At 68.2% G+C, this 115343-nt stretch carries 74 protein-coding genes (1 of these 74 running past the window's edge); 46 read left to right on the forward strand and 28 right to left on the reverse strand.

Annotated elements, in window-relative coordinates; genetic code table 11:
- A protein-coding gene (locus tag ACYVDK_RS07960; protein WP_460520422.1) for a hypothetical protein crosses the window boundary here: on the reverse strand, positions 1 to 1196 show its 5' portion. It extends 313 nt beyond the left edge of the window; 1196 of the gene's 1509 nt are visible here — the first part of the coding sequence; the start codon lies at positions 1194 to 1196; its stop codon lies off the left edge, out of view.
- A 122-nt stretch (positions 1197 to 1318) separates the two neighbouring features.
- Between ACYVDK_RS07960 and murQ the strand changes: the two genes are divergently transcribed.
- Together murQ and ACYVDK_RS07970 are read left to right on the forward strand one after the other, a co-directional pair.
- Positions 1319 to 2272, forward strand: coding sequence for an N-acetylmuramic acid 6-phosphate etherase (murQ, locus tag ACYVDK_RS07965; protein WP_460520424.1), 954 nt, complete (start codon positions 1319 to 1321; stop codon positions 2270 to 2272).
- 212 nt (positions 2273 to 2484) lie between these two features.
- Positions 2485 to 2700 carry a hypothetical protein gene (locus ACYVDK_RS07970; protein WP_460520426.1) on the forward strand — a complete coding sequence of 72 codons (216 nt, stop codon included), beginning with the start codon at positions 2485 to 2487 and terminating at the stop codon, positions 2698 to 2700.
- 56 nt (positions 2701 to 2756) lie between these two features.
- Here the strand turns inward: ACYVDK_RS07970 and ACYVDK_RS07975 are convergent, their stop codons facing one another.
- Together ACYVDK_RS07975 and ACYVDK_RS07980 are read right to left on the reverse strand one after the other, a co-directional pair.
- Positions 2757 to 3137: a hypothetical protein gene (locus ACYVDK_RS07975; RefSeq protein WP_460520428.1), complete on the reverse strand. Its 381-nt coding sequence runs from the start codon at positions 3135 to 3137 to the stop codon at positions 2757 to 2759.
- 393 nt (positions 3138 to 3530) lie between these two features.
- Entirely contained in the window at positions 3531 to 4328 is a 798-nt protein-coding gene (locus ACYVDK_RS07980) for an oxygenase MpaB family protein (RefSeq protein ID WP_460520430.1), read from the reverse strand.
- Between the two features lie 362 nt (positions 4329 to 4690).
- Here ACYVDK_RS07980 and sucC point away from each other — a divergent pair, with 362 nt between their 5' ends.
- Entirely contained in the window at positions 4691 to 5854 is a 1164-nt protein-coding gene (gene sucC / locus ACYVDK_RS07985) for a succinate--CoA ligase subunit beta (RefSeq protein WP_460520432.1), read from the forward strand.
- A gap of 43 nt (positions 5855 to 5897) precedes the next feature.
- Positions 5898 to 6806, forward strand: a complete 909-nt coding sequence (sucD, locus tag ACYVDK_RS07990; protein WP_460520434.1) for a succinate--CoA ligase subunit alpha — start codon at positions 5898 to 5900, stop codon at positions 6804 to 6806.
- 119 nt (positions 6807 to 6925) lie between these two features.
- Here sucD and ACYVDK_RS07995 read toward each other — a convergent pair whose 3' ends face one another.
- Positions 6926 to 7366, reverse strand: coding sequence for a MarR family winged helix-turn-helix transcriptional regulator (locus ACYVDK_RS07995; RefSeq protein ID WP_460520436.1), 441 nt, complete (start codon positions 7364 to 7366; stop codon positions 6926 to 6928).
- A 106-nt stretch (positions 7367 to 7472) separates the two neighbouring features.
- On the opposite strand from ACYVDK_RS07995, the gene ACYVDK_RS08000 reads away from it, so the two are divergent.
- Together ACYVDK_RS08000 and ACYVDK_RS08005 are read left to right on the forward strand one after the other, a co-directional pair.
- Positions 7473 to 8372, forward strand: a complete 900-nt coding sequence (locus tag ACYVDK_RS08000) for an alpha/beta hydrolase (RefSeq protein ID WP_460520438.1) — start codon at positions 7473 to 7475, stop codon at positions 8370 to 8372.
- 142 nt (positions 8373 to 8514) lie between these two features.
- A complete protein-coding gene (locus tag ACYVDK_RS08005) occupies positions 8515 to 9045 on the forward strand; it encodes a hydrolase (RefSeq protein ID WP_460520440.1) in 531 nt (176 codons plus the stop codon).
- On the opposite strand, the gene ACYVDK_RS08010 is transcribed toward ACYVDK_RS08005, so the two are convergent.
- The gene (locus ACYVDK_RS08010; protein ID WP_460520442.1) at positions 9009 to 9482 is read right to left on the reverse strand and encodes a nucleotidyltransferase family protein; all 474 of its coding nucleotides are present in this window, start codon (positions 9480 to 9482) and stop codon (positions 9009 to 9011) included. The genes ACYVDK_RS08005 and ACYVDK_RS08010 overlap by 37 nt on opposite strands.
- Positions 9483 to 9659: 177 nt before the next feature.
- Positions 9660 to 10154, reverse strand: a complete 495-nt coding sequence (locus ACYVDK_RS08015) for an HIT family protein (RefSeq protein ID WP_460520444.1) — start codon at positions 10152 to 10154, stop codon at positions 9660 to 9662.
- Between the two features lie 156 nt (positions 10155 to 10310).
- On the opposite strand from ACYVDK_RS08015, the gene ACYVDK_RS08020 reads away from it, so the two are divergent.
- The 4 genes from ACYVDK_RS08020 (at position 10311) to purH (ending at position 16433) form a co-directional block, all read left to right on the forward strand.
- Positions 10311 to 12014, forward strand: coding sequence for a hypothetical protein (locus ACYVDK_RS08020; RefSeq protein WP_460520446.1), 1704 nt, complete (start codon positions 10311 to 10313; stop codon positions 12012 to 12014).
- Between the two features lie 145 nt (positions 12015 to 12159).
- Positions 12160 to 14067: a cell division protein PerM gene (locus tag ACYVDK_RS08025; RefSeq protein WP_460520448.1), complete on the forward strand. Its 1908-nt coding sequence runs from the start codon at positions 12160 to 12162 to the stop codon at positions 14065 to 14067.
- Positions 14068 to 14238: 171 nt separating this feature from the next.
- Positions 14239 to 14835 carry a phosphoribosylglycinamide formyltransferase gene (gene purN / locus ACYVDK_RS08030; RefSeq protein WP_460520450.1) on the forward strand — a complete coding sequence of 199 codons (597 nt, stop codon included), beginning with the start codon at positions 14239 to 14241 and terminating at the stop codon, positions 14833 to 14835.
- The gene (gene purH, locus ACYVDK_RS08035; RefSeq protein ID WP_460520452.1) at positions 14832 to 16433 is read left to right on the forward strand and encodes a bifunctional phosphoribosylaminoimidazolecarboxamide formyltransferase/inosine monophosphate cyclohydrolase; all 1602 of its coding nucleotides are present in this window, start codon (positions 14832 to 14834) and stop codon (positions 16431 to 16433) included. Before purN ends, purH begins: the two co-directional genes overlap by 4 nt.
- A 1137-nt stretch (positions 16434 to 17570) precedes the next feature.
- Here purH and ACYVDK_RS08040 read toward each other — a convergent pair.
- Positions 17571 to 18239 carry a hypothetical protein gene (locus ACYVDK_RS08040; protein ID WP_460520454.1) on the reverse strand — a complete coding sequence of 223 codons (669 nt, stop codon included), beginning with the start codon at positions 18237 to 18239 and terminating at the stop codon, positions 17571 to 17573.
- Positions 18240 to 18248: 9 nt separating this feature from the next.
- Positions 18249 to 18773: a hypothetical protein gene (locus tag ACYVDK_RS08045; RefSeq protein ID WP_460520456.1), complete on the reverse strand. Its 525-nt coding sequence runs from the start codon at positions 18771 to 18773 to the stop codon at positions 18249 to 18251.
- A gap of 1 nt (position 18774) precedes the next feature.
- Between ACYVDK_RS08045 and ACYVDK_RS08050 the strand changes: the two genes are divergently transcribed.
- Positions 18775 to 24630: a beta strand repeat-containing protein gene (locus ACYVDK_RS08050; RefSeq protein WP_460520458.1), complete on the forward strand. Its 5856-nt coding sequence runs from the start codon at positions 18775 to 18777 to the stop codon at positions 24628 to 24630.
- Positions 24603 to 50984: a hypothetical protein gene (locus tag ACYVDK_RS08055; RefSeq protein WP_460520460.1), complete on the forward strand. Its 26382-nt coding sequence runs from the start codon at positions 24603 to 24605 to the stop codon at positions 50982 to 50984. The genes ACYVDK_RS08050 and ACYVDK_RS08055 overlap by 28 nt, the downstream gene beginning before the upstream one ends.
- A 31-nt stretch (positions 50985 to 51015) precedes the next feature.
- Here the strand turns inward: ACYVDK_RS08055 and ACYVDK_RS08060 are convergent, their stop codons facing one another.
- Together ACYVDK_RS08060 and ACYVDK_RS08065 are read right to left on the reverse strand one after the other, a co-directional pair.
- Positions 51016 to 52590, reverse strand: a complete 1575-nt coding sequence (locus ACYVDK_RS08060; protein ID WP_460520462.1) for an MATE family efflux transporter — start codon at positions 52588 to 52590, stop codon at positions 51016 to 51018.
- Between the two features lie 97 nt (positions 52591 to 52687).
- The gene (locus ACYVDK_RS08065) at positions 52688 to 53134 is read right to left on the reverse strand and encodes a MarR family winged helix-turn-helix transcriptional regulator (protein ID WP_460520464.1); all 447 of its coding nucleotides are present in this window, start codon (positions 53132 to 53134) and stop codon (positions 52688 to 52690) included.
- Between the two features lie 185 nt (positions 53135 to 53319).
- Between ACYVDK_RS08065 and ACYVDK_RS08070 the strand changes: the two genes are divergently transcribed.
- Positions 53320 to 54750 (forward strand): recombinase family protein, encoded by a 1431-nt coding sequence (locus ACYVDK_RS08070; protein ID WP_460520466.1) that lies wholly within the window; start codon positions 53320 to 53322, stop codon positions 54748 to 54750.
- Between the two features lie 7 nt (positions 54751 to 54757).
- On the opposite strand, the gene ACYVDK_RS08075 is transcribed toward ACYVDK_RS08070, so the two are convergent.
- The 4 genes from ACYVDK_RS08075 to ACYVDK_RS08090 form a co-directional block, all read right to left on the reverse strand.
- Complete coding sequence (locus ACYVDK_RS08075; RefSeq protein ID WP_460520468.1) at positions 54758 to 54955, reverse strand: hypothetical protein; 198 nt, start codon at positions 54953 to 54955, stop codon at positions 54758 to 54760.
- Positions 54952 to 56244, reverse strand: coding sequence for a replication initiator (locus ACYVDK_RS08080; RefSeq protein WP_460520470.1), 1293 nt, complete (start codon positions 56242 to 56244; stop codon positions 54952 to 54954). The genes ACYVDK_RS08075 and ACYVDK_RS08080 overlap by 4 nt, the downstream gene beginning before the upstream one ends.
- Positions 56245 to 56279: 35 nt before the next feature.
- A complete protein-coding gene (locus ACYVDK_RS08085; RefSeq protein ID WP_460520472.1) occupies positions 56280 to 57710 on the reverse strand; it encodes an FtsK/SpoIIIE domain-containing protein in 1431 nt (476 codons plus the stop codon).
- 78 nt (positions 57711 to 57788) lie between these two features.
- Positions 57789 to 58118 carry a hypothetical protein gene (locus tag ACYVDK_RS08090; RefSeq protein ID WP_460520474.1) on the reverse strand — a complete coding sequence of 110 codons (330 nt, stop codon included), beginning with the start codon at positions 58116 to 58118 and terminating at the stop codon, positions 57789 to 57791.
- Between the two features lie 531 nt (positions 58119 to 58649).
- Here ACYVDK_RS08090 and ACYVDK_RS08095 point away from each other — a divergent pair.
- Positions 58650 to 59492 (forward strand): hypothetical protein, encoded by an 843-nt coding sequence (locus ACYVDK_RS08095; protein ID WP_460520476.1) that lies wholly within the window; start codon positions 58650 to 58652, stop codon positions 59490 to 59492.
- Here ACYVDK_RS08095 and ACYVDK_RS08100 read toward each other — a convergent pair.
- Positions 59478 to 60251: an NUDIX hydrolase gene (locus tag ACYVDK_RS08100; protein WP_460520478.1), complete on the reverse strand. Its 774-nt coding sequence runs from the start codon at positions 60249 to 60251 to the stop codon at positions 59478 to 59480. The two genes, ACYVDK_RS08095 and ACYVDK_RS08100, sit on opposite strands and share 15 nt — an antisense overlap.
- 345 nt (positions 60252 to 60596) lie before the next feature.
- On the opposite strand from ACYVDK_RS08100, the gene ACYVDK_RS08105 reads away from it, so the two are divergent.
- The 6 genes from ACYVDK_RS08105 to ACYVDK_RS08130 all read left to right on the forward strand — a co-directional run bounded on the left by ACYVDK_RS08105 (position 60597) and on the right by ACYVDK_RS08130 (position 66082).
- Positions 60597 to 60989 (forward strand): peptidase inhibitor family I36 protein, encoded by a 393-nt coding sequence (locus ACYVDK_RS08105; protein WP_460520479.1) that lies wholly within the window; start codon positions 60597 to 60599, stop codon positions 60987 to 60989.
- Between the two features lie 80 nt (positions 60990 to 61069).
- Complete coding sequence (locus ACYVDK_RS08110) at positions 61070 to 61909, forward strand: hypothetical protein (RefSeq protein WP_460520481.1); 840 nt, start codon at positions 61070 to 61072, stop codon at positions 61907 to 61909.
- Between the two features lie 112 nt (positions 61910 to 62021).
- Positions 62022 to 63059, forward strand: coding sequence for an efflux RND transporter periplasmic adaptor subunit (locus tag ACYVDK_RS08115; protein ID WP_460520483.1), 1038 nt, complete (start codon positions 62022 to 62024; stop codon positions 63057 to 63059).
- On the forward strand, positions 63056 to 65080 hold the full coding sequence (locus ACYVDK_RS08120; RefSeq protein ID WP_460520485.1) for an ABC transporter ATP-binding protein/permease: 2025 nt from the start codon (positions 63056 to 63058) through the stop codon (positions 65078 to 65080). The genes ACYVDK_RS08115 and ACYVDK_RS08120 overlap by 4 nt, the downstream gene beginning before the upstream one ends.
- Before the next feature lie 298 nt (positions 65081 to 65378).
- Positions 65379 to 65645, forward strand: coding sequence for a type II toxin-antitoxin system Phd/YefM family antitoxin (locus ACYVDK_RS08125; protein ID WP_460520487.1), 267 nt, complete (start codon positions 65379 to 65381; stop codon positions 65643 to 65645).
- On the forward strand, positions 65642 to 66082 hold the full coding sequence (locus ACYVDK_RS08130) for a PIN domain-containing protein (protein ID WP_460520489.1): 441 nt from the start codon (positions 65642 to 65644) through the stop codon (positions 66080 to 66082). Before ACYVDK_RS08125 ends, ACYVDK_RS08130 begins: the two co-directional genes overlap by 4 nt.
- A gap of 69 nt (positions 66083 to 66151) precedes the next feature.
- On the opposite strand, the gene ACYVDK_RS08135 is transcribed toward ACYVDK_RS08130, so the two are convergent.
- The 3 genes from ACYVDK_RS08135 to ACYVDK_RS08145 form a co-directional block, all read right to left on the reverse strand.
- Positions 66152 to 66493: a HepT-like ribonuclease domain-containing protein gene (locus ACYVDK_RS08135; protein WP_460520491.1), complete on the reverse strand. Its 342-nt coding sequence runs from the start codon at positions 66491 to 66493 to the stop codon at positions 66152 to 66154.
- Positions 66490 to 66819 carry a nucleotidyltransferase domain-containing protein gene (locus ACYVDK_RS08140; protein ID WP_460520493.1) on the reverse strand — a complete coding sequence of 110 codons (330 nt, stop codon included), beginning with the start codon at positions 66817 to 66819 and terminating at the stop codon, positions 66490 to 66492. Before ACYVDK_RS08140 ends, ACYVDK_RS08135 begins: the two co-directional genes overlap by 4 nt.
- A gap of 233 nt (positions 66820 to 67052) precedes the next feature.
- Positions 67053 to 67400: a phosphomannose isomerase type II C-terminal cupin domain gene (locus ACYVDK_RS08145; RefSeq protein ID WP_460520495.1), complete on the reverse strand. Its 348-nt coding sequence runs from the start codon at positions 67398 to 67400 to the stop codon at positions 67053 to 67055.
- A gap of 165 nt (positions 67401 to 67565) precedes the next feature.
- Here ACYVDK_RS08145 and ACYVDK_RS08150 point away from each other — a divergent pair, with 165 nt between their 5' ends.
- The gene (locus tag ACYVDK_RS08150) at positions 67566 to 68828 is read left to right on the forward strand and encodes an MFS transporter (protein ID WP_460520497.1); all 1263 of its coding nucleotides are present in this window, start codon (positions 67566 to 67568) and stop codon (positions 68826 to 68828) included.
- Here ACYVDK_RS08150 and ACYVDK_RS08155 read toward each other — a convergent pair.
- Both ACYVDK_RS08155 and ACYVDK_RS08160 read right to left on the reverse strand, forming a co-directional pair.
- Positions 68805 to 70172, reverse strand: a complete 1368-nt coding sequence (locus tag ACYVDK_RS08155; protein WP_460520499.1) for an efflux MFS transporter permease — start codon at positions 70170 to 70172, stop codon at positions 68805 to 68807. The genes ACYVDK_RS08150 and ACYVDK_RS08155 overlap by 24 nt on opposite strands.
- A complete protein-coding gene (locus tag ACYVDK_RS08160; RefSeq protein ID WP_460520501.1) occupies positions 70169 to 70681 on the reverse strand; it encodes a PadR family transcriptional regulator in 513 nt (170 codons plus the stop codon). Before ACYVDK_RS08160 ends, ACYVDK_RS08155 begins: the two co-directional genes overlap by 4 nt.
- Before the next feature lie 135 nt (positions 70682 to 70816).
- Here ACYVDK_RS08160 and ddaH point away from each other — a divergent pair, with 135 nt between their 5' ends.
- The 10 genes from ddaH to ACYVDK_RS08210 all read left to right on the forward strand — a co-directional run bounded on the left by ddaH (position 70817) and on the right by ACYVDK_RS08210 (position 85971).
- Positions 70817 to 72025 (forward strand): dimethylarginine dimethylaminohydrolase family protein, encoded by a 1209-nt coding sequence (ddaH, locus tag ACYVDK_RS08165; protein ID WP_460520503.1) that lies wholly within the window; start codon positions 70817 to 70819, stop codon positions 72023 to 72025.
- Between the two features lie 259 nt (positions 72026 to 72284).
- A complete protein-coding gene (locus tag ACYVDK_RS08170; protein WP_460520505.1) occupies positions 72285 to 73364 on the forward strand; it encodes a Glu/Leu/Phe/Val dehydrogenase family protein in 1080 nt (359 codons plus the stop codon).
- Positions 73365 to 73893: 529 nt separating this feature from the next.
- Complete coding sequence (locus ACYVDK_RS08175; protein WP_460520507.1) at positions 73894 to 74031, forward strand: hypothetical protein; 138 nt, start codon at positions 73894 to 73896, stop codon at positions 74029 to 74031.
- Between the two features lie 464 nt (positions 74032 to 74495).
- On the forward strand, positions 74496 to 76262 hold the full coding sequence (locus ACYVDK_RS08180) for an ABC transporter ATP-binding protein (RefSeq protein WP_460520768.1): 1767 nt from the start codon (positions 74496 to 74498) through the stop codon (positions 76260 to 76262).
- Positions 76262 to 78076, forward strand: coding sequence for an ABC transporter ATP-binding protein (locus tag ACYVDK_RS08185; RefSeq protein ID WP_460520509.1), 1815 nt, complete (start codon positions 76262 to 76264; stop codon positions 78074 to 78076). The genes ACYVDK_RS08180 and ACYVDK_RS08185 overlap by 1 nt, the downstream gene beginning before the upstream one ends.
- Positions 78077 to 78545: 469 nt before the next feature.
- Positions 78546 to 79589, forward strand: coding sequence for a tellurite resistance/C4-dicarboxylate transporter family protein (locus ACYVDK_RS08190; RefSeq protein ID WP_460520511.1), 1044 nt, complete (start codon positions 78546 to 78548; stop codon positions 79587 to 79589).
- 9 nt (positions 79590 to 79598) lie between these two features.
- A complete protein-coding gene (locus ACYVDK_RS08195) occupies positions 79599 to 80642 on the forward strand; it encodes a tellurite resistance/C4-dicarboxylate transporter family protein (protein ID WP_460520513.1) in 1044 nt (347 codons plus the stop codon).
- A gap of 57 nt (positions 80643 to 80699) precedes the next feature.
- Complete coding sequence (locus ACYVDK_RS08200; protein WP_460520514.1) at positions 80700 to 81185, forward strand: MarR family winged helix-turn-helix transcriptional regulator; 486 nt, start codon at positions 80700 to 80702, stop codon at positions 81183 to 81185.
- Positions 81182 to 82849: a chloride channel protein gene (locus tag ACYVDK_RS08205; RefSeq protein ID WP_460520516.1), complete on the forward strand. Its 1668-nt coding sequence runs from the start codon at positions 81182 to 81184 to the stop codon at positions 82847 to 82849. The genes ACYVDK_RS08200 and ACYVDK_RS08205 overlap by 4 nt, the downstream gene beginning before the upstream one ends.
- A 404-nt stretch (positions 82850 to 83253) precedes the next feature.
- Positions 83254 to 85971 carry a family 20 glycosylhydrolase gene (locus tag ACYVDK_RS08210; RefSeq protein WP_460520518.1) on the forward strand — a complete coding sequence of 906 codons (2718 nt, stop codon included), beginning with the start codon at positions 83254 to 83256 and terminating at the stop codon, positions 85969 to 85971.
- A gap of 130 nt (positions 85972 to 86101) precedes the next feature.
- On the opposite strand, the gene ACYVDK_RS08215 is transcribed toward ACYVDK_RS08210, so the two are convergent.
- A complete protein-coding gene (locus ACYVDK_RS08215; protein ID WP_460520520.1) occupies positions 86102 to 87124 on the reverse strand; it encodes a LacI family DNA-binding transcriptional regulator in 1023 nt (340 codons plus the stop codon).
- 247 nt (positions 87125 to 87371) lie between these two features.
- On the opposite strand from ACYVDK_RS08215, the gene ACYVDK_RS08220 reads away from it, so the two are divergent.
- From ACYVDK_RS08220 to ACYVDK_RS08245, 6 genes are all read left to right on the forward strand, one after another.
- Positions 87372 to 89177 carry a glycoside hydrolase family 35 protein gene (locus tag ACYVDK_RS08220; RefSeq protein ID WP_460520770.1) on the forward strand — a complete coding sequence of 602 codons (1806 nt, stop codon included), beginning with the start codon at positions 87372 to 87374 and terminating at the stop codon, positions 89175 to 89177.
- Positions 89178 to 89252: 75 nt separating this feature from the next.
- A complete protein-coding gene (locus tag ACYVDK_RS08225) occupies positions 89253 to 90485 on the forward strand; it encodes an ROK family transcriptional regulator (protein ID WP_460520522.1) in 1233 nt (410 codons plus the stop codon).
- Between the two features lie 187 nt (positions 90486 to 90672).
- A complete protein-coding gene (locus tag ACYVDK_RS08230) occupies positions 90673 to 91425 on the forward strand; it encodes an ABC transporter permease (RefSeq protein WP_460520524.1) in 753 nt (250 codons plus the stop codon).
- Complete coding sequence (locus ACYVDK_RS08235; RefSeq protein ID WP_460520526.1) at positions 91425 to 92213, forward strand: ABC transporter ATP-binding protein; 789 nt, start codon at positions 91425 to 91427, stop codon at positions 92211 to 92213. The genes ACYVDK_RS08230 and ACYVDK_RS08235 overlap by 1 nt, the downstream gene beginning before the upstream one ends.
- A gap of 17 nt (positions 92214 to 92230) precedes the next feature.
- Positions 92231 to 93250 carry an ABC transporter substrate-binding protein gene (locus ACYVDK_RS08240; RefSeq protein ID WP_460520528.1) on the forward strand — a complete coding sequence of 340 codons (1020 nt, stop codon included), beginning with the start codon at positions 92231 to 92233 and terminating at the stop codon, positions 93248 to 93250.
- A complete protein-coding gene (locus tag ACYVDK_RS08245) occupies positions 93250 to 94719 on the forward strand; it encodes a sulfatase family protein (protein ID WP_460520530.1) in 1470 nt (489 codons plus the stop codon). The genes ACYVDK_RS08240 and ACYVDK_RS08245 overlap by 1 nt, the downstream gene beginning before the upstream one ends.
- A 34-nt stretch (positions 94720 to 94753) precedes the next feature.
- Here the strand turns inward: ACYVDK_RS08245 and ACYVDK_RS08250 are convergent, their stop codons facing one another.
- The 5 genes from ACYVDK_RS08250 to ACYVDK_RS08270 all read right to left on the reverse strand — a co-directional run bounded on the left by ACYVDK_RS08250 (position 94754) and on the right by ACYVDK_RS08270 (position 99007).
- Positions 94754 to 95095: an MGMT family protein gene (locus tag ACYVDK_RS08250; protein ID WP_460520532.1), complete on the reverse strand. Its 342-nt coding sequence runs from the start codon at positions 95093 to 95095 to the stop codon at positions 94754 to 94756.
- Between the two features lie 36 nt (positions 95096 to 95131).
- Positions 95132 to 95584 (reverse strand): GNAT family N-acetyltransferase, encoded by a 453-nt coding sequence (locus ACYVDK_RS08255; protein ID WP_460520534.1) that lies wholly within the window; start codon positions 95582 to 95584, stop codon positions 95132 to 95134.
- A 55-nt stretch (positions 95585 to 95639) separates the two neighbouring features.
- A complete protein-coding gene (locus ACYVDK_RS08260; protein ID WP_460520536.1) occupies positions 95640 to 97841 on the reverse strand; it encodes an NADP-dependent isocitrate dehydrogenase in 2202 nt (733 codons plus the stop codon).
- Between the two features lie 92 nt (positions 97842 to 97933).
- Positions 97934 to 98362 carry a hypothetical protein gene (locus ACYVDK_RS08265; protein ID WP_460520538.1) on the reverse strand — a complete coding sequence of 143 codons (429 nt, stop codon included), beginning with the start codon at positions 98360 to 98362 and terminating at the stop codon, positions 97934 to 97936.
- Between the two features lie 207 nt (positions 98363 to 98569).
- Positions 98570 to 99007, reverse strand: coding sequence for a hypothetical protein (locus ACYVDK_RS08270; RefSeq protein ID WP_460520540.1), 438 nt, complete (start codon positions 99005 to 99007; stop codon positions 98570 to 98572).
- Between the two features lie 495 nt (positions 99008 to 99502).
- On the opposite strand from ACYVDK_RS08270, the gene ACYVDK_RS08275 reads away from it, so the two are divergent.
- Positions 99503 to 100738 carry an ROK family transcriptional regulator gene (locus ACYVDK_RS08275; RefSeq protein ID WP_460520541.1) on the forward strand — a complete coding sequence of 412 codons (1236 nt, stop codon included), beginning with the start codon at positions 99503 to 99505 and terminating at the stop codon, positions 100736 to 100738.
- A gap of 58 nt (positions 100739 to 100796) precedes the next feature.
- Here ACYVDK_RS08275 and ACYVDK_RS08280 read toward each other — a convergent pair whose 3' ends face one another.
- Complete coding sequence (locus ACYVDK_RS08280) at positions 100797 to 101816, reverse strand: Gfo/Idh/MocA family protein (protein WP_460520543.1); 1020 nt, start codon at positions 101814 to 101816, stop codon at positions 100797 to 100799.
- Positions 101813 to 102799 (reverse strand): Gfo/Idh/MocA family protein, encoded by a 987-nt coding sequence (locus ACYVDK_RS08285; protein WP_460520545.1) that lies wholly within the window; start codon positions 102797 to 102799, stop codon positions 101813 to 101815. The genes ACYVDK_RS08280 and ACYVDK_RS08285 overlap by 4 nt, the downstream gene beginning before the upstream one ends.
- Before the next feature lie 257 nt (positions 102800 to 103056).
- Between ACYVDK_RS08285 and ACYVDK_RS08290 the strand changes: the two genes are divergently transcribed.
- The 8 genes from ACYVDK_RS08290 (at position 103057) to ACYVDK_RS08325 (ending at position 115335) form a co-directional block, all read left to right on the forward strand.
- Positions 103057 to 104400 (forward strand): type 2 periplasmic-binding domain-containing protein, encoded by a 1344-nt coding sequence (locus tag ACYVDK_RS08290; protein ID WP_460520547.1) that lies wholly within the window; start codon positions 103057 to 103059, stop codon positions 104398 to 104400.
- 9 nt (positions 104401 to 104409) lie between these two features.
- Positions 104410 to 105354 (forward strand): carbohydrate ABC transporter permease, encoded by a 945-nt coding sequence (locus ACYVDK_RS08295; RefSeq protein ID WP_460520549.1) that lies wholly within the window; start codon positions 104410 to 104412, stop codon positions 105352 to 105354.
- A 1-nt stretch (position 105355) separates the two neighbouring features.
- Entirely contained in the window at positions 105356 to 106192 is an 837-nt protein-coding gene (locus tag ACYVDK_RS08300) for a carbohydrate ABC transporter permease (protein WP_460520551.1), read from the forward strand.
- 63 nt (positions 106193 to 106255) lie between these two features.
- A complete protein-coding gene (locus ACYVDK_RS08305) occupies positions 106256 to 109261 on the forward strand; it encodes an alpha-mannosidase (protein ID WP_460520553.1) in 3006 nt (1001 codons plus the stop codon).
- A gap of 247 nt (positions 109262 to 109508) precedes the next feature.
- Positions 109509 to 110816 carry an acyltransferase family protein gene (locus ACYVDK_RS08310; RefSeq protein ID WP_460520555.1) on the forward strand — a complete coding sequence of 436 codons (1308 nt, stop codon included), beginning with the start codon at positions 109509 to 109511 and terminating at the stop codon, positions 110814 to 110816.
- A 107-nt stretch (positions 110817 to 110923) separates the two neighbouring features.
- Positions 110924 to 112906 carry an FUSC family protein gene (locus ACYVDK_RS08315; RefSeq protein ID WP_460520557.1) on the forward strand — a complete coding sequence of 661 codons (1983 nt, stop codon included), beginning with the start codon at positions 110924 to 110926 and terminating at the stop codon, positions 112904 to 112906.
- Between the two features lie 76 nt (positions 112907 to 112982).
- Positions 112983 to 113615, forward strand: a complete 633-nt coding sequence (locus tag ACYVDK_RS08320) for a bifunctional 4-hydroxy-2-oxoglutarate aldolase/2-dehydro-3-deoxy-phosphogluconate aldolase (RefSeq protein ID WP_460520559.1) — start codon at positions 112983 to 112985, stop codon at positions 113613 to 113615.
- Between the two features lie 4 nt (positions 113616 to 113619).
- Positions 113620 to 115335: a beta-N-acetylhexosaminidase gene (locus ACYVDK_RS08325; RefSeq protein ID WP_460520561.1), complete on the forward strand. Its 1716-nt coding sequence runs from the start codon at positions 113620 to 113622 to the stop codon at positions 115333 to 115335.
- Positions 115336 to 115343 lie beyond the last annotated feature (8 nt).

Raw genomic sequence — 115343 nt, forward strand, 5'->3', positions numbered from 1 at the left:
ATCGTGCACGGTGGTGTCGAGTACTCGCCTGGCCCGTGGTCGACGAGCGTGGTCACCTCGCAGACCGTGGCGGCGTCGGCCGGCGCATCGGCAGACGCCACCGGTGGCGTGGCGAACGGGCCGAGCAACCGGCTGCGAACCGTGACGGGGATTGGTGCGTAAGGTCCGCCGTCGGTGCCGTACACACCCCATTCGGGCTCCGTGCCCTGCCCCTCGCCGGCACCGACCTGCAGAACATCGTGCACCGCGGTGCCCGTCATTGCGACCGCGTCGCTGGCTTTCGTCGTGACCACAGGCTGGAACGGGAGCGACGACGGCCGCTGTGCAGAGACGTCAGCCTGCGCGGAAGCCCGGCCGGGCGAGGCGGTGAGCACGCTCTGCACGCCCGGCTCTGCGCGCGCCACGATGACGGCGGCTCCGAACGACTGGTTCGAGAACATGACGGACGCCGAGAGGTTCATCACCGCCGTTCCGGCATCCGGCGTCAGCGGGTACGGAACGCCGTTGCGCACTCGCTGCTGATGCGATCCGTCGGCGAAGGCCGCGCCCTGCACGGTCGCGACCCCTTCGACGGTGTCAGGCGGTGCGGAGGTCGATCCGGCCAGGAAGTCCACGTCGAGTGCCGCGACGAGGGAGCCCGCGCCGGTGTCGCCGCGGTCGATGGAGAGCCTGGCGGCGATGGAGCGGGAGGCGCCCGACGGGCCGTTCAGCTCCGCCAGCATGCTGCGTGTGCGGACCAGCACCGCGCCCGCCCGGTCGCCGGCTCTCGCGGCGAGTTCCTCGAGGCTGTGTCCGTTCAGTCCGGTGATGGTCCACGTCGCCAGTTGGGCGGCCGCGGCCGTCACCTGATCGTCGGTCCCGGCCCATGCCCTCGAGACATAGGCAAGGCGCGCACGGTCGTCGTCGGAGAATCGGCCGAGCGTTGCGGCATCCGTCGGATCGAGGTCGTACCCGGTCGGTGCGCGGCCGCCGAGGTCGATGCAGAATCCGCGCGTGCCGTCGGCCAGCGACCAGGACCCGATCCACCAGCCATCCGACGACCAGAATCCGACGCCGGTCCCGGTCGCGCCCACGGCGTGGGCGGGAGTCGGCAGCAGCAGAGCACCCCCGAGCGCTGCGAGCATCACCAGCAGTGCCATGAGCGCTGGGCGTCGACGGCGGCGGGGGTGTGCGCGGTGGTGATGGATGCTCGTCATGCCCGGAAGGTTCGCAGGGTGCCGACCACCTCGAGAGGCACGGAGGCGGGAACGTGCACAACTCCGGCGATGCCTCACCTGGGGAGGACGGGACGATGCCCGAAGTCTCGTACGGTGTAGGCATGACAGACACGACGAGCACGCCGGATTCCGATGAACGCGGCGAGCTGCGCGAACGGCTGAACTCGTTCGCCACCGAAGCGGTCAACGAGGCGACGCGCGAGCTGGACCTGCTGCCCCTCGACGTTCAGATCGCCCTGATGTGCGCTCAGAACGACACCGTCGCGGATGCCGTCGCCGCCTGCGCGCCGCAGCTCGCAGCAGCCGTCACCCTGGTCGTGGACGGAATGCGCGCGGGCGGCCGCCTGATCTACGTCGGTGCGGGAACGCCCGGCCGGTTGGGCGTGCTCGACGCGAGCGAGATCCCTCCGACGTACGGAATGGACCCTTCCAGGGTCGTCGGCGTGATCGCCGGCGGTGACGCAGCCATCCGAACCGCCGTAGAGAACGCCGAAGACGATGACGTCGCCGGTGCCGCCGACGTCGACGAGCTCGACGTCGGCGAGCACGACACGGTCGTCGGCATCTCGGCATCCGGGCGCACGCCGTACGTGCTGGGCGCCCTGAAGCGGGCGCGGGATCGCGGCGCCTCGACCGTAGGGTTCGCGTGCAACGCGGGATCGGCGATCGGCGAGGCATCCGATGTCGCCATCGAGACCGTGGTCGGACCCGAGGTCGTCACGGGGTCGACGAGGCTGAAGGCCGGGACGGCGCAGAAGATGGTGCTCAACACCATCTCGACACTCGCGATGGTGCGTCTCGGCAAGGTCTACGGCAACCTCATGGTCGACATGCGAGCCACGAATGAGAAGCTCCGAGCGCGTTCTGAGCGCATCGTGATGCTCGCCACCGGAACGGATGCCGCCACCGCAGCCCGTGCACTGACGGCCGTGGACGGGTGGGTGAAGGCGGCGATCCTCGTGGTCGTCACCGGGCTCGACGGCGACGACGCTGTGCGCCGTCTGGACGATCACGACGGGATGCTCCGCGACGCGATCGCCGCGGCCGTCCGGTAGCCCTTCGGGCACCACACTCTCCGTCGGCTCGTCGCTCCGCGATGGCGTCGAGCGGGTACGCAATCGCCGATTGCGCCAATTGGGTGCTGCCGCGCCCGGAGAGGTGGCGCAGCGGCGCCCAATCGGCGCAGCTACCCGGTGAGGGACCAGGAATGCGGGCATTCCCCGTCGCGCCTCCATCGCCTGTCAGTGGTGGGTCGCACCATGGACACATGACGCGAGACGAGCAGTTCATCATCGAGAATGCGGGTGCCGGCGACGACCTGGACCTGCTGCTCGCGACACACCGTTGCGCCGACTGCGCTGCCGACGCCATTGTCGAAGTGGAAGGCGACGACGGCGTCACGCTCTGGCTGTGCGCGGACTGTGCCGGCGAGCGAGACGCGGAGGGGCCGGCGCTCGCGGAGCATCACGCTCGCGCGGCGTGACGGGCAACAGGGTGTGATGGGCAGCACGGCGTGCACCGCACCGGTCGGCTGTGCGTTCAGCCCTCAGCGGTGTTCGTGAGCACTCCGGCCGCCAGCAGGGTGTTGTAGAGCGCCACCGATGTCTGCCCGAACGCGGTGTCGATCTTGTTCAGTCCCCAGATGCCGCCTTTGAAGAAGCCGATCGCGAGGTTCTTGTCGAGGCGCGCGACGAGCTGCCCGGTGGCATCTACGAAGAACTGCACGCCGAACGTGACCTGGAAGTCGTCGCCGGCCAGCGCGCCCACGAACATCGTCGTGGTCAGGTTGCCGCGTCGTGCATACCAGTTGCCGTCTGGTTGCACCTCGACGACAAGGCCCTGCGAGTTGAGGGCATCCGCCACCAGATGCTTGGCGGCTTCGTGATCACCTGCGATGAAGCAGTCGAAGTAGGAGGACACCGATCGCCTTTCCCCAGACGCCGTCGCTCGGTGGCGGCCGTCTCGTCGGCCACAGCATAGGGCAGCGTTGCACTCGCGCCCGAGTCGCCGGTCGGACCGGTGGCGCCGGTAGCCGCACATGGTCGGTAGATGATGCGGCGCACTGCGTGGTCGGAGAACGGTGCTCGGCGCGGGGAACGGTGCTCGGCGTGGGGAACGGTGCTCGGCGCGGGGAACGGTGCTCGGCGTGGGGAACGGTGCTCGGCGTGGGGAACGGTGCTCGGCGTGGGGAACGGTGATCGGCGCGGGGAACGGTGCTCGGCGCGGGGAACGGTGATCGGCGTGGGGAACGGTGCTCGGCGTGGAGAACGGTGCTCGGCGCGGAGAGCCGGGCGCGAGGCGGTGGGCTCGAGCTCAAGCGCCTGCGCGCAGGCGGCGCAGCAGCCGATCACGCACGACGTGCCGCACGCGAAGGGGCAGGCGCGGGTAGATCGCGGCGATGAGCGACATCATCCGTTCGTACCTGCGGCGATTGCGATCGGTGAGCATCAGCCCGTACGGGTGCCGCAACGTCTCGGGCAGCAGCGCCACGGTCGCGAGGCGTGCCCACGGCATGACGAGCCGCATCCACAGCGGAGCGTGCTCGGCGCGCAGCAGCTCGCGACTGACGTTGCGGGCGGCGGGCAGAACCGTGAGCCGTTCCACGGCGTCATTCCAGTACGCGTCGAAAGCAGCGCGGTTCGCGGGCCACGCCTGCGGCGGCAGCTGCAGCGACGTGCCGACCGCCGCGAACTCGCCGTAGAAGCGGTCGGCGGATGCCGCATCCAGTGTCCCGAAGACCCGCTCATGTACGCGCGCCGCCGTCCAGTAGAGCGTCGCGGTCACCCAGAGCTGCAGGTCGGGGTCGAAAGCCGAATACGCGGGCGTCTCCGAATCGGCCGGTCCGTGCACGGGCGCGTGTGCCTGGCCGACAGCGCGGCGCACCGTGCGGATGTCTTCCTCGGTTCCGCAAGCGACCGCGGTCACATAGGTGAGCGTGCCGATGAGCCGGTCGTAGGGACGCGACGCGAAGTCGCTGTGCTCGGCGACCCCTCGCCCGACAGACGGATGCGCGAGCTGCAGAAGGATGGCGCAGCCGCCGCCGGCGAGCATGACCCACTCGCCACCGACATCCGCGAGCCCCTTCGGCTGCGAAGAGCGGGCCCGTGTCATGAGGTCACGGTAGCTGGCGCGGCTGGACGAAGTCGCGCGCGGGGTCCGTGCATTTCTCAGGAGCGGAGCGAACGTAGCCGCATCACTACGGGGTTCGGCGCCCGAGCTGACAGCTGCAGTCCTGAGAAATGCGCGGTTCGGGCGCGGCGGGAACCCGGATGGCGCTCGGGTAGGCTGTCGGTGGCAATTTATCTCGGCGTCGAGCTATCTGACTGAAGTGCCCATCAGCCGTCGTCGACGATCTGTATCACCGACAAGAGGTCATCGACCGAAAGTCACCGACCGAAGGTCACGGACACAGCGTCGCACGAGCATCCGGCCCGCACCGATCGCCATTTCACGAGCACACGGATTGGGAAGCAGTGGATCTTTACGAGTATCAGGCACGTGACCTGTTCGAGAAATACGGGGTCCCGGTGCTGCCGGGCATCATCGCGGACACCCCCGAAGAGGTGCGCGCGGCGGCTGAGAAGCTGGGCGGCGTGACCGTCGTCAAGGCACAGGTCAAGGTCGGTGGGCGCGGCAAGGCCGGCGGCGTCAAGGTCGCCAAGACTCCGGATGACGCGGAGGCCGCGGCCAAGGCGATCCTGGGTCTCGACATCAAGGGTCACGTGGTTCGACGTGTCATGGTCGCAGGCGGGGCGAACATCGCCCGCGAGTTCTACTTCTCGGTGCTGCTCGACCGGGCCAACCGCTCCTATCTGTCGCTTGCCAGCGTCGAAGGCGGCATGGAGATCGAACAGCTCGCAGTGGAGAAGCCCGAGGCGCTCGCTCGCATCGAGGTCGACCCGCTGACCGGCATCGACGAGGCGAAGGCGAAGCACATCGCCAAGGCCGGCGGGTTCCCCGACGACCTCGTCGAGAAGGTCGCGCCGGTCCTGGTGAAGCTCTACGACGTGTACAAGGGCGAGGACGCGACGCTCGTCGAGGTCAACCCGCTCGTGCTCACCGGCGAGGGCGACATCATCGCGCTCGACGGCAAGGTGACACTCGACGCCAACGCCGATTTCCGTCACCCCGAGCACGAAGCGCTCGAAGACAAGGCTGCGGCCGATCCGCTGGAGGCCAAGGCCAAGGAACACGGCCTCAACTACGTCAAGCTCGACGGCCAGGTCGGCATCATCGGCAACGGCGCGGGGCTCGTGATGAGCACCCTCGATGTCGTGGCCTACGCCGGCGAGAACCACGGCGGCGTGAAGCCCGCGAACTTCCTCGACATCGGAGGCGGGGCATCCGCTTCGGTGATGGCTGCCGGACTGGATGTCATCCTGAACGACCCTCAGGTCAAGAGCGTCTTCGTGAACGTGTTCGGCGGCATCACCGCCTGCGACGCGGTCGCCAACGGCATCGTCGGTGCGCTGGACATCCTCGGATCCGAGGCGTCGAAGCCACTCGTCGTTCGGCTGGACGGCAACAACGTCGTCGAGGGGCGTCGCATCCTGAACGACTACAACCACCCGCTCGTCACGCTCGCCGAGACCATGGACCAGGGCGCCGACAAGGCCGCCGAGCTGGCTTCCGCCTGATCCCCCGCCGATTGAGCTTGTCGAAATCAAGGACTGAATAACTATGTCGATCTTCCTCAACAAGGACTCCAAGGTCATCGTCCAGGGCATCACCGGCGGCGAGGGCACCAAGCACACGGCGCTCATGCTGAAGGCCGGCACCCAGGTCGTCGGCGGCGTGAACGCGCGCAAGGCAGGCACCTCCGTCTCGCACACCGCGGCCGACGGCTCCGCGGTGGAGCTTCCCGTCTTCGGCACGGTCGTCGAGGCCATCGAGAAGACCGGAGCGGATGTCTCGATCGTCTTCGTTCCGCCGGCATTCGCGAAGGACGCGATGCTCGAGGCCATCGAAGCCGAGATTCCGCTGCTCGTGGTGATCACCGAGGGAATCCCGGTGCAGGACAGCGCCGAGGCCTGGGCGGAGGCGAAGTCGAAGGGCAACAAGACCCGCATCATCGGACCGAACTGCCCCGGTATCATCACGCCGGGGGAGTCGCTCGCGGGCATCACCCCGGCGACCATCGCGGGCAAGGGCAACATCGGCCTGGTCTCGAAGTCGGGCACGCTGACGTATCAGATGATGTACGAGCTGCGGGATCTGGGCTTCTCGACCGCCATCGGCATCGGCGGCGACCCGGTCATCGGCACGACGCACATCGATGCGCTCGCCGCGTTCGAGGCTGACCCCGAGACGAAGGCGATCGTGATGATCGGCGAGATCGGCGGCGACGCGGAGGAGCGCGCGGCCGACTTCATCAAGGCGAACGTCACCAAGCCGGTCGTCGGCTACGTCGCCGGGTTCACCGCCCCGGAGGGCAAGACCATGGGCCACGCCGGCGCTATCGTGTCCGGTTCCGCCGGCACCGCCCAGGCGAAGAAGGAGGCGCTGGAGGCCGCCGGAGTCCGTGTGGGCAAGACGCCGAGCGAGACCGCTCAGCTGCTGCGCGAGGTGATCGCGCGGGTCGGCGCGTAACCGTCAGCGCGTAAGCACAGTCGAAACAACGGATGCCGCGGGCCGAAGGGCTCGCGGCATCCGTCATTTGTGCGCAGCCTGCGTCGGACGGCTGATCGTTCGGTGCGGCCGCTGGTCGCCTACGACTGCCGATCGCCGCGCAGGCCCGTGCGCAGCTTCTCGAGGAGTCCGTGCAGTTGCGCCCTCTCCGCACTCGTGAGCGCGCCCGAGACGAGGTCGGTGACGGATGCCTCGAACGTCGGCATCGCGGTCGCGAGGAGTTCCTTGCCTGCAGCCGTGAGCGTCAGCCATGACGAGCGACGATCGCCCGGGTTCGGCACGCGCGTCAGCCAGCCGGCCTCGACGTAGCGGTCGACGATCTTGCTCGCCGTTCCGACTCGGAGCTCGAGTGCGCGCACGAGATCATCGACGCGCGCGTTCTCGGTACGGTCGATCATGCTCAGCACATTGACGGTGCCGACCGTCACGCCGTGCGCGGCCTTGATGCGCTCATCCACCTGGTTGTAGATCGTGATCTCAGCACGTACGAGGTCGTCGAAGAAGTCGATGCCGGCGTCCATGATCCTCCTAAATATTCCGAGGAATATATTTCATGTACTCTGGTTGTGAACATAGATTCCCGGGAATGAATCCAGGGATGATCATGACACAGACAGGGAGAAACCCATGAGCACGTCCCAGCTCGAGGCGATCGTCGCACAACTGCGCGCATTCCCCTTCGACCTGAATCAGACCGTCGACGAGCACCGCCGATGGTTCGAGACGTTCGCCAGCGAGCCGGTGCCCGCAGGCACGGCCGTCGAAGAGGTGAAGCTCGGCGGTCGGCCCGCGCTCCGGCTGATGCCGGAACCCGCCGTCGCCGGCACGCTGCTCTACCTTCATGGCGGCGGCTACGTGGTCGGCTCGCATCGCACCGGCGCCGGGCTCGCGGGTCGTATCGCCGAGCGGGCGGGGCTGACGGCGTACAGCCTGGACTACCGGCTGGCACCCGAGCATCCGTTCCCGGCGGCGGTCGACGACGGGCTCGCCGCCTATCGGGAGCTGATCCAGTGCGGTGTCGATCCGGCCGCCCTTGTGGTCGCCGGCGACTCTGCTGGGGGTGGTCTCGCGATCTCGACCCTTGTCGCGGCCCGCGATGCAGGGCTGCCGATGCCGGCCGCCGCGATCGCGTTCTCGCCGCTCACCGACCAGACCCACTCGGGGCGGAGCATGCACGAGCTCGTCGGGATCGACCCGCTGTTCACGCCGGAGGCGCTCGACTGGTACGGCCCGAAGTACCTCGGCTCGGCCGCCCCCGCAGCACCGCTGGCGAGCCCGCTCTTCGCCGAACTCTCGGGGCTGCCGCCGTTGCTCATTCAGGTCGGTGGCCACGAAATCCTGCTCGACGACTCGGTCGAGCTGGCTCGTGCCGCCGCGCTCGCCGACGTCGAGGTGTCCCTCGAGATCGGGGCCGGTCTGCCGCACGTGTTTCAGAAGCGAGCGGGCGAACTCGACGAGGCCGATGCGGCGCTCGATCGGGTCGGGGCCTTCATCCGTGCTCGGCTCGGTGCCGGGGTCCTCGTCTGAGGATTCGTCCGCTCCGCCGCACCGCTGGCCAACTCCTTCAGCGCCTTGGCTGCCGCGGTGTGGTGAGGGCTGTCCTCACGATGCGCGGACACGAGGACGTTCGTGTCGGGCGCGATCGAGTCGAGGGCGGTTGAATCGGATCATGGCGATCACGGCGAAGGAGCTGAGCCGCACTGCCGCGCCGTCGTCCGGGTGGCCGTCTTGGGCGACGAGTGCCCCGTACGTGGCAGCAGCCTTTCCCGGCGCGGATTGTTCTGCGCGGCTCGAGGACGGCGCCAGCTGCCAGCTGTACGCCTACGCGGTTCTGGCTCTGTTCGGACGGCCCGTGCCGTCGCACCGGTCAAGCGAGCTGTGGGACGATCCGTCGTTCGCACACGTCGACCAGGCCGAGTCACGCGACTTCGATCTGGTGTTGTTCAGCGCGGATGGCGCCGCTTGGGGAGCGCACGTGGCTGTGGTGTTCGGCGGCGCCCTGCTCCATCTGTGCGCAGAAGAAGGCAGGCCTGCCCTGTGGACGTGGGAAGACTTCACGTCGAGGGGGCGTTACGCGGCGGTGGCCGGAATCGTGCGTGTTCCCGTTGTGTGCCTACCCGAAGAAGGAGATGTGAAGCAGTTCCTTGGCTGCTCTGCCGTCGATCACAGCAGCATCGCTTCATGGCGTATGTCGTCGTGAAGCCGCGAGGTCAGCCCTCCGTAGGGGGCGAGATCAATTTCGCGACCGAGGATGCGTTCAACGAGTTGTTTGAATCGAACGAACGCGAACGAAGAAGTACCTTCCGGCGCCTCCACGAGAAGGTCGATGTCGGAGTCGGGGCGTGACTGCCCACGTGCGAGTGACCCGAACACGGCGAGTCGCGTATATCCGTTTGCATCGGCGACTGCCTTGAGAATGGGTGCGGCGGCATCCAGCAGCACGTCGGGAGGAACGCGGTCAAGGTCTGGCGAGGATGTCAATTGCTGGCTCACCGCGGACTGGGAGACGCCGAGCGTCTCGGCGATCTGCCGCTGGGTCATGCCTACGGCGCTCATCGCTCGAAGCGCCAGAACGCGACGGAGTCGCGCGACACTCTCCAGGTGCCGGGCGTCGCGATACATGTCGCCAAGGGTCATAAGGCAAGCTCATCATCGGGCTCGGTACTGCTTCCATGACGGCGGCTCAGGGTGCAGCCAGTCAGGCACAAGTTCACTGTCGCTCCCAGTACCTGCAGCCGCCGGACTACTTGCGGCGGGCGTCGGCTGGTCGTCTCGTGACCCCACGCCGCGGCTTCCGATCCGCCTGGCGACGAGTCAGGACGCGGTGATCTGAATCGTGTCGTGCTGCGTGAGCGACCGGAGCTCGCCTGCGATCGCGGCTCGCAGGGCATCCTGTGCGGGGCCGAGCTGCGACGCCGGATCGCGCCAGTTCGCCAGGTCGTACAGCCACACGGGGCGCCAGGCGAGCTCCGGCGGCTCCCACTCGTAGCGCGGCCAGATGTGGGCGTGCACGAAGGCATCCGCATTGCCGAGGATCTCGATGTTGACCCTGCGGAACGCCGGATCGGCACCACGGCAGGCACGCTCGACCGCGGTGGCGAGCAGGTCGGCATCGGCCAGGAACCGCACGCGCTCGGCCCGCGGAAGGTCGGCGAGAGCGGTTGCGCCGGGGTGCTTGCCGAGCAGAACGCAGTAACCGGGGAGGAACTGCACGTCGCCGACGACGGCGTACCCTCCGGCCAATTCGGCCAGCACCGTAGGGTTCTTGCCGCGCGAAGCCGAGCCGATTCGATCTTCACGCCAGTCCATCGGATCGACGTTACCGCGCTCATCCCTTCCGGATGATCCGATCGGCCGCACGCCGAGTACGCGCCGGGCGCGATCGTAGAGTGACCTCGTGGCGGCCGGCGTCCGGATGCGATGGCCGCCGAACGCCGCACCGTCGGCCGCAGCTCGGGGGAAGCCATGGCACGTAAGACGAATCAGCAGCTTCAGGAGGAGCTCGAGCGCGCTCAGGCAGAAGCCGAACGCGCGCGGGAAGAGCTCGAGCGCTCGCGGGCCGCGGCAGAACAAGCCCGTGAGCAGGCATTGCGAGCACGTGAAGACGCGGATGCCGAGCGCGCCCGGGCGGTGGCGGAGATTCAGGGTGCACGTGCCGAGGCGGAATCGGCGCGAGTGCTTGCCGAGGAAGCCGTCGAACGTGCCGAAGCGGAAGCCGCACGGGCCAAGGCCGCCAGTGCCGACGCGGAGCGTGTCGAAGCCGCACAGGCCGAAGCAGCGGCCGCTCGCGCCGACGCCGCATCAGCGCGAGCCGAGGCAGAGGCGGCGCGTGCCAAGGCCGCGGCTGCCGTGGTTGCGGCAGAAGGCGGAGCCGGCGGTGCAGGCGATTCGAAGAGCGCGGCATCCACCGGGCGTAAGAAGCGCGGCTGGGGATGGACGCTGCTGGCGACGGCGCTCGTCGTCATCGCGGCGATCCTCGCGCCGGTGGCCGTGGTCTCCACGTGGGCGCAGCGCGAGCTGACCGACACCGACTACTTCGTGAGCACCTTCGCGCCCTTGGTGACGAAACCCGCCGTGCAGGACCTGGTCGTCAGCCAGAGCGTCGCAGCCATCGAGTCGAACGTCGACATCAAGGGCATCACTTCGGATGTCTTCAAGGGGCTGGACGGACTCGGGCTGCCGCCACGGGCATCCAGCGCCCTGAACTCGCTGCAGGCTCCGCTCGTCGCGGGCATCAAAAGCCTCATCACCTCCACCGTGACGAAGTTCGTGCAATCGGATGCCTTCGCCGACATCTGGAGACAGGCGCTCACCACCACGCATCAACAGTTGCTGGCCACACTCAACGGCGATAAGAACGCGGCCGTCTCGATAGGGCCGAACGGCCAGATCGGGCTCCAGCTGGCTCCCATCATCGAAGCGGTGAAGTCGCGGCTCGTCGACCAGGGATTCGGCTTCGCGAAGAGCATTCCCACGATCGACAAGACGATAGTGATCGCGCAGTCCAGTTCGGTGACCCTGTACATGGGGCTCTACAACCTCGTGGTCGCCGTGGGCATCTGGCTGCCATGGGTGGTGCTCGTGCTGCTGGTGGCGGGAGTGCTCGTGGCGCGCCGTCGCGCGATCGCGCTGGTGTGGGCATCCGTCGCGCTCGGGCTCTCCATGGTGCTGGTGAGCATCGGCATCTCGGTGGGCAGAACCGTGTTCCAGCTGTCGGTCTCCGACGCGATACCGGCGGATGCCGCTGGCACGCTGTACAGCGGCATCCTCGGCTTCGTGCAGTCCATCGTGGTGGTCGTCGCCGTGCTGGCGATCACGGTGCTGGTGATCGCGCTCGTCGGCGGGCCGTTCCGCTGGGCGAGGGCGCTGCGCGGATACGTCTCGTCGGGGTTCGCGGCCGCGCGCCGCGGCGCGGAACGGCACGGCATCACGACGGGACGGGCAGGCGAGTGGATCTACCGGCAGCGCGTTCTGCTGCGAGTGGTGGTGGGACTCGCCGCTGCCGCGGTGGTGCTGTTCCTGCGCCCGCTGACGCCACCGGTCATCGTGTGGACGGCCGTCATCGCGGTCGTCGTCATCGGCGTGCTGGAACTGGTGAGCCGGCCTCCGGCGGACGCGGACGCGACGAGCGGTGGTCGGGGTGACCAGGCGGCATCCGTCTCCGCGTAGCGGCCGCGAGGGTGCAGCCCGGCGACTCGCGCGTGGCGCGTGACGCCGTCTGCGACGAGTCGTTGCCGCGGTATTCGTGAGGGATGCCTGTGCCCTGGCGCGCCCGCCCGTGCGCGCCGCCGGGCGCCGGTAGGGTCGTCAGCGCATGAACCGCATCACCGTCATCCTGCTGGCCGCGCTCGACGCGGTGATCGCCGTCGGCGTGGGCGTGGCGATTCCGCTCGTTCCGCTCACTGTGGCGTGGGGGCTGCAGTTCGGACTCTCGAACGACTGGCTGCCGTTCTGGCATGCAGGTGCCGATATCTGGCTGCTCGGCCACGGCGTCGACGTCACCGTGACGCTGAACCCCGTCGCATCCGCAGTCTTCGGGCTGACCGGCACGAATGTCTTCACCGTGAGCATCGCGGCGCTCGGGTTCGCCCTCCTCACGGTCTTTCTCGGCACACGAACGGGGCGGCGCGCGTGGGCGACCCCGCACCCGTGGACGGCAGCGATCGCCGGCGTCGTGATGTTCGCCGTGCTTTCCGCACTCATCACGCTGAGCGCTCACACCCTGCCGGCCGTTCCGTCGCTTTTGCAGGGCTCGCTGCTGCCGGCCGGGGTGTTCGCGATCGGCATCGGGATCGGCATGGTCGCGGGCCGCATGCGCGAGGCGTCCGGCGCGGCCGAGCGCGGGTCGACGGATGCGCCGCGAGGTGACAGCGCGGCATCGGTTCGTGCTGAGGCGCCAGGCCGATTGCCGTGGCCGGTCGAACGGTGGAGCCCCGCAACGCGCGCGGTGCTCGCAGCCGCCCTCCGGGGCGGAGTGGCCGCATCCGCGCTTCTCGTTGCGGCTTCAGCCGTGCTTCTCGCGCTGCTCATGGCGGTGAATTACGGGCGGATGGTCGGGCTCTACGAGACGTTGCAGCCGGGCGTGCTCGGTGCCATCACCCTCACGCTGGCCCAGCTCGCGCTGCTGCCGAACGCGGTGATCTGGGTGGTGTCATGGGTCGCCGGACCGGGGTTCGCGGTGGGCGCCGGCTCCTCGGTCGACGTGGCGCAGACCGCGCTCGGGCCGCTGCCGAGCGTTCCACTGTTCGGTGCGCTGCCGCAGGGCGACCCGGGCTTCGGTCTCATCGCGGTCATGGTCCCCGTGCTGTGCGGCGCAGCGGCGGGGCTGCTCACCCGGCAGCGCCTCGAGCGAATGCCCGCCCCGCGTGGGAGCGCCCGGTACGAACTGAGCCCGTACCGCAGCGAAAGCCCGTATCGCAGCGAAAGCCCGTATCGCAGCGAAAGCTGGAGCGCGGGGCGCCTGTCGCTCGTCGTGCTCGGAACCGCGGTCGTCTCCGGGGGCGTGCTCGGGCTGCTGGCGTGGTGGGCGTCGGGTGCGATCGGGCCAGGGCGTCTGCAGCAGGCCGGGCCGAACCCGCTCTACGTCGCAGGCGCCGTCGCCGCCGAGGTGCTCGTCGGGGCGGCGATCGGCATCGCCGTGCGCCGGGAGCACGCCGTGGGGATGTCCCGGCCAAGCCTGCGGGAACGCCGGAGCGCTGCGGACCCGCCGTGGGCGGAAGCGCAGAGCAGGACCGGCGCGGGAGCACGAGCCACGGAGCCGAGCGGGAGCGGCGCGGGAACACGAGCCGCAGAGCCTCCTGCCCGGGCGTGGGGTGTGCGTTCGCATGGGACGTCGCAGACGGCGGTCACCGCGCCGATCGACCTGCCGCCGAGGTTCGCGTGGACCGACGGCGAAGCGGATGCGCCGCACGCCGCGGACGATGATGACTGGATCAGCAAGGTTCTGGCCGAGGAGGAGCAGCGGGGTGGTGCGAAACCACCCGGCGAGCCCGTGCCGAGGCGGGGGGACGCCGCGAAGGATGAGCGGCGTGATCCGGTTCGAACCGCGGATGCGACGGAGGCCGCGCCGCGCGCCACGGCGCGAACCGGCTCTGGGCTCGCGCGTCCTTCGGCTCCGCGCGTACCGGCACCGCGTGGTCGTCTGCCGCGCGCCTACCGCGAATCCGAGTTCGCCTCACCGGACTTCTCGCGCCACGAGAACCCCGACGACGACGCTGAATAGTCGAGCGCGCGGCATCCGTACCCGTCGGAGCCGTCGCATGATCGGCCGGAAACCACACGATGCGCCGCATCGAATCGGCACATCTTTCCGGCCGATCATGTGATTTCCGGCCGACCTCGCGACGGTGGCGCGGGGCGCTTGCCGGTGCCCGTGCGCCGGTAGGCTGAAAGGGTGCTGTCGCTCGTCGTGCTGGTCTCCGGCCAGGGATCCAACCTGCGTTCGCTGCTCGAGGCATCCGGTGATGCCGAGTTCCCCGCCCGTGTCGTCGCGGTCGGCAGCGACAGAGACGACGCGGGTGGCCTTCAGGTGGCCGAGGAGTACGGCATACCGACGTTCACCGTCGCGTTCTCGTCGTTCGGCGACCGCGCCGAGTGGGGCGACGCGATGCTCGAGCAGATCACGCAATGGGGCCCTGACCTGGTCATTCTCTCCGGATTCATGCGGCTTTTCCCGCCACGCGTCGTCGACGCTCTGAGCCCGCGGATGGTCAACACGCATCCGGCGTTCCTGCCGGAATTCCCGGGAGCGCATGGGGTGCGCGACGCCCTGAAGGCAGGCGTGAGCCAGACCGGCGCGAGCGTGATCGTGGTCGACAACGGGGTCGACACCGGCCCTATCGTCGCGCGGGAACGCGTGCCCGTTCTGCCTCATGACACCGAGGCGGGCCTGCACGAACGCATCAAGATCGTGGAGCGGCGCCTGCTCATCCAGGCCGTGCTCGACATCGCCAACGGACACATCGACCTGAAGGAACTGGCCACAGCATGAGCGCCGCACACGCCGCCGACCCGAGTCTCTACCGCGAACGCGACGTCATCCCGGTGCGTCGCGCCCTGCTCTCCGTCACCGACAAGACCGGCATCGCCGAGCTGGCCACCGCGCTGAGCGACGCCGGCGTCGAGCTCGTCTCGACCGGCAATACGGCACGCACCATCCGCGACGCGGGGCTCGCGGTGACGGATGTCTCCGAGCTGACCGGCTTTCCGGAGTCGCTGGGTGGGCGTGTCAAGACGCTGCACCCGGCCGTACATGCTGGACTGCTCGCCGATCTGCGCCTCGAAGACCATGAGGAGCAATTGGCCGAGTTGGGCATCCGCCCGTTCGAGCTGGTGATCAGCAACCTCTACCCGTTCGCCGAGACCGTGGCGAGTGGTGCCGAGCCGCACGAGATCGTCGAGCAGATCGACATCGGCGGGCCGGCGATGGTGCGCGCGTCGGCCAAGAACTTCGCGAACGTGGCTGTCGTCGTCTCGCCCGACAGGTACGCCGAAGTGGCGGATGCGATCGCCTCCGGCGGCACGAGCCTCGAGTTGCGCACGCGGCTGGCGCGCGATGCGTTCCGGCACACCGCGGCGTACGACGTGGCGGTGGCGTCGTGGCTCGGCAATGTGCTCGCACCGGACGACGCTGTGGACGACGGAGGCGGGCATCTGCCGGCGTGGGTGGGGGCGACGTGGCAGCGCGAGGCATCCCTGCGGTACGGCGAGAACAGCCACCAGGCGGCTGCGCTGTTCGCCTCGCCCGGCGGCAACGGCATCGCCCAGGCGGAGCAGCTGGGCGGCAAGGAGATGTCGTACAACAACTACGTCGATGCGGATGCCGCGCTTCGCGCCGCGCACGACTTCTCACGCCCTGCGGTGGCGATCATCAAGCACGCGAACCCCTGCGGCATCGCCGTTTCCGACGACATCGCGGACGCCCACCGCAAGGCGCACGAGTGCGACCCCACATCGGCGTTCGGCGGGGTCATCGCCGCGAACCGCACCGTGACGATCGACATGGCGCAGTCCGTGAAGCCGATCTTCACCGAGGTGATCATCGCGCCCGATTACGAGCCGGAGGCGCTGGAGCTGCTGAAGACGAAAAAGGATCTGCGCATCCTGAAGCTGCGCGAGGGGTTCGCGTTGCCGACCACGGAGATCAAGCAGCTCTCCGGCGGGATGCTGATGCAGGATGCCGACCGGCACTTCGCGCCTGTCTCCGAGTGGACGCTGGTCGCCGGCGATGCGGCCGACGAGGCGACCCTGAAAGACCTCGAGTTCGCGTGGACCGCGTGCCGCGCCGTGAAGTCGAACGCGATTCTGCTGGCGTCGGGCGAGGCATCCGTCGGCGTCGGAATGGGACAGGTGAACCGGGTCGACTCATGCGATCTCGCCGTCAAGCGCGCGGGAGATCGTGCCGCCGGATCGGTTGCGGCATCGGATGCCTACTTCCCGTTCCCGGACGGCCCCGAGATCCTCATCCAGGCCGGCGTGAAGGCGATCGTGCAGCCCGGCGGATCGATCCGCGACCAGCTCACGATCGACACCGCGAAGGCGGCGGGCATCACGATGTACCTGACCGGAGAGCGCCACTTCTTCCACTGACGATTGAGGCTCGGTCGAGCACGCTCGCGTGCTCGACCGAGCCGATTGAGTCAGTCGAGCGCGTAGCGCGACTACTGACGTTTGACCTGCCGAGGCGATTGAGTGAGTCGAGCGCGTAGCGCGACTACTGACGTTTGACCTGCCGAGGCGATTGAGTGAGTCGAGCGCGTAGCGCGACTACTGACGTTTGACGTGCCGAGCCGATTGAGTCAGTCGAGCGGCGCAGCCGCGACCGGGCCCACGGTGCGCGCGGCCCGCGGCCCCGCGCACCACACAGCGGTGGGTGGTGCAGCGACGGGAAGGTGCGAGCGGCGCAGCCGCGACTACTGACGACTCGCTCTGTCGAGCCGATGGAGGCAGTCGAGCGCGCAGCGCGATCATTGAAGGTCGTGCGGCGGGTGCTGCCGATATCGGCTGCGACGGCCGAGCGGCCGGGCTGAGCGCACGGGCCGTCAGCCGGCAGGGTCGGGCCGATCGGCAAATCGGAGACACGCCGGTGCTGTCGTTCGAATCAGGCATGTCACGCGGGGGCCGCTCGGCGAGTCTCCGATTTGCGGCTCGCGGCAGGCGCCCGCCGTTCGCGTGCTCATATGAGCACGCTGAGTAGTTCGACGGCGCATGTGGTCGCCCCCTCTTCGGGGGAGCGGCGTACCGGCCGCGGAAAAGCAGGAACCGCGCAAACGCGCGCAACAGCGGGTGTCATGCCGCATACGACGGCGAGCGGCGACCGCGGAAGTGAGAAAAGCCTCATTGCGACGGGGTTCCGTGCGGGTTTACCTTGACCCCTGTCGACCGGCCGGGTCGCGGCGTTTTCGGGGCGCCGTGAACGGAGCGGGCAGTTCGGGGTAGAAGCGTGGCACGGGGCATGCCATCGAGAGCGGATCGGGTCTCCGATACCCGTGTCTCTCTCGCGCGCCCGTGGCGACCCGCGTTCGTCTTCGCCGCAGTGATCGCGGCCTTCACGCTCGCACTCGCGCAGTCCGTGGTGATCGGCGCACCGGCACAGGCGGTCGCCACAGCCGTGCCGAAGACCATCGCCGTGCGGATCTCGGCGCCTGAGGCGCCGGCGGCCGCGCCCACGCAGACATCCGTTCCGGTGCAGGTGCCCGTCGCGGCCCCGACGACGCAGACCTCGGTTCAGACCGTGCAGGTCGACCCGTCACTTCTCGCAGCCTTCCTCGCCGCGCTGGCGCGGGCGCAGCAGCCCGTGACGGCGACGATCACGCGGCCGGCGCAGACCTCGCCGTACGGCTCGAACTGCCATATGACGAACGGCCCGGCACCCACACAGACTCCGACGACCACGACCGACCCGACCACGGGTACCGTGACCAGCTCGTCGTCGACGAGCACCTCCAGCAGCACGCTCGTCTGCGGTCCGGGTACGACAGGCCCGGCGACCGTCGGCGGCTCCACGCAGACCGGCGGGACGACCCCTGGCGGGACCACGGGCACCGGTGGTTCGACGGGTACGGGTGGTACGACGGGCACGGGTGGTACGACGGGTACCGGCGGTACGACGGGCACGGGTGGTACGACGGGTACCGGCGGGACGACGGGTACCGGTGGTTCGACGGGCACGGGTGGTTCGACGGGCACGACGGGTACCGGCGGGATGACGGGCACCGGTGGTTCGACCGGTACCGGCTCGACCGGATCCGGGTCGACAGGGTCGGGAACCGGGGCGACCGGATCGGGTACTGGAACCGGAACCGGAACCGGCGGCTCTTCGACGCCGACCCCCTCATCGACCTCGGCGTCGTCCGACACGTCGAGTTCCGGTCCCAGCGCCGGTGCCGCCGTCATCCACGGCGGTCAGGGATCCTCCTTGGGCACGGCCTTCGTGTTCGATGCCGGAAATGCCGCGAACTCGGGCGCGCAGGCGTCGGGCACGCCCTCCGCCCCTTCGGCCGCGCCGGCGGCTCCGGCCAGTGGCGTATCGACGTCGGCGGGCGCCGGGACGAACCCGTCCTCCGGTGCCGGCTCGAGCACGGCAGCCACGAGCAGCGGGACCACGAGCACAGGGACTTCGAGCAGCGGGACCTCGAGCAGCGGGACCACGAGCACAGGGACCTCGAGTACCGGCACGTCGACAACCGGTTCGGCAACCGGTACCTCGGGCACGGCGCCCTCGGGCACGGCAGCGACGAGCACCGCGCCGTCGGCCACCGGCTCACCGACGTCGGGCGCCGCGGACCCGGCGGCGTCCGGCTCCGCCGCCGCAGGCACCGCCCCGGGCGGAGCGACGACCGGAACCGGGCCGACTTCGGCGGCGGCCGGAACGAACGTCGCCGGTTCGCCGGCTCCGGCCACAGGCACCACGCCGACCGGCGCGAGCACGATGATGCAGGCAGCAGCAGTCCACTCCCTCGCTCTGCTGGCGACGCCGTCCGAATACGTCTACACGGTCGACGCCGCGAGCGGCTCGCACGACGTGCGCGTCTCGGTCGTGGGCACCGACCTGGTGATCGACGACAACGGCGTCATCACGAAGGTGGCGATCGCCTCGATGAGCTCCGCGCTGGTGCGTACTCTCGGCGGCAACACGATGGTGCTCACCGTCGACACGACGGCAGGCCCGATCACGGTGCCGCTCACGTTCCAAGGCGCCGGCGGCGACACGCTCGCGGTGATCGGTGATCACCTCGACTGGACGGCCGACTCGACGAGCAACGGATCCGTCACCGATTCGGCACTGACCTCACTCGGATACACCGGCGTGCAGGGCATCATGGCGACCGGGGCCGACGCGAGCCTGCACGGTCCGGTCGCGAACACCACGTGGAACGTCACGGGTGCGGACTCGGGCACCATCGCCCAGACCGGCCAGGGCGCGCCCGGCTCCGCGCAGAGCTTCAGCGGCTTCGCCAACCTGCTCGGGGCATCCGGCAACGACGACACCTTCGTGTTCGCTCCGACCGGGTCGCTCGACGGCATCGTCGACGGTGGAGCGGGCGGCGACGACACGCTCGTGCTGAACGGCGCGGGCGGCACCGTCGTCTCCACCCCGACCGCCGCGGGCAGCGGCACCCTCGCCGTCGGCTCCGACACCATCACGTACACCGGTCTGGAACCGGTCACGATCACCGGCTTCGCCGACGTCGTCGTGCACCCCGCCACCGCAGGCGACACCGTGACGGTCACCTCTGACGGCGCCGGCCACATCGTCGTCAGCTCTCCGGCGATGGAGACGCAGACCATCGACGTTCCGACCGGGTCGCTCACCATCCAGGCGACCGCGCCGAAGGTGAGCGTCACCGTGGTCGGAGACCTGCGGATGCCCGGCGCTCGGCTCGAGATCGACGCGGCGACCATCACTGTGGGCGCGGGCACCGGCCCCGCCATCACCATCGACACGAGCTCCGCCGGAACCTCCGGGAACGTCACCCTGACGGCGACGGATGCGCAGACCGGCTCGCCGGCATCCGCATCGGTCACGATCGACGGGGCCACGATCAAGGCGAACGCGATCACCGTGAGTGCGACGGCGACGCAGACACCGTCGGGTTCGCCGGTCGTGGGGCAGAACGTGCTCAGTGCGGCATCCACCGCGCTGGTCTCGGTGATCGGCGCGGCCGTGCTCGACGCGCTCGGATCCGTGACGCTGGCCAGCTCCTCGACGGTGACCGCCGTCGTCGCCTCGACCGGAACCGGGGCGAGCTCGTCGACGGACGCGGCGGTGGCGGAGGCGAGCATCCAGAGCACGGCCACCACGCGCGTCAGCGACACCGCCAGCATCACCGCGGTCGGCGCGCTGTCGCTGATCGCCGCGAACAACACGGCGGTCACCACGACAGCGGACGCCACCGCGGCCACCGCGGGGGCGGGCATCGGGGTCACGAAGGTGACGAGCAACACCGCCGCCTACATCGACAGCGACTCCGTGCACGGCGTCAACGCAGGAAGCGTGGATGTCTCGGCCGACTCGGACAACATCGTCGTCACGGTCGCGAAGGCGAGCCCGGGCGGGGCCACCGCGAACGACTCATCGCCGGCCACCACCACCGACGGCAAAGCGCAGGCGCCGGGCGGCGCGATCGCCGTCGCCGGGGCGCTCGCCTACTCGAACGTGCAGCAGACGACTCGGGCCTACATCGCCCCGATCGGCGGCGGCCTCGTGATCGCCGTGACCGACGCGAACACTCCGGGCGGGGCCGCACCCATCAACGTGCACGCCGGCAACCAGGGCGGCTCGAGCGCATCCGCCGACGGCAGCGCAGCGGCCAGCGACCCGAACGGTGTCGGGGTCGCCGTCGCGGTGAACAGCGCCGACGTCACGACCGACGCCCACGTGTCGGGCGCGACGTTGGCCACGCCGGCCGTGAACGTCGAGGCGGTGACGAAACCGGCCGCGGACGGTGCGACGAACATGTTCGGGGCCAGTGCGACATCCGGTGCAGGCGGCGCGAAGAACGTCGGGGTCGCCGGATCCGTCGCGATCAACGTGGCCACCCTGAACACGACGGCGCAGCTCAGCGGCGCGCCGGTCGCGACGAGCGGGGTGGCGCCTGGGCAGTCATCCGATGTGACGCTGGCCGCCCGTTCCAACGACACCGACACGGCCACCGCGGTTCCGGGCACCGACGGTACGGGCGCGGCGACGGGCGTCGGGGCATCCGTGGCGCTGAACATCGTGAACGACAGCACGGCGGCCGGGCTCGCCGCCGGATCGGCCCTCACCGGGGCGCACGACCTGACGATCACGGCGGATGCCGTCTCGCCGGCCACAACGCAGGCTCGCGGCGGTGCGTTCTCCGCCGACATCGCGGCCGCCCCGGTGTATGCGCTGACCACTTCGAACATGACCACCACGGCGAACAGCGAAACCGGCCCCGCGCTGGTGCTCGGCGGAAACTACACGGCCACCGCCCACCAGGTGGCGACCACGGCGACGACGGCGACCGGCGAGGCGCAAGGGGATGGCGCCCTCGGCGTCGCCGTCGCTCAGACCTACGCGAACCACTTCGTGCAGGCCACCACCCACCGCGACGTCACGGCGGCCGGCACGTTCAGCCTCACCGCGAACGGGGCGTCCGGTGTCGCCACGACCGCGACCGCCTCCAGCAGCGGGGCGGCCGGAACGGATGCCGCACAGCACCCTTCGCCCGCGGTGCTCGCCTCCGGCGCGCGCACGTACGCCGACTCCGAGGCACCCAGCACGGGCGGGGCGCTGCCGGGCGGCGGCGGGGGCAGCGGCGGCAACCCAGGCCCAGGACCTGGACAGCCCGCCACCCCGGCCGGAACGGTCAGCGTGGCCGCCGCGGTCTCGATCACGGTGCACAGCGCCAGCGCAGACGCATCCGTCGACGGCGTGACGATTCTCGCCCAGGGCGTGTCATTGAGTGCGACCGACAACGTCTCCGTCGCGACGACCGCATCGGGCGGCCCGTCGACCCGAGCACCACCGGGCGGCGGAACCGGCAAAAGCACCGTCGGAATCGGTGCAGCAGTCGCGATCACCATCGCCGACGTCGCGGTCGCCGCGAACGTCGGACCCACCGCCACCATCCAGTCCACCTCACTCACCCTCACCGCCGGCGTCGGCAGCACGAACGCCGCAGGCACCGCCGACAGCACCGACCGCTTCGGCACCACCTCCACCGCCGGCGCAGGCAGCGGCGGAACGCTCGGGGTCGCAGGATCCGTCGCCATCCAGTCCGCGACGGTCACCACCTCGGCAGCACTGATCTCGTCGGGCGCCGGGCCCACCGCGACCGGCCCGAATGTGGCTCTTGGCGCCAGCAACAACGGTGGCGCGTTCTCGGCACAGGCATCCAGTGCCGTCGCCTCCACTGTTTCGGCGCTGATGGCCGATTCCGGATCGGGAACACCCACCACCGGCATCGGCGCCTCGTTCGCCCTCGCGCTGCAGAACGACACCACGACCGCCGCCATCGGCGACGGCGCGACCCTCACCGGCGCCACCGGCGTCACGCTCTCCGCATCCGGCACCGACGACACGACCGCCGTCGCCAACGACGGCGCGTCCGCCGGCGGGGTCTCCGTCGCACCGTTCGGCGCCGTGGTCGCAAGCAACGTCACCACGAGCGCCGCCATCGGCGCCGGGGCGACGCTCACCGTCTTGGGAGCGGTCAGCGTCACCGCCGTGCAGCACGCGACCGCATCCGCCACGGCGTCCGGCGAAGTGCAGGGCGGTGCGAAGGCCGCGGTCGGCGCGGGCCTCGCCCTCGCCATCACGAACGACACGGTCACGGCATCGGTCGCGCGCTCGATCAGTGCAGGCTTGAGCGGGGCCGGCTCGAGCGGGGCCGGCTCGATCACGATCGGTGCAACCGGCTTCAGCTCCAACACGGCATCGGCGACCGCATCGGCCTCCGGCGCCCCTGCCGGCTCCGGCGGAGCGGGCAGCGGCGTGGACACCAGCGTGACGGATGCCAGGGGCACCGCCACCCAGCTCGCCACCGATACCGGGAGCGAGGGCCCGACCGCCACGAAGGCTCCGAGCGCGTCGACGTCGCAGGGCGGGGTGGACGCGGCAGCAGCGGTGGCCGTCGTGGTCGCCACGCCCACCGCGCAGGCTTCCGTCGTCGGCACCGGCGTGGTGCTCAGAGCGACCGGCGCGGTGACCATCGCATCGGCGCAGAACGCGGATGCCACGACAACGGCCGACGGCTCCGCCGTCTCGACCGCCACCGTCGTGATCGGCGCGGCGGTCTCCATCGCACTGCTGCACGCCGTCAACGACGCGGAGCTGCCGTCCGGCGACTCCGTGCAGGCCGGGTCGCTGACCATCGCGGCGACCGTCGCCACGAGCGGCTCCAGCACCGGCGCGGGCACCGCCGTCACGGCGACGGCGACCAGCGGAGCGGGCGGCGGAAGCGTCTCGCTGGCCGGGTCTCTCGCACTTGCCGTCGTCACGGCGGACACCACGGCGACACTGGCGGGCGACGTCACCCTGACCGGGACGGCACCGGCAGGCGGTGACCTGGTGGTGAACGCGTCGTCGGCGGTGACCTCGAGCGTGAAGGCGGAGCCGACGCCCGCGGGCGTGACCGCGACGAAGGCGGGTGTCGGGGCATCCGTTGCGCTCGACATCGTGACCGACACCACGACCGCCGCCATCGGTGGAAGCGTCACCGGCGCGAACGATGTGACGCTGTCGGCCACCGCCACCGATGCCGCGTCGGCGGAAGCGAAGTCCGGATCGGCCGGAGGCGGAGCGGCCCTCGCGCCGGCCGTCGCCATCGTGCTCGCCACCGTGAGCACCTCGAGCTCGGTGGCGGCCGGAACCACGATCGCCGCGACCGGGGCGTTCGTTGCGGGGGCCTCGCAGAATGCGTCAGCCTCGAGCGTCGCGGGATCCGCGGTGTCGGATGCCGCTAACGCCGCGATCGGGGTGAGCGTCGCGCTCACGATCGCGAACGACACCGTGACCGCGACGACCGCGCGCTCGCTGCAGGCCGGCGGCGATCTCACACTCTCGGCGTCCGGGATCTCGGCCTCGTCGGCACAGTCGACGGCTTCGGCGGCCGGGGCGCCCGGCAGCGGCTCCGCAGGCCAGAGCGGCTCGGGCGTCGACGACCAGGTGTCGCAGCAGCGCGGTTTCGCCGACACCACGGCGCAGGAGAACGGCGGTGCGAAGTCCGACTCGACGGCCACACCATCGGCGTCCACCAGCAGCGGCGGCATCAACGTGGCGGCGGCCATCGGCGTGGTGGTCGCCGAGTCCACCTCGAACGCCGGCTTCGACCACGCAGCCACCGGCATCGACCTCACCGCGGGCGGAACCGTCAACCTCGCGTCGAGCGCGAACACCGACGCGTCGTCTTCCGCGGACGGCTCGGCGGTTGCACCGGGCACCGCGTCGGTCGGCGCAGGGGTCGCCATCACCTACGCGCACCTGATCAACCACGCAGTGCTGCCGGCGACGGACAGCATCCACGCGCACTCGGTGACCGTCTCGGCGGCGATCACGCCGAACGGAGCGGATGCCACCAACACGTTCGGCGCGCAGGCCGCCAGCGGTGCAGGCGGCGGCAACGTCTCCGTCGCGGGGTCGCTCGCGCTGGCGACCCTGAACCTGGACACGCTGGCCGAGCTCGCCGGGGCTGTCACATTGACCGGCGGTGACGCGGTGGTCGGCGCTGCGAGCACGTCGACGTCGACGGTGAAGGCGGAGCCGGTCGGCGCAGGCGTGAGCGGGGGAAGGTGGGGGTCGGGGCATCCGTCGCACTGAACCTCATCGGCGACAGCACGGTCGCCTCGATCGCCGACGGCGCCGGCATCACGGGAGCGCATTCGATCACGCTGACCGCGACGACGACGGATGCCGCCACCACCGAAGCGAAGATGGGTGCCTCCGGCGGCGGGGTCGCCGCCTCGCCTGCGGTCGCCGTGACCCTCGCGAACGTGACCACGACTGCGGAGGCCGGTGCCGCGGTCTCCGGCACGACGCTGACCGGAGACTTCACCGCTTCGGCCTCCCAGACCGCGACCGTATCGACCACGGCGGGGGCCGTCGCGACGGGCGCCTCCACCGCGGCCGTCGGCATCGGCCTCGCGCTCACGATCGCGAACGACACGGTGCTCGCGCGTTCCGACCGCAGCATCGACGCCGGCGGGAACATCACGCTCGCCTCGACAGGGCTCTGGTCGTCGGCGTCGCAGGCGACGGCGTCGGCCGGCGGCGCGAGCGACACCAGCACAAGCCCTACGCAGTCGGGCGTCGACGACCAGGTCGCGGCTCAGCGTGACTTCGCAGGAACGACCGCGGAGAACAACGGTGCGGCGAGCGGCCCGAACCCGACGGGCACGACCGCCGCGCCGTCTGCGTCGACATCGGGCGGCAAGGTCGACGTGGCAGCGGCCGTGGCGATCGTCGTCGCCACCCAGTCCTCGAGCGCCACCGTGCTCGACTCGGTGCCCGGCCTCACGCTGACCGCCGGAGGCGCGGTCGTGCTGCGCTCGGCGCAGAACGCGGATGCCACCACCAGCGCCGACGGTTCGGCCGTCAGCGGCGGGGCGGCTGCGGTCGGCGCCGGAGTGGCCATCACGCTGGCGAAGATCACGAACACGGCTGCCCTGCCGCAGAACGCGACGGTGCGTGCGGCGTCTCTGACACTGTCGGCGACGGAGGCTGCAGACGGCCCCGACACGACGTCGACCTTCGGCGCCGCGTCCACGAGCGGCGCGGGCGGCGGCACGGTGTCGGTCGCCGGATCGCTGGCGCTCACCATCCTCGACCAGACGACGACGGCGACCCTCGCAGGAACGGCCGTGCTCAGCGGGGGCGACCTGGCGCTCGCGGCCGGGAGCGACGCGAGCACCACGGTGTCGGCGCTGCCGACCGGGGGAGGTGTCTCCCCGGGCAACGTGGGTGTCGGGGCATCCGTCGCGCTGGCCATCGTGACCGACACGACGATTGCGAGCATCGCCGCAGGCGCATCGGCGACCGGAGCTCAGAACATCACCATCACCGCCACAGCGACGGATGCCGCCACCACCGTGGCGAAGATGGGAGCGCTGGGCGGCGGCGTCGGCATAGCGCCGGCCGTGGCCGTCACGCTCTCCACCGTGAGCACGAGCGTGCTGATCGACACCGGCTCGTTGCTGCAGCTCGGCGGAGCGCTCACCGCGACCGCAACACAGAACGCATCGGCGGCCTCGACGGCCGGATCCGTGGTCGGCGGTGCATCGACCGCCGCGGTCGGCGTCGGCCTCGCCCTCACGCTCTCGAACCACACGGTGAGCGCCACATCGGCGCGGTCGATCACCGCGGGCGGCGCCATCTCGCTGACGGCATCCGGAGCCTCGGCGTCTGCAGCGCAGGCCTCGGCGTCCGCTGCGGGGGCGAGCGGCAACGCGACAGGTGGCACCGGCGGCAGCGGGGTCGACGACCAGGTGTCGAAGGAACGCGTGAACGCAGACGAGACCGCCACTGCGAACGGCGGTGCGACCTCGGGCGGCACGACGACGCCGAGTGCGTCGACATCACAAGGAAAGGTGAACGTCGCCGCAGCGGTTGCCGTGGTCGTCGCCACGGTGAAGTCGACGTCGACGGTGGTGACGGGCGTCACGCTCACGGCAGGCGGAGCTGTCACGCTCGCGTCGAGCCAGAACACGGATGCCGGCTCGAACGCCGACGGGTCGGCCGTCGGGGCATCCAGTGCGAACATCGGCGCAGCGGTCGCGATCACCCGAGCGGACGTCGACAACGACGCGACCCTCCCAGCCGGTGCGATCGTGCAGGCGCACGACCTCACGGTGAGCGCCACGGAGACGGTGGTCGGCAGCGGTCCCGGAGCGGATGCCATGAGCACGTACGGTGCGCAGTCGGCGTCCGGCGCCGGTGGCGGCAACCTCTCGGTCGCCGGGTCGCTCGCGCTGGCGATCGTGAACCAGCACACGAACGCGGTGGTCGCCGGAGCCGTGACGCTGGCCGGCGGCGACCTGAGCATCGCCGCCGGAAGCGCGGCATCCAGCACCGTGAACGCCGAACCGACACCGGGCGGCGTCACGACGTCGAACGTGGGAGTGGGGGCGTCGGTCGCACTGAACATCGTGACCGACACGACGACGGCGAACGTCGCGGGCACCGCGACCATCTCGGGGGCGCTGGACGCGACCCTCGCCGCGACCACTGCAGACGCTGCTGCGACCGAGGCGAAGATGGGCGCTTCCGGTGGAAACGTCACCGTGTCGCCCGCCATCGCGGTCACGCTCTCCACCGTGACCACGAGCGTGAGCATCGACGCGGCACCGGCCGTGCTGAGCGTCAGCGGCGCGTTCGCCGCAACCGCCACGCAGAACGCGTCGGCTTCCACGGTCGCCGGCGCCGTGGCCTCCGGATCGAGCAAGGCCGCCGCGGGCGTCGGACTCGCGCTGACTCTGTCGAACCACACGGTCACGGCGACGACGGCCAGGTCGATCTCGGCGGGCGGCGACCTCGCGCTGAACGCGTTCGGCGCCTCCGCCTCTGCCGCGCAGGCGACCGCGTCCGCCGGCGGCGCGCCCGGTGAGCCGGGGAGCGGCGACAGTGCGGGCGATGGCAATGCCGGTGGCGGCGTCGACTCGCTGATCGGCGACCAGCGCACGAACGCGGACCAGACTGCCTCCACCTACAACGGCGCCCCGTCGAACGGCACGAAGGCTCCCAGCGCCTCCGCCTCGGGCGGCAAGGTCGACGTGGCCGCCGCCATCGCCGTGGTCGTCGCCACGGTCACCTCGACAGCCACCGTGATCGGATCGGGCATCGCACTGACCGCCGGCGGCACGGTGACGCTCGCGTCGTCGCAGAACAGCGACGCCGCGACGGCCGCCGACGGGTCGGCCGTGGGCGGATCGAGCCTGAACATCGGCGCGGCCGTCGCCATCACGCTCGCGAACGTGAACAACACCGCCCAGCTGCCCACCGGCGACACGGTGTCGGCGCACGGGCTCCTCGTCGCGGCGACCGAGACGGTTCTCCCCTTGTCAGGAGCAGCCTCCGGCGGTGCGACGGATGCCGTCAGCACGTACGGCGCGCAGTCCGTCTCGGGTGCGGGCGGCGGCAACATCTCGGTGGCGGGTTCGCTCGCACTGGCCGTAGTCAACCAGCACACTCTGGCCGAGCTGGACGGCACTGTCGCGCTCAGCGGCGGCGACGCGAGCATCACCGCCGGCAGCGCCGCGGCCTCCACGGTGAAGGCCGAACCCTCGGGCAGCGGTGTGAGTTCGACGAACGTGGGTGTCGGGGCATCCGTCGCCCTGAACCTGGTGACCGACACCACGACGGCGCAACTCTCCGACGGAATCGCCCTGACCGGGGCGGGCAACGTCTCGCTGACGAGCACGGCGACGGATGCCGCACTCACCGACGCGCAGATGGGCGCGGCCGGTGGCGGTATCGCGATCACCCCTGCGGTGGCCGTCACCCTCTCCACCGTGACGACGGCGATCGTGATCGGCACATTCGGCGGTGCGCTCTCGCTCAGCGGCAGCTTCACCGGATCGGCCTCGCAGAACGCGTCGGCGAACACGAGCGCAGGGGCGTCGGCCTCCGGCGCAAGCAGCGCGGCGGTCGGTGTCGGACTCGCTCTCACCGTGTCGAACCACACGGTCGCAGCGAGCACGGCACGCTCGGTCGCGGCCGGCGGCGATATCGCTCTGAACGCATTCGGGGTCTCGGCCTCGGCCGCATCCGGCCAGGCGTCGGCGGGCGGCGCGCCCCAGAACCCGACGGACGGCCCTGGCGGGGCGGGCACCGGCGGCGGGGCGGGCGCCGGCGTGGACACCCAGATTCAGAAGGAGCGCACGAACGCCGACAGCACCGCGGCCGACAACGGCGGCGACGCATCCGGAGGCACCGGCACCCCGAGCGCGTCCACGTCGAGCGGCAAGGTGAACGCCGCGGCCGCGATCGGCGTCGTGGTCGCGACCGTGACGTCGACGGCGACCATCGACACCACGGGCGGTCTCTCCGGTCTGTTGCTGAACGCCGGCGGAACCGTGACGCTGGCATCGAGCCAGAACACGGATGCCGCATCGTCGGCAGACGGCTCGGCCTCCCAGGGATCGACGGCGACGATCGGCGCGGCCGTCGCGATCACGCTGGCGAAGGTGAACAACGACGCCGTGCTGCCCACGGGCGACACGGTCACCGCCCACGCGTTGACGGTCTCGGCGACGGAGACCGTCAACGGTGCCGACGTCACGTCCACCTACGGCGCGCAGGCCACCAGCGGCGCCGGCGGCGGCAAGGTCTCCGTCGCCGGATCGCTCGCACTGGCGGTCGTCGACCAGCACACGCTCGCCGAACTGGCCGGGAATGTCACGCTTGCCGGCGGCGACGCGAACATCACCGCCGGCAGCGCCGCCTCCAGCACTGTGAAGGCCGAGCCGGCAGCGGGCGGCGTGACATCGACCAGCGTGGGGGTGGGGGCATCCGTCGCGCTGAACCTCATCACCGACACCACCCAGGCGACACTCGACGACGGCATCGCGCTCAGCGGCGCAGCCACCATCTCGCTGACGAGCTCCGCGACGGATGACGCACTCACCGAGGCGAAGATGGGCGCGGCCGGCGGTGCTGTCGCCATCGCCCCAGCGGTCGCGGTCACGCTCTCCACAGTGACGACGACGGCCGTGATCGGCACGCTCGGTGCCGGGCTCGCCGCGACCGGGAACGTCACGGCTGCTGCGACGCAGAACGCGTCCGCGAACACGACGGCGGGTGCGACCGTCGGCGGCGCAGGCACCGCAGCGGTCGGAGTCGGGCTCGCCCTCACGATCGCGAACCACACGGTGAGCGGCACGACGGCGCGCAGCATCACGGCCGGCGGCGACATCACGCTGAGCGCATTCGGAGTCTCTGCCTCCGCATCCGCAGCACACGCATCCGCCTCCGGCGCCCCCGACGACACAGCGGCCGGCGCCGGAAGCGACGGCAAGAGCGACGGGGTCGACCAGCAGGTCCAGACCCAGCGCACGAACGCCAACACCACCGCCACCGACAACGGCGGGACGGGCTCGGGCAGCACGGGCACGCCGAGCGCCAGCACCTCCAGCGGCAAGGTGAACGTCGCTGCGGCGATCGCGGTGGTCGTCGCCACGGTGCAGGCGACCGCCACCATCGACGCGGTACACGGCGGCACGGGTCTTTCGCTGAACGCCGGCGGAACCGTGACGCTTGCCTCGAGCCAGAACACGGATGCCGCCACCAGCGCCGACGGGTCGGCCTCGCAGGGCGCCAAAGCGACGATCGGCGCTGCCGTCGCCATCACACTCGCCGACGTGACGAACTCCGCGATCCTTCCGGTCGGCGAGACCGTGAACGCGCACGCGCTGATCGTCAGCGCCACCGAGACGATCGTGGGAAGCGGTCCGACAGCGGATGCCACCGGCGACTACGGTGCGCAGTCGATCTCTGGCGCAGGCGGCGGCACGGTTTCGCTGGCCGGATCGTTCGCGCTCGCCGTGGTGAACCAGCAGACCACCGCCGAACTCTCCGGAACGGTCACGCTGACCGGCGGGGACGCGAGCGTCACGGCGGGCAGCCAGGCATCCACGACCGTCAAGGCCGAGCCCACCGAAACCGGCGTGACGTCGACGAACGTGGGAGTCGGGGCATCCGTCGCTCTCGCGCTCATCCAGGACGACACCATCGCGAAGCTCGACGACGGCATCGCGATCGCCGGGGCGCGCAACGTGAGCCTGACGGCGACGGCCGGAGACGCGGCCGTGGTCGAGGCTGCGATGGGCGTCTCCGACGGCAAGGTCGACGTGGCGCCGGCCGTGGCGATCGCGCTGTCGAACGTGACGACGCAGGCGCTGATCGGCACCTTCGGCGGCGCGCTCGTGCTCTCCGGCGACCTTACGGACTCGGCGACGCAGACGGCATCGGCGTCGACGAACGCCGGATCGGCGGTCATCAGCGGTGCCGGATCGAAGGCGTCGGTCGGCATCGCACTCGGCCTGACCATCGCGAACCACACCGTGACGGCGACCACCGCGCGCAGCGTGAACGCCGGCGGCGACATCACGCTGAATGCGTTCAGCGTCTCGGCATCGGCAGCCTCCGGGCAGGCGTCGGCCGCCGGCGCAGCGGAGAACCCGGCCGACGGCGCAGGCGGCGCGGGCACAGGCGGTGCTGCAGGCGGCGGAGTGGATCAGCAGGTGAAGGGCCAGCGCGACTTCGCCGACCAGTCAGCCTTGAACAACGGAGTCCAGGACTCCGGGAATGCCAGCACGCCGCAGGCGACGACGTCGCAGGGCGGAGTGAACGCGGCCGCCGCCATCGGCGTCGACCTGGCGACGATCGACGTCACAGCCACCATCGAGGGCACCGGCCTCGACCTGACGGCCGGCGGAACGGTGACTCTCGCCTCGAGCCAGAACACCGACGCCGCCTCTGCAGCCGACGGCTCCGCCACGCAGGGCGGCACCGCGAACGTCGGCGCCGCGGTGGCGATCACGCTCGCGGATGTCACGAACTCGGCGATCCTGCCCGCCGGAGACACGGTGCACGCGAACGGCCTGATCGTCTCGGCGACCGAGACCGCCGACGGTGCCGACACGACCTCGACCTACGGTGCTCAGTCCGTCTCGGGGGCCGGCGGCGGCAAGGTCTCGGTCGCCGGATCGTTCGCGCTGGCCGTCGTGAACCAGGCGACGACGGCAGAGCTCGAGGGAACCGTCACCCTCGCCGGCGGCGACGTGACGGTCATCGCGGGCAGCCAGGCATCCACCACGGTGAAGGCCGAGCCGACGGCGACTGGAGTGACGGCGAAGAGCGTCGGGGTCGGGGCATCCGTCGCCCTGGCGCTGATCCAGGACGACACGATCGCGAAGCTCGACGACGGTATCGCGATCAGCGGAGCGCGCAACATCGGCCTGACAGCGACCGCCGGCGACGCGGCAATCGTTGAGGCGAAGATGGGCGCAGGCGGCGGCAAGGTCGATGTCGCACCCGCGGTGGCCATCGCGTTGTCGAACGTGACCACGACGGCCGGTCTCGGCACGTTCGGCGGACCGATCCTGCTGAGCGGTTCGCTGACGCTGGCGGCGACGCAGAACGCCTCTGCGTCGTCGAACGCGGGCGCCGTCGTCACCGGTGGCACCAGCGCAGCAGTCGGGGTGGGACTCGGTCTGACCATCGCCAATCACACAGTGAGCGCAACGACCGCGCGCAGCGTGAACGCCGGCGGCGACATCACGATGAGCGCCTTCAGCGTGTCGGACTCCGCGGCCGCCGCGTCGGCATCCGCATCGGGTGCGCCGCAGAACAGTGCAGACGGATCGGGCGGCACAGGCACGAGCGGCGGCGCCGGCGACGGCGTGGATACGCAGGTCAAGGGCCAGCGCGACTTCGCCGACCAGTCGGCCAAGGACAACGGGGTGCAGAACTCCGGCAATGCGAGCACGCCGAAGGCGACCACCTCCGACGGCGGAGTGAACGTCGCGGCGGCGATCGCAGTCGACCTGGCCACGGTCAGTGCCACCGCGACCATCATCGGAACCGGCCTCGACCTGACGGCCGGCGGCACGGTGACGCTCGCCTCGAGCCAGAACACGGATGCCGGCACGAACGCCGACGGGTCCGCCTCGCAGGGCGGCACCGCGACCATCGGTGCCGCCGTGGCGATCACGCTCGCGGAGGTGACGAACTCCGCGATCCTTCCGGCCGGCGACACCGTGCGCGCCAACGCCCTGACGGTGTCCGCCACCGAGACGGTCTCCGGGGCGGATGTCACGAGCACGTACGGCGCGCAGTCCGCCTCGGGTGCCGGCGGCGGCAAGATCTCCGTCGCCGGGTCGTTCGCTCTGGCAGTGGTGAACCAGCAGACGACGGCCGAGTTGGCCGGGACGGTGACGCTCACCGGCGGCGATGCGAGTGTGACGGCGGGCAGCCAGGCATCCACCACCGTGAAGGCGGAGCCGACGCCGGGCGGGGTGAGCTCGACGAACGTGGGCATCGGGGCATCGGTCGCGCTGGCGCTGATCCAGGACGACACGATCGCGCGGCTCGACAACGGCATCGCGATCTCCGGTGCCCGGAACGTGACGTTGACCGCCACGGCGGGGGATGCCGCGGTGGTCGAGGCGAAGATGGGCGTGCAGGGCACCGGAACGGCGAAAGTATCGGTGTCGCCTGCCATTGCGATCGCGTTGTCGAACGTGACGACGCAGGCCATGATCGGCACGTTCGGCGGCCCGCTGACGCTCTCCGGCGACTTCGCGGCGCAGGCGACCCAGGTGGCGTCCGCGTCGACGAACGCCGGGGCCATCGCCGGCGGGGCCTCGAAGGCGGCGATCGGCGTCGCGCTCGGGCTGACCATCGCCAACCACACCGTTTCGGGCAGCACGGCGCGCAGCATCGACGCGGGCGGGAACATCACGCTGAGCGCATCGAGTGCATCGGCCTCAGCGGCGGGTGCCGAGGCTTCGGCGACGGGTGCTGCCGAGAACCCGACGGACGCGTCAGGTGGCACGGGCACAGGTGGCACAGGCACAGGCGGCACAGACACCGGTGGCGCGGCGGGCACCGGCGTCGACAGCCAGGTGCAGGGGCAGCGCACCTTCGCCGACACGTCGGCCACGAACAACAACGTGGCCGGCTCCGGCAAGGCGAACACACCGAAGGCGACCACCTCGCAGGGCGGCATCAACGTGGCGGCTGCGATCGGCGTCGACCTGGCCACGGTCACCGCGACGGCGACCATCACGGGAACCGGTCTCGACCTCACCGCGGGCGGCACCGTCACGCTCGCCTCCAGCCAGAACACCGATGCCGCCAGCTCCGCCGACGGCTCGGCCACCCAGGGCGGCACAGCGAACATCGGTGCGGGCGTCGCGATCACGCTGGCCGACGTGACGAACACGGCGGCCCTGCCGGCCGGTGACACCGTGCACGCGCACGGGCTCACCGTGAGCGCCACCGAGACGGTGCCGGGAACCGGCGGGGCGACGGATGCCACCAGCACGTACGGTGCGCAGTCGATCAGCGGCGCCGGCGGCGGCAAGGTCTCCGTCGCCGGGTCCTTCTCTCTGGCGGTGGTGAATCAGCAGACCACTGCCGAGCTCTCCGGAACCGTGACCTTGACCGGCGGGGACGCAACCGTGACGGCGGGCAGCGCGGCCTCCACCACGGTGAAGGCGGAGCCCACCGCGACCGGCGTGACCTCGACGAACGTCGGTGTCGGGGCATCCGTCGCGCTGAGCCTCATCCAGGACATCACACGCGCCCTGCTCGACGACGGCATCGCACTCACCGGCGCCCACGACGTGACGCTCACCGCGACGGCGAGCGACGACGCCGTCACCGAGGCGAAGATGGGCGCGAACGGCGGAAAAGTCGCCATCGCACCCGCCGTCGCCATCGCGCTCTCCAACGTCACCACGAAGGCGCTCATCGGCTCCCTGGCCGACCCGATCAGCCTCACCGGCAGTCTCACCGCCGCCGCAACGCAGATCGCCGGCGCCTCCAGCACAGCAGGCGCGGCCGTCGGCCAGGCCGGAACCGCGGCGGTCGGCGTGGGCATCGGTCTCACCATCTCGAACCACACCGTCAGGGGCACCACCGACCGCAGCATCGTCGCAGGCGGCGACGTCACGCTGGGGGCGTCTTCCGTGTCGGCATCGGCAGCGGCCGCGCAGGCCTCCGCATCGGGCGCACCGGAGTCCAGCGGCGGCAGCGGGGCGGCGGGCGACGGCGTCGACACGCAGATTCAGGGGCAGCGCACGTTCGCCGACCAGTCCGCCTCGAACAACGGTGTCGCCGGATCGGGCAGGATGGCGACGCCGAGCGCGAACACCAGCGGCGGCAAGGTGAACGTCGCAGCGGCCATCGCCATCACCGTCGCCACCGTCAGTGCGACCGCGACGATCCAGGATGCCGGCCTCGACATCACGGCGGGTGGCCTCGTCACTCTCGCCTCCAGCCAGAACACCGACGCCGCCACGAACGCCGACGGCACCGCCTCGCAGGGCACGAGCGCCACGGTCGGTGCAGCAGTCGCCATCACGCTCGCCAACGTCACGAACACCGCCCTGCTGCCCACCGGTGACACGATCCACGCGCACGCGCTCACCGTGAGCGCCACCGAAACAGTGGCACAGACGCCGAACGGCACGGATGTCACCAGCACATACGGTGCGCAGTCCGCGTCCGGAGCCGGTCAGGGCAAGATCTCGGTGGCCGGATCGTTCGCGCTCGCCGTCGTCAACCAGACCACGACCGCCGAGCTCTCCGGCGTCGTGACCTTGACCGGCGGCGACGTCGCGCTCACCGCGGGCAGCAACGCCACCAGCACGGTGAAGGCGGAACCCTCGCCAGGCGGGGTGAGCGCGAGCGATGTCGGCATCGGGGCATCCATCGCGCTGAACCTCGTCACCGACACCACGACGGCGCTGTTGGATGCCGACATCACGGTCACCGGAGCGCACGACTTCATCGTCACCTCGACTGCCGGCGACATCGCGAGCACCGAGGCGAAGATGGGTGCCCAGGGCACCGGCAATGCCAAGGTGGCCGTGACGCCGGCCATCGCGGTGACCATCTCCAACGTCGTCACCTCGGCGACCATCGGCACCTCGGCCACCGGCGGCCTGGTCATCACCGGCGACTTCGCGGCGGATGCCGCCCAGACCGCGGGCGCGACCACCTCGGCGGGCGCCGTCGCGGGGGGCGGTTCGTCGGCATCCGTCGGCATCGCGCTCGGCCTGAACCTGGTCACCCACACCGTGACCAGCACCACCGGCCGCGACATCACGGCGGGCGGGTCCATCGGATTCCAGGCGTACGGCTCGTCCGCAGACGGTGCATCCGCATCCGCCTCCGCCAGCGGCGCACCGGGCAAGAGCGACCCGAACGCGCCAAGCGGCGGCGTCGACCAGCAGGCGCAGGACCAGCGCACGTTCGCCAGCCAGACCGCGACCACCTACCAGGGGCAGGGCGCGAACGGCAGCGCGAACCCGTCGGCCGCCACCTCCGACGGAAAGGTCGCCGTCGCTGCGGCTATCGCGATCAACGTGGCCGACGTCACCGCGACCGCGATCCTGCCCGATGACCTCACGCTCACCGCGGGCGGTGCCGTGAGCCTGGCCAGCTCCGAGAATGTCGACGGCATCGTCACGGCCGACGGCACGGCCGTTCAGGCGCAGAAGGTGGGCATCGGCGCGGCCGTCGCGCTCAACCTGGTCGAGCTCGTCAACCGGGCGTACCTCGGGGCGAACACCACGGTCACGGGCAACGGCTTCACCGAGTCCGCCACCATGACCAACGTCGGCGGCGACGCGACGCATACGTTCACGGTCGAGGCGGATGCCGGTGCCGGTTCCCAAGACATCGGCGTCGCCGGCGCGCTAGCGCTGAACCTCGTCACCGACGACACCGAGGCGTACGTGCCCGGCACGGCCGTGGTGCACGCCGGAAACGGCGACATCGCCCTCATCGCGCAGAACGTGCGCTCCGACTCGGCGAAGGCGAAGGCGGATGCCGCTATCGGCGGCGGAGGCAAGGTCGGTGTCGGCGCATCCGTCGCCATCAACGTGCTCACCACCAACGTCACCCGCGCCGAGGTGGAAGACGGTGCAGTGCTCACCGGTGGCGCGAACGTCACACTCAGCGCGGTCAGCGTCGATCCGGTGATCAACCAGGTCACTGCCGGGTCGGCCGGCAGCACCGCCGCGGTCAGCCCGGCCGTCGGCATCAACATCGTCTCGCCGGTGACCATTGCCCGGCTCGGACTCCCGCGGGTCATTCCCGCACCCTTCGGCGCGCCCCCGACCGGCGGGATCGTCGCCACCGGCGCCGTGCTCATCTCGGCAACCCACACCGGTTCGGCCTCCGTGACCGGCGACGCGACAGCTGCGGGGGACGGTGTGGCGGTCGGCGCGGTCATCGCCCTGAACATCCTCACCGTGACGACCACCGCGCAGACCGCGCGTGACGTGACCGGCGCAAGCGTGGTGATCGCGGCATCCACCAGCGAGACGGGGACGGCGCAGGCCACCGCGAGCGCACAGGGAGCCGCCCAGAACACCGCGGGCAATGCGGACTCGCAGGCGAGCAGTCAGCTGAACGGAACACCGAGCACCCAGGGCCAGTCGGGCACGCTGCCCTCATCCAGCAGCACGGTGAGCAGCGCGAACGGTCAGGCCAGCGGCCAGTCAGGCAAGTCCGGTCAGGGCGTCGGCGTCGGCGCGGCCGTCACCGTGAACTGGGTCGTGGTGACCAACACCGCTTCGGTCACCGACGGGCTCACGATCACCGCGACCGGAGCGATCGTCGTGGCGGCGTCGAACACGGTGGATGCCACCTCGAAGGCGATCGGCACGTCGCTGAAGACGAACAGCACGAACATCGGCGCCGCGGTCGGCCTCAACGTCGCCACCGTCGTGAACAAGGGTTCGATCGGCGTCGGCGCGCACGTCGCAGGCGGCAGCGTCGCGGTGCTCGCGATCACGCCGGCCGGTGACGAGAACGACTTCATCGTCTGGGGTCTGGCCGCGGCCGGCGGCAACGGCAAGGCATCCGTCGCCGGCTCCGTCGGCGTGCAGGTGATCGACTACGAGACCACCGCCGTGATCGGCGCAGGCAGCACCGTTGACTCGGTCGGCGGCATCGCCGTGCAGGCGAGCAACCCGATGGGGCTGCAGACCATCGCAGCGGCCGGTGGGGTCTCGCTCAGCGGGGCCGGGGTGGGCGCGGCCATCACGGTCAACGTGTTGACCGTGCCGACGCTCGCATACATCGACTCAGCGCCAGGCACCCCGACGGTGATCGACGCGGGAGGGGCCATCCTCGTCACCTCCAGTGCGGGCATCGTGGCGCTGGTCGTGCCCGGCATCCCGCTGATCACCGTCGCGGTCACCACCGTCGCCGTCGCTGGCGGTGCCGGAGGGAACAACCTTGCGGTGGGCGGCTCCGTCATCGTCGACGTCGTGAACCTCACCACGCAGGCGTACATCGCCGGCCACACGGCGATCAATCAGGACGTGCCGGTGAATCCGGCCCAGTCGCTCACGATCAGTGCGAACGACTCCACGCAGTTCGTCGAGCTGGCCGGTGCGATTGCACTGACCGGCGGCGAAGTCGGCGTCGGCCTCGGGCTCATCGTGAATGTCTTCAACAAGGATGTGCGCGCCTACCTCGGCGACGCCGTCACGGCCACGGTGGGCGGTTCCGTCGCCATCACCGCGACCGCCGCAGAGTCGTTCACCGAGCTCGCAGTGGATGCGGCGGCGTCCGCTAACGCCGCCGTCGTCGGCTCCTTCATCGTGCTCGTCATCGACCAGGGCGCTGTTTCTGTCAACAGCGCCCAGAACGACGAGGCGCCGGGCACCCGCGCATACATCGACGGGGGAGCGCTGCCGACGACCCTGCATGCCGGTGGCGGCATGAGCATCCAGGCCACCGACACCCTGCCGACGCTGGCGCTGTACACCGGCAACCTCACGTTCGGCGGTGAGGCCGGCGTGGGCGTCTCCTCGGCCGTGCTCGTTCGCACCGGGGTCGTGGATGCCTCCATCGCCGCCGGCGACGACATTCAGGCGCTCGGCGCGCCCGGCCTGGCAGTCACCGCGACGCAGTCCGAGAACGAGACCATCCTCGCGGTCGGCGGAGCGGGCGGCGGAACGGCCGGCATCGCCGGATCCGCCACGGTCGGCGTGCAGAACAACACCACCCATGCGCACATCGATGCCGGTGTGCGCGTCAACGGCGGTGCCGTGAGCGGGCCGGGGGCGGGGATCGCGCTGGCGGCATCCGACGTGACGACCCTGAAGGGTGTTGCCGGTCAGCTGGCGATCGGCGGCGAGGCCGGGGTCGGCGCCGGCGCCGATGTCGAGGTGCTGAACAAGAGCACGCAGGCCTGGATCGCACCGAACGTCGCGGTGCAGGTGGCCGGTGACGCGACGCTCGACGCGACCTCGAGCGAGAACGTGACCTCGATCTCCACCGGCGGTTCCGTCGGCGGAGAGGCCGCGGTTGCGGTGAACGCGGCGGTGCCGGTCTTCACCATCGTGACTCAGACCTGGATCGGGCAGTGCACATCGCCGGTGTCCGCCGGGGACTGCGCGGCCGGGCCGTCCGTGGTCTACGCCGGAGGCAACGCGAGGGTCGCCGCCACCGAGCAGCTCACCATGACCGTCGTCGCGGGTGCGATCTCCGCCGCCGGCTCCGTCGGCGCGGGCGCCGCCGCCGCGGTTCCGGTGATCACGAAGACGACGACGGCGTTCCTCGGCGACTACTCGGTGCTGAACGCGCTCGGCAACACGCCGGGTATCGACGTGGCCACCGGCGGGTTCACCACCACGGCCACCGACACCCGGTTCTCGCCCGGCGCCATCCAGCCGGACGGCGTCACGCTGCACCTGCCGTTCACTTCCAGCTACACCGAGGGCGAGCAGGTGCTCTACGACAACGGGGGCGGCGATTCGATCGGCGGCCTCACCCAGGGCTCCGTGTACTACGTGCATGTGCTCTCGCCCACCGACATCCAGCTGTCGGCCACGCCGGGCGGGCCCGTGATCCATCTCACCGCGCCGCTGAGGGGTGGCGAGTCGCAGCGGCTCGTACCGACCGACAAGGCATCGCCGCCGGTGAGCACCGCCCCCTACTTCGACCCGCACGACGCGTCGAGCACGATCATCACGCTGCCGTACGACCTCGACGTCACCACCGGCGACCCGGTCATCTACAGCTCCGGCGGCGGCGCACCCATCGGCGGCCTCGTCGACGGCGGAGAGTACTACGTGATCACGGGGCCGGGGCCGCATCAGATCGAGCTGGCCGCCACCCTCTGCCAGGCGAACCCGTCGGCGACCGGATGTGCGCCAGGCAGCGTGCAGCAGGCCATCCAACTCGACCCCTCGGTCGCCACGGGGCGTGCGCACAGCATCGTCAAGCAGGGCGCGCAGCCCTCGCCGGATGCCGCGGCCACCCTCGGCGAGCACACGGTCACCGGCGACACGGCGTCCGGCTTCCACGGTGTGGCGATCACCGCGAACAACAGCGATGACATCTCCGCAGCAGGCGTCACCGCCGACTTCGCAGGCATCGCAGGGGTGGGCGTCGGCGGCAGCGTGAACGTCGTCACGGCGACCACCACGGCGTTCATCGGCAAGTACGCGGTCGTGAACGCGTCGAGCTCCGGGGCATCCACCGCCCAGTCCGTGCTGGTCGACGCGGGCAACGCGTTCAGCCTGCTGATGATCTCCGCGGTTGCGGCAGTCGGTGCCGGCGGCGCCGGTGTCGGTGCCAGCGCGGCGGTCGGTGTCGTGAAGCTGACAACGGATGCCTACATCGACCAGAGCGCGTACGTCGCGGCCCAGCGCGACGTCGACGTCGTGGCGGCGGCGACGGATGCCGTCACCTCCTACTCTCTGACCGGTGCGGTCGGGGCGTACGCGGGCGTCGCGGGTGCGGCATCCGTCATCGTGCTGACCACCCACACGTACGCCGACACGGGCCTGGCCGTCACGATCGCGGCGGGTAACAACGTGCTGGTGAGCGCTCATGACGACACGACGGTCTCGGCGGTGGGCGGCGGTCTGGGCGGCGGATTCGTGGGCGTCGGCATCGGCGTCACGGTCACCTCGATCACGAAGGACACCAGGGCGTTCATCGGCGCAGGCGACATCGTCGACGCGCAGGCGAACCAGCCGACCTCGACGCTGGGCGGCGTCTACGACGGGACCTTCGCCGGCAGCGGCGCCGGAACCGGCTTCGGCACCGCACCGTTCAACGGACTGGCGGTGCAGGCAGGTTCCGGCGAGAACATCTTCGGGCTGGCCGTGGCGGTGGGAGGCGGCGCGGTGGGCGTCGCAGGCGGAGTGGGCGTGACGCTGCTGCACGCGACCATCGCCGCCTTCATCGACAGCAACCTGCTGAACCGCACGCTGGTCAACACGGCGGCAGGGGCCGGATCGTTGCAGTCCGTGAACGTCTCGGCGGCCGACGCCACGAAGGCGCTGACGATCGGCGGCGGCATCGCCGGCGGCGTCGTCGGGGTGGCCGGCGGCATCGACATCGGCATCGCGCAGACCACGACCCAGGCGTACATCGGCGGCTACGCCACGGTGTTCGCCGCGCGCGACCTGGTGCTGAACGCCCTGGCGTCGAAGTCGATCACGAGCTACGCGCTCAGCGTGGGCGGCGGAGTGGTCGGCATCGCGGCGTCCGTCTCGGTGTGGACCGTCGGAACCGACCCGACCACGTCGTACAACGCAGGGGCGAACGGCGTCGACAAGGGCACCTGGACCGCGGGCGCCGACTACCTCAAGGGCGATGTCGTGACCGGTTCCGACGGCAACCGCTACGGGGCCCTGATCGATCATCCGACGCTGAACCCGGTGGCCGACACGTCGCACGCCGAATGGGAGGCGGCTGCCGACGCGTTGCAGCCCTCCAGTGGCACGACCGCTCAGACGCAGTCGGGCGATACCGCCAACGGTGCAGGAACAGGCGGCTACCAGCACATCCTCGACAACGCAGGCAACAGCACGTCCGACTCGAACACCAACGCCCGCATCCTGCCGTCGCTGACCGGGGCATCGACGTCGGTGAACGAGGCGGCGCCGTCCAGTGACCTCGTGAACAACCAGTTCGACACTCCGCAGGTGCCGGGAAGCACCACGAGCGAGATCGGCGTCGGAGCGCTGATCGTCGTCGGCGGCAGCGTGCGCATGCGCGCGAACGAGCAGAACGCCTACACCGGCGTCGTCGGCACGGTCGCGGGCGGAGTGGTCGCGGCCGGCGGGTCCGTCGCCATCGCCAACCTCACGAGCTCGACGGACGCCGGCATCGCGACGGGGGTGTCGATCACCGCGGGCGGCGACGTGAGCGTGCAGTCCGTCGTCGGCGAGAACGACTTCGGCATCGCATTCTCCGGCCAGGGCGGCCTCGTCACGGTCGGGGCCCAGGTGGTCGTCATCACCAGCCACGCCTCGCAGACCGCGCATATCGACTCCGGTGCCGTCATCCCCACGGCAGGGGGAACCGTCGACGTGGAGGCGAAGGCCACCCGCACCGTCAACCCCCTGGCCATCGGCATCGCGCTCGGCGGCACCGCGGCCGGTGCTGCAGTCGCCGATGCCGAGGTCGACGGCGACACCACGGCGACGATCGGCGACGTGACCATCGGGGGAGCGGCGCCGGCCGGCAACGTGAACCTGCTCGCGCAATCCGCGATCACGGTGCCCACCGAGGCGTTCGCGGTTCAGGGCGGAATCGGCGCGGGCATCACCACAGCCGGAGCAGTCGCCCACATCTCCGGTGCCACGACGGCGACGTTCAACGGGCACGCGACGCTGAACGGCGGGATGACCGTGGCCGCCTCGGGAACGAACACCACGTCTGCGCTCACGTTCGGCGTCGCAACCGGGGCGATCGCGGCGGGCATCGTGGTCGTCGTCGCCCGCGATGAGCGAACCACCGTCGCCACCTTCTCGAACGGGTCGACGGTGTCTGCGGGCGGAGCGGTCACCGTCTCGGCGGTCTCGGCGAACCATGCGGCCGCCAGGGCACTGGGCGGAACGGTCGGCGGCTACAGCGTGACGCTCATGCTGCCGATCGCGCTCGTCACGGGCACCACGGAGGCGCACCTCGACGGCCAGGTCGGGGCATCCGGATCGATCGGCGTCTCCGCGACAGGCCAGAACCAGGTGCTCGCCGAAGCCGACGTGCTGAACATCTCACTGCTCGGCGGGGGGCAGGGCACATTCCCGGTGGCGCATGTCGAGCAGAGCGCGCAGGTGCTGGCGAGTATCGGCGCAAGCGCCGGCATCCACAGCACCGGCCTCGTCTCCGTCTCGGCGAACATCACCGTCGACGGAAGCGGCCACGGGAACTACGCTTTCGCGCAGGTGCTCGGCGGCGGTGGCGGCGTCATCAACGGCGGGGTGTACACGGCAGACGCCGAGCTGCTCGCCCCGACAACCGCGGAGCTGCGCACCACGGTGTTCTCCTCGGGCGGCGTCTCGGTCACCACGAACGCGACCAACGCGGCCGAGGCCTACACGAAGGTCGGGTCGATGTCGTTCGCCGGCGTCTCGCTCTCCGGTGTGGTGGCCGAGATCGCGCAGAGCGCGGCGACCACGGCGATCGTCACGGGCGGCACGATCTCCTCCACCGGCCAGGTCTCGGTGTCGGCGACGGCTGCCAACGCGTCGACGGTCGGCACCGAGGTCGGCAGCTTCGGCGTGTTCACGCTGGGCGCGTCTCTGCCGTTCGCCCACATCGACACGCCCACTCGGGCCGAGCTCGGCGACCCGGTGCTGAGTGCGAACGGCCTCACGGTCTTGGCGAACGCGTCCAACACGGCCACCGCTGCCAGCCACATGCTCACGGTCGCACTGGCCGGGGCGGCCATCGGCGGAGCGGATGCCCGCATCGATCTCTCTGCGGCCGTCACCGCAATCGTCGACGCGAGCGCCACCACGGTGAACGCCGGAGCCGGTGCGCTGAGCGTCGGCGCAACCTCCGTGAACACCGCGACGGCCACTCCCTCCAGCACCGCAGGCACCCTGCTCGGCATCACGGCCCTGCTGCCCACCGCGATCGTCGCCGCGCCCACCACGGCGGAGTTCGACGGCGGCACGACCACCTCTGCCGCGTTCTCCGTCACGGCGTCGGGGCAGAACGCCGTGACGGCGAGCGCCGATGTGCACTCCTTCGACATCGCGGGAGGCGCGGGATCGACCGCAGACGCCGAGGTGCAGTCCACGGCCGCCGTCACGGCGACGGTGAGCGCGGCCACCTTACTGACGGCATCCGGGTTCGTCACCGTGCAGTCGGCGCTCACCGGCACGGGCGACACGGCCGGCGCCACGATCTCCTCCAGCGGCGGCGGACTCATCCAGGCCGGCGTGTTCTTCGCCGAGGCGAAGGTCGCGGCGCCGGTGACGGCGACCTTCTCCGGCAACGTGCTCGGCTCGACGGGAGCCGCGATCACGGCGTCCGGTCTCAACTCCAGCAGCGCCACCACGCAGTCCTCCGGCTTCGGCGGCCTGACCGTCAACGGGGCCGCGGTCGACGCGGAGGTGCTGGGCACGGCATCCGTCTCCGCGTCATTCGGCGGCGGTGCGCTGGTGACCAGCGGAGCGGTGACCACGAAGGCCACGAGCGGTAACGCGGCCACGGCGAACACCGACACGCTCGACGGCGGCGTCATCGCCGGAAACGTCAGCATTCCGATCGCGCGGATCGCCTCCGGAACGAGCGCCGAGTTCGACGGGCAGCTCACCGGCGGCACCGGGCTCGCGGTCTCGGCGACATCGGGCGCGACCGTGTCGTCGACGTCGGGTGCCCGTGCATTCGGCCTTGCCGGGGCATCCGACTCCTCGCCGCAGGCGCTCATCACCTCAGGAGCGGTCACGCAGGCGAACATCGGCTCCGGTGCGGTGCTGAACGCGCCCAACGGCATTGTGTCCGTCGTCTCCACCGCAGCCAACTCGGCGATCGCTCGCGGCGGCTCCACGAACGGCGGCCTCGGCTCCATCTCCAACGCCAACCCGCAGGCGACCGACAACGCACTCACCTACGCGCGGATGCTCGGAGCGGCGCACGGCGCGACCGCGACGACTCCCGGTGCCGCCTCGATCCAGGTGCTGGCGACGGGAACCGACAGTTCGACGGCGCTGATCAGCGACACCAGCATCGGCGGACTCTCGGTCGCGAACGCCGGAGCGAACGCCACGACGGCCACGACCGTGGAGACCGACTTCGGCAGTCAGGGCGCACCCGTCGCGGCCGTCGGCGACATCACGATCGGCGTCTCGTCGAACCCCGTCTCCATCTCGGCGTCGGAGAGCGAGCACGTCGGCATCGCGCTGGATCTGGCCAGCAACAAGGCATCCGTCACCACGAACCCGACGGTGAACCTGATCATCGGGCAGAACGCGCAGATCTTCGCCGGCGGCACGATCACGGCGTCGGCGAAGCAGAACACGCAGGCGCCGCCGGCACAGAACGTGAGCTACTTCGACGCGGTGACCGGTGTGAACACTACGAACAACGTGATCACGCTGACCGCCCCGCACAGCTTCACCACCGGCAGCACCGTCACCTACAGCTCGCAGGGCGGTACGGCCGTCGGGGGGCTCGGCAACGGCCTGAACTACAACGTCATCGTCGTCGGCAACAACTCGATCGAACTGGGTTCGCTGTTCGACGGCACTCAAGTCGACCCGGCGACCGGAACCATCGCGTTCGGAACCACCATCGGCGGCAGCTTCGTACCACTCGACCACAACCTGCACGAGGGCGACATGGTCATCTACGTGGTGCCGAGCGGGGGCACAGCGGTGCCCGGACTGATCGCGGGCCACACCTACCGGGTGCACGTGGTGGATGCCACACACATCCAGCTCTTCGACCCGAACGAGTCGCAGACCCCCGTCTCCGTCACCGGCTCCGACGTGAGCGGCGGCGACACCTTCACCATCGGCAATTCGTACAACCCGAACGACCCGGTCATCTACAACGCACCGAAGGCGCTCGTCACCTTCTCCAGCCAGCAGGTGAACATCGAGACGAATGCGAGCGGCGACCCGGTGATCACCGGCAACCCGCCTGCACTCGTCGATCAGAACAACAACCAGATCGTCGTCAAGAACCACGGACTCGCCACGGGCGAGGCGGTCGTCTTCTACGGGGGAACGGAGCATCCGCTCGGCGGCCTTCAGAACGGCGTCACCTACTACGTCATCGTCGTGAACGCGAACGTGATCGAGTTGGCGGCCACACAGTGCGAGGCCACAGGGGGGTGCGTGGACAGCAAGAAGAATCCCATCCCGGTCACCCCGCTTACACTCACCCCGGACAAGTCGGCGGCGGCGGAGGCTGCGATCCAGGGGCTCTGGGTTCCCGGGCAGCAGCCGATCCAGGGCCTCGACGACGGGCGCACGTACTACGTGGTGAACCCGAAGTCGGGCAGCTTCCAGCTGTCGCTGACGCAGGGCGGCAACCCGATCGCCAAGCTCGACGGCAGCAACATCACCGGCGTCGGCTCCTTCGTGGAGGCCCCGGTGACGCTCGGCCCCGGTGGAAGCGCAGGGCAACAGCTCGTGCTCGACCTCACGTCGACCGGAACCGGAACGCAGTCGCTCACCGCCCTCGGCATCAGCGGCGGCACGCCCGGTGGCGGGCAGACGTCCACGGCGACGGTCAGCGGCTCGGGCGGCGGTTTCATCTCCTCCTCGACCGCACAGCCGACCGCGAACGAGACCGCGAACGTGACCGTGTCGATCGGCGGTGGGGCTTCCCTCACGGCGGGAGGCAGCATCGTCGTCACCACCGCCTCGAATGCCGGGGTCGCGGCGAACGCGTCCAACAGCGGCGGCGGGCTGGTGGCCATCGGCAGCGCCGAAGGCGTGGCGGCGACCACCACCACCACGACGGTCACGGTCGGTGCGCAGGGCGACCTCGCCACCCTCAGTGCCGGCCACGACGTCACGATCGCGCCGGTGACCGTCGGTCAGGCGAACGCGAACAGCAGCTCCAGTGCCGAGGGTCTCGGTTCCGGTGTGGAGTCGGATGCCGGCGCCACCCTGACCATCACCGCGGGTACGACCATCGCCGCGATCGTCACCGCCGGCGACGACGCGAACATCGGCTCGCAGAGTCTCGCGTACGCCAACGTGAACACGTCAGCTCAGGCCGGCGGGCTCGGGGCCGACGCGAACGCCGGGCGCTGCGGTGGGCCGGGCTGCGACATCAACGTCACCGACAACACCACCGTCGACATCCAGCCGGGCACGCGGATCACCGCCGACACCGTCGAGCTCACCTCCGACGTCGCGGGCATGAACCTGAACAACCAGGCATACACGCACGCGACGGCGCTGGGTGCCGGGTCGAAGGCATCCGCCAACAACTACATCACCTCGAACTCGCTGCTCCATCTCTTCACCGACACGAAGATCGTCGGCTACGAGTCGGTCACGCTCACCGCCGAGCACCAGAACATCTTGTTCGTCGCGCACTCCAACGCGAACTGCGGCTGCTTCGGCGGCGACACCCAGTCCGATGCCACCAACAACTACCAGGGCCTCTCCAACGTCACCGCCGACGCGGGTGCCAAGATCCGCACTGCCGCGCTCGACGTCGAGGCGCTGCAGAACGAGAGCGGATGGACGTGGAACCGCGACCGCGATGGTGCCGTGTTCGACAGCGGCGGCACCGACGGAAACGACTACAACTACGCGCATCGCACCATCGTGTGGAACGCGGACGTCTACCTGCACGCGGCCGATCCTCAACTCGTGGTCGACGCATCCGGGACCATCACCAAGCTGTACGGCGTGGTCGTGAAAGACGACCTCGGCAACACGTACACATTGGGTTCCACGATCCCGACCGGACGCATCATCGAGGTGCAGAACATCGCGAACACCGGCGGCGCCACGATCGTCTTCCACGCGGGTGCCGTACAAGGCCAGCCCGGCGGATACCCCATTCCGGAGAGCGTGCTGACCGGCACTCAGGGCACGTTCACCGTGCAGAACACGTTCGACTTCGTGAGGCTCTACAACTCCTCGAACCGCTCCATGGTGGTGCACGGCGTCGAGGTGGTGAACCTCACCGGCACGCCGGCGACGGTGCAGATCGAAGTGGACGACAGCAAGGACTTCCGCTTCACCGTCGGCATGCCGATCTTCATCCCGACGGCCGTCGACATCGAGAACTTCCTCGCGGGCGGTGGCACTCCGCAGCTTGTGATCGACGGCTGGATCTACAACCCGATCGGCTCGACGCACGTCGACAACCAGCACGGCGACATCCTCGCCGGGCCCGACTCGCCGATGATCACCACGAACACGCTGGCGATCTACGCGGATGCCGGCACCATCGGCACGTACGCCTCCTCCGGCGGCGTCACCGTGCGGGTGCCCATCCCGGTGCAACTGGTGCAGAGCGACTACCTCGTCGACAACATCGACCCCACGCGGTTCGTCGCCCTGGTCGCCGACGCCCTGAAAGACGTCGTGCTCGACATCACGTCGATCCTGCGCGGCGCCCCAGTGCCGTTCACGCCGACGCTCGGGCCGATCCACGCGGGGCACAACATCGACCTCGTGCTGGGCGACAGCCTGCAGGGCAGCGACGTGCCGGTCTTCTCGGCGGACTACATCCAGGTGAACGTCTACAACACCGGCCAGGTCACCACCAGCACCAAGCCGGTCGTCCCGCCGACGGGCCAGTACAAGGCGTACTTCTGGCCAGACACGACACCCGCATACGACCTCTCGCTCGTGCTCACCGCGTTCGGCACCACGAACACCCCCTACGACAGCACGTACGTCTTCCCCGATCTCAGCGCAGGCAACGACATCCGCGTCTTCCACACCGCGACGAGTGCGAACCTCAACATCAGCGCGACGACGAACGTGGATGCCACGCTCACCGGAATGGAGTTCCCGGTGCCGTTCTCCGTCAGCGACGGCGTCGGCGAGATCGACATGTTCACGAACGGCTACATCGTCGACACCGAGGCGACGCGCGACCTGCGGGTGGGCACGATCACCTCGACGAACTCCGATGTGACGCTCACCGCGGCGGATGCCGCGGGCGCCTCGATCTTCGACGTCGCGACCGCCGATGACGGCACGCCGCACGTCGTCGGCAACACGATCACGATGTTCGCGCCGTTCGGCGGCATCGGATTCGTCCACCCGGCCTCACCGGCCCCCGACGTGAACTACCTCGAGATTCGTTCCTCGAATGCGGCCCGCGGCCACGTCTACGCGCTGGCGCTCGACGGCATCTACCTCACCCAGACGACGGGTGACCTGTACGTCTCGCTCGTCGACTCGCTCACCGGCGACGTGGCGCTGACGAACCTGACCGGGTCGATCCTCGACGACGACCCGGCTGACACCACGACTCCCACCAGGGTGCTGGGTGCGAACATCGACCTGATCGCGCACAACGGCTCGATCGGGGCGACGGGAGCGACGCTGCGCATCGCCACTGCCGCGACCGGCCGGCTCTACGCATTCACCGACCGCACGGCGTCCCTGCCGGTCGGCGCGAACCCGCCGGCAGACATCGACGTCACCCAGGTCGCCGGCCCGCTCACCGTGCTGCGCGCCGAGTCGATGTTCGGCAGCGTTCGACTGGCGGTCCCGTACGACGGCAGTGGGGCGTCCGATCTGACGATCGTGAACGACGGCGCGACACTCGACGGCGCTCAAACGGTGACCCAGGGCCGTGTCGTCGCGGGCGGCTCTGGTGGTGCGGCAGGCAGCCTCGCCGGTGCCGGCGTGCTGCTGCAGGTCGGCGATGACCTGTACGAGCCGGCGGGCGCGATCATCCAGGGCGACACGGTCACGATCTACGGTGAGTACGGTCAGAACCCGGCCACGCCCGTCGGGTCGACGCTGTACTTCGGCGGAACGCTCACCGGGCACCCGGCCGAGGTCTACGGCGGAGCCGGAAACGACACGTTCGTCTTCGACCACACCTACCTCGGCGGGCAGACGGATGTCTACGGCGGGGCGAGCTCGACGGCATCCGCCCGCGACGGCGACAACACCTTCGTGGTCGACCATCTGCAGACGATGACGACGACGCACCTCGACACCTCGGGCGACGCGTACGACGGACTGCAGGTGCGCGACACTCTGCACCTCGACGGCGAGTACGGCAACAACTCGTACACGATCGACACGTGGGGAAGCGTCGACCCGCTGAACCACGACTACCGCATCGAGGTGCTGAACACCGGCGCCTGGGGCGGCCTGAACACCCTGACCGTGAACGGCTCCGACGGGCCCGACGTGTTCCTGCTGCGCGGCGCATCCGTCATTCCCGATCAGCCGCAGGCGCAGCAGCCGGCGTTCGTGGCGCTGTTGAACTCTTCGAGCGTCGCGACCCAGCGCATCGACTACGACGACCACATCAACGCGAGGCTCACCGTCAACGGCCTCGGCGGAAACGACGTGTTCGCGCTCGACGACAACAGCTCCATCACGACGATCAACGGTGGTTCAGGGAACGACACGTTCATCATCGGGCAGATCTACGCGACGCCGAGGGTGGCGCCGAACGTGCACCCGGAAGACGCGTTCCCGACCACGCTCACGGGTTACGGCTACGTGAGTCGCGGCATCAGCTTCCCGACGACCATCTACGGCGGATCCGGCGACGACACGTTCATCGTGAACCACAACATGGCCGAGCTCAGGCTGGAGGCGGGTACCGGAGCGGACTCGTTCGTGTTCGACCCGATGCTGATCGCTTCTGCGTCGCCGAGCCCGTCCGGCCCATCTGGCGCTTCTGGCCCGGCCGCCGGATTCCTGCAGAACGCGTTCGTGACGCTGGACGGCGGACCGGATGCCAGTACCGTCACTGTGAACGTGATCGGCGCGCCGTCTCAGGTGAAGGCCGACATCAACGGCACCACAGGCGAGGGACTCAACCTGCTGACCCGCGTCTTCCGTGCCGCTCCCACGCTCTCGACGGCGCCGCTGATCACGCCGCTACCGCTGATGCTGCCGAATGAGGATCCCTCCGGCCTGCCGGTCATCCCGGTCGTCGACCCAGTGGCGGGCGACGGTCAGGTCATCGTCACCGAGCCGGGCGGGCGCACGGTCATACTGCCGGGCGGTCCGACGCAGGCGACGTACACGATCCGGCTCGGCACCGCGTCGACGGCGGATGTCTACATCACCATCTCCGTCGCGTACGGCCCGGGTGCCCCCTACGCGCTCATCTCGCTCGACGGTGTCACGTACTCGACCATGCTCATGCTGGTCATCCATGCGGGCGACACGAGCGAGCACACGATCTACGTGCGGTACGCGCCGGGGACGACGCTCGATCCGGAGGAGATCGTCGAGACGATCAGCCACTCCAGCCAGAGCGAGGATCCCGCCTACCAGCACGCGAGCATCCGCAACGTGTACGTCAACCTGCAACCGCCCATTCCTCCGACGCCTCCCACCCCGCCGACGCCCCCGGTGCCGCCGAACGGTGGCGGCTCGCATGCCGCCGGTTCGGGGCTTGCGCCCACCGGTTCGGATACCGCGCCCCAGCTGGCACTGGCCCTTCTGGCCTTGCTCGGCGGTGTGGTGCTCCTGACGCGCCGCTGCACGCGCCGAGCACGCTGATCGAGAGCAACCGACGCCGCTGGAGGCCCGCTCAGCCTTCCGTCTGCTCCAGTGCATGCCCGGCCCGCTCCTCGCTTCCCTCGGCGAGGCCACGCGCGATGGCGCCCCTCGACGACAGCCACAGCACGATGCCGACGAGCAACACGATGGCCTCGGTCACGGTGAGCGCCCAGATGATGCCGGTGAGACCGAACCAGAGGTTCGCCACGATCACGATCGGGATGAACAGCACTCCCTGCGCCATCGACAGCACGATCGCGACTGTACCGCGACCCGTCGCCTGCATCAGCGAGGTGATCAGGCCGGTGAACCCGTTGCCGATCATCGCCACGAGCTGGGCGGTGAGAATGGCGACCCCGATCCCGAGCAGCGATTCATCCGACGAGAAGATCGAGAAGACCTGGTCACGCAAGACGAACACCACGACGAAGAAGAATGCAGCGACGGCGCCGACCGCAACGGATGCCGTGCGGAACGCCGACGAGAGCCGCCGACCGTCGCCTTTGCCGAACGAGTACGCCAGCAGAGGCAGCACGCCGATGGTGATGCCCATGATGAGGAACTCGGGTACCTGTGCGATGCGCACTGCGACGCCCATCGCCGCGAGTGGGCCGTCTCCATACTGCACGGCGAGGTTGTTCAGCACGAGGCTCGTGACGATGAGGAATGCGGACTGCACCAGTTCGCCCATCCCCACGCTGAAGACCGGGCTCAGCACCGATGTGCGCAGTGTGAACCAGCGCGGCGCCAGGCTGACATGCTCGCTGTGTCGCTGCAACCACGTCATGTAGTAAGCGACACTGACCAGGTTCGACAGCCCGAGCGCGAGGGCCGCGCCCGCGACTCCCCAGTGCAGCACCAGGATGAACAGCACGTCGAATACCAGGTTCGCGATGGTGGATGCGATGAGTCCGGTCATCGACTGCCTCGCGGCGCCCTCGGCACGCACGAGCTGCTCGAGGCAGAACGCCGCGGCGAACACGGGAACGAAGCAGAGGAAGACCGCGACGTATGCGCTTGTGGCCGGCGCGGCGGCGGCATCCGCTCCGAGCAGCGAGACCAGCGGATGCAGGAGCAGCAGCCCGATCGTGCCGAGCACGACGCCGACGATCACCGACCCCCAGAGCGCGAACGACGAGACGTGCTTGATCTCGCCCGCGCGCCCGGCGTTGTTCTCGGATGCCCCGAGCAGTCGGGAGATCAGCGCGCCGCCACCCACGCCGAAGACGCCGCCGACGGCCATGACCAGGCCTAGCAGTGGGGTTCCGAAGGTGATGGCGGCGAGGAGCACGGAGTCGTGCAGAGATCCGATGAATCCCGCATTGATGACGTTGTAGACGGCGCCGACGACCATTCCGGCGGCCATCGGCACGCAGAGATGCAGGAGCGCGCGCACGATCGGGGCGGACGCGAGGTACCAGCGGTTCGACCCGACGGCTGTGGCCGGGCCGGGCGCCGCAGCGTCGCGCTTCGCTCCACCGCCGACGGATCGGGTGCTGTCCGTCGTGTTCGTGCCGGCGTCGGCGGTCGCGGTGTCGCCAGTAGCGGTGTGGTCGGCAGCGGTGTCGTCGGTCGCCGCGACATCGTTCGTGTTCGTGGTACTCATGGCGTGCTCCTTTCGGGCAGGACTGAATGGCGCCGACACGCGTCGGCGCAGAACGGTGGCGCGGCGTGCTATTGCCTACGCCGCAGACGGTGTGCGGTCAGGGATGCGTGGGTGCCGGCAGTGCCGCCGTGACCTTTCGGAGCATGGCGATCAGCTGCTCGCGTTCGGCCGCGCTCAGCGGTGCGAGGATCGCATCGTCGGCCGCGGCCATAGCGTCGTCGAATCCGGCGACGAGCTCGACGCCCGCGGGAGTCGCATAAACGCGCTTGCTGCGCACGTCGCCGCCTTCCGTGCGGCGCTCGACGAGCTTTCGCCGCTCCAGACCCTGCAACAGGCTGGAGACGCTGGCCGCGCTGGTTCGCGTCATCGTGGCAATGTCGCGCTGGATCGATCCCGGGTTGTCCACCAGATAGCCCAACACGAAGCCCTGCTCGAAGCTGATCTCGCGCTCGCGGATCCACTCGTCTGCAGCCTTGCGCTGTGCCCAGCCGATCCAGCGCAGAAGCTGGAGACCGTTGGTGGCATCGATCGCCGCGTCGTCCATAGTCAAGACACTAACAGTTAGGTTCCTAACTGTCAATCATCTAACTATCTGCGCCTCGGGTGTCCTCGTGCACTACTGGCGGGTCGTCAGACCCGATGCGGGTCTCCCGGCTGAAGATTCCCAGGGTTCGATGACGGAACCAGCAGACCAAGACGCCATTCCCGGTGTGTTCGTAGACTGACCGTATGAGTGGTTTGGTCTCGTTGTCTCGCCCGGTGGCGTTGTATGCGCGGATCTCGTCGGATCAGTCCGGTGAAGGGCTGGGAGTTGCGCGGCAGTTGGAGGACTGTCGCCGGCTTGCGGCTGAGCGGGGCTGGGAGGTGTATGCGGAGTATGTCGATAACGACATTTCGGCGTTCAAGGACAAGCCCCGGCCGGGGTTCGAGCGGATGCTGACCGACATCCGGGCGGGCCTGATCGGTGCGGTGGTGGCGTATCACCAGGACCGGTTGACCAGACGGCCGATCGAGTTCGAACAGTTCGCGGAGGTGTGCCAGGAGCACGGCGTGGACCAGCTGGTGACGGTCACCAATGATATCGGGTTCGGGAACGATAACGGGATGCTGATCGCCCGGTTGACGGCGGCGGTGGCGGCGAATGAGTCGGCACGGAAGTCGGCTCGTATTCGTCGGAAGGTGCAGCAGAACGTCGAGCAGGGGTTGCCAAATGGTGGCGCGCAGCGCCCGTTCGGGTACGAGGCCGACAAGCTCACGGTCCGCGAGTCGGAGGCAGAGGTGGTTCGGGCGGTGGCTGCTCGGTTTGTGCGGGGCGAGTCGTTGCGGGCGCTGGTGTTGTGGATGAATGAACAGCAGATACCGACCACGGGCCGGGCGGACGCGTGGCGCACGGGTGCGTTGCGGCAGATTCTCGTGTCGGGCCGGATCGCGGGTTTGCGGGAGCACCACGGTCAGGTCGCGGGGAAGGCGGCATGGGCGGCGATCATCACCCCGGAGTTGCGGGAACAGATCCTGCAGACGGTGGCGTCACGGCAGCGGGCGGGACGGCGGGCACCGCGCCGGTATCTGCTGTCCGGGATGCTGCGGTGCGGGAAATGCGGCGGTGTCCTGTACTCGGCCGCTCGGAAGACCCGTCAGGGTCGGGTGGAGCGTCGGTACGTGTGCGTGTCGGGTCCGGATCATCGTGGCTGCGGCAGCATCACGGTCACCGCGCTACCGGTGGAGGCGTGGCTGACCGAGGCATGCCTGTACCGGTTGGACACCCCGCAGGCCGTCGCCGTGCTGACCGGTCGCCACCAGGCGGATGCGAATCGTGCCGAGCTGGCGGAGAAGTTGCAGAGGGCCGAGGCCCGGCTGGCGGAGTTGGCGCAGATGTTCGCCAGCGAGGAGATCACCAGAGCCGAGTACCTGGCCGCACGCCCGGTAGCGGAGAAACGCGCCCAGGATGCTGCCCGCCGGTTGAACGACATGGCCGGGCAGGACAGCCTGGAGGCTCTGATCGGCCAAGGAGCCGCCCTTACGGCGCAATGGGAGGCCCTCACCCTCGACCGGCAGCATGCGATCATCCGCGCCGTCCTCACCAGCGCATCCATCGGCCCCGGTAGACCTGGCCGCAACGGGTTCAGCCCGGAACGCATCACCCCCGATTGGGCGTTCTGACCACGATTCACGCGGCCGGCGGCAGCACCGTCGACTCCGAACGGCCGGTGTCCGCGCCAGCGTCGCGTGTTGTTGTGGTGGCGCCGAAGAGTGCGGCGAGTCGGGTTTGGAAGACCTCGACCGGGACATGCTCGGGCACACCCTGCGCGGCGGTGGTTCGACGCACCCAGTCGATGACCTCGGCCCGGTAGCCCCCGGCAGTCATGATGATGCTTCCGGAGTGTCGGTGAGCTGTCGGGCGGCCCAGAGCTGTTCACGGTGCGCCAACGCCGCCGAGACGGCGAGGTACCGTTGCCCCGCGCTGCGGTGCCCGGACCCGTCATAGTCCCACTCGACACCTGACGCCTCGCCGTCGGCATCGCTTCCGTCGGGCGCAAGTTGTGCACGCCAGGCGGTGCGGATCGCTTTCTGTTCCCGCATGGTCGTGGAGTAGGCCCGAGACTTGGTGGTGGTGTGGCCGCGCCAGCCCAGGGACGGGAGCCGGTCTGCCATGTCCGCGTATTGGTCGGGTAGCTGCTCGCTCAACCGGATGAGGACGCGCATGATCTGCTTGTGATGCTCGCTGACCGGCAGGCCGTCGATGGCGGTGGCGGGGATGCGGCGGGGCAGGGGCGCGTCGGTGATGTTCTTCGTCACGTACTTCGCCAGGTACCCGGCGGCGCGTGAGGCAGTGTCGCCTCCGGTGATGGGTTGCACGTCGCACTCGGCCCCGAACCGGAGCTGCATGAGCACGCCGTCCGGGCAAGGAACCTCCATCCGCACCCGAGCCGCAGCCGTACGGACGAGACCGGCAAGCTGCTCGCCGCTCACCGAGCCGGTCGCGTTATCGGTGGTGTCGGTGCGGATGATGGCGTGGTAGTGCGGGGCGAGACGGGCCTGCATCTCCATGACTTTCACGAACGAGACCCGCGCCCCCGGGCAGCTGGCACGTACCTGACGCCGAAGCTGGATCGTGAACCGGTGCCACAACTGCGGGAACCACCACGTGGTCAGCACGTGCGCCGTGTAGTCGTAGCAGTCGATGCACAGTGGCGTCCCCAGAACCGGATCACCAGCCCGGTGGATGTCCGGGCATCGGCTTACCACTCCGTGTGTACAGCGGGCAGCACGCTTGCCGGGGTGGCAGCGCCGGGGTACTCCGTTCTCATCCGTCCGGAGCGCATGCACGGCTCCGAAGGAGGGCGCGGTGAGGGTGGCGAACACGGCGGCGGCCCCGTCCAGATGCTCGGCGTTGAGACCGGTGGCGACGAGATGCCAGGTATCGGCGGCATACAGATCCGAGCACGACGGGCACACCGCCGCTCGCCGGTTCTCACACCGCGCGAACACGGTCGTGGTCCCGTCATGCCCCGTGCGGGTCAGGCGGATGGGATGGGCGCAGAACCCGGCCGAGCGTGTCCTGGCCCACCACGTCTCGTAACCGAGCGAGCCTGCCGCATCCACGAGCGTGCGCAACGTCTCCGCATCCAGTCCGCGTGCCGGGTCGTTCGCCATCGTCATCCTCCTTCCCGTCTCCTTGTGACGGCCGCCTAGTCGGCGTTCGGTTCCGGCTGGGGCGCGCCACCGTCGCTGTGCTCGTGCGGCGTGTAGTCGGCGGTGATGTCGGAGATGTCGCTGTCGGTGACGTGGAACGCACGGACCCGAATCGGCCGGGTGGTACCGTCCTCGATCACGAACCCGGTGCCGGGCTGAGAGTCCGGGATCTGCTCGCACACGGCACCGGCCGCACGCGCGCCTTGTCCGAGGGCCATGTCGACTTGGGTGGCTTCAGCCATCCGCAACCCGATGCGGGTGGGGAACAGTTGCCGGAACGTGATCACATCCTTCGACGGGTCCTGCACCGCCGCCAGCACGACGACCCCGACGGCGCGGCCTTGGGAGAGGATCAACGACAGCAACTGGGTCGCCTCTGCCGCTTGCTTCCGATCCGTCTGGTACGCCGTCAACGACGCCAGCTCGTCGATGACGACGACGATCAGCGGTTCCGCCACGGTGGGGGTGTGCTGGCGGGCGACACCGCGGAGCCGGTCAGCACGGTCAGTGAGATCGCTCGCGGCGTCTCGCAGCAGTTCCAGGGCTTGCTCTCCGGTGTTGTGCGCGAATCGGTGGAAGAGGGGTGCGGCGGCGCCGAACTCCATGCCGCCTTTCGGATCGATCACCCACAACTGGCACAGCCCGTCACGGACAGCAGGGGCGATACCGGTCAGCAGGGACCACATCACCGACCCTTTGCCCGCACCGGTGACCCCAGCCACCAGCACATGCCGATCCGCCAATCGCACCGTCCACGGCTGTCCGTCCTCCGTCATCCCGGCCAGGACTCGGGCCAGGTCCACACGCTCGGACGCCGCAGGGAGCCGGAGGGGCTCGGCAAGACTGTCCCGCGTCCGCACAGTCAGGACCACGACCCCAGGTGCGGGGCTCGTCGCCGTCACAGAAGCCACCCGCCAGGCGTGCGCCCATGCCTCGCATCGTGCCGCCCAGTCGGTGAGGGTCTGGCCGGGAATCAGCAGCACCGTCAGCACATCCGTGGCCCGGGTGATGCGGATCTTCTTCAGTTTCGGGACCAGGGGCGTGCCGTCCAGCACCGGTGCCAGACCGTTCAGCGCGCACAGTGCACTCCAGGTCTTCCGGTACCGCCAGCGACGCCATCGGGCACGAATGCGGGCGGTGACCGCGGCACGCCACGACGGAGGATGCATCAGCCGCCACGACACCAGGACAACGATGAACAGCACAGCGACGCTGGCCGCATCGATCCATCCGCGCTTCCACCAGGTCAGCGTGACCAAGCCAGCCGGGAGGGAGAGCGTGGGGAACAGCACCGCCCACCATACGAGGCCGACAACGAGGCGGATGAGCCTCCAAAGGAGAACGGCAACCGCGCCTATTACCTCGGAGGCCAGATCCGTGTTGTTCGCTGACTCGGCCGACGGCGAAGTAGAAGTTGTTCGGGGCATGATCAAGCTCCTTAGCTTGCGGAGCGGGGCAGACGACGACCGGACGACGGACGCCGTTGCCCCGCTCACCGGATCGGTTTAGTCGGTCGTCTTGCCGGTCCGGGCGGCCTCGGCACGGATCGCCTTCGCACGGAACGCGACACCGGAGCGGTCGCCCTGGGACCACGGGATCGCCACCAGACCCTCGATCACCACCGGCGCGCCGACGGTGATGCTCGACGGTTCCCCTGCCACAGTGACCGCCAGCACCTCACCACCGGAGGAATCCAGCGCCGCCACCTGCACCTGAAACAGCGGCAGCCCGGACTCCTTATCCAGCCGGACCGCGCCGGTCTCTCGATCCGTGCGCTGCTCTGCCGGACGCGTCGCCAGGAAGATCACGCCCGCCGTGTTGATGTTCAACCTCATGAGCCGGTTGCTCCTTGCCTTGTCGTGGTGTGGCCGCCGGGTGGCGGGCACGTGATCCACTTCACAAGGGGGCATAGGGTGCGGGTAAGTGGCAGCCTGTAGCACGCGACCGCTACACGCCGCCACACTCGTGTTCCCGGTAAATCGCTGAACAGGCCCAGAAGCGGTCGTTCACCACGGCTGCGGCGGTCAGAATGAGGGGCGATGACCAGCACCTCGAAGCGCACGGCCTCAGGGCCGCGGAATGAGGCGCTGTGTCGTGCGCGTGCGTCGCGGGGGTGGAGTCAGGAGCAGGCGGCGCGAGAGTTCCTGCGAGCTGCGCGGCAGGCTGGAATCCCCGCGGCACCGAACGCGGATTCTCTGCGGATTTCGTTCTCCAGATGGGAGCGAAGCGAGCAAGTCCCGGACGAGACGAATCGACGGGTACTGCGCCTGATCTATCAAGCGTCCGATACTGAGCTTGGGTTTCCGGCTGCTCCAATTGTTCTGCTGCCGCCAGAACAGGCCCAGGAACTCTTGGCCCAGCTCCGCATGGCCACTCGCGTGGATGCGCTCCTGATTGACCAGCTGGAACAGCAGACCGACCAGCTTCGAAAACGGGACCGCACGTTCGGCGGCAAGCTCACGATGGAGCACCTGGCGGCGCACATCACCGAGTTGCAGAACCTTACCGCCTACTCGCTCACCCCGTCGCTACGAGAACGACTCGCAGCCGTCTTGGCCGACGCTGCCACACTCGCCGGCTGGCAAGCGGTCGACGTTGGAAGGCCGATGGCCGCGTGGGCTCAGTTCCTCACCGCTGAGAACGCGGCGCGCCTCGCGAACTCTCCCCTCTTGCTCGCGCACGCCCTGGGAGAGCACGCCTACGCCGTGATGGAAGCCGGAGATCCCGCCGCCGCACGTTACCTCATCGCGCAAGCGCTCCACACTCCTGCACTACCGCCCCTACTCCAGGCGTGGCTGCACGCTGCCGACGGCGAATTCGCCTCCGTCATGGCCAACCGCGATCAGACACTCGCATCGTTCGAGAAGGCCGCCAGCCTCCTACCCGCAGACTTCGGCGACGAGACGATGCCATTCATCACGCTCAACAGCGACCACTTGGAACGATGGCGAGGCAACGCCCTTGCACGTCTCGGCGATCCCGAGGCCGTCGCTGTCATCACTGCGGCGTTAGAGCGCATCAACACCGACGAGTTCGTGCGGGCCACCGCGACGATGCACACCGATCTCGCATTCGCCTACGCGGCACAAGGAGAACGCGAACAAGCCCTGCAACACGTTCGGCATGCCGAAGACCTCGCCCTGCAACTCGGCTCCGAACGTCTCCGTGCCAGACTCGCTCAGGTCAGAACCCGGTTACCTCCGGGTTAGAACCCTCAGCAGACCCACCAAAGAGCCCGCGCCGAGGATGAGGCCCTGATCGATCAGAGCCGGAATCTCGGCCAGCGGAACCCACTCAACAATCGCAGCCTCTTCGGCATCCGATGGCTCAGCAACATGGTCGGCGCCGTTGAAGAAGAACACCTCATGCGGGGTATCCACCATTCCCGGCATCGGCTGAAACGCCGCCAACCGGACACCACCGATCGGTGCCCATCCCGTCTCTTCAAGCGCCTCGCGCCGCGCACAATCAAGTGAGTCCTCTTCAGCCGCGACAATCCCACCCGGGAGTTCCCAACCCCACTCCTGCACCGGGAAGCGATGTCTCCACAGCATCAGCACACGGTCCTCATCATCGACAACCGCAGCCAACGCGACCCTCTGAAGGCGCACCACATGATGCTCGAACCGGTGCCCATCCGGCGGGGTGACATCGACCTTCACCAGCCGAACCCACGAACTGTCATACAGCGCCCGCTCACCATGCACAACCGTGGTCAACTCGGCCGGCTGACCCATCGACTCCGCATCAAACCCCTGCACCGGCACCACGAGGACCAGCCTAGCCACGACATCTGCCCCCGCACGGCCGAACCCGGCCACTCTCGGGTACGCGACCACACTGCCGCGATTCGCCGACGGCGCATCTTGCCACCGACCGAAGACGAACAGCAGCAGACCAGCCAGGCCAATCAACGTCGAGGAGACGACGGAGAAAGAAGAAGAAGAGAACAATCCGATCCACCCCACGCACTGCCAGGCGGGCGGCGCGCACCGCTCCGCTCAGCGCACCACCCGCCACACAGCAAGAAGCAGCAGAGCAAGCCGAGCAACCTCGAAGCGAGGGCGCTGTCACCCGCCGTGTTCAAATTTCCCTTACTTCATCAAGGGCTCGTCGCTCATGAGACGGGGGCATTCGTTTGACGTCGGGCGGCGGCTGCCCGGGTTCAACTGAAGGATGGCGGCGCGGCCGAGCTACCGACAAGCGCTCCGCGGGACGAATTCAGACAAACGTCTGGACATGCTCTCCCCTCCGCTGATAGCTTCCGAGCAGCACCCGAACGAATCGAGTGCCTGGAAGGATTGAGGGGGATCATGAGGAGAAGGAACGCTGTCATCGGGGGCGTCTTGGCGACCGCGGCACTCACGGGAGCCGGGCTGGTCGCTGCGCTGCCGGCGTATGCGTCGTGGGGATGCAACTCAGGGCAGCTCTGCGTGTATGTCGATTCGTATGGGAACAGCGCAGAGACCGGCTTCTACTACGACAACGACGACTGGGGCAGCTTCGACAACGTCGCAAGCTCGCTCTGGAACGACGGGACCAGTGAGAACGTAAGCGTTTACGTTCAGGACAATGCCACTGGTTCCAACTTCACGGTCTATCGCGGCGTGTCCAACAGGCACACAGATCTGTACTGGGACTCCACGGGTGGCGTGTCAGCGGGGTACTGGAACGACAACCTGATGAGCAACCACTGGCACGCGTAGGCATGCCCGGATCAACGCCGACGATGGGCGTGCAGTCTGATTCTGAACGAGCCAGAACGAAGAGGTCTACCAAGGATGTCTTGATCGCTTCGGCGCTCATCGTAGGCGTTGCATCAGCGTTGTGTGGCTGTGCTAGCGATAAGAAAGCGGTTTCGACGGGCGTGGACTATTCGGGCCGAGTAGTCGTAGCGGGCCAGGCCAAGCTCGATCCCAGCACCGACAGCGGCCGCCTTCCACTTGATAGTTACGCCCTCTCCGATTCTCAAAGCCGGACTATCGATTACGCCATCGACCTGAGCATTCATTCATGCATGACGGCTCGCGGGCAGCAATTCAGTCTCGTCGATCGTCGACAGGGTCACGACACGAGTGGTTACCGACTGTTCGGAGTGTGGCTAAGCGACGAGGCTGCAAAGTATGGATATGCACTCCCGCCCCAAGATCCGGTGGACCAGGCAGAGGTCAAGTTGAACGCCCAGGCGCAAACGCCCGCCACTCAGAAGGCCTATTCAGCGTGTCTGGATGAAGCGAATAAGAAGTTTCCGCGGAAGGACCCTTCATCGAGCCTCGCTTCTCAGGGCTCGGCGGAGGCGTACTCATTGACCGTTTCACATGACAAAACCGGTGTTTCTATAGTCCATCAGTGGCGGAACTGCATGCAAAAGAACGGAGTTGTCGTCCCATCTTCAGATGTTCTCACCGTCGGTGCAGCATCCATGCCAAAGGAGCAACAAGTGAAGGTCGCAGTTCAAGATGTCGAGTGTAAGACGCAGATCAACGCGGTACAGCGGCTCTCGGACATCGACGCAAGCTACCAGACCGTATTCATCGCGAAGAAGCAGGCCGCGCTGAACGACGAAAAGGCGGCGATAGTGAGCGTCGTAGCGAAGGCCCAGGCATACATTGACTCCACGCACTAAAGCGAAGGGCGCGGATCACGAGGGTGAGGTTCGGCTGCGTCGCTGGCCACATCCGGTGTTCAGCGTCATAGCGCTCGTACTCGTGTTCGCTGTCGGGGCCGGTGGAGTTGTCTTGGGCTATGTCATGCGATCTAACACGGCGGCCGCTATCGCCGCAGCGAGCAAGCCGGTTTCCGTGTACAAGGCGGCCGAAGAGCGCGAACTTCAACTGACGCCCGTCACAGGCACGATTGCGCCTGTCTCGGTCTTCGATTACTCACCACCGCCCGGGGCATTCACCGGGCAACCGGTCGTCACACAAGTTGGGGTGGCCGCCGGCCAGGCAATCACCGCGGGCAGCTTGCTGGTTGCCCTCGATGATCGTCCCATCTTCGCGCTGTCCTTAGCGATAACTCCATGGCGTGACTTCGCGCTCGGGCAGTCAGGGAGTGATGTCAAATCGCTCAACGACGAGCTGGACGCGCTGGGACTGCGTAGCAGCGGCGCTTCCGATAGTTATGATTCGGCAACGGCCCGTGCGATCCGTGAGCTTTTCAGCCGAGCCCATTTCGAGGCACTAGGAACACCTGCTGGAACCTCGCTGCCGCTGGCGAACGTGGCGCTGCTTCCTACCGGATCCTTTGTCGTCACCACCCAGACCCCACTGGGAAGTTCAGCAGCTACTGGTAAGCCCGTGATCGAAGGCTCTCAGGCCGCGAACCAGGTCGTCAGCAAAATCGACATTCTCCACAAGCAGCACGTCTCCGTCGGCACCGTCGTAAGCATTCAAGTCTCGGGCGGCGGCAGCAAACCGGCAACAGGACAAGTCGAATCGATCGGCGCGTTCACGGCAGGCGACTCGTCGAAGTCCGGTGCCGCAGCCCAGTCCGGCTATCCAGTCGTGATTTCATTCGCACCCGGTTCAGCTGGCAGCGCAGCCGCGGGGGGAGATCAAGTCAGTATCGGCTTCCCCAACTCGATAGATCGGCGGCTCGCTATTCCGACGATCGCAATCGAACAAAGCGGCGCACAACCGTGGGTCTTAGTCAAGCGCGGACTAAAGGACGTACGAGCGGAGGTGACTCCCGTTTGGCAGCAAAACGGCTGGACCGGAATCCAGACGCAAAGCGCTCTCAAGCCCGGTGACCGCGTACTCGTCAGCGGACGATGAACCACCGGTCGGCTCGTACACCGAGGGTGTTGTCTCGTAACGACGAGGATCAAACCTCAGCGGCCGGAGAACAACCATTGCTGTCCCTCCGAAATGTGAGCAGACGATACGCACACGAGACGGAATGGGCCATTCGTGACGCATCCCTTGACGTGTACTCAGGGGACTTCATCGCTATCACCGGACCGTCAGGTGCCGGGAAGTCAACGCTCATCAACATTCTCGCCCTCCTCGATTCGCCCGAAGCTGGCGAATATCAGGTCGGTGGGCAAAGGACCAGCACGCTGCGCAAACGCGACGTGGAACGAATCCGGGCCCGCTTGTTCGGATTCGTCTTCCAGCAGTCCAACGCGATTGACTCCCTGGCCGTCGACAAAAACGTTGAGATCCCTTTAGCTTCCAGCCGGGTTCCTCTTGCCGATCGGGCACAAAGAGTGGCAACAGCAGCACGCCTAGCCCATATTGAACACAAGGTCACGGCCAAAGTATCGCTACTATCCGGCGGTGAACGTCAGAGAATGGCGATCGCGAGAGCGATCGTGAACAACGGCAGCGTACTGTTCCTCGATGAACCAACCGGAAACCTGGATTCCGCTAACACCCAATCCGTCCTCGAACTAATCACAAGCTTGAACCGTGCTGGCACGACGATCATCCTGGTCACTCACGACCTCGAATTGGCCAAGTTCGCCACGAGGCAGGTTAGGGTCTTCGACGGTCGGCTAACGGAGCTAGTCGCGGTCAGTCAATCAGAATCAGCACCGGCGCCAGCGGATGCACTCGAGTTCCTCCAAACGCTGCGGGTGAAGTCGCGTCCGCGTCCGAGAGCGTTCGCCGGTTGGCTCAGAGCCCGTTCGGACGCGGTAAGTGAAGCCCTGTTTACTCTGTATGCGCACCCTCTGCGCACCGTAGCGGTGTTGCTTTCAGTCGCGCTAGGCGTGGCAGGATTGGTAGCCGGAAGCAGCCTCGGACTGACAGCTCAGGCGCAGATTGACCAGTTGATCTCAGCCTCGTCATCAGACAGCGTCACGGTTTCTCTGGCAGGTTCCTCGCAGGCCCCGGCAAAGCAAGGCTTTGGCGCAGATCCGGTCGCCCGAATCAGCGCACTCGATGGTGTAAGCGCAGTGGGCTACCAAGATCAGGTAGCTCCATCGGATGCTTCGATCTCTCGATTCGGCAGCATCCCGACGGATGTTCAGCCAATTCCTCTTGTCGGGGTAAGTTCGGGCACCTTCTCAGCACTGCATGTCCCCGTTCGATCGAGCGTGTCGCACCTCCTAGACATCAAGGTCGTAAACCTGAACACGGCGTTAGTAGGGGCGGAAGCCGCCCGCTCACTCGGTATCGTGAATGGGAAACAGCAGAGCATATGGATCGGCGGATCGGAATTCGACGTCCTCGGGATCTTGCCCACTGCGTCCCAGAACTCATCGATGGCCGCTTCGGTGGTGATCTCACATGACGCTTTGATGGGGCTCGGTCTTCCCACCAGGAGCCAACTCGCCGTGCGCACCGTTCCCGGCCACTCATTCGTTGTCGCACAAGCAATTCCCTACGCCCTAGACCCGGCCAACCCTGGGCACTTTGTGACGGACGGAGCCGCCAACTTGCTCACCCTCCGGCGCGGAGTCTCCACATCATTGGACGGCCTACTCCTAGCACTGGCCTGCGTCTTTCTCGGCATCTCCATACTGACCACTTCAGCAACGATGACCAACTCTGTGCTACAGCGGCGGGGCGAGATCGGCTTGCGCATGGCTACGGGAGCAAGCCGATTCGACATTGCGGGCCTGTTCGTTGTCGAGGGAGGGATCGGGGGCCTCATCGGAGGAATCGTCGGCTCCGCTATCGGAGTGGTCGCCGTCATAGTCATATCCCTTATCCAGCACTGGGACCCGTACTTCGACGTCGCGAGCCTGCTGATCGGCATAGTCTCGGGTGCCCTCGCTGGCATCGTTGCTTCGATCGCACCAAGCGTGCGCGCGAGCCGCATTCAACCCTCTCAAGCCCTTAGAAGTTGACTCCGCGCTTGACCCGATCCGGCCGGATCTGATTGGCATGTGTCGTACTCCTTATAGCTGGGGATGACGGTCGTGTGTTCACGCACGTGTGCACCATCGGCCGCAGTCCCTCAAAACGAATAGATGTACCGCCCAGGGATTGACGGCCCACGGATCGGAGATTCGAAAGGGCCGATTTCGAACTTGCGCCGTTGTCGATGCGTCCTTAGTCGTTTGGGTGCTTCACCCTCGCGTCGGGTGTCTTCGTGATAATGTGTACACCACATTACACGTCGGTACGCTGTGGAGGAGGATGGGCATGAGTGTGACAGTGGGTGTTCGTGAGTTCCGGCAGGATCTTGCGGAGTACATCGACCAGGCGGAGCCCGTGACTGTGACCCGGCACGGACAGACGGTGGGACTCTTCATTCCTGTGCATCGGGATCGAAGGGCCGAGATCGCCGCCTACTCCGAAGCAGCGAAGAAGGCCAGCGCACTCTTGGAGCAGCTCGGGATGACCGAGGATGAGGCGGTGGCTGAGTTCGACGCACTCCGCAGAGAACGGCTTGAAGCTGCTGCGTCGTGACGACGAGACGGATCGTCCTTGACGCGAACATCCTGATCCGTGCAGTGCTCGGTGTCCGCGTACGTACACTGATCGAACTCTACGGAGAGGACATCGCGTTCTTCACCCCAGCCCTCGCGTTCGATGAAGCAGTCCGGCATCTGCCGACGATCGCCGAGAAGCGAGGTGCCGATGTCGCGCCGCTCGTACAATCGCTCGATCGGCTCCGATCTCTGGTGGAAGCGATTCCCATCGAAGCGATCGCGCCACTTCAATCTGCAGCCATGGACCGGATCGGCGCTCGCGATCCGATGGATTGGCCGATGGTCGCGGCCGCGCTCATGCTGGATTGTCCGATCTGGACCGAGGACAAGGACTTCTTCGGAGCAGGCGTAGCGACCTGGACCAGCAACCTCGTCGAGATCTACCTCCGAGAGGATCCACGGGTCACGGGCTGAAAGCCCCTCAGAAAGGGTGCCCTTTCGCACTTGCGCCGTTGTCGGTGTGTCCTTGGCCGCTGGCAACTCTCAGGGCTGCGTATTCCGGTATTCGTTGAGGGCCGCAGCCAAGGGAACGAGGTCGCGATCGAGCACTGTGGTGACGATCTCTGTGTCGACGTTGAAGTATTCGTGAACGACGATGCTGCGCATCTCGACGATCGCCGGCCAGGGGATCTCTGGGTGCGCGCCGGTGATCGACGGTGGCAGGTGGTTCGCCGCCTCACCGATCACCCCGATGTATCGGATCGCCGCTTCGAAGGCCATTTCCACGACTTCAGAGTCCGGGTCACCGAACCGATCGCGGTAACGGGTGCAGCGCTCAATCGCGTCCAGAATGTCAGCGACGAGTTCTCCAGCCGAACGGCTCACAGTGGCACCGCATCCTTCAGCGCTGTCACTGAAATGCGTGACTTGAGCAACTGCGGTGCCACGACATCCACATCGTGCTCGAGTACCCGGCGAAGCCCGGCACGCAATCCGCCAACGCGGACAAGCTCGCTGTGCGTGTCATCGGGGAGCAGATCCACGAGGAGGTCAATGTCGCTGTGCGGGCCTGCTTCACCCCGCGCCACCGAACCGAACACCCGCGGATTCGCTGCGTGGTACTCGTCCAGGACGCTCTGCAGGTCATCCCGCCGCGCACGCAACAGCTCGCGCAAGGCGAGTGACTCCGGGCTGACGGCAACAGCGGTCATGCATCCAGGGTATCCGTGCAGGCGATCCACAGTCGCGGCAACATCGGTCCGCCCCAGACATCGGCATGAATGGTCGTTGGAACTTACGCCGTTGCGCGTGGGCGTGTGACCGGTGCGATGGGGTCCCTGATCGAGTCCTCACCGGATCGCGTCGCAGAACTGGAACGCGAGTTCGCTCCGGTATGGGCGGCCGCGCGGCGCCTTGGTGGGACGGCGCGATGGTCGAGCCGGACTCACGCCCGTCCGAAGTCGTCCTCGAGACGCTCGATGTCGTCTTCGCCGAGGTAATCGCCCAGCTGTACCTCCACGATGACAAGCGGTTCCTCTTGATCGTTGACGATGCGGTGCGGCTGACCGACAGCGATGTTGATGGTCTCTCCGATCCGAGCGGCAACCGTCTCACCGTCGATGACCGCCGAAGCGACACCCGAGGCAACCACCCACACCTCAGCGCGATGCTCGTGCGTCTGATACGAGAGCCGCGAACGGGGTTTCACCTCGATCCGTTTCACCTTGAAGCCTGCGCCTTCGTCGAGCACGGTCCACGTTCCCCATGGGCGCTCGTCCCGCTCACCGATCACACGATCTCCTTCAACACGCCGCACCTGTCAGTAACAGGAGTCTGCCCGAGATGCCGGCCAGCGCACGCCGAAAGGCTACCGACGGGTTCCGGCCGATCGCACCCCGTGCGCCGCGATAGCGTAGAACGCTGTGGCATGCGGGCGGAACGAGACGATGATCGGGCGATGCCCGAACACGCGGATCGCTCCATGAGCAACCTCGGGTTCCGCGCGTACGGCCGGCTCCTGTCCGTACCTTCACGCACGCTCATGGTGGTCGCCGGTCTGCTCGCGCGCACTCCGATCGCCGTACTCGGGTTCGGCTTCCTCTTCTTCGCCCACGCGAGCACGGGATCGTATGCGCTCGGCGGTCTCACGTCCGGTCTCGCGATCGCCTCGATGGGTCTCGTGGGGCCACTCGCCGGACGCGTCGCCGACCGCCGCGGGCAGCGGCAGCTGCTGTTGGCATCCGCGATCACGCACCCATTGGCGATCGCAGGCGCCGTCGCCTGCGGCTACCTCGGTTCGATGGTGGGCTTGGTGATCATGTCGGTGTTCTGCGGTGTGACAGTCGCGCCCGTCGGCGCCTTCATGCGTGCCCGCTGGTCGTCGATCGTCGAAGACACGTTTCTGCTGCGCACCGCCTACGCCGTCGAGGCGGTCGCGGATGAGATCGTGTGGGTGTTCGGTCCAGCGGTCGCAGCCTTCCTCGCTGCAGGCGTCGCGCCCGCCGGTGGTCTGATCCTCTCCGGGATCATCGGCCCGATCGGCGCTCTCTTCCTCAGGATGATGCCCGACGCGAAGCCGGCATCCGCGACCGAGCACGTTCACCGGCCGGGCCGGCTCCTGCGCTCGGCTCCCTTCGTCATCCTCCTGGTCGTCAGTTTCGCGACCGGCATCGGCTTCGGCATCAACGACCTGTCGATCGTGTCGTTGGCAACCGCGAACGGTGTGCCCGAACTGGCGGGAACGGTGCTGACGGCCTACTCCATCGGCAGCGCATCGGGCGGGTTCCTGTTCGGAGCGCTGTCCACCCGGCTCGGTTCGCGCCAGATGCTGGTCGGCACGTCCCTTGCCCTCTTCATCACGTGGGCATCGCTGGCGCTCGCGCCGGGCATCTGGTGGTTCTATCCACTCGGATTCTTCGCCGGCGCCACGATCGCCCCGCTGATGATCGCCGTCAACCACATCGCGCACGAGATCGTCCCGCCCACGATCATCACCGAGGCCCTCGCGTGGCTGAACACGCTGGTCATCTGCGGGATGTCGCTCGGATCCTTCGCCGGCGGACTCATCAACGACGCGACCGGGCCCCGTACCGCTTTCGTGGTCGTCGCCTGCTCATCCGCGGTGCCGATCCTGCTCGTACTGCTGGGCTTGCGTGCCTTCAAGGTCGCTGGGCGGCAGTCATCCCTCGCGCCGGAGTCACCGATGCAGGCGGGGGAGTAGCACGGCGCCTACGGCCGCGACTGCTGCGAGACCGGCGATCACGACAGCGACCTCGTGGAGAGCATCGACCGGCCCGACCGCGGCACTCTGCGCGGCGAAGTACGCGGCGAGAAGTCCGATGCCGAGCGATCCCGCGATCCGTTGCACCACGTTGAAGACGGTGTTGGCATCGGCCTGCTCCTCGGGCTTCAGGGTGCGGTTCGCGACGGTGAGGAGCGGGGTGATGACGAGGCCGATCGCGGCGGACCGTGCCGCGAGGATGCCGGAGGTGACCCAGAGCGACGTCGTCGCGTCGATGGCCAACAGGCCGAGGCTGGCAACGAGCAGCACGGCGAACCCGATGAGCACGGTCGAGCGCACCCCGATCCGCTCGGCGACCTTCTGGCCGAGCACGGTGCCGAGTCCGGTGAGGATTCCCTGTGGCAGCATCGCGAGTCCCGCCATGAACGCGGAATAGCCCTGCACCTGCTGCAGAAAGATCGGCAGCAGGAACAGGATCGACCACGCCGCGACCGAGGCGGCCGCGCAGAGCAGGAACGACACCGCGGCACTGCGATCGCGCAGCACACGCAGGTCGAGTGCCGGGCTCGGCGAACGCAGGGAACGCAGAACGTAGCCGACCAGCAGGAGCGCACCGATTCCGAGGGGGAGAAGGGAGAGTGCCGATCCCCACCCGGCGCTCGCGCCGCGGTCGAGACCGAAGAGCACCCCGAAGAGCCCGAGCATCAGCAGCGCCAGCCCGAACGCGTCGAGGTGTGCATCCTTCTGCCGAGGCGGCGCGACGCCGCTCGGAACGGCGCGAGCGGCGAATGTGGCGAGGATGCCGACGGGCAGGTTGATGAAGAAGATCGAGCGCCAGCCGAATGTTCCGATCAGCAGTCCGCCGACGCTCGGGCCGAGCGCGGGGCCGAGGAACAGAACCATTCCGGCCAAGGGCGAGATGTTGCGAGACGCCCCGGCCGAGCCCAGGAGCATGCTCATCGCCAGCGGAACGAGGGTGGCGCCGGTGAAGCCCTGCAGAATGCGTGCACCGATCAGGAATTGGATGTCCGGCGACAGCCCGCACAGCACGGAAGCGGCCGTGAAAGCGATCACACCCGCGACGTAGGTACGAAGGGTCCCGTAGCGACGCGCCAGGAACGACGTCAACGCCAGTCCTGTGCCGAGTGCGAGCAGGTAGCCGCTGGTCACCCACTGAACCGTGCTGAGTTCCGCGTTCAGATCCCGTGCGATCGGGGCTATTGCAACGTTAACGATGCTCGAATCGAGCATCGACAGCAGGGGACCGGCCAGGAGCCCGTACTGCGCGGCGACACCGAGCCGCTCAGCGCCCCGGGTCGTCATGGGCGGGTCGCCTCCGCTCGCAGCCGCTTCAGCCAGCGCAACTCCGATTCGATCTGCTCGCTCAGATGAGCGATGACGGCAGAACTCCAGAACTCGCCGGAGGTGCGCCCTTCGAGCGCGCCGAGCCGTGCTCGAAGGCTGTCGAGCGCGGCCGAGCGCACCTCGATGATCGCAGTGCGTTCGGCCGCATCGAGAAAGGAGAACTGCCCCAGCCGGGTGAGGAACTCCAGATCGTCGCCCGCCTGCGCGGGAGGCAGCTCGGACAGCAGATCGTGCAGCAGCTCTCTGCCGACGTCGGTCAGCGTGTAGACGTGACGTGGCGGTCTCGACTCGTGCTGCTCGACCGCGACCTCCACCGCACCGGCTTCGACGAACCGCTTCAGCGCCGGATACAGGGAGTTGTTGTTGATGACGATGCCCGTCGTCTCCTCGATCCGCTTCCGCAGTTCGTAACCGTGCGCGGGGCGGCGCGAGAGGTGACGCAGGATCAGGATGTCCGGATAGGCCATAGTAAGTTAATGTAACCTATTATGCAGGGGACGTCCATGATGACGAACCGGCGGCCGGCGACCGGTGGCTCCGCCCGCGGGCGTGGGGCCCGGCCCCAGCAAGCCCATAGCATGCGCTCGGCTAGGGTCGTAGCCATGACTGTCGCCTGGGGCCGCCGCATCGCGGCGTCCGTTCTCACCGCATTCCTCGTCGCACTCCTTGTGCACATCGGAACGGTGGTGCTGACGAACGAGGCCTACCTCGCAGCGCAGAGTGCAAGCTGGGCCGCGATCATCTCGATCAGCGGCTACTTCACGCTCGCCTCGGTCTTCGCGTTCGTGCTTCTCGCGGTGGCCGCGATCTTCGACGTCTTCGCCACCTGGTGGGGCGCCCTCATCGCGGGCGTCGTGATCGGCGTCATCTCCACTGCGCTCGACACGATGATCTATCTGGCCGTGAACGCACAGAAGCCCGACATCTCGGTGCTCTGGAGCGTGACTGGCGAGCGCAACCTGCTCTTCATCGCGCTGGTCACCGCGCTGACGCCCACCTTCGGACGCTGGCTCTACCGTGTGATCGCCCAGTACGACACGACGGCCGTCCGCGGTCGCAAGGTCGCGTTGGTGCGCATCCCGGCCACCAACCTCGCAGAGGGCATCGTCACCAACATCGAGCGCGCCGAGGTGGACTCGACCAAGGCCGACGAGCAATGGGATGCCTACGTCGCCGCGCTCGCCGAAAACGGTTGGGAGACGGTCGAGGTGGCCTCCGCGGAGGTTCTCGCCGATTCGGTCTTCGTCGAAGACACCGCCGTCGTCGTCGGTGACCGGGCGGTCATCGCCCGTTCCGGTGCGGAGCAGCGGCGGGGCGAGACGCCGGGAACGGAGGCCGTGCTCACCGACTTCGGACTGCGCATCGACCGCATCCAGGAGCCCGGAACGCTCGATGGCGGCGACGTGCTGCGCGTGGGAACCACGCTCTACGTGGGCCGCAGCGAGCGCACCAACGGAGAGGGCATCCGTCAGCTGCGCGCGATCGCGGCCGACGAGGGCTACAACGTCGTCGCCGTGCCGGTGAACGGTGTTCTGCATCTGAAGACGGCAGTGACCGCGCTGCCCGACGGCACCGTCATCGGACACGGCGACCATGTCGACCCGGCCGTCTTCGACCGCTATCTCGAAGTGCCGGAAGCCGCAGGCGTCGCGGTGCTGGTGCTCGGACCCGACGCCGTCTTGCTGGCGGCATCCGCCCCGAAGACCGCGGAACTCCTGACCGACCTCGGATACCGCGTCGTCACAGTCGACATCTCCGAATTCGAGAAGCTCGAGGGCTGCGTCACCTGCCTGAGCATCCTGATCGGCTGACCCGATCCGGCCCGCCGTCACGATCCGGCGCGCTGATTGCGCCACTTTGCGGTTGTTGCGCCAGCAAACGTGGCGCAAGCACTGCAAAGTGGCGCAATCAGGCAGCCGTCGTGCCAGCCGTCCGCGTGCGCGCCCGGCTGCCCGCGGCATCCGGGCTCCGCGCGAGGTGGCAAGATGGTGGTGCCCGTTGCGCTCACAAAGCGTGAACGGATGCCTGTGACACATCACCCCGTTGCCGCGGCCCGCTAAGGAGACACCGATGTCCGCCATGCCCGAACTCACCGAAGCGTTCGGAACCGACCTTCCGCACGAGAAGCTTCTGATCATGAAGGGGCCGCGGAGCGGGCTGACGATCAGCATCGCGGTGCACTCCACCAAGCTGGGCCAGGCGCTCGGCGGCTGCAGGCTGTGGTCGTACGACAACTGGGTCGACGCCGTGCACGACTCGCTGCGCCTCGCCGAAGGCATGACGTACAAGAACGCGGCGGCCGGCCTGCGTCGCGGAGGTGGCAAAACGGTCATCCACCTGCCACGCGGCGCCCGGCTGGATGCGGAGCGCCGCCGCGCCGTGATGCTCGACCTGGGTGACGCGATCGCCTCCCTCGACGGTGCCTACATGACCGCCGAGGATGTCGGCACCAGCGCAGAAGACATGGCGGTCGTCGCCGAGCGCACGTCGGATGTGTGCGGGCTGCCCTCCGACAAGGGCGGCGTCGGCGAGCCGAGTGACGCGACGGCGCACGGCGTGTATGCGGGCATCCTCGCCACGCTCGAGGCGGTCTTCGGAGACCGCAGGGTCGCCGGACGCCGCTTCACGGTGCTCGGACTCGGCCACGTCGGGTCGCTGCTCGCCACCCGCCTGGCCGGCGATGGCGGCATCCTCACCGTGACCGACGTGAACCCGGTCAAGCGCGAGCTGGCCGCCCGGCTCGGCGCCCAGTGGGCGGAGTCCGATGAGGCGATGCGCGTGCCCGGCGATGTCTTCGTGCCCGCCGGCGTCGGCGGCATCCTGACGCCCGAGGTCGTCGGGGCCCTGCAGGTGCATGCCGTGTGCGGGCCCGCGAACAACCAGCTCGCCGAGCGCGGGGTCGCCGATCTGCTGCGCGAGCGCGGTATCGCCTGGGCGCCGGACTTCGTGGTGAACGCCGGCGGCGTCATCTTCCTCGACACGCTGACCCGGCCGGGCGCCTCGGCCGAGGCGACAAGGGAGCGGGTCGAGCAGATCGGCGACACCGTCGCGCAGATCTTCGAGGATGCCCGGGAGCACGACATCACGACCCTCGTGGCCGCAGAGGCGCTCGCCATGGAGCGGCTCGACGCCGTCCCCGCGCTGGTCTGAGGCGCGCCCCTTCCGGCGCAGTCCGGACGGGGTCGTCAACAGGACAGATCGCGCTCTCCTGCCAAGCACTCGGCACCCGGCGGTGCCCGCCAAGCACCCGGCACCCGGCGGCGCCCGCCAAGCACCCGGCACCCGGCGGCGCCCGCCAAGCACCCGGCATCCCCGCCAAGCACTCGGCACCCCCGCCAAGCCTCCGGCAGCACCCGGCCCCAGTCCCCGACGCAGTCCGAACGAGACCGTCAACATGACAGATCGCGCTCTCCTGCCGACAACATGCCGAATTGGCATGTTGTCGAGCGGATGTCATGTCGAGCGGATGTCATGTCGAGGCCTCGGTCGTTCCGGCGGGGCTGAGCCGCTGCCTGCCGCACTGCCTGCCGCACTGCCTGTTGCGCAGTCCGCACGCATCGGTATAGCCTGATCAGCTGTCGCTCTTCACGCCTTCCGGGCACCGGGGCGGCATCCGGATGACTGGTCGAGACCCGGGTCGCTCCACGTGCGAACGGCCCGACACCGCAAGGAGGACGCCATGATGACGAAGACCGAGATCACGCCGCGGCTGCGCGCGGGCGTCGCGGTCCTCCTCGTGCCGGCCGCCGCTGGTGGTCCGGCCGGGTATCGGCATGCAGCGTCTCCCGCCGGCGGGAACACTGCCGTGATCGGTTAGCTGACAAGGCAACACCGCCAGCCCACCTTTCAGCCTTTCCGGCCCGCGCGCGGAGCACTCCGCCGCCCACGCGAATGTCCGACCCGCTCGGCGCACCCGACGACTGTCGGTTCCTGCGATCGCCGCCCACCGCTCGGACCACTTCGTACGCGACCGATCTCGTACCCTTTCACGGATCGACTGTCGCTCCCCAGCGGCAGAATCGATTCGACTCACGATTCCCGCTCATGGATGCCTCACAAGACATCCATGAAAAGAGCACAACACACACCTTCCACACGAAATGGTGAACCATGTCTGCCTCTGAGGCACAGAACCAGACACCCCTGCTGCATCCTCCGGAGCGAGAGCCGGAGCACGAGCCGCAGCAGGAGGTGCGCCCGCCGGAGCATGCGTCGAAAGACGGCAAGCGGCTGAACACGTTCCGCTCGCTCGCACGCATCTACCCGTATGCGAAGCCGGCCATGTCGCGCATCTACCTGGGCATGGTGGCGGCGATCGGCGCGTCCGTCGTGGCGCTGCTGATCCCCATAGTGCTGCAGGCGCTCGTCGACGGGCCGATGAAAGACGGCGACCCGTCCGAGGTCGTGCCGTCCGCGGTGCTCGTGCTGGTGCTGGGCGCGGCAGAAGCGGTGCTCATCTCGCTGCGCCGCTGGTTCGTGCTCACGCCGGGCACGAAGGTGGAGGCCGATCTTCGCAACGCGTTCTACGCCAAGCTGCAGGATCTGCCGGTGAGCTTCCACGACGGCTGGCCGTCCGGCCAGCTGCTCAGCCGCGCCGTCAGCGATCTGAACCTCATCCGCCGCTGGCTGAGCTTCGGCTTCGTGCTGCTGTTCGTGAACATCCTCACCATCGTCATCGGCTTCGTCGTGCTGATCACCTGGAACTGGTTGCTCGCGGTCATCTTCATGGTCTGCTCGATTCCGCTGTGGATCTACGGCTACGTGTTCGAGAGCCGCTATTCGGTCATAGCACGACGCAGCCAGGATCAGGCAGGCGACCTCGCGACGGCCGTCGAGGAGTCGGTGCACGGCATCCGCGTGCTCAAGGCGTTCGGTCGGGGTCGGCACGCGCTGCGCAACTTCGAGAAGCAAGCGGAAGACCTGCGCGGCACCGAGATCGCGAAGGCGAAGGCCATCGCCGGCATCTGGCTGTGGCTGCTGCTGGTTCCGGATGTCGCGTTCGCGGTGTGCCTCGTCGTCGGCGTCTGGCAGGTCTCGACGAACTCGCTGACGGCAGGCCAGCTGCTCGCCTTCTTCGCCACAGCGACCGTGCTGCGATTCCCGATCGAGTCGATCGGATTCCTGCTGTCGATGACGTTCGACACCCGTACGGCAGCCGACCGATTCTTCGACGTGATGAACACGCCGAACGACATCGACGACCCGCAAGCTCCACGGGCCGTGACGAACCCGCAGGGTCGCCTCGCGTTCCACGACGCGCACTTCCGCTACGCCGACACGCCGACCGGCTACCCCGATTTGCTCGACGGCATCGACCTCGAGCTGGAGCCGGGGGAGACCATGGCCCTGGTCGGTCTGACCGGAAGCGGCAAGTCGACGCTCACCGCGCTGACTACGCGCTTGTACGACGTGACGGGCGGGTCGATCACGCTCGATGGCGTTGACATCCGGGCGCTGACCAGGAACGAGCTGCGCACCCACATCGCCATGGCGTTCGAGGATGCCACACTGTTCTCCGCCTCCGTGCGCGACAACGTGCTGCTCGGCCGTGCCGATCTGGCTGGCGAAGATGCTGATCCGCACTATGCGGAGACGCAGAGGCGGGCGGATGCCGTGCTCACCGAAGCGCTCGAGGTGGCCCAGGCGGGTTTCGCGTACGACCTCCCCGACGGGGTCGACACGAAGGTGGGTGAAGAGGGGCTGAGCCTTTCAGGCGGCCAGAGGCAGCGCCTGGCGCTGGCTCGCGCGGTGGCCGCGAACCCGGAGGTGCTCGTGCTCGACGACCCGCTTTCGGCTCTGGATGTCGACACCGAGGCTCTCGTGGAGGCGGCGCTGAGGCGCGTGCTCGCGTCCACGACGGCGCTCATCGTCGCGCACCGGCCGTCCACCGTGATGCTGGCCGACCGCGTCGCCCTGCTCGAAGGCGGCCGCATCACCGCCGTCGGCACGCACCACGACCTGCTGACGACCAACGAGCATTACCGATTCGTCATCTCGAGTCTCGAAGACGACGAAGAACACGAGATCCTCGAGGAGGTGAACCTCTGATGAGCACGGCAACTGTTCTCGGAGTCGAGGGCGAGGAACGCAACGACTTCTCCAAGGAGGAGTCGCGCCAGATCCGGCGGCGTTCCCTGAGACTGCTGGGATCCTTGCTGCGTCCATTGCGCGGCAGGGTCGCGTTCGCCCTCGTGGTTGTCGTGGTCTCCACGCTCGCCCAGGTGATCGGCCCGACCTTGATCGGCATCGGCATCGACCAGGGAATCTCTGCACTGAAGACGCAGAACTGGTGGCCGATCGCCCTCACCGGTGCGGCCTACCTGGTCACTGGAGTGCTGGGTGCCGTGACCGTCTCGTGGTACACGGTCATGTCTGCGCGCATCAGCCAGGCGATTCTGCTCGACCTGCGCAAGCGGGTGTTCCTGCACACGCAGCGGCTGAGCCTGGAGTTCCACGAGTCGTACACGTCAGGACGCATCATCTCGCGGCAGACGAGCGATCTGGACTCCATCCGCGAGCTCCTGGACTCCGGCATCAACCAGCTCGTGCAGGGCGTGCTGTACTCCGGCTTCATCGCCGTGTTCATGTTCGTGAACGACTGGGTGTCCGGCGTCATCCTGTTCTGCTCGCTGGTGCCGCTGTACTTCCTGACGCGGTGGTTCCAGAAGCGGTCGCAGGTGCTGTTCCGTCACTCGCGTGTGGCATCCGCGAAGCTCATCGTGCACTTCGTGGAGACCATGACGGGCATCCGCGCCGTCAAGGCGTTCCGCAAGGAGAAGCGCAACGAGAAGGAGTTCGGCGCCCTCGTCGAGGACTACCGCGACGTGAACGCCAAGACCATCCAGCTGTTCGGAATCTTCGATCCGGGTCTCGTGATGATCGGCAACATCACCGTCGCCGTGGTTCTGCTGGTCGGCGGATTCCGCGTGGCGACGGGAGCCCTGCCCATCGGCATCCTGCTGGCCGTGCTGCTCTACACCCGTCGATTCTTCGACCCGATGGAGGAGATGGCCATGTTCTACAACTCCTACCAGTCGGCTGCGGCCGCGCTCGAGAAGATCTCGGGCGTGCTGGAGGAGGAACCGAGCGTTCCGGACCCGAAGCACCCGGTCGACCTCTGGGAGGCGAAGGGGCGCGTGACGTTCGACGACGTGACATTCGCCTATAAGAAGGATCGCGTCATCCTTCCGGAGTTCACCCTCGACGTGCCCGCCGGGCAGACGATCGCGCTCGTGGGTTCGACGGGCGCCGGCAAGTCGACGCTGGCGAAGCTGATCGCCCGGTTCTACGACCCCACCGAGGGATCGGTCGCACTCGACGGCGTCGACCTACGCGATCTGCACCCGAAAGACCTGCACCGCGCGATCGTCATGGTCACCCAGGAGGCGTACCTGTTCTCCGGAACTGTGGCCGACAACATCGCGCTGGGCAAGCCGGATGCCGGCTCCGACGAGATCCGTGCGGCGGCGGAGGCCGTTGGTGCGGCCGAGTTCATCCAGGGGTTGCCCGACGGGTACGACACCGACGTGAACAAACGCGGTGGGCGCGTCTCTGCGGGCCAGCGGCAGCTGATCTCGTTCGCGCGCGCGTTCCTCGCGAACCCGGCGGTGCTCATCCTCGACGAGGCGACGAGCTCGCTCGACATCCCGAGCGAGCGCCTGGTTCAGGATGCCCTGCAGACGCTGCTGAAGGACCGCACCGCTCTGATCATCGCGCACCGGCTCTCTACGGTGGCGATCGCTGATCGGGTGCTGGTGATGGAGCACGGTCGGGTCGTCGAAGACGGCTCACCCGCCGACCTCATCGCAGGCACCGGTCGCTTCGCCCAGCTGCACGCCGCCTGGCGCGACTCACTGGTGTAGGCCTCCCTCCCGAGGGTGGCCCTGCTGCCGCGGGTGACCCCGCTCCCGCGGGGGGCCTTGCTCCCGCGGGGGGCCTTGCTCCCGTGGGTGACCCTGCTGCCGCGGGTGCCCTGCTGCCGCGGGGGACCCTGCTGCCGCGGGGGACCCTGCTCCCGCGGGTTGCCCTGCTGCCGCGGGTGACCCTGCTCCTGCGGGTTGCCCCGCTCCCGCGGGCTGCCCCGCTCCCGCGGGCTGCCCCGCTCCCGCGGGTTGAGCTTGTCGAAACCCGACGCCGCGTAGGGGTTTCGACAAGCTCAACCCGCGGGGCTGAAGCGCAACCCGCGGGGCTGAAGCGCAACCCGCGGGGCTGAAGCGCAACCCGCGGGGCTGAAGCGCAACCGCGGGGCTGAAGCGCAACCGCGGGGCTGAAAAGCAGCCTCGCCCCTGTGCGGCTACCCGATCTGCGCCAGCATACGGTTACCCTGGGCCCGTGGCCGGCACGCTGGGAAGCCGACTCGGCGACATCGTACGCACGCTGGCGCCGGGGTACTTCGCCTTTGTGATGGCCACCGGCATCATCTCGGTCGGCATGTCGCGCGTCGGCCTCGCGGCCGTGTCGACCGTTCTGCTGTGGCTCGCGATCGTCGGCTATGCGGTGCTCATCGGCTTGATGATCTGCCGCTTCTTCGTGTACCGCCGGGAGTTCATCGCCGACGTCACGTCGCCCGCGGTGGGATTCGCCTTCTTCACGTTCGTGGCGGGCACGGATGTGCTCGCCACGCGGCTGAGCTCCGACATCGGATACGCGTTGCCGCTGGTGATGCTCGGCGTCTCGTTCGCGGCGTGGCTCGTGATGGGCTTCGGGGTTCCCTGGGGCATCGTGACGTCGAGACCGGGAGATTCCAGCACCTTGAGCGGGGTCAACGGCACCTGGTTCGTCTGGGCGGTGGCCAGTCAATCGCTCGCGGTGCTGGCATCCAGTCTGCAGCCCATGGTCGGGTCTCTTGCGGGGGAGGTCCTCGCCCTGGTCGCCGTGGTGTCGTGGTCGATCGGCGTGGTCATCTACGGCACGGTCGGCGTGGCCGTCGTGATCAGGGTGCTGACCCGCGGCATCACGCCGGCCGAACTCGGGCCGCCGTACTGGATCACGATGGGGGCCGCCGCCATCACCGTGCTCGCCGGTTCCCGAATCCAGCAGGTGGACCTGCCGATCGTCGGGGTCGCTCGCGGGCTCGTCTCCGGGGTGGGGGTCGTGTTCTGGTCGTTCGCAAGCTGGCTCGTCATCGCCCTGATCGCGGCCGGCTGGTGGCGGCACGTCGTGCACAGGGTCCCGCTGTGCTACGAGGCGGCGCTCTGGAGCATCGTCTTTCCACTTGGCATGTATTCCGTGGCGAGCATGAACCTGGGCACGGTCGATCGACTGCCGATCATCGACCTCGTCGGATCGTTCGTCATCTGGATCGCCCTCGCTGCCTGGGTCGTGGTGGCCGCGTCCATGGCGGTGCACACGATCCGCAGGTTCGCGCGCGCCTAGGCTGAGGATGTGCTGGAGGCACAACGCCACGGGTTGAGCGACGCGATACGCACGCTGTCGCCGACGTACTTCGCCCTGGTGATGGCCACCGGCACGGTGTCGGTCGGCATCGCACAGGTCGGGTCGCCGGCACGCTCGCTGACATTGCTGTGGATCGCCGTCGCCGCATATGTGGTGCTCGTGGTGTTCACGGTCTGGCGCTTGATCGCCTACCGTCACGAGATCGTCGCGGACTTCACAAGGGTGCGAACCGGGTTCGCGTTCTTCACGTTCGTGGCGGCAACCGACGTGATCGCAGCGAGGTTCATCCCGATGCTGGGGTTCGGGCTGCCGTGCGTGTTGCTGGTCATCGCGTTCTCGGCATGGCTCGTGCTCGAGTACGCGATTCCCGGCGGGGTCGTGCTGTCGCATCCCTGGCACCTCGACGCACTTCGCGATGTGAACGGAACGTGGTTCATCTGGCCGGTTGCGAGCCAATCGGTCGCGCTGGTCGCGGCCTCGATCGAACCGCTCGCGGCGCGATCGGCCGAGCTGCTGGCGATCATCGCCGTGCTTTCATGGTCGATCGGCGTTGTGCTCTACGGCGTGATCGGAGTGGTCATGGTCGTACGCATGCTGACGCAGGGCATCGCGGCCGCCGAGATCGGTCCCGACTACTGGGTGGCGATGGGCGCTGCGGCGATCACCGTGCTTGCGGCGTCGAAACTCGTGGAGATGACCGACATGCCGATGATCGACGCCTCCCGCGGCTTCGTGGCCGGCGCCGCCGTCGTGCTGTGGTCGTTCGCCACCTGGCTGATTCCCGCTCTGGTGGGCATCGGCTGGTGGCGGCATGTCGTGCATCGGGTTCCGGTGCGCTACGAGTCCGCGCTGTGGGGCATGGTCTTTCCGATGAGCATGTATGCCGTCGCGAGCATGTATCTCGGCAAGGCTGACAGGCTGCCCACTCTCGGCGGCATCGGAGAGGTCAGCATCTGGGTGGCGTTCGGTGTCTGGGCCATCGTCGCCGTGTCGATGCTCGTGCACGTGGTCCGCCGGCTCTGGCCCGCGTGACGCCTCGGCCTCGATTGGGATAGTTAGCTTGCTCTCTGCAATACTTGCCTAGTGCAAATGAATGATCCATCGCTGGGGCGCGCGCCGTCCGATGACGAGATCTCCGCGTTCCAAGTGGCCACGCGAGACCTCATCGACGTCGCCGTGCGCAGCGTCGAGGTGGTCGCGCCCGGTGTCTCGTTGCCGCAGTTCCGGCTCATGCTGGTGCTCGACGACCTCGGCATCACGCCGTCGACGAAGCTGGCTCGCGAGCTCGCCGTCTCGCCCTCATCGGTGACGCGCATGGCCGACCGGCTCGTCGCATCCGGCCACGTCACGAGGGAGCGCGACCCCGAGAAGCGTTCGATCGTCGCCTTGGCCCTCAGTCCGCTGGGAATCGAGACGGTGCACGAGGTCTTGTCGTGGCGGCACGTGGAGCTGGCCCGAATCCTGCACGCGGTCGACCCTGCCGACCGGGCCGTGACGGCCCGTGCCCTTTCGGCCTTTCACCGTGCAGCGGCCGGCCGGCCGGAACACTCTCATCTCGGGTGGTTGCCGCTGTGAGAGAAGACAGTCGGGGGCGCAGCACTCGCGGCGCCTCGAAGATCCCGCATGTCCGGGGGCTCGTCCTCGGCGACTTCGCCGTCGATCGCCGGATGCTCGTCATCACCGCTCTTGCCGTTCCCGTCGGCGCACTGGCCGGGCTGGCCGCGTTCGTGCTCCTCCGGCTCATCGGGCTGGTCACGAACCTCGTGTTCTTCGGGCGTGTCGACACCGCGCTCGTCGCCCCGAGTGCGGCGCACGCGCCGTGGTGGATCATCCTGTTCGCCCCCGTGCTCGGCGGGCTCATCGTCGGACTCATGGCTCGGTACGGTTCGGAGAAGATCCGCGGGCACGGCATGCCGGAGGCCATCGAGGCGATCCTGACCGGGGACAGCCGGGTCTCGCCGAAGGTGACAGTGCTCAAGCCGATCTCTGCAGCGGTGAGCATCGGTACGGGTGGACCGTTCGGCGCTGAGGGCCCGATCATCATGACCGGCGGAGCGCTCGGTTCGCTTCTCGCGCAACTGCTGAAGCTCACGGCCGACGAACGCAAGACGTTGCTGGTCGCGGGCGCCGCGGCGGGAATGGCCGCCACCTTCAACTCTCCGCTGGCATCGGTGCTCCTGGCCGTTGAACTGCTCTTGTTCGAATGGAGACCGCGCAGCTTCGTGCCGGTCGTGGCAGCGGTTGCGGTGGCGACGATGGTGCGCGGTGTTCTGCTCGGCACCGGACCGGTCTTTCCGGTCGACGCGTCACATCTGCACCTGTCTCCGCTGGTGTGCGTGATCGCAGCCGCGGTCGGCCTGACCGGCGGTCTTCTCGCCGTCGGTGCGACCTGGCTCGTCTACAAGGCGGAGGACGGCTTCACCCGGCTTCCCATCCACTGGATGTGGTGGCCGGCGATCGGCGGCCTCATCATCGGGGCCGGCGGCCTCATCGAGCCGCAGGCGTTGGGCGTCGGATACGACGTCATCGATCAGCTGTTGACCGGCAAGGCGACGATGTCCCTGATTCTCGGCATCCTGATCGTCAAGACGCTGATCTGGTCGCTCTCGCTCGGGTCGGGAACCTCGGGCGGGGTGCTGGCGCCCATGTTCATGGTCGGTGGTGCGCTCGGTGCGCTCGAGGGGACCGTGCTCCCGCAAGTCATACCCGGGTTCTGGGCCATGTGCGGCCTCGCCGCGGTGCTCGGCGGGGTGATGCGCTCCCCCCTCACAGGTACCGTGTTCACGCTTGAACTCACTCATGCGTGGAACGCACTGCCGGCGTTGCTGCTTTCGGCGACCGCCGCGTACGCCCTGTCGGTGCTCGTGCTGAAGCGTTCCGTTCTCACGGAGAAGATCGCCCGGCGCGGGCTCCACCTCACGCGGGAGTACTCCACCGATCCCCTTGAGACCTTCTTCGTCAGAGACGTCATGCATCCGGTCGGCGTCGGCTCGGGCGACGGAGACGAAGACCGATTCACCGTGAGCGAGCGGCTGACGGTGCGGGCCCTTGCCTACCTGTTCGCCGAGAACGGATGCACTGAGGCCGACGTCATCGATGGCGACAACAACGTCATCGGGCGAGTCGGCATCGTGGATCTGCTGCAGCCGTGCCTGCACGATCTCACGGAGGAGCACCACAGGGCCCGCACCCTCGGGTTCCGCACGTCTTCGCAGTCGGGCGATCCTGCGCGAGTGTGACCGCCGAGTGCCGGCAAGCAGGCCGGCGCGGGCGGCATACGTGAGAACGGTGTCGCCCGCGCTTTCGCCGCGCGTGCGCTGGACCTAGAACGCGGTCGCGCCCTACCGCCTGCGCGGAGCTCGAAGGGTGCGGGATGCCGTGTGCAGCAGCGTCGTCAGCACCATAGCACCGTGGCATCGATAACACAATCTCGGCGCACGAGTCGCGTTCCATCATGCTGCCGAAACGGGGTCCGTTCGGTGTTGACGTGTTTCTGCGGCACGTCTAGCATCCCCGACAGACGGTGTTCAGTGTCAGCCGGCGATTACCGCATTGCTGTTAGCGATAGCAGTTCTGCGAAGAAGCGCTCTGATGGCGTGGCACTCCTCACCGGGCCACCGGCTTCGACGACGAAAGCGTGCTCATGACCTTGCCACCGACATCGGCCGCACGGCGCGCCGCACGGCGCGTTCTTCTGGCCGTCATCGTCTCCGCCATGACAGCAGTCGCGCCGCTTGCCGTCGCGAACGCAGCGCCGGCCGTCGCTCATGCGGCCGCCAGTCAGACATCACCGCAGAACCTTGCGTTGACCGGCACCGCGAGCGCCTCATCGGTCGAGTTGAACCGTCCGGACTTCGCCCCGTCGATGGCGATAGACGGCAACAGCTCGACGCGCTTCTCGTCCGGGTACCAGGACGACGCGTGGTTCCAGGTCAAGCTCGCCGCTCCCTCGCCCGTCGACCACATCGTGATCAACTGGCCGAACGCCTGTGCGCGGTCGTACATCATCCAGACCTCCACGGACGGCAGCACCTGGACGGACCGGAAGACCCTGACCGATCAATCGACCTGCCCGCGAGTCGACACCATCCAACTCGGCATCACCGACCCCGTCTCGTACGTGCGCATGCAGGGCCAGAAGCGCTGGTCGACCTACGGATACTCGATCAGCGAGTTCGAGATCTACGCGGCACCTGCCCCGAAGCAGCTCGCACTCGTGCCCGAGCCCGTGTCGGTGACGGAGGGCGCCGGCTCCTTCACGATCTCGTCCGACACCCAGCTCGAGGCGTCGGGGAGTGCGGTGGCGCCGGCGAACCAACTGGCCGCGGAGCTGCGTCGTTCGAGCGGATACGCCTTGCCTGTGGTGGCGAAGGCGACCACCGGGCATCCGATCCGGTTCGTGATCGCCGACGGCGAGGCACCGGCGGGGCATACGGATGAGGGCTACACCCTGAATGTCACCTCCGATTCGGTGCGCATCGGCGCCGATACCGCACACGGAGCGCTCGACGCCGTGCAGACGCTGCGCCAGCTCGCCCCCGAGTGGATCGACTCGGACCACACGGTGAACGCGCAGTGGACGATCCCCGCGGTCTCGATCAGCGACTACCCGCGATTCGCCTATCGCGGCCTCATGATCGACACCGCACGCAGCTTCTACACGGTCGACGAGGTCGAGAAGCTGATCGCGGAGGCGGCGCGTTTCAAGATCGACGCGGTGCACCTGCACCTCACGGATGACCAGGGCTGGCGCATCGCGATGAACACGCCGGCCGACAACCCGTCCGGCATCGACTACTCGCTGCTGACGAGCGTGAGCGGCGCGACGGCGATGACCACGAACGACCAGGGCCGGCAGTTGGGCACCGAGCTCGGACACACCGGCTTCTACACGCAGGCCGACTACAAGAAGATCGTCGACTTCGCCGCGGACAACGGTGTCACGATCGTGCCGGAGATCGACAGCCCCTCTCACAGCAATGCTGCATTGCACGCGATCCCGCAGCTGAACGGCGGAGGCTCGGCGCCTGCACCGGCCGCCGGATCGAGCACGGCGCCGGCCAACGGCAGTCCCGACGTCGGGTACTCGAGCCTGGGCGCGAACAATCCTGCGACGTACGAGTTCGTGAAGCAGGTTCTCACCCAGCTGGCCGCGATGACCCCTGGACCGTATGTGCACATCGGCGGCGACGAAGCGGACACGACGTCGAGCGTCGACTACACGAAGATGGTCGACGCTGCCAGCCAGGACGTCGCGGCGACCGGCAAGACCGTCATCGGCTGGAACGAGTACTCGGGTACCGATCTGCCTGCCGGCTCCGTCGTGCAGTTCTGGAACGGTGCCGCCGCCCCGGTGGCGACCGCCGTGCAGAACCACGACGCCAAGGTCATCCTGTCGCCGGCTTCCAAGACCTACTATCCCCAGAAGCAGGATGCGCGGCAGCCGCAAGGCGGAACCTGGGCCTGCGGCGGTGCTTGCACCCTCGAGAACGCGTACGCCTGGGATCCGGCGACGTTCCTGGCCGGAGTGGACGAATCGCACGTTCTCGGCGTCGAAGGGGCGTTCTGGGGCGAGTTCATCCGCGGGGTCTCTCAGGCGGAGTTCTACTCGTTCCCGCGTCTGCTCGCGACGGCGGAGGTGGGCTGGAGCCAGCAGGCCGACCGCAACACGGCCCAGTTCCTGGATCGCGTCGGTCGGCTGGGCGGCTCGATGCAACTGCAAGGTGTGAACTTCTTCCCGACGGCGACCGTGGGCTGGGCGCTCGGTGCAGTCGGCGCGGTGTCGTCACCATCGGCAGCTCCTGCTGCGAAGACGGCGGCAGTGACCCCAGCGGCATCCGCTGCCGGCACTCAGGTCGCGTGGACGGTCACCGCACCGGGCGCGGCGCTCGGCCAGCTGACGGCGTCCGTGTCGTGGGATGGTCAGGATGCCTCGCCTGTCGCCCTGAGCGGCACGGCCGTCACCGACATCGCTGCTATGACGCTGAACTCCACGTACAGCGCCGTGAGCAGCGCGACGCTGGCGCCAGGCGACCACACCGCGACGCTCACCGTCACGCCTGCGGCCGGCGTCCCGATCACGGCGACCGTCGCGGTGACGGTGCCGAAGGCGACCGACCCAGGTGACGGCGGAACGGGAGCCGGGGGAGACGGCACCGCCGACCCGGGTGTCGGCACCGATGGCGGAACCGGTACGGGTACGGGTGTGCACGACGGCGCGGGCGCCTCGGACGCCTCGTCGCACAACGCGCTCGCCTCGACCGGTTCGTCCGTCGACGGTCTGCTCTGGGCGGCGGGAGCGATCTTCGTGGTCGGAGCTGGCCTGCTCGGCGCCGCCGCGCTTCGCCGTCGCCGGGCGTAGCGCTCCGCCGTCGCCGCGCGTAGGGCTTCGCCGTCGCCGCGCGTAGCTTCGCGCCCGATCGCCCGGTCGCCCGGGTCTGCGCTTTGCGACCGCGGGCATCCCGCCTGATCGGCGCGGAACGCGGAGATGTTCAGGCGGCGCGGGGAGCCGACGTGCTGGAACGCACGATGAGTGAGGGCTCGATGAGCTCCGTCTCCGCAGGAGTCTCGGGGTTCTCGATCGCCGTGATCAACCGTGCCACGGCGCGGTCGCCGATCAGCCCGAACGGCTGGGCGACGGTCGTCAGCGACGGCGAGCAGTACTCGGCGAGCGGAATGTCGTCCACGCCGACGACGGAGATGTCTTCCGGCACCCGCTTGCCCAGTTCGTGGAGTGCGCGGATGACGCCGAACGCCATCTCGTCGCTGGAGACGAAGACCGCCGTGACGTCGGGGATGCGCCCGAGGATCAGTCCGTTCTGGTATCCGGATGCCGGCGACCAGTCGCCTTGAAGCGCGGGGGGAACGAACCGGCCCGCAGCTTCGAGAGTCTCGCGCCAGCCTTTCGTGCGCCCGCCGACCTCGATCCAGCTCTCTGGACCGCTCACGTGCCAGACGCTCTGATGGCCGAGCTCGAGCAGATGCTCGGTGGCCAGGCGGGCCGCCATCGCCTGGTCCACCGACACGACGTGCGTGGAGACCGTCCGCGACCCATCCGTGCAGACGGTGGGAATGGCGCGGGTGAGCTCTTCGATTCCCCGGTTGACCTGAACAAGCGGCAGCGAGAGCACTATTCCCTCGACGTTGTGCTCGGACAGCCGCGTCATGGCCGCCTCGATCGCCGTCGAATCGAGCGACGACACCGTTGCCGCACTCACCGAATAGCCGGAATGGTGGGCCGCCGTCTCGACGCCCACCGTCGCGGCCGAGCGCGAGTAGAACATCGACTCCAGCACGACGATTCCGAGCGTGCGGCTCCTCCCCGAGGAGAGCACTCTCGCCGCGTCGTTCTTGCGGTATCCCAGCTGCTCGACGGCGGCCAGCACCTTGGCCTTGGTGTGGTCGCGCACGTTGGGGTGCCCGCTGAGAGCGCGTGACACCGTCTGCGCCGAGACTCCCGCCAGCCGGGCGACGTCGGCCATTCCCGGACGGTGCTGTGTCGAGGTGGCGTCCATCGTGGGCATTCCTCTCGAAGTCGGATGACGCGACATCGCGTGCGCGTCGTTCGGCGAGTTCGGCCTTTTCCGTCGAATGCTCGCCCGTGTTCCCGATAGTAGATGGCGAGCATCGTCTGAGACGGATGCCATTCCGTTGCCGGGCGGCACCCGTTCAGGTTACACAAATGATATGGATATCAATTCATGCCAGGATGGTTGTCATGCGTGATTCGACGACGTGGCAACTGGGCATCGCGGCATGACGATGGAGACGGCGAGGACGGCCCCCTTGCTCTCGTATGCGAACGGCCGGCTCGAACGGCACGGCGTTGCACATCGAGTGCTTTCGGGGTCTGTTCACTACTTCCGCGTTCATCCCGAGCTTTGGGAAGATCGGCTCCGGCGCGTGGCCGCATTGGGGATGAACACCGTCGACACGTACATTCCATGGAACTTCCACCAGCCGAAGCGGAGCGCTCAGCCCTGTTTCGACGGCTGGCGCGATGTCGAGCGATTCATCAGCCTTGCGGGCGGCCTGGGCCTCGATGTGATCGTGCGACCTGGACCGTACATCTGTGCAGAATGGGACAACGGGGGGCTTCCCGCTTGGTTGACGGCGTCGCCGGGCATCCAGCTGCGCTCGACCGATCAGCGATTCCTCGAGGCCGTCGGCTCCTGGTTCGACGTCGTCGTTCCGCGAATCGCGGCGCTCCAGCGCTCGAACGGCGGTCCTGTCATCGCCGTGCAGGTGGAGAACGAGTACGGCAGTTACGCCGACGACGCCGGTTATCTCGACTGGATGCTGAACGCTCTGACCTCCCGCGGCATCACCGAGCTCTTGTACACGGCAGACGGCCCGACCGACCTGATGCAAGACGCCGGCAGCGTTCCCGGAGTGCTCGCGACGGCGACGCTCGGATCGAGGGCCACCGAGGCTCGCGAACTCCTGGCTTCGCGCCGAAGCGGTGAGCCGTTCATGGTGGCCGAGTTCTGGAACGGCTGGTTCGACCACTGGGGTGAGCGACACCACGTGCGGTCGGCGCGGAGTGCAGCCGAGACGCTCGGTGACATCGTCGACGCCGGCGGCTCGGTGAGTGTCTACATGGCGCACGGTGGAACGAACTTCGGCCTCTGGGCCGGGGCGAATCACGACGGTTCCCGTCTGCAGCCCACCGTGACCAGCTACGACTCCGATGCCGCGATCGCCGAGAACGGCGCGCTCACGCCGAAGTTCTTCGCCCTGCGGGAGCGGCTGCTAGGGCCGGACGCTCCCGCCCTCGACAGGCTCGACGGGCTCGACAGCCCTGCCGTGCTGCCCGCCTCGTCGCTCACGCTCACGCCCCGTTCCGGCCTTCTCGGCGCCCTTCGGGCATCGGCCGCGCCGTTCCGGTCGCAGCGACCGGCGTCGTTCGAACAACTCGACCAGCCGTCGGGGCTCGTTCTCTACCGAGCTCTGCCGCTCGTGCCCGAGGGGGAGCACGTGCTGTCGTTCACCGGTGTGCACGACAGAGCTCAGGTGTTCGTGGAGGGCGAGGCGATCGGAACGATCGACGCCGGCGCGGGCGAATTCCGCATCGTCGGCGACGGGCGGCCGGCGTCTGTCGAGGTGCTGGTGGAGAACCAGGGCCGCATCAACTATGGGCCTCTGCTCGGGCAGGGCAAAGGCATTCTCGGGCACGTCCAGATCGACCGCCGCCTCGTGCTCGGGTGGGAAGCGATCGGCCTTCCCCTCGACGAGTGGAACGACGGATGCCTCTCCGCGGCCCGCGAGGCGGCCGCGCCGTCCGCGGGCTCCGGCTTCGCCACCGCGCTGCTGGAGGTCGACGAGCCGGCGGATGCCTTCCTCGCGTTTCCCGGATTCGGCAAGGGATTCGCGTGGATCGGGGACTTCCTGCTCGGGCGCTACTGGAGCATCGGACCGCAGGAGACCCTCTACGTGCCGGCTCCTCTTCTCACCAGGGGTACGAACCTCATCACGGTGCTCGAACTCGAGCGATTCGGCGACGCGATCGAGGTGCGCGACGCTGCGTCGCTGGGGCCGGAGGAGGAGTACGTCGAGGAGTTCTCCTGATGCCCGGGCGGTCGATTTCTGCTCATTTCTGCCGGGTTGTTGACGGAAAAAATCCACCCTCGTAGCGTCGCCGGCATGGTTCCGAACAACGGTGTTCACGCACTCGTGCGCCGCACGCACGAAGACAGGATCCTGTCTGCGCTGCGCGACCACGGTGCGCTGAGTCGTGCGCAGCTCGCGCCGATCGTCGGGCTGTCCCGCACCACGCTCTCGGAGATCACGGGCATCCTGATCGAACGAGGCGCGATCTTCGTCTCGGAGACCGACTCGCGAACCCGAACCGGGCGGGGTCGTCCGGCCGAGCGCCTGGTGCTCGACCCCGATGCGGGCCAGTTCATCGGCGTCGACTTCGGGCACGAACGCGTGCACGTCGCCGTCGCCGATGCGTCGCACGCGGTCATCGCGGCCGGTACGGCGCCGTACCCTCGCGACTCGGAGTGGAACGCCAGGATCGCGGCCGCGTTCGCCGCGCTCGACGAGCTCACCGAGCGCACGGGAGTGCACTACGGAGCCCTTCAGGGCGTGGGGATCGGCGTGCCCGCCCCGGTTCTGCACGAAGCAGGTTCCGACGAGGCGGTTGCCGAACAGAGCGGCCGCCGCATGATCGAGTCGATCGAGGAGGCATTCCTCGACCGATTCGGCGTCTCACTGCTCTTCGACAACAACACCCAGTTCGCCGCGCTCGCGGAGGCGGCCTGGGGTGACGGCGCCGGCGTGAGCGACCTCGTCTATCTCCGGCTCTCGCACGGTTGCGGAGGCGGGCTCGTCGTCGGGGGGCGGCTGGTGCCAGGAGACACCGGGTTCGCCGGTGAGCTCGGTCACATCACCGTCGACCAGCGGGGCGCCCAGTGCTCCTGCGGCAAATGCGGATGTCTTGAGACGGTTGCGTCTCTCCCCGCGCTCATCGCGCGATGCACGGGAATCGGGGTCGGCTCGGCCGCCGACCTCCAGGGTGCGGCCGGCCGGGGGGAACCGGCCGCACTGGCGGCGCTCGCCGAGGCGGGCGAGTGCGCCGGCCGGGTGCTGGCAGCAGTTGCCACGGCGCTTGCGCCGCGGGAGGTCGTGCTCGGAGGCCCTGTCGTGGATCTGCACGAGGTCGTGCTGGAACGCGCGCGGGAGGCGTTCGAGCGCGAGACCCTCACGGCATCCGGTCGGCGTCCTCTGCTGAGGGCCGCACAGTACGGCGACGGCGGAGCAGCCCTCGGAGCCATCGTCGCGGCATTCCACAGTTCACCGCTGCTCGTCGCGTACCCGACCATGATCCGCGGAACCGGCCGCACCACGAACAGAGCGAGGAGCTTCCGATGACGTGCGGGCTCCACTTTCGAAAAACGGATGCACAGCATGACGAACCGCGCACACACAACGATGAGGAAGCGACCGAGGTATGAGCACGGGAACTCGTGACACGGCGATGAAGCCGGGTCCACTCCGCACGCGGGCGCACGCCGCTCCCGCGGCACGGCGACGCGGAGACGGCGGCGGAAGACGAGCCATGTCCCCCGGGACCCAGAAGGTCGTCCTCGGCGTCGCATCGGTCGTCGCGGGCATCCTGATCTGGTGGGGTCTGTCCCTGCTGAAGGGCGTGGGGCTGCCCGGCCCGATCGGCGTTCTCCAGGACTACGGGACGCTGATCGCCAACGGCACGCTGCTCCCCGATATCGGGATGAGCCTGATCCGTGTGCTCATCGGCTTCGCGATCGGCAGCGTCATCGCCATACCGCTCGGGTTCCTGATGGGCTGGTACGCGCCGGTTCGCGCCGTCCTCGAACCGTGGACGCAGTTCTTCCGGATGATTCCCCCGCTGGCGATCATCCCCCTGGCCATCGTCTTGCTGGGTATCGGCGAGATCCCGAAGGTCTTCGTCATCACCCTTGCGGCCTTCCTCGTAGCCATCGTCGCCACCTTCCAGGGCGTTATCAGCGTCGACAAGACGCTCGTCAACGCGGGCCGCGTGCTCGGAGCCGGGGACTGGGTGATCTTCCGCAGGATCGTCGTGCCCGCCTCGGTTCCGTTCATCATGGTCGGTTTGAGGCAGGCGCTGGGGGCCGCGTGGGCGACCCTGGTGGCCGCCGAGCTGATCGCCGCCCAGGCGGGGCTCGGCTACATGATGCAGCACGCCCAGACGTTCTACGACCTGCCGACGATCTTCGTCGGCCTGATCACGATCGGCGTTCTCGGCCTGATCATGGACCAGTTGTTGCTGCTGGCCGACAAACGACTCTCCGGATGGCAGGAACGACGCTGATGGCCGCTAGCGAGGCAAAGATCCACTTCGACCACGCCAGGATGGTCTTTCAGATGAAGGGCGCCGAGCCGTTCGTCGCCCTCGACGACCTCGAACTGTCGATCGAGACCAACGAGTTCGTCACGGTTGTCGGGCCATCCGGATGCGGCAAGACCACGGCGATGAACCTCGCCGCCGGGCTCATCCAGCCCACCGCGGGCGCCGTTCGGGTCGATGGGCGCGAGGTGACGGGCCCGGGTCCGGAGCGGGGCGTGATCTTCCAGCAGTACGCACTGTTCCCCTGGATGACGGTGCGCAAGAACATCGAGTTCGGGCTGCAGCTGCAGCACGTCTCGAGAGAGCGGCGCCGTGCGCTGAGCGATCGGATGCTCGAGCTCACCGGGCTGACCGGCTTCGCCGACGCCTTGCCCAAGAACCTCTCCGGCGGCATGAAGCAACGCTGTGCCATCGCCCGCGCCTACGCGGTCAATCCCTCCATCCTCCTGATGGATGAGCCGTTCGGCGCCCTCGACGCCTTGACCAGGGTGCGCATGCAGGAGCAGCTGCTGGAGACCTGGGACAAGGAGAAGCGCACCGTGATGTTCATCACGCACGACGTCGACGAGGCCGTGTACCTGGCCACCCGTGTGGTCGTCATGGCGGCGCGCCCCGGACGCATCAAAGAGATCGTCGACGTCGACCTGCCCTACCCGCGAAGCGAAGACATCCGTCTCACGCCACGGTTCACCGAACTTCGCAACCTGGTCTGGGATGCCGTCTACCACCAAGAAGCACTCACCACCCGATGAAGGGACAGTCCATGCCCATGCACGACATTTCACGTAGGAGCCTCCTGGCAGGCGGCGTCGCCGTCACCGCAGCTGGACTCCTCGCCGCCTGCAGCTCTCCGGGCAACGCGTCGGGCACCGCCGGCTCCTCGGCCGGCACAGCGAAGGTCATGAACGCCACCTTCGGCAACAACGGCGACGGCAACAGCGCCCAGATCTACGTGGTGGGCCAGGACCAGGGAATCTGGGCCAAGCACGGGCTCGAGATCACGCCCAAGATCTTCACCAGCGGGCCCCTGCAGATCCAGGCGCTCGGGGCCGGCGATCTCGACTTCGGGGTCATCGGACCGGGCGCGATCTGGCTGCCCATCGAGGGCAAGGCGAAGGTCGTCGCTGTGCAGGGCACCGGCAACGCGGACCGCATCATCGCGCAGCCGCAGTACAAGACCATCAAAGACCTCAAAGGCAAGACGATCGGCGTTCCCGAGGGCACCAGCGGCGACATGCTGTTCCAACTCCTGCTGGCCAAGGAAGGGCTGTCCAAGTCCGACTTCAACGTGGTGAACATGAACCCGCCGACCGTGATCAGCGCGTTCAGCGCGCAGAAGGTCGACGCGGCCGCGGTCTGGTACCCCTTCGTGCAGCAGATCCAGCAGTCCGTGCCGAAACTGGTGCAGTTGGCCAAAGACGACGACTTTCCGCAGAACCGGTTCCCGACCTGCATCGTCGGCGGCCCAGAGATCGAGCAGAAGGCCGAGCTCCTGAAGCGTTTCCAAGCCGCCACGAAAGACATCATGGACTGGACGGCGAAGAACCCCGGGCAGCTTCCAAAGCTGACGTCGGAGTACCTGAAGGACAAGATCGCCGAGGAGCAGAGCGAGTTCACGTACGTGAGCAATCTCAGCTCCGGCCAGGCGGTGTCGAAGTGGTCAGACGGCACGATCCCGGGATGGTTCAAGAGCCTGAACAAGCAGTTCGCCGCCATGGGAACGCTCGCCTCGAGCGCGATAGTCGACCCGTCCACCTACGTGCTGGCCAGCCAGTTCAAGGCGGCGTGATGGGCGATCGGCCCAACATCGTCTTCATCCTCGTCGACGACCACGCCGCACACGCCATCTCCGCATACGGAAGCAAGGTCAACTCCACGCCGAACATCGACAGGGTGGCCGCGGAAGGGGCGATCCTGAGCGCGATGTTCTGCACGAACTCCATCTGCACGCCCTCGCGGGCATCCATCCTCACCGGCACCTACACGCACGTGAACGGAACCCCGGGGATCTTCGCGGAGTTCGACTATCGGGTGCCGACCTTCGTCGAGGCCCTGCACGACACCGGCTATGCGACGGCGCTGTACGGAAAATGGCACCTGGGGGAGTCGAAGGCGGCGCAGCCGCGCGGATTCGACGACTGGCTGGTGTTCCCCGGGCAAGGCGAATACGACGACCCGGTCATGATCGGCCCGGACGGTGAACGCACCGTGCAGGGCTACGCGACCGACGTGGTCACGGACATGTCGCTCGACTGGCTCGCCCAGCAGGAGTCGACGCGGCCCTTCGCGCTGTTCGTGCACCACAAGGCACCGCATGCTCCGTGGGTGCCCGATGAAAAGCACCGTGACCTGTACCCGGTCGGCTCGATCCCGGAACCGGAGACCTTCGACGACGACAATGCGGGCCGGGGTGCGTGGTCACAGCGCACGACGATGAGCGTGGCCGACGATCTCACCGAGGAGTACCTGCTCGAGCCGGTGCCATCGGAGCTGCTCGGCGAGGGGAATCGCGAAGCGCGGGCACGCTGGAAGTATCAGCGCTTCATGCGTAACTACCTCCAGTGCATCCAGTCGATAGACGACAACGTCGGCCGCATCCTGGATCGCCTGGAAGAGACCGGCCGAGCGCGCAACACGATCGTGGTGTACACCTCCGATCAGGGCTTCTTCCTCGGCGATCACGGATGGTTCGACAAACGCCTGATGTTCGAGCAGTCACTGCAGATGCCGACGCTCTTTCGATGGCCGGAGCGCATCGCCCCCGGCACGCAGGTGCACGACGTGGTCACGAACATCGACTTCGCCGCAACCCTGTTGGAGATGTGCGGTGTCGACGTCGGCCGGGCGCTTCCATGCTCGCAAGGCCGCAGCTTCGCGTCGCAGCTGAAGGGCGATCACGTCGACGGCTGGCCGGAATCGATGTACTACCGCTATTGGGAGCACGACGACCCGAACCACCACGTGCCGGCCCACTACGGCGTGCGCACGAAGTCGCACAAGCTCATCTGCTATTACAACGACAGTCTGGGGGTGCCGGGGTCGTCATCGCGGCGGTATCCCGTGGAATGGGAACTTTACGACACGGTCGACGATCCGGCGGAGCTCCGCAACGTGATCGACGACCCCGAGTATGCGACCGTCGTGGCCGCGCTCACCGCCGAACTCGCCCGGCTCCAGGAGTTCTACGGCGACACGGCGTATTCCGGGCCGGACACCCCTCACCCCGACTGGGGCGTGGGGCTCCAAGAGTTCTCCTGAGCAGGCGGCCGGCCGCCGGCTCCTCGCACAGCACTCATAACGGCGACCACCGCGCTGACGCGAGGTCGACACGGTAGCGAAGGGCGGCATCCTCCCCCGATGCCTGCTCGCCGGTCATGCCCTTCAACGGCGTGCTCTCGTCGAGGTAGTGCTCGAGGGCCTTGCCCTCATGGCAGGCGGGCGGCTGGCCGGATGCCCGGATCACCCGCCACCACGGCACGTCCGATCCGTACCTGGCCATCACGTTGCCGACGACGCGCGCGCCTCGTGAACCGAGGAGCGCTGCGACCTGTCCATACGTCATGACACGGCCGGGCGGGATGTCGGTCACCACCTCGAGAACCGCCTCGACGAATCCTTCGGCGGGCTCGGGCATCCGATGCGGTCCGTTCGAAGCCGGCATGGCGACCCGTCAGAGGTCCATCGCGCCGACGGTCTCCCCGTACTGCGTCTCGCCGATGGGTGAAAAGCCGGTACGGAGGAAGAAGGCTCCCGGGCCGAGCTCGCCGGTCTCCCAGATCACGTAGAGCCTGCCTTGTCCGCGGGTGCGGGCCTCGTCGGCTAGCGCGTCGACCGCGAACTGGCCGATTCCCTGCCGCTGCGCCTCGGCATCGACGTTGACGCGCCAGAGGATGGAGCGGAACTCGTCGTCCGCCTCCGGGTCGAAGCTCGCCATGATGAAGCCGACGACCTCGTGGTCGCCGTCGACGACCACGCGCTGCCACGTCGTGTTCGGATCGTTCACGGCCGCCGCCGCCGAGTACGACACCGGAGTGATGAACTGTTCCTGGCCCGGTTTGAGCGTCAGCGCGTTCGCTGCCGAGATGTTCGACGCCGACAGTTCCTCAAGACGCAACTCACCCATGGCAAAAGGCTATCCGCTGTGCTGTGCGCACGGTAGTCACGGCCATCTGCCCGGCTCAGAACGCCGCGAGCGCCTCGTTGAACGTGGCGGACGGACGCATCACCGCGCTCGCCTTCTCCGCATCGGGCAGGTAGTAGCCCCCGATGTCGGCCGGCTCGCCCTGCGCCGCGATGAGCTCGTCGACGATGGTGGACTCCTTCGCCGTGAGTGTCTCGGCGAGCGGGGCGAACACTGCCGCCAGCTGCGAGTCATCCGTCTGCTTCGCCAGCTCCTGTGCCCAGTACAGCGCGAGGTAGAAGTGCGAGCCTCGGTTGTCGATGGTGCCGAGCTTGCGGCCCGGGCTGCGATCCTCGTCGAGGAACGTCGCCGTTGCACGATCGAGCGTGTCGGCGAGCACCTTGGCGGCGGGGCGCCCTGCCTGCTCCGCGTACTTCTCGAACGAGGGTACGAGCGCGAAGAACTCGCCGAGCGAGTCCCAGCGCAGGTAGTTCTCCTGAACCAGCTGCTGCACGTGCTTCGGGGCGGATCCGCCTGCACCGGTCTCGAAGAGCCCGCCGCCGGCGATCAGCGGCACGATCGACAGCATCTTTGCCGAAGTGCCGAGCTCGAGAATGGGGAAGAGGTCGGTGTTGTAGTCGCGCAGCACGTTGCCGGTGACCGAGATCGTGTCTTCGCCCTTGCGCATCCGCTCCAGCGAGTACGCGGTGGCGAGCTCCGGCGCAAGGATCTCGATGTTGAGGCCGTCCGTGTCGCCGACCAGGTCGGAGTCGGCGAGGTACTCGCGCACCTTCGTGATGAGCTGTGCGTCGTGGGCGCGTGTCTCATCGAGCCAGAACACGGCCGGCGTGCGGCTGGCCCGAGCGCGCGTGACGGCGAGCTTCACCCAGTCGCGGATCGGGACATCCTTGGTCTGGCAGGCGCGCCAGATGTCTCCTGCACCCACCTCGTGCTCCAGCAGCACGTCACCGGCCTTGTTCAGCACCTTCACGGTGCCGGCGACCGGGATCTCGAACGTCTTGTTGTGCGATCCGTACTCTTCGGCAGCCTGGGCCATGAGGCCCACGTTGGAGACCGAGCCGATGACGGCGGGGTCGAGCGGTCCGTTCTTCTTCACGTCGTCGATGACCGTGGCGTACACGCCGGCGTACGAGGAGTCCGGGATGACCGCGAGAGTGTCGTCTTCGCGTCCCTCGCCGTCCCAGAGCTTGCCGCCGTTGCGGATGAGCGCCGGTATCGACGCGTCGATGATCACGTCGGATGGCACGTGCAGGTTGGTGATGCCCTTGTCCGAGTTGACGTACGACAGGCGTGGTCCGGCCGCCAGCGCGAGGTCGATCCCCGCACGGATCTCGGCGCCGTTCGGCAGTGACTGGATGCCCGCGAGAATGGCGCCCAGCCCGTCGTTTGCGGAGATGCCGGCTGCGGCGAGGTCGCCACCGTAGGTGTCGAAGACATCCTTGAAGTACGCCCGCACCACGTGGCCGAAGATGATCGGGTCGGAGACCTTCATCATGGTGGCCTTCAGGTGCACGGAGAACAGCACGTTCTCGGCCTGAGCGCGCTTGAGAGCATTCGCCAGGAACGCGTCGAGGTGCTCGGCGGAGATGTGGGTCGCGTCGACGACCTCCCCGGCCTTTACGGGCAGCTGCTCGAGCAGCACGTTCTGTTCGCGGTCCTGGGTCTCGAGCACGATCGTCAGGGTGTCGCCCGCGGCCATCGTGACCGACTTCTCATTGCTCTTGAAGTCGTGCGCGCCCATGGTTGCCACGGTGGTCTTCGACCCGTCGGCGAACGGCTTGTTGGTGTGCGGATGCTTCTTCGCATACGCCTTCACGGACTGGGGCGCGCGCCGGTCGGAGTTGCCTTGGCGCAGCACGGGGTTCACGACTGACCCGATGACCTTGAAGTACTTCGCGCGGATCTCGGCCTCTTCGTCGGTGGCGGGCGAGTCCGGGTAGTCGGGAACGTCGTAGCCCTTCTCCTGCAGTTCCTTGATCGCCGCCTTCAGCTGCGGGATGGATGCCGAGATGTTGGGCAGTTTGACGATGTTCGCGTCGGGGGAGTCGGTCAGCTCGCCGAGCTCGGTCAGCGCGTCGTCGGCGAGACCGAACTGTGCGAGGATGCGACCTGCGACGGAGATGTCGCGGGTCTCGAACTCGACCCCGGCCTTCTCCGCGAAGGCGGAGACGATCGGGAGGAACGAGTAGGTCGCGAGCAGCGGGGCCTCGTCGGTGTGGGTGTAGATGATCTTTGCCATCGCGTCAGCACGCTCCAATCGGCGGTATGGCGGGGAAAACAATCTTGACGTCAAGATAAATCGTCTGGCTTAGACGATACCCGACGCCGGCGCTACTCGCAGACCGCTTTCGCCGCAGAGGCGGCGTCGAGCACGGCCGACTTGTCGGTCTCCAGCTTGCTCGCGGTGAGAGCGGGGGGCTCGTTCGGGGCAGCCTTCAGATCGGCGGCGAGGGTGTGAAGTGCGGCGGTCACGGCATCCGCTTTCGCCTTCACTTTGTCGTCGCGCACATCTTTCATCGCAGAGGAGAAGTCATCCGTCGCCTTGGTCACCGTGCCGAGGGCGCCGGCGGGATCGCTCTGCGCGCTCAGCCCGCTGAGCGAGTCCTTGAGGGTGGATCCCGCCGACGCGAGCCGCGAGCAGGATGCCACGCGGCTCAGTCCGCCCACGGCGGAGCATCCGGAGAGCAGGAGTGCGGCGATCGCGATCCCGCCGGTGAGGCCGATGAACCGGCCGGATCGCCGGCGCGTGGCAGTCGTCATGCCCCTCACGATAGGCGCACCCACCGGTTGAGCGGTTCACCGCCGGTTGGGCAATTCACCGTTGGTCGGGCCGTTCGCCGCTGGTTGAGTTGTTCACCGCTGTTGGGTCGTTCACCTTTGGTTGAGCCGTTCACCGCTGGTTGAGCTTGTCGAAACCGCACCAGCAACGGCGACCGGGTTTCGACGAGCTCAGCCGGCGGTATCGCGCTACTTGCCGCCGCACACCTTGCCGACCGCGCTCGCCGCATCGGAGATGGCGGAGGCGTCGGAGGTGATCGAGGTCGGGTCGCCGTTCGCGGGGTCGTTCGCGTACGCCTTGAAATCGGTCGTGAACTTCTTGTACGCGCTCGACATGGCCTGCGCCTTCTCCTTGACGCCGGCATCCGTGATCTTCTGCACGGTGGCGTCGAACTTGTCGGCCGCCGTCCCCAGCTTGGCTGCAGCGCCCTTCGGGTCGCTCGTGGCGTCGGTCATGGCCGCGCTCGCGGCAGAGCTCAGCGTGTTCGCCGCCTTGGCGAGCTCGGCGCATCCGGCCGCTTTGCTGAGACCGCCGACGGCGCTGCAGCCGCTGAGCGCGCCGCCCGCGAGTACGGCGGCGACGGCGATCGTCGCTAGGCGCCGTCTGATGTGCAAGGTGTTCTCCACAGTGTCCTTTTTCCCCACCGGACTGCCGGCGGATGCCTCGGCCCCGGTCGGGCCGATGACACCCTATCTGTCCACGGTGCACCTGCTGTGACGGGGCGATGGGTCGTTTCAGTGTTCGGCTCCTCGGGCGCCAGCGGCCCGGTACCTCGTACCACTTGCACCACGTACCCCTGGCACCCGTACCGCGAATCGGAGACACGCCGAGGCGCCCCCTCGAGAATCGATTGCCGCGCCTCATTACTCAGCGCGTCTCCGATTCGCCGCACGCCCGGATGACGTGTCACGCACGCCCGGATGATGCGTCACTGGCACCCGGATGACGTGCCACGAACACCCGGGCGACGCTTCACGCACATCGAGGGTGAGACCTCACCGCACTCCGGGGACGGAACCCGAGCGCGGGAAACGTCTGGAGATGCCGAGTGCGATGTTGGAGCATCGACGTGCAAGCGGGCGATAGTCTCAGCAGACGTGCCGTCCGGCGCGGTTGGTGTGATGACAGGACATTCGATGCGTGCGGGAAGCAATCTTCCTGCCGTCGGGGGCCACAACCAGGCGGTGATCCTCGACGCGGTGCGCCGCGCTCCCGACGGAGTCAGCCGCGTCGAAGTCGCCAACAGCACGGGCCTGTCCGCGCAGACCGTCACGAACATCGTGCGGCGGCTCATCCACGACGGGTTGGTCGTCGAGGCCGGAACGCGGGGGGTGGGCGTGGGGAAGCCGCGCACCATTCTCCGACTCGATCCGATGGCGCGGCTTGCCGTGGGCATCCACCTGGACCCCTCGGTCATCACGATCGTGCTTCTCGACCTGGCGGGCAATGTGGTCTCGCATCGGAGGCTCCGTACGACGTCGACGGCGACGGCGTCCCGCACGATCACGCGCATCGTTCGCGGGGTTCACTCGTTGGTCGCCGAGGCGGGAGTGGACGCCTCGAGAGTCATGGGTGCTGGCATCGCCGCGCCGGGACCGATCGACATGGTGTCCGGTGTTGTGCTGAACCCGCCCCTTCTCACCGGCTGGCACGACGTGCCCGTTCGTGATGACCTGGCCGAAGCGCTCGGCATGCCCGTGATTCTCGAGAAGGATGTCACGGCGGCCGCCGTCGCGGAGCTCTGGCTCGATACCGCCGGCGAGCGCAACGACATGGTGTTCTTCTACTGCGGAACCGGTATCGGGCTGGGAATGGTCTCGCGTGGCGAGGTCATCCGAGGGTTCTCGAACAACGCCGGCGACGTCGGAAGCGTCATCGTCGGCGGTGCACCGGACTCCCCTGAGCATCCGCGGTGGCGGCTGGGCGAGTCGATCATGCCGCGACACCTCGTCGCCGATGCGATTGCGGCAGGGGTGATCGCGGGCGATGCGCGCTCGATGACGACGGCGGAGGTCGGCGCCGCGTTCTCCGAACTGGCCGGGATGCACGACAACACGCAGGCCTCGCAGCTGGTCGCCGACGCGGTACGAGACCTCGCAGAGGGCCTGCTGATCCTTGCGAATCTTCTCGACATGGACAGGGTCGTGTTCGGCGGTCCGTTCTTCGCCCCGGTGCGGGAGGCGTTCCTCGAGCGAGTGCCTGCACTGGTGATGGAATCACCGTCGTACACCTTGCCGCATCCGATCACCTTCAGCGAGTCGGCGATCGGCGAAGACGTGGCCGCTGTCGGGGCTGCATGCCTCGTGCTCGACGACCGGCTGTCGCCGAGGCCGCAGTCGTTCCTGATCAGTCGCTGAACTACCGCCAGCGGATCGGGCGGAAGCTCAGCGACCAGAACTCAGTTCGGCACCCGGGTCAACTCGCCGCGCCGGCCGCCGGCGTCAGCACATCGAGCACGGGAGCGACGATCTTGGCCCGCGCACTCTCGTAGGCCGCAAGCAGCATGCCGAGCACCTGGATGCCCTCGTCCTCAGTGTGCGGCGGACGCGAGCCCGTGGCGAGGCATTCGGCGAAGCTGCCGATCTCGGCCACGAACGTGTCGACCGGCTCGAACGAGAACGACTCCTCGCGCCCGTCCCGAAGGCGATAGCTCACCGTCGTTCCGTCGCTGGTGAGCGATCCCAGCTCACCGACGACGGAGAACCGTTCGGTCGAAGTTGCCGGCTCGTAGGCCCAACTCGTCACCATCTGACCGACCACGCCGTTGTCGAAGCGGATGAGGACCTGCGCGCTGTCCTCGCCTTCCATGAACGTGAGCCGATGCGTGGACAGCATGGCGGTCGCCTCGACCGGCCTGCCCCCGGCCAGATGGAGCATCAGGTAGCTGGGGTGGTAGCCGGTATCGATGAGTTCTCCTCCGCCGGAGGTCGACGCGTGGGCCCGCCAGCCCATGTTCGCCGGGTCGAAGTCGTTGTAGAACGAATCGGTCGTCCGCACCTCGTAGATGGTGCCGATCGTGCCGGACTCCAGCAGTTCCTTGGCTTTCGCGACCGCGGGCAGGAACAACTGGTTGTGCGCGCACATCAGCGTGATGCCGCTCTCGGCGACCGCAGCGTTGACGCGTCGCGCCTCGTCGCCGGTGAGGCACAGCGGCTTCTCGCAGAGCACGTTCAGGCCGGCCTCGGCGGCCGCGACGATCGCGTCGGCGTGCAGATGGTGCGGAAGGCAGATGTCGACCGCGTCGAGCTGCTCGCCGACCATCATCTCGCGGTAGTCGGTGTACGGCGTGGCATCCAGTTCGGCGCCTCGGCGTTTCGCCGTCTCCTCGAATGCGTCGGCGACGGAGACGACCGTGATCGCGTCGCGGTGGGCGCGGTACCCGCGGATGTGCGCGTCGGCGATCCCGCCGCCGCCGATGAGACCGATTCTGATCATCGGTAGTCCTCCTTGGTTCCGGTTTCTGCGGCATGGTTCGCGGCGACGACGAGCCTGGTCAGCTCGACGGCGCGGCTCAGGTTGTCGTCTGCGCGCGTGTCGTCACGGATGTGCTCGACCCACTGGTCGAACGCGCTGGGTAGATCGTTCGGAACGGGGATCAGCTCGGTGTCCCGGCCCTTGATCGCGAGCGCGACGTGCCGGTCTCGCTCCGAGTAGCTCAGCCATCCGTTCGTCCCGCCGATCTCGATGAGGAACGGATCGGGGGAGACGACGCCCGACTCGATCACGCCGATCGCGCCGTCCTCGTAGGTGACCGCGACGACGGCGTTGTCCTCGACAACGCGGCCGGTCACGTGGGTGTACGTCGAGGTGATGCTCGCCGGGTGCGCGCCCAGGAAGAGCTGCGTGAGGTAGACGGGGTGGCATCCGAGGTCGGCGATGGCCAGCCCGAACGTGAGTTCCGGTTCGTAGAACCGGTCGGGGAGCCAGTTCGCTACGCCGCCGTCGTGCGAGAGGCGCACTCGCGAGTAGGTGATCGCGCCGAGCACGCCGGTGGCGAGCACGTCCTTCACCGCCTGCGTGTACCCGTGGTAGAGCCGCGGCAGCGAGACGATCAGCTTCACACCGCGCTCGTCGCAGGCGCGGATGATCTCTTCCGCTGCCTCGACGGTCGGAGCGAGCAGCTTCTCCGTGAAGATGTGCTTGCCAGCTGCCGCTGCCTTCAGCATCACGGAACGGTGGTCCTTCGTCGACGTGGTGATCGTCACCGCATCGACGTCGTCGCGGGCGAGCAGCGCGTCGAGGTCCGGCTCGAAGTCGATACCGAATTCGGCCGCTCCCTTCCGTCCCCGTGCGGCGTCGTCATCCCATACCGCCACAAGCTCGGTCTGAGGATGCTGCAGCGCGGTCTTCGCGTAATCCCCGGCGTGTACGTGCCAAAAGCTCAGCACGGCCACTCCGAGTCGGCCATCGGCTGACATCGTCGTCTCCATTCATCGGTTGTGCAGCACATCATCCCGACACCGAAGGCAATCAGTCAAGTCATTTGATGAATTCCGGCTCGCATCGGGACAGGCGACCCCGGTGCGGTCGGATCGTCCGGCAGGACCCCCTTGCGGGCGACATTCGAGAACTTTGTCGTGACATGTTGACAGTAATAAATGCAGATGATTTACTAACGACGTTCGTGCCGAGCGGATCGCCCGGCACCCCTTGCACCATGAGGCGAAGGAGCATCATGAAGAAGAGGATCATCTCCGCCATTGCGGTGGGTGTGGTCGCTGCCGCGGCACTGACGGGTTGCTCGTCGGCTGGCGGAAGCAGCAGCAAGACCATCAAGATCGCCTACGAGTCGTACGGCGGCAAGCAGATGCAGAACTACATGTCGCGCATCGCGCAGCAATTCGACAAGAAGTACCCCGGCTACACCGCCAAACTCGTGCCGATTCAGGCGGCGGAGAACGACTACTACACGAAGCTCGCGCTGATGAACAAGTCGGCTGCGACCGCGCCGGACGTGCTCTACGAGGACACGTTCCTCATCAAGTCCGACGCCGCCGCGGGCTATCTCGCCCCGCTGGACGGCTACGTGAAGAAGTGGAGCGACTGGTCGCAGTTCCCGGCCAACGCGCGTCAGGCCGGTGAGGGCGCCGACGGCAAGCTCTACGGCATCCCGATGGGTACCGACACACGGGCACTCTGGTACAACAAGACCGTTCTGCAGAAGGCCGGCGTCTCCGTGCCCTGGCAGCCCAAGACGTGGAACGACATCCTCGATGCGGCCAAGAAGATCAAGGCTTCCGAATCCGGCGTGATCCCGTTCAACATCTACTCCGGCAAGGGCACCGGTGAGGGATCCACGATGCAGGGCTTCGAGATGCTGCTCTACGGCACGAAGAACCAGTTGACGACGAGTGACGGCAAGTGGGTCGCGGGTTCGCCGGGATTCAAGGACTCGCTGCAGTTCATCCACGACGTCTACCAGGGCGGCCTCGGCCCGACAGCCCAGCAGGCGCTCGACCCGAACTGGGCGAACCAGACACCGGCGCTGCTGTCGCAGAACAAGCTCGGCATCAGCCTCGACGGCTCCTGGGTCTCCAGCAGCTGGGGCGATGCCGGGGTTGCCCCGTGGAAGGACTGGAACTCCGTGATGGGCCAGGCGAAGATGCCCACTCAGGATGGCGCCGCTCCGGGAGCGACGAGCCTGTCGGGCGGGTGGACGCTGGCCATGGGCTCGAAGTCCAAGAACCCGACCGCGGCGTGGAACTTCATCTCGCTGGCGCTGAACAAGGACAACTCGCTGTTCTACGCGACCAGCAACCAGAACATCCCTGTGCGCACAGATGTGGCGAACGACCCGGCCTACGTCAAGTCCAACCCGACCAACGCGTTCTTCGCGGGGCTGGTCAAGATCACCCACTTCCGTCCGGCGACGTCTTCGTACCCGGCGGTGTCGAACAACATCCAGGTGGCGATGGAGTCGGTGATGACAGGGCAGCAAACGGCTGCGGAAGCCCAGAAGGTCTATGACCAGGCTTTGCCGCAGGCGGTCGGTGGTTCCAAGAACGTGGTCACGAAATAGCCCACGGCCATGACGTCGCTCACGCAAACCGCCGTGGCGACGGGCCGGTGCGGGCGGGGAGGGAGTACCCCTTCCCGCCCCCACCGCGCTCGCCGCACGTTCGTACGGGTTCTACCGCTGGTCCCGTCCATGGTGCTGGTCGCGATCTTCCTGCTTGGACCGGTGATCGAAGCCTTCTACGGCTCGTTCACCAACATGGCGCTCACTGGAGCCGCAGCGGAGAGCTCCCAGTTCATCGGCTTCCAGAACTACCTCCAGTTGTTCCAGAACCCCGATTTTCTCAAGTCGATCTGGCTGACGATCCTGTTCGTCGTCGGCAGCGCGATAATCGGTCAGAACGTGCTTGGCCTGGCGCTTGCGATGCTCATGCGTTCGGGCCACAAGGTGCTGGCCGGCGTCGTGGGAACGCTCGTGGTGACATCGTGGGTCGTTCCCGAGGTCGTCGGGGCGTTCTGCTGCTACGCGTTCTTCAACGGCGGCGGCACGCTCAACGCGATTCTCTCCATCGTGGGGTTGAAGGGTGCGGACTGGCTCTACGTGCTGCCCATGGCATCGGTGATCCTGGCCAACATCTGGCGCGGGACGGCGTTCTCGATGATGGTCTACTCCGCCGCGATCACCGACGTGCCCGAGGAGATCACCGAGTCGGCCGAGCTCGATGGAGCGAGCGGGTGGAAGCGGCTGATCTACATCACGATCCCGATGATCCGGCGCAGCATCTCGACCAACCTGATGCTCACCACACTGCAGACGTTGAGCGTCTTCGGCCTGATCTACATCATGACCGCGGGCGGACCAGGCACCTCAAGCTCGACGCTTCCCGTTCTCGCGTATCAAGAGGCGTTCAAGTTCTCGCAACTCGGTCTCGGCACGGCCATCGCCGTCGTGATGCTGATCATCGGTGCGGTGTTCTCCATCATCTACATCCGCGCACTCAAGCCGGAGGTCGACTGACATGAAGCTCTCCTCGCCATCGGGCCGCGGCCTGAAGATCGTCTCGAACACGATCCTGGTCATCGTGGGACTCTGCTTCCTGCTGCCCCTCCTGTGGCTCCTGATCGCGTCGTTCGACGGCACCGCGAACCTCACGTTGAAGCTGCCCGCGCCGTTCACGCTCGACAACTTCACATCGGTGCTCACGCCGAGCCTGGCCTTCCAGCCGCTCTGGAACAGCGTCGTGATCTCATTCGGATGCGCGATCATCACGGTCGTGATCGCCGTGCTGGCGGCATACCCGCTCTCTCGCTACCGCATGCGGATCAACCGGCCCTACATGTATGGCATCCTGTTCGGCACCTGCCTGCCGATCACCGCCATGATGGTGCCGGTCTACAACCTCTTCGTCTCGATGAACCTGCTCGACTCCATCTGGGGAACGGTCCTGTTCATGGCGGCAACGAGCCTGCCGATGGCGATCTGGATGATGAAGAACTTCATGGACTCTGTGCCGATCACCCTCGAAGAAGCGGCCTGGACCGACGGGTCGTCGATGATGTCGACTCTGACCCGCATCGTGGTTCCGCTCATGCGGCCCGGTCTCGCCGTGGTGTTCATCTTCGTGTTCGTGCAGGCATGGGGGAACTTCTTCATTCCGTTCGTGCTGCTGTTGAGTCCGAACAACATGCCTGCATCGGTGAGCATCTACCAGTTCTTCGGGCAGTACGGCGCGGTCGCATACGGCAAACTGGCCGCGTTCTCCCTTATCTACTCACTGCCGGTGCTCGGACTGTATGTCGTGACGTCCCGGTTCCTGGGCGGCAGTTCGGCTCTCGCCGGCGCGGTCAAGGGGTGAGTTCACGGCCTGACCACTTCAGCTTCGCAGCCACACCCGCCCGCACTATCAAGGAGCACAAAAGTGCACGATGATTCGCGCCTCGTCCTGGAGCGCATCAACCGTTTTCTCGGCGAGCGCATCGCCCCCGCAATCTACTCGGAGCGGGTTCCGCTCGAACTGACGGCTTGGGACGTGCCCGACGAGCCGGTGCCGTTCGGCGAGGCGGTCGGGCAGTCCTTCGAGCCGTTCGCGGTCGGGCAGCAATGGAGCAAGCCGTGGGGTACGACCTGGTTCCATGTGAAGGGGCGGGTTCCGGATGCCTGGCGCGAGGCATCCGACCGGTCTCCCGTGGAACTCGTGGTCGACCTCGGATTCGAGGGCGATGGCGCCGGTTTCCAGGCCGAGGGGCTGGTGTACGCGCCCGACGGAACCATCGTGAAGGCGGTCGAACCGTTCAACGCGGCCGTCGCCATCGAGGGCGATGCGGTCGACCTCTACATCGAGGCGGCATCGAATCCGAACATCGGCGGCTCCTGGGGCTGGGGCTCCACGCCGATGGGCGATAAGGCGACGGCCGGAACGGAGCCGATCTACCGGCTGCGGAGCATCGCCCTGGCACGCCGAGACGTGACCGTCTGGGAGCTCGAGCGCGACGTGTTCACCCTGCTCGGGCTGCACGCCGAACTGGCGCCGGGGTCGAATCGCGCCGCGCGACTGCTGCGTGCGCTCGAGCGCATGTGCGACGTGATGGACCCGCACGACGTGGCGGGCACGGCTCAGGCCGGACGCGACGCGCTCGCCGGGGTGCTGCACGACGAGGCCGCCACTGGCGTGCACCACATCACGGCCGTCGGCCACGCCCACATCGACTCGGCCTGGTTGTGGCCGACGAGGGAGACGATCCGCAAGTGCGCGCGCACGTTCTCCAACGTGCTGGCGCTGATGGATGAGCATCCTGACTTCGTCTTCGCCTGCTCGTCGGCCCAGCAGTACGCCTGGGTGAAGCAGTTCTACCCGGAGCTGTTCGAGCGCATCCGCGCCCGTGTCGCGGACGGCCGGTTCGTGCCGGTCGGTGGCATGTGGGTGGAGTCCGACACGAACATGGTCGGCGGCGAGGCGATGGTGCGGCAGTTCGTCGCAGGGCAAGGCTTCTTCGAGCGCGAATTCGGCAAGCGGGCCGTCACCGGATGGCTGCCCGACTCGTTCGGCTACACCGGCGCGCTTCCGCAGCTGCTGGCCGGCGCGGGCATCCGTCAGTTCGTCACGCAGAAGATCTCGTGGAACGACACCGACCGGTTCCCCCATCACACGTTCCTGTGGGAGGGCATCGACGGCACACGCGTGTTCACGCACTTCCCGCCGATGGACACCTACAACTCCGACCTGTCGCCGCGGGAGCTGGCGCTCTCCGACCGGCAGTATGCGGAGAAGGGCGCGGCGAACTCGTCGCTTGCTCTGTACGGGTGGGGCGACGGGGGTGGCGGACCCACCCGCGAGATGATCGCGTCGGCACGCCGGGCTCGCTCGCTCGACGGCTCTCCTGCGGTGGAACTCGGCACTCCTGAGGACTTCTTCGCGCGGGCCAAGGCCGAGTACGAGCATCCGCCGGTCTGGTCGGGCGAGCTCTATCTCGAACTGCACCGCGGAACGTACACGTCGCAGGCACGCACCAAGCAGGGCAATCGGCGAAGCGAACATCTGCTTCGTCAGGCCGAACTGTGGGCGACCACCGCGGCGGTGCGCACCGGGGCCGACTACCCGTACGACGAGCTCGAGGCGGCGTGGCAGACCGTACTGCTGCAGCAGTTCCACGACATCCTGCCCGGCTCATCGATCGCATGGGTGCATCGCGAGGCCGAGCGCAACTACGGCCTGGTCGCCGAGCGGCTCGAAGCGGTCATCCAGAGCGCGCTCGACGCGCTCGACGATGCAGCGGGCATGCCAGGCGGCTCAGAAGTGCTCGTGAACGCGTCGCCCTTGCCCATCCGCGGGGTGACCGCGCTGGGCGCCGGCGTTCCGGTCGCGGATGCCTTGGCTCGGGCATCCGTTCGCCGCGACGACGACACCTTGGTTCTTGAGAATGCGCTGGCACGTTTCACCCTGGATGCCGATGGCCGAGTGGTCTCGGCCATCGACCTGGCGAGCGGTCGGGAGGCGATAGCGCCGGGCGAGTCCGCGGGTCTGCAGATCTTCCGCGACACCCCGAACCGGTGGGATGCCTGGGATATCGACGAGCACTACCGGAGGCACGAGGAGGAGCTCGACGCGATCGCGTCGTTGGAGGTCGACGAGCAAAGCTGCGTCGTGCGGGTGACGCGTTCGGCGGGGGAGTCGACGATCGAGCAGGAGTTCACACTCGCGCCCGACACCCCTACCCTTCAGATCATCACCCGCGTGGACTGGCACGAGCGCCAGCGCCTGCTCAAGTTCGCGTTCCCGCTCGACGTGCGGGCCGAGCGTGCGGCCAGCGAGGTGCAGTTCGGGCACGTCTACCGGCCGACGCACGAGAACACGTCTTGGGATGCCGCGCGCTTCGAGACTTCGGCGCACCGCTGGGTGCACGTCGCCGAGCCGGGCTTCGGCGTCGCCGTCGCGAACGACTCGACGTACGGGCACGACATCTCGCGCCGCACCAGGCGCGGGGGCGGAACGATGACGCTGGTACGGCAGTCGCTGCTGCGGGCGCCGCTGTTCCCCGACCCCGAGGCCGACCAGGGCGAGCACGTGGTTCGGTCATCGCTCACGGTCGGCGCCGAACTCGCGGATGCCGTGGCCGCCGGCTACGCCATCAACCTGCCGTTGCGGGCGGTCGCCGCGCCGATCGAGCCGCTGGTGACCGTGGCCGGCGACGGTGTGCTCGTCGAGTCGGTGAAACTCGCCGAGGATCGCTCCGGCGACGTCATCGTGCGGCTGTACGAGGCACTCGGCCGTCGCACGTCGGCGACGATCGGGTTCGGCTTCCCGGTCGGCTCGGTCGTGCAGACCGATCTGCTGGAGCGGCCGCTCGACGATCCCGACGGGTTCGATGCGGGCATCCTCTCGGTGCGGCCGTTCCAGGTGGTGACGCTGCGAGTGACGAGAGGCTGAGGCGCCGAGTCGTCTGCACAGCGCCCATTCGTCGCCCGTCCTGCTCGCGCGCTTCGTCGCGCTGCTCGTTCTGCTCGCGCTGCATGTCCTACTCGCACGATCGGCCGGAACTCGCCAGGTCCGCCGCACGAAATCGACCCTCGTATCCGGCGGATCGTGCGAATGCCGGCCGATCATGCGTGCGCCGACGCAGGGTCATTGACCCGCATTCGGGGGGTTCTTAGGTTGCGTCGATAGCGTCGTATCGATGCGCCCGGCTTCAGAACCATCGGTTTCCGAACCCCAGCTCAGGCTCCGCTCGCTCGACGGTCTGCGAGGTGTGGCGGCGGGCATCGTGCTGCTGCACCACCTGTCGATGACCATTCCCGCCGTGTCGAACGGGTACGACAGCGCGAGCGCGCTCGACGTCTTCTCGCCCGCGTGGTGGCTTGTCGAGACACCGCTGAAGATCTTCGTGGCGGGCCCGGAGTTCGTTCTCGTGTTCTTCGTGCTCAGCGGCTTCGTGCTCGCGCTGGCACCGCTGAAGGCTCGCGGCACGGATGCCCGCAGCCGGCATTCAGGACGGCGCGCGCTTGCGGGGCCCCGCAGTCGCAGCCACGACTGGGTCGCCTACTATCCGCGGCGCATTCTGCGCCTGGGGGTGCCGGTCGTCGCCTCGATGGTGCTGGCGTTCTTCGTGATCACACTGTTCCCTCACCCTTCGAAGGGTTCGGACGGTTCGTGGCTGGCGAGGCAGGCGCATCCGGACACCAGCTTCCACAACCTGTGGACCGAGACGCTGCTGATCGTGGACCCGAATCATCCGTCGGTGAATCCGCCGCTGTGGTCGCTCACCTGGGAGATGTGGTTCTCGCTGCTTCTTCCGCTCGTCGTGCTGATCGCTCTGTTCAGCCGTCGGGTTCCTGCGTTGTGGGGATTGCTGTTCGTCGCGATCAGCGTCTACGGCTACCTCGCGAACATCGAGGCGGCGATGTTCCTGCCGGCATTCGCCCTCGGTGCGCTGCTGGGAGCGAACGCCGATCGCATCCGCGCCCTCGTCGACAGGTGGCGGGGCAGCCGAGCGCTCACCCTCGTGTTCGCCGCCATCCTGATCGCAGGGCCGCTGCTCTCCATCTGCTACTGGTTCGTGCGCCCGATCGTCGGTACGACCGGCGACGAGGTCGCGATGGCGATGCGGGTGCCCGGTGCGTTGCTGCTCGTTGCTGCCGTCGCCTTCTGGCCGGCCGCCGGGCGCGTCTTCGCAGCCCGGCCGTTCGCCGCACTCGGCAAGGTGAGCTTCAGCCTCTATCTCGTGCACTCGCCGATCGTGGTGCTGTTCGGTCTCAACTTCACCGGATCGCGGTGGGGGCTCGTAGCACTGCTCGCAGTCGGCACCAGCGTGGCGTTGGCGATCGCGATGTATCTGCTCGTCGAGCGGCCGTCGCGCCATCTGGCCGGATGGGCGGGACGACGTGTCTCCGGCGCGCTCGCCGCTGTCACCCGGCCGATAGCGGTCGCCGCAGAGCTCGATGAGCACAGGAGCCGGCTCGACCGCGAGCGCGCTCTGGTGTCCTGAGGCGAGCTGGTTTCGACAGGCTCAACCAGCGGTATCCGGCTTCCGCCTTTCGACCACCGCTGGTTGAGCCTGTCGAAACCAGCGAGCGCACGCGTACCGTGATCCACATGTCGACACCGCCGGGAGCGCCGAGCAGTTCCTGGGTGCGCGAGCTGGTGCGTCCGAAGCCGGCGCCGGCGCCCTGGGACCTCGCGCTGCTCACCGCCATCGCGGTCGCGGTGCCGGTCGGGGTGTCGCTGGTGATCTTCCCCGGCGACCCGGCGATTCTCGGGCTCGGCGTGCTCGTGTCCATCGGCGCACTGATCACATCGGTCTCCGATCGCGGAGGCGCTGCGGTTGACCGAGTGCGGCGCATCCTGACGACCGCCGTCTCCGCCGCGATCGGACTGCTCGCCGGGTCGTTGGCTCTCGGCCACGACGCCGCCACCGTGATCGTGGTGGTCGCAGCGGCCGTGCTGTCCGGGATCGCGGGCGTGGTGAGCGCGAACGCGTCGCAAGCGGCACTGCAGTTCCTGATCTACGTCATCGTCGGCAGCGGAATCGACTTCGGGCTGCGTCCGCTCTGGGTGGCGCCGCTGCCGCTGCTCGTCGGAGCCGCCTGGCGTCTCGGTCTCACCGGCATCGCGATCGCGATCAAAGGGCGAGCACGTGCGCCAGAGCGGGCGGCCGTGGCATCCGTGTACACCGCCGTCGCCGCGCAGCTCGACGCCATCGGTACGCCGGCCATCGACGCCGCGCGACGCGACGTGACGACGACGATGAACCAGGCGTACGACCTCATGGTCGCTGCCCGCACGGCACTCGCCGGCCGCGACCCGACGTGGCGCGCCCTCGTCACGCAGCTCAACGCGGCGACCCCGATCGTGGAGGCCGCAACCACAGTGGCTGCGGAAGGGCAGCTTGTGCCGTCGCAGCTTCCGAACACGCTGCGAGCCCTGGCGCGATCCATCGAAGACCCCAAGGCGCCGCCGCCGACGATACCGGCGCCCGATCGCTCGACGACGGGACGTGCGGCGTTGTCGTCGTCGCTGCGCCTCGCCGGCTCGCTGCTGAAGGGCGAGGATCCGGTCACCACCACCGTGCCCATTCAACGACCGGATGCCGTCGGCCTGCCCCGCGTCACCGTGCGGCAGCGTGCACGCACCGCGCTCGACCACCTGCTCAGCGGCGGCGAGACCTGGTTCGCGGTGCTCCGGCTCGTGGTCTGCGTCGCGGTCGCCGAAGCGGTCAGCGTGCTGTTCCCCCTCGAGCGTCCGTACTGGATCGTGCTCACGGTCGCGGTGGTGATGAAGCCCGACTTCGGCTCGGTCTTCGCCCGCGCGGTGCAGCGGGGCCTCGGCACGGTGGTCGGCGTGCTGGTCGGCGCTGTCGTTGTGGAGCTCCTGCCCACAGGCTGGCCGCAGGTCATCGCGCTCGCCCTGCTCGCAGGCGGGATGCCCATCGCTATCCGCCGCAATTACGGGCTGTTCTCCACGTTCATCACGCCGGTCATCGTCATCCTCCTCGAACTCGTGCACAGCGGCGACACCGGCCTCATCGTCAGCCGGGTGGCAGACACGCTGATCGGATGCGCCATCGTGCTCGTCGTCGGGTACCTGCCGTGGCCCTCGACGTGGCGGCCCTCGCACCAGCTCAGCGCGCGGGTCGCGGATGTCGCCACCGACGTCGCGAGTTACCTGAAGGTGGCCCTCGCCGCGCCGCCTGCGGATGCGGCGGGCCGTCCGGCCGCCGCGCGCGACAGGTCCTCGACCCGCCGCACGACCTATCGCCGGCTCTCCGACCTGCGCACGCTCGTGCAGCAGACCCTCGCGGAACCGCCGCCGATCAGCACGGCCGCGGCCGCATGGTGGCCGGAGATCGTTGCGCTGGAACGCGTGACCGACGCCATCACCTCCACCACCATCCATGCCGCGCAGTCTCGGCTGCACCCCGACCAGGGCGGCGTCGGCACGCTCCACGACGCACTCACCGACCTCGCCGACGCGGTGCGTGGCGACCGGCCGCCGGAGCCCATCCAGCTTCCCGCCGACCAACTGCTGCGCTCGATCAGTGACGAGGTGGGTGCAGCGAGGTCTGTTCTCGCCTCGTGAGGCCGCGCCCGACCGCCGGCGTGTCGCTGGGGAACGGTACTGTGCGAAGTAGGCGATTGGGCACGGAGGGGCGTTCATGGCGGCGATCGACATCATCGGCGACGACCGTGCCATGGCGCTGATCCGGGCCAGTGTGATTCCGGATGCGGCGGCGCTCGCGGACACGCTCGTCGCCGGCGGCATCCGCACCATCGAGTTCACCTTCACAACCCCCGACGTCGAGACGCACATCGAGCGCGCCACGGCACGCGACACCGGGGCGCTGATCGGTGCCGGCAGCGTGCTCACCCCCGCACAGGCGCGCAGCGCGCTGGATGCCGGCGCGCAGTTCATCGCGACACCAGGGCTCAGCCCGGCGGTCGCGGAGATCGCTGCACGGGCATCCGTCCCCATGATGATGGGGGCGTTCACGCCCAGCGAGATCATGCAGGCGCTTGCCCAGGGTGTGTGGGCGGTGAAGGTGTTCCCGGCGCAGACCGCCGGACCGGAGCATTTCGAGCACCTCCTGGGTCCGATGCCGATGGCGCGGCTCATCGCCTCAGGCGGCATCGTGGCCGAGAACGCACGCTCCTTCCTCGACGCCGGAGCGTATGCCGTCACGGCCGGATCATCGGTCGTTCCCGCCGAATCGCTGGCGGCATCCGACTGGGCGGACATCCGCGGTCGCGCCGAGGCGTTCGCCGATGCTGTGCGGCACCTGAGAGAGTAGAGGCATGCTGCTTCCCCGACCGACGACCCTCTCCATCGGCGAGGGCGAGTTCGAGCTGACCCGCATCGCCCGCATCACCGCCCCCGCCGAGCTCGCCGGGGCCGCTTCGTGGCTGCAGGGCGTGCTTCGCCCCGCGACCGGATTCCCGCTCGAAATGGGACAGGATGGCGCCGTCGAGCTGGAGTGGAACCCTCAACTGGCGCCGGAAGGGTACACGCTCGACGTGACGCCGGAGGGCGTGCACATCGCCGGCGGCGGCCCGTCTGGAGTGTTCTACGGCTGCCAGTCCCTGCTGCAACTGCTGCCTCCGCAGATCTACCGCAAGGGCCGCGTGCTCGACGTGCCGTGGGTCGTGCCGGTGGTGAGCATCCACGACGCGCCACGTTTCGGCTGGCGAGGCATCATGCTCGACGTCGCCAGGTACTTCATGCCCAAGCACGACATCATGCGCTTCATCGACCTGATGGCGATGCACCGGCTGAACACCCTGCACCTGCACCTGACGGATGACCAGGGCTGGCGCGTGGAGATCAAGCGGTACCCGAAGCTGGCGGAGGTCGGATCGTGGCGGCGCGAGAGCCAGCTGGGTGCGGCATCCTATTCCCGCGGCGACTCACGGCCGCACGGCGGCTTCTACACACAGGACGACCTGCGTGAGATCGTCTCCTACGCGATGGACCGGGCGATCAACGTCGTGCCCGAGATCGAGTCGCCCGGGCATGCGCAGGCCGCGATCGCCGCCTATCCGGAGCTCGGGCTGACCCGTGAGGAGAGCGATCCGCTCGGGGTCTGGACCAGGTGGGGCGTCGACGACAACGTCATCAACCTCGAGGAGTCCACCGTCGAGTTCTTCACGAACGTGCTCGACGAAGTGATCGAGATCTTCCCGTCGCCGTTCGTCGGTGTCGGCGGCGACGAATGCCCCAAGAACGGCTGGCTGCTCGACGAGCGCACGCAGCAGCGCAAGGCGGAGCTGGGACTCTCCACGGAGGATGAGCTGCAAGCGTGGTTCATCCGCCGCCTCGACGATCACCTCTCGCGCCGCGGTCGCAGGCTCTACGGCTGGGATGAGATCCTCGAAGGCGGCCTCGTCGGCTCAGTGAGCCAGGGTGCAACGGTCGCCTCATGGCGCGGGATGACCGGGGCGATCGCGGCGGCGCGCGCCGGTCACGACGTGGTCGCCTGTCCTGACGACCAGGCGTACCTCGACTACCGGCAATCGGACCGCTCGGACGAGCCGATCCCCGTCGGCACCGTGCTCACGATCGCCGACGTGTACCGCTTCGACCCGGTGCCGGAGCAGCTGACGGAGGAGGAAGCAGAGCATGTGCTCGGCGGCCAGGGCAACATCTGGACCGAGCACATGGACTCGCCGCGCACGGTCGACTACTTCGCCTTTCCACGGATGTGCGCTCTCGCCGAGGCTCTGTGGCTCGACGGCGAGCGCGACTACGACGAGTTCGCCGGCCGGCTCGATCAACACCTCGCCAGATTGGATGCCCTCGGCGTCGAATACCGTCGCTCCTCCGGTCCGCTTCCGTGGCAGCAGCGGCCCGGCGTGACCGGCCGTCCGGTCACGCCGCAGCAGCGTGCCGCCTACCTCGCGCCGCTGACGTCGCGCATCGCCGACAGCCGGTCACCGGTGGCCGAGACGACGGCGACCGTCGCCGAGCCGAGCCCTCCGCGCCTGACGGGCTTCGGGATCGACTCGTCGCTGTGAGCTGCACG

This window comes from Humibacter antri, from assembly GCF_054777235.1.

Excerpts from the sequence above, each read along its gene's own strand:
- murQ (WP_460520424.1), top strand. The coding sequence starts at position 1,319 with ATGACAGACACGACGAGCACGCCGGATTCCGATGAACGCGGCGAGCTG.
- ACYVDK_RS07970 (WP_460520426.1), top strand. The coding sequence starts at position 2,485 with ATGACGCGAGACGAGCAGTTCATCATCGAGAATGCGGGTGCCGGCGAC.
- ACYVDK_RS07980 (WP_460520430.1), bottom strand. The coding sequence starts at position 4,328 with ATGACACGGGCCCGCTCTTCGCAGCCGAAGGGGCTCGCGGATGTCGGT.
- sucD (WP_460520434.1), top strand. The coding sequence starts at position 5,898 with ATGTCGATCTTCCTCAACAAGGACTCCAAGGTCATCGTCCAGGGCATC.
- ACYVDK_RS07995 (WP_460520436.1), bottom strand. The coding sequence starts at position 7,366 with ATGGACGCCGGCATCGACTTCTTCGACGACCTCGTACGTGCTGAGATC.
- ACYVDK_RS08000 (WP_460520438.1), top strand. The coding sequence starts at position 7,473 with ATGAGCACGTCCCAGCTCGAGGCGATCGTCGCACAACTGCGCGCATTC.
- ACYVDK_RS08005 (WP_460520440.1), top strand. The coding sequence starts at position 8,515 with ATGGCGATCACGGCGAAGGAGCTGAGCCGCACTGCCGCGCCGTCGTCC.
- ACYVDK_RS08010 (WP_460520442.1), bottom strand. The coding sequence starts at position 9,482 with ATGACCCTTGGCGACATGTATCGCGACGCCCGGCACCTGGAGAGTGTC.
- ACYVDK_RS08015 (WP_460520444.1), bottom strand. The coding sequence starts at position 10,154 with ATGGACTGGCGTGAAGATCGAATCGGCTCGGCTTCGCGCGGCAAGAAC.
- ACYVDK_RS08020 (WP_460520446.1), top strand. The coding sequence starts at position 10,311 with ATGGCACGTAAGACGAATCAGCAGCTTCAGGAGGAGCTCGAGCGCGCT.
- ACYVDK_RS08025 (WP_460520448.1), top strand. The coding sequence starts at position 12,160 with ATGAACCGCATCACCGTCATCCTGCTGGCCGCGCTCGACGCGGTGATC.
- purH (WP_460520452.1), top strand. The coding sequence starts at position 14,832 with ATGAGCGCCGCACACGCCGCCGACCCGAGTCTCTACCGCGAACGCGAC.
- ACYVDK_RS08040 (WP_460520454.1), bottom strand. The coding sequence starts at position 18,239 with ATGACGGCGGCACCGGCGCTGGGACCGGAACTCGACGTGTCGGACGAC.
- ACYVDK_RS08050 (WP_460520458.1), top strand. The coding sequence starts at position 18,775 with ATGATGCAGGCAGCAGCAGTCCACTCCCTCGCTCTGCTGGCGACGCCG.
- ACYVDK_RS08060 (WP_460520462.1), bottom strand. The coding sequence starts at position 52,590 with ATGAGTACCACGAACACGAACGATGTCGCGGCGACCGACGACACCGCT.
- ACYVDK_RS08065 (WP_460520464.1), bottom strand. The coding sequence starts at position 53,134 with ATGGACGACGCGGCGATCGATGCCACCAACGGTCTCCAGCTTCTGCGC.
- ACYVDK_RS08070 (WP_460520466.1), top strand. The coding sequence starts at position 53,320 with ATGAGTGGTTTGGTCTCGTTGTCTCGCCCGGTGGCGTTGTATGCGCGG.
- ACYVDK_RS08075 (WP_460520468.1), bottom strand. The coding sequence starts at position 54,955 with ATGACTGCCGGGGGCTACCGGGCCGAGGTCATCGACTGGGTGCGTCGA.
- ACYVDK_RS08080 (WP_460520470.1), bottom strand. The coding sequence starts at position 56,244 with ATGGCGAACGACCCGGCACGCGGACTGGATGCGGAGACGTTGCGCACG.
- ACYVDK_RS08085 (WP_460520472.1), bottom strand. The coding sequence starts at position 57,710 with ATGCCCCGAACAACTTCTACTTCGCCGTCGGCCGAGTCAGCGAACAAC.
- ACYVDK_RS08090 (WP_460520474.1), bottom strand. The coding sequence starts at position 58,118 with ATGAGGTTGAACATCAACACGGCGGGCGTGATCTTCCTGGCGACGCGT.
- ACYVDK_RS08095 (WP_460520476.1), top strand. The coding sequence starts at position 58,650 with ATGGCCACTCGCGTGGATGCGCTCCTGATTGACCAGCTGGAACAGCAG.
- ACYVDK_RS08105 (WP_460520479.1), top strand. The coding sequence starts at position 60,597 with ATGAGGAGAAGGAACGCTGTCATCGGGGGCGTCTTGGCGACCGCGGCA.
- ACYVDK_RS08120 (WP_460520485.1), top strand. The coding sequence starts at position 63,056 with ATGAACCACCGGTCGGCTCGTACACCGAGGGTGTTGTCTCGTAACGAC.
- ACYVDK_RS08125 (WP_460520487.1), top strand. The coding sequence starts at position 65,379 with ATGAGTGTGACAGTGGGTGTTCGTGAGTTCCGGCAGGATCTTGCGGAG.
- ACYVDK_RS08140 (WP_460520493.1), bottom strand. The coding sequence starts at position 66,819 with ATGACCGCTGTTGCCGTCAGCCCGGAGTCACTCGCCTTGCGCGAGCTG.
- ACYVDK_RS08150 (WP_460520497.1), top strand. The coding sequence starts at position 67,566 with ATGCCCGAACACGCGGATCGCTCCATGAGCAACCTCGGGTTCCGCGCG.
- ACYVDK_RS08155 (WP_460520499.1), bottom strand. The coding sequence starts at position 70,172 with ATGACGACCCGGGGCGCTGAGCGGCTCGGTGTCGCCGCGCAGTACGGG.
- ACYVDK_RS08160 (WP_460520501.1), bottom strand. The coding sequence starts at position 70,681 with ATGGCCTATCCGGACATCCTGATCCTGCGTCACCTCTCGCGCCGCCCC.
- ddaH (WP_460520503.1), top strand. The coding sequence starts at position 70,817 with ATGACTGTCGCCTGGGGCCGCCGCATCGCGGCGTCCGTTCTCACCGCA.
- ACYVDK_RS08170 (WP_460520505.1), top strand. The coding sequence starts at position 72,285 with ATGTCCGCCATGCCCGAACTCACCGAAGCGTTCGGAACCGACCTTCCG.
- ACYVDK_RS08175 (WP_460520507.1), top strand. The coding sequence starts at position 73,894 with ATGATGACGAAGACCGAGATCACGCCGCGGCTGCGCGCGGGCGTCGCG.
- ACYVDK_RS08180 (WP_460520768.1), top strand. The coding sequence starts at position 74,496 with ATGTCGCGCATCTACCTGGGCATGGTGGCGGCGATCGGCGCGTCCGTC.
- ACYVDK_RS08185 (WP_460520509.1), top strand. The coding sequence starts at position 76,262 with ATGAGCACGGCAACTGTTCTCGGAGTCGAGGGCGAGGAACGCAACGAC.
- ACYVDK_RS08200 (WP_460520514.1), top strand. The coding sequence starts at position 80,700 with ATGAATGATCCATCGCTGGGGCGCGCGCCGTCCGATGACGAGATCTCC.
- ACYVDK_RS08210 (WP_460520518.1), top strand. The coding sequence starts at position 83,254 with ATGACCTTGCCACCGACATCGGCCGCACGGCGCGCCGCACGGCGCGTT.
- ACYVDK_RS08215 (WP_460520520.1), bottom strand. The coding sequence starts at position 87,124 with ATGGACGCCACCTCGACACAGCACCGTCCGGGAATGGCCGACGTCGCC.
- ACYVDK_RS08220 (WP_460520770.1), top strand. The coding sequence starts at position 87,372 with ATGGAGACGGCGAGGACGGCCCCCTTGCTCTCGTATGCGAACGGCCGG.
- ACYVDK_RS08225 (WP_460520522.1), top strand. The coding sequence starts at position 89,253 with ATGGTTCCGAACAACGGTGTTCACGCACTCGTGCGCCGCACGCACGAA.
- ACYVDK_RS08230 (WP_460520524.1), top strand. The coding sequence starts at position 90,673 with ATGTCCCCCGGGACCCAGAAGGTCGTCCTCGGCGTCGCATCGGTCGTC.
- ACYVDK_RS08235 (WP_460520526.1), top strand. The coding sequence starts at position 91,425 with ATGGCCGCTAGCGAGGCAAAGATCCACTTCGACCACGCCAGGATGGTC.
- ACYVDK_RS08240 (WP_460520528.1), top strand. The coding sequence starts at position 92,231 with ATGCACGACATTTCACGTAGGAGCCTCCTGGCAGGCGGCGTCGCCGTC.
- ACYVDK_RS08245 (WP_460520530.1), top strand. The coding sequence starts at position 93,250 with ATGGGCGATCGGCCCAACATCGTCTTCATCCTCGTCGACGACCACGCC.
- ACYVDK_RS08250 (WP_460520532.1), bottom strand. The coding sequence starts at position 95,095 with ATGCCCGAGCCCGCCGAAGGATTCGTCGAGGCGGTTCTCGAGGTGGTG.
- ACYVDK_RS08255 (WP_460520534.1), bottom strand. The coding sequence starts at position 95,584 with ATGGGTGAGTTGCGTCTTGAGGAACTGTCGGCGTCGAACATCTCGGCA.
- ACYVDK_RS08260 (WP_460520536.1), bottom strand. The coding sequence starts at position 97,841 with ATGGCAAAGATCATCTACACCCACACCGACGAGGCCCCGCTGCTCGCG.
- ACYVDK_RS08265 (WP_460520538.1), bottom strand. The coding sequence starts at position 98,362 with ATGACGACTGCCACGCGCCGGCGATCCGGCCGGTTCATCGGCCTCACC.
- ACYVDK_RS08275 (WP_460520541.1), top strand. The coding sequence starts at position 99,503 with ATGACAGGACATTCGATGCGTGCGGGAAGCAATCTTCCTGCCGTCGGG.
- ACYVDK_RS08280 (WP_460520543.1), bottom strand. The coding sequence starts at position 101,816 with ATGATCAGAATCGGTCTCATCGGCGGCGGCGGGATCGCCGACGCGCAC.
- ACYVDK_RS08285 (WP_460520545.1), bottom strand. The coding sequence starts at position 102,799 with ATGTCAGCCGATGGCCGACTCGGAGTGGCCGTGCTGAGCTTTTGGCAC.
- ACYVDK_RS08290 (WP_460520547.1), top strand. The coding sequence starts at position 103,057 with ATGAAGAAGAGGATCATCTCCGCCATTGCGGTGGGTGTGGTCGCTGCC.
- ACYVDK_RS08295 (WP_460520549.1), top strand. The coding sequence starts at position 104,410 with ATGACGTCGCTCACGCAAACCGCCGTGGCGACGGGCCGGTGCGGGCGG.
- ACYVDK_RS08300 (WP_460520551.1), top strand. The coding sequence starts at position 105,356 with ATGAAGCTCTCCTCGCCATCGGGCCGCGGCCTGAAGATCGTCTCGAAC.
- ACYVDK_RS08310 (WP_460520555.1), top strand. The coding sequence starts at position 109,509 with ATGCGCCCGGCTTCAGAACCATCGGTTTCCGAACCCCAGCTCAGGCTC.
- ACYVDK_RS08315 (WP_460520557.1), top strand. The coding sequence starts at position 110,924 with ATGTCGACACCGCCGGGAGCGCCGAGCAGTTCCTGGGTGCGCGAGCTG.
- ACYVDK_RS08320 (WP_460520559.1), top strand. The coding sequence starts at position 112,983 with ATGGCGGCGATCGACATCATCGGCGACGACCGTGCCATGGCGCTGATC.
- ACYVDK_RS08325 (WP_460520561.1), top strand. The coding sequence starts at position 113,620 with ATGCTGCTTCCCCGACCGACGACCCTCTCCATCGGCGAGGGCGAGTTC.